This is a genomic window from Pseudomonas sp. P7758 (assembly GCF_013386485.1).
Classification (GTDB): Bacteria; Pseudomonadota; Gammaproteobacteria; order Pseudomonadales; family Pseudomonadaceae; genus Aquipseudomonas.
The window spans coordinates 1-102,672 of the sequence record NZ_JACARS010000103.1; the positions used below are offsets into that span (position 1 = coordinate 1).

Consider the following 102,672-nt stretch of genomic DNA (forward strand, 5'->3'; position numbering starts at 1 on the left):
GAGTTGTATAACCGGGAGGTGGGTGGGTTGTGTGCGCGGTTGAGTTTTAGCGCCTGTGGGGTGGAACCGGTGGGAATACCACACCGTTGAAGGTGTGGGTGCAGCAGTCGCAAAACGGCTTCATGAACGCGGGTGTCAGTTGTGGGTTAACTTTTTGCAGTAGACCAGTCTCGTCGACGTATAAGCCGCTGTAGTAACTGGATTCGTCCGTTCGTACGTACTCTTTTTTGTCGCTTTCATGCAGAGCAACCATCCAGAACACAGGTTCCGGGCGGTCCAGGCGGGCGTTGGCTTCGCTGAACACACCATCCCAATGATGGCCGACCTTGGACAGAAGAAACCGAAATAGTGGCGTGTAATCGAGACCGTGCCGGTGATGGCTATGCATTGATCCACGGCTGAGCATGGAATTCTTTTCGCTTTTACTATGGCGTTGTTGCCTGTAGGTGCGGCAACTGCCGTGACGCACGTTGTGCGTGCGGGTGTTGACTGAGCGGTAGAGAGGGGGCTTTTTCATTGGATTCCTTTATGGTTTCTTGGAGGATTGGGGCGGCCATGTGCCTTGGTAGCTGAAAGAGATTTGGTAATCGAAGTTCACGGGTTCAATTACATGCTGGAAATGCGGTTGGATAGTCGCTATCCAGCTTGGGCGAACGTTGAACACGTCCGCATATATCGCCGTTTCTTGACTCAACCCTAGTGTTTCAAAAAAGCTCTCCGCGTCATCAATATCTGCCGAGTATTCATCTGCCTTCACGTAATTGCTTTGCTTGTCGTACCAACGCAATCTGACTTTCATAACCATGATGTGTTTTCCACTTATCTGTATATGCGGCGTTCGGGTTTTGCTCGACCTCGGCGCTCACCGGTGTAGGGATCGAATGCGTCTAGGTGGGCAAGGTCACTGTTTCGATAGACTTCTAATTCGCCTTTCTTGGAATCCCACTCAAATATTTTCCTCCCTTTGGCATCTATCCAGCGCTCGCGTAAGCCGCTACCGCCTTTTCTAGGTGTCACGGGTCTTTGGTCTATCAGACCTGGAAAGCCTGTTATGTCTGCAGCGTTGGGGGCCGGGAAATAATCATGGTCCGGGTTTTTAAGCCCCTTTCGTGGTTCGTTAACCACCACATACAGCGGCCGAATCCCCGACTCCACCGAAAAAACCAGAATAAAATCCCGATACTCCGGCGGATAAATCGGGTTCACCAGCATCTGTTTGGCCGCCTCCGTCGGCGGATAAATCCACATCACCGGCGCTTGTGGTGCAGCCTCCAATGCCGGTATGCCAAGGGTGTCGCCAGGATCAATGGCCGGCGTCCAAATCAGCTCCACACCCTCGCCAAGATCCGCCACGAACTGACTGTCACGACGCTGAAACTGCACCACATCGATCATCTGCCAGTCGGTATTTTTACCGGTGTAAAACCCATATCCCTTCAGCGTCCCATCGGCGCGTTGCTCGATATGCAACCGCATCCGCGAACGGGCTTTTTGCAGGTGACGAAGCTGCTCTTCGCTATAGAGCGCACTGTCGCCAAGCTCCGACGGCCAGGCCAGCGCCACCAGCCCTGCAAGCAAACCCCCAGCGGCGGCACCGACCGCCGCAGCCGCGGACTCCAACGCGGATGTGCGCAGCACAAGCTGGCCAAGCCCAACGGGTAGGGCACTACCGCTGATTTTCCTGAGGGAAACTCCGCCTTGGCTGTCCACTTCCCGTCCGCCTAACAGCGTGAAGTGGCCGTAATCCTTGATCAGCTCAAGCGGCACATAACCGGTGGGGTTGTTGTAGCTGATGATCCCGTCGGGCAACTGGCACGACTTGGCGAATACATGGCCTGGAATTCTCACGGGTTCAGGCGTGGGCGCGGGAGGGGCTTCATACAAATCAATGAACGGTGAATACGGAATCTGCTTAGGCTGCGGCGTCAGGATTCGCCGCTTCAGCTGCTCTTCTTCGGTAATTGGATACGCGCGCTCTGTCATGGCTGCTCACTTCCCTGTGCAAGGAAGCGAGCCTATGAGAGCGGAGAAGAACCTGAAATTCTCGTTGTTCGATGGGAGGTGTGGGAAAAGTCACTTTAGCAATCGCTACATTGATTCAAGCACGCTTACTCTGCCTGAGAGCGCTGTATCTGCGCGCCCAACTGCGCGGCTTTATTACGTAACCCGTCCAACCGGTCGTTCAACTCCTTGTATCCAGGCTTCCAGAAAAAAACGCCGCCTTCGCTGCTTTGTCCAAGAACGAGGTCATTGAACGAGCCCATTCCGCCGTATGCAGAGCGCAAATAGGTGATTCCGGAGTAATCGGATGCTTGCAATAAGGTTTTGGCCTTACGCATCCATCGGCTCCAGTGATTGTCCCCATCGCTTTCCAGCAGGATGGCAAGTTCCTCAAGCACATCGATTAGCTCTGCGGTTTTTGGGCCCATAGTGGGAAATCCTTAAAAGCGGAGTTTTCGTAACGGTTCAAAGCACATGCCGGGAAATCACCCTCGATATCTCAACAATCGACGTCTTCCCCGTGAACTCAAACTTCACTTTCCCCACCGCCGAAAAGTAAATCTCCAGCTCCGAATCCAGATCGAACGTCCCGGAGGTTTCCACCGAATACGCGACGATGTTTTTGTACGGCAGGGACGTGAAGTCTTTTTTGCTGCCGGTAATCCCTTGCACGTTCACGGCGATGATGCGCTTGGTGGTGAACACCACCCCATCGCGCATGGCCTTATAGGAATCGATGACCTGCTCATCATCCAGCAGCAATGACGAAACGCGCTCGGCGTATTCGTTGTTCTGCTTGAGCTTGAAGAAGCCTTTGTTGTTGAAGTCGATCATGTGCCTTTCCTTGGGTGAGTGGTGCAGCAGATGCCGGTACCGGTGTATGACGTTTTGCTCGCGGATCTGTATCTAACGGCGTTCCTTTTATCGACCTACCATGGCGCCAACAACCCGCCGGCCATCACAAGGTTTTACGTCGTCAAGGAGCCACACCATGCCCGAACTCTCCAGCCTGCTTGCCTACGGCCTGATCTCGCTCGGCATGGTACTGACGCCCGGCCCGAACATGATTTACCTCATTTCGCGGTCGATCTGCCAGGGGCGATTGGCCGGGCTGATTTCCCTGGGCGGCGTTGCGATGGGTTTTGTCGTCTATATGTTCTGCGCGGCATTGGGTATCACCGCGTTGGTGATGGCGGTTCCCTATGCCTACGACGCGCTGCGGCTCGGCGGGGCGCTGTATCTGGTTTACCTGGCCTGGCAGGCGGTGAAGCCGGGTGGCCGGTCGCCCTTCCAGGTGCGGGACTTGCCCAAGGACAGCCCGCGCAAGCTGTTCATGATGGGCTTTGTCACCAACCTGCTGAATCCCAAAGTGGCAGTGATGTATCTGTCGTTGCTGCCCCAGTTTATCGACCCCAACGGGCACGCCAGTGTGCTCTCGCAATCGCTGGTACTGGGCTTTACGCAGATCATGATCAGCGTGAGCGTCAACGGGCTGATCGCTCTGATGGCGGGCTCGATCGCGGGGTTCTTCATCCGCAAACCGGTCTGGCAAACCGTACAGCGCTGGTTGATGGGCTCGGTGCTGATGGGCCTGGCTGTACGCATGGCGGTCGAAGGGCGGCGGTAAGTCGCGCATTACAGGATGGCTTTCAGGTAATCCTTGAGTGCGTTGAGCGGGGCATCGAGTGCTTCGAGTGTCGTCGCTTGGCGTACATCCACCGCAAGCCGTTGCAGCTCGCGGCCCATCACGGTGTGTGCACCGCCCAGGGATTCGAGGGCCAATGCCAGGCACTCGTCGATCTTATGCTGGATGACGTTGATATCGCCCTTGCGCACCAGCAAGCCAAACACCTCCCGCTCATAGCCGTCCATGACCAGGTCGTCCCGCAGAATCGGGCTCGCGCCTTCGGTCTCATGCACCAGCTTGAGAGCAAAAAGCGCTACAGCTTCCAGCGTCTGTTCCATGGCCAAGGTTCCTCTTTTCTCGCGTTCGCCCGCCCATCATCACTTTCCTGCAGGCGAAAAAAAGACCTTGGACTTCAAGGTCTTTTTAAGATGGTCGCCTCATTGGGAGGGCCAAGCTATTCAGCAACCTTGAGGGCCATAGGTGTTTCAAGTTCGTCCATACACGTGACCATAGAGGGAGGTTTGTGTGACGACGTTTTGTTGCAACTGTTGCCCTGTGAAGATGGCGGGCCGCGACAAGTATACTTACGCAGTGTGCTTACTGTCTGCCTTTGAGGTTGATCCAAACATTGGCCGAGATTTGAAGGGGAGGCAGGGTCGTACGATCAATGTCCAGTAGGCGCATCATATCCTTGGTCGGGCGCGCCGCTCAGTCCAGGGCAACGCTGGTCACTGCGCTTGGCGCTACGGCAGGCTTATCGAATCGAGCGCTCATGTGGTGTCAGAATTTAGGGGGGCTGAGAAAATCCCTACACATTTCTTTACTTTTGTACTGTTTATATGTACAGTTGTTTCTCGCCAGGAAGGCGAGACGATTTAATTTAAGGAATAAGGTAACCAATGTATCAAGATACTCCATATGTGTTTATGCCAAGCGCATCGCTCGATAACGGGCCACAGCTAAGATCAATCATTCAGGCTGGATATCGTTGGATTCAAATCAATCGGGACGTATGCCCGATCAAGACCCCCGTATCTCTCAATAAGTTGGATTTAACTCCGGCTCATGGCCTCATCATCGAGCCAGCACCGGGGATTGAAAAGGTACGAATTGATTCAAGCGGAATCGGCCGCAACCCCAACTCCCCTACCGATCCAAGTTATGCTGCGTTTGATTACCAAGGAAAGGTACGCCCGGCAAGTTATCTTGTTCGCGCAGCAGGTCTGAATCAAACTGAAATTTTCGTCGCTGACGCGACAAAGTATGTGGCGGGGGATTGGATTGTAATTTCGGATGCATCGACTAGTTTTGCAAGTATGCCTCTGCCACTCGACGGACCGATGGAGGTTCGCCAAGTTCTCCGCGTGCTTGGTGGCTCCTTGGTAATTAATAACGCCTTGAAGACGGCACATCCTAACGGCGCTATCGTGGCAACTTGTGTGCCGATTCGTAACGTCTTTATTCGAGGTCTTGAATTTACGGGGAACTCCGCCGTAGGCGTGCATTTACATTACGCTCAGCATTGTACAGTGCAGAACATCACGTCGGTTAATTGGAAAGGACGAGCGCTTGTTCTTATTGATAATGGCGGCAATAACAACTCTGTGATCGACTGTTATTGCACCGGCACTGTGCCAGGCGGTGGGCCAGAGCAGAATGCTTGGGGTGTTGTGATGGAAGGGCAGGACTCATCCCGCATGATAAATAGCGGCGGCGAGCTTTGTGGGAATGGCAGTGCAATGAATTACTGCATTGACAGCGTGTCGGTCGACGCAAGGGCTCGTCGCAATAATGTTAACGTTGGAGTCTACACTCAATCGCTGAGAAGTGGCTTTCTTCGCCCGAGGACCGACATGCCTCTCATCCTTGATCGTTACGAAAGCCCGGAAAACACTGAATGCTATATTTCTAATATGCAAAGTTTTTCTTAAACGAGTGGCGCATTGTGTTGAGGGGTACTATTGTAATTTAGTCTTCAACTGTAAGCCTTGAAGCTCTCGAGTTGAGATAGTCATTCTGCGCCATTGATGAAACCGCCCCGCCCAAAAAAGCGGGGTGGTTGCTATTTGTTTGGGATAAAGATTTCTGCAGATCCGCTAATGACTTTCTTGCCTTTTACGCTACAGATAGTATCGAAAAAAACTCGGCGTTTTTCCAAGTCTACTTTAGTTACTGTAACTTCGGCAACGATAGTGTCGTCAATATAGACGGGGCGTAAAAAATTCAGGCTCTGCGATACATACACACAACCAGGCCCCGGGATTTTTGTGCCGAATATGGCAGAGAAAAAACCAGCAGACATTAATCCATGTGCGATACGCTTGCCAAACCTTGAAGCCTCAGCATATTCTCTGTCGACGTGTACAGGGTTGTGGTCGCCACTAATACCTGCAAATGCCTTGATATCAGCGTCCGTTATAGTTTGAGAGTAGCTTGCCTTCATTCCAACTGTAATTTCAGCAATGGGAACGGACCCCATGGTAAAGTCTCTCATCAGCTGCCCAGTCCCTTTCGAAGTGGTTTGGCCGGGTTTCCGACAACTACGGTGCCCGGTGCAACGCTCTTGGTCACTACGGCTCCCATCCCAACAACAGCCCCTTCACCAATGACAATTGGTTTTTCTGGTGTTCCCTGCTTAATAATGGCACCTGTTCCTATATAGGCATGATCTTCTATGGTGACGTTACCGTTACATTTTACGCTTGGTGCGAAAGTTACGAAGTCACCTATCGTGCAATCATGTGCGACATAAGAGTACAGGTTGGCGTGAAAGTATTTCCCGATTTTTGTATTGGATGTAATGGTTGTGAATGGGCATAAAATTGCGCCCTCACCTATTACGTTGCAGTCTAAACTTACACTGTTATTGATGGAGTGTATTGTGAATGGCAGCGCTCCCGAAGAAATCATTTCGGCGGCAATTCGCTCGCGAATCCTGCTATTACCTATGGCGATGTTGAAGAATTTTTCGCCTGATGACAATGCATTGAATTCAGCGGTGGTCATCACTGCTACGCCGTTAATCTCTGCCGCTTGCGATCCATCATCGACAAATACAATCTGAAATTTTTCCTCGCTGAGCACGCCGAGTTTCTCTCTTACGAGTGGCAGCACTTCTCGGCCAAATCCCCCAGCTCCAACAATTGCATAAGTATTCATGTTGACTCCTTTTAACGAATTTGGGCAGCTGTCAAGTCACGGCCGGCCCCGAATGAAATTGCTTCGTCACCGACGAGTTGTTGTGTGCCTGCCTTTTGTCATCGTGCCTGGGCTATACCGTCAAAACGATGCGCTGCATGACGATGTTCCTTGTGATTGTCTATCGTCTTGTAAAGAGGCGGCGGTTCTAAAGGGGTTGATTGTACTGTGTTCTGTTGTAATGAGCTTCTACCGGGTGCTCACCTTCGTGCTGAGCTCTGGCCTGAAGCGGCCGGTCAGGGCGTCGCCTGACGCGTCCTTGGCTCGCACATGGATCATGTTCCGCAGTGACTGGCAGGCTTGCTTGCGGCGCACGGAAGTAAGTACGAGCGACGTCATAGGTCTCACAGCACTGCTTGGCTTCGGGTTCAAGTGATAACAGGACTGTGTCAGCGAGAAGGGCGCGCTTGATGCCGGACCGCTTCAATTTTCATGGAGCCAAGTTCGTATTTTTGGCGAACATACATCAACGCCGAATAAGACAACAAGGAACATACTGGAAAAAGAAGGGATAAGCAGAAACAAGAAAGCCGGCGCAGTGGCCGGCTTTGCTGTGTATCAGCAGCATGTCAGAACAACATGAAACCTTTAGATGGTGCCCCGAGGGAGACTCGAACTCCCACTCCTTTCGAAAACGGATTTTGAATCCGCCGCGTCTACCAATTCCGCCATCAGGGCTCAATGGCGGCGAAGTATAGAGATGAGATTACCGTTGGTCAATCACGTTTCATGGTCAATTTTCACTATTTCCGCTAGACTTCCCGGCCCTGCTAGACGAACCCCATCATGCGCGTTGCTGACTTTACTTTTGAGCTCCCTGATTCGCTGATCGCTCGCCATCCTTTGGCCGAGCGTCGCGCCAGTCGACTGCTGACCCTGGACGGGGTCAGCGGTGCCCTCGCACACCGTCAATTCACTGATTTGCTTGAGCATTTACGCCCAGGCGACTTGATGGTTTTCAACAATACCCGGGTGATTCCGGCTCGCCTTTTTGGCCAGAAAGCATCCGGCGGCAAGCTGGAAATTCTGGTGGAGCGGGTGCTGGACAGCCATCGCGTGCTGGCCCATGTGCGCTCCAGCAAGTCGCCGAAACCGGGTTCGAAGATCCTTATCGATGGCGGTGGCGAAGCAGAAATGCTGGCCCGTCATGATGCGTTGTTCGAGCTTGGGTTTGCCGAGGAAGTGTTGCCGCTGCTGGAACGCGTCGGCCATATGCCGTTGCCTCCTTATATAGACCGCCCGGATGAAGACTCGGACCGCGAGCGTTATCAGACGGTGTATTCCCAGCGACTGGGCGCGGTGGCTGCACCGACGGCGGGGCTGCATTTCGACCAGCCGCTGCTGGATGCGATTGCCGCCAAAGGCGTTGAAACGGCCTATGTGACCCTGCACGTGGGGGCCGGCACGTTTCAGCCGGTGCGTGTGGATAACATCGAAGACCACCATATGCACAGCGAGTGGCTGGAAGTCAGCCAGGACGTCGTGGATGCGGTTGAAGCGTGCAAGGCGCGCGGCGGGCGGGTGGTGGCGGTCGGTACGACCAGCGTGCGCTCGCTGGAAAGCGCGGCGCGCGATGGCGTGCTCAAGCCGTTCAGTGGCGACACAGACATCTTTATCTACCCGGGCCGGCCGTTTCATGTGGTCGATGCTCTGGTGACCAATTTCCATTTGCCGGAATCCACGCTGTTGATGCTGGTGTCGGCATTTGCCGGTTATCCCGAGACCATGGCCGCTTATCAAGCCGCCATCGATAACGGATACCGTTTTTTCAGCTACGGTGATGCGATGTTTATCACCCGTAATCCGGCGCCGCGCGGCCCAGAGGAACAATCATGAGTCGTATGTCGTTTGAATTGCTGGCCACGGATGGTAAAGCTCGCCGCGGCCGTTTGACTTTCCCTCGCGGTACCGTCGAGACCCCGGCTTTTATGCCGGTCGGTACCTACGGCACGGTAAAAGGCATGCTGCCGCGTGACATCGTCGCCACGGGCGCCGAGATCATCCTCGGCAACACCTTCCACCTGTGGCTGCGCCCGGGCACCGAAGTGATCAAGAAGCATGGCGACCTGCATGACTTCATGAAGTGGCAAGGCCCGATCCTCACTGACTCCGGTGGTTTCCAGGTGTTCAGCCTGGGCGCCATGCGCAAGATCAAGGAGGAGGGCGTGACCTTCGCCTCCCCGGTGGACGGCGCCAAAGTGTTCATGGGCCCGGAAGAGTCGATGCAGGTGCAACGTGACCTGGGCTCCGACATCGTGATGATTTTCGACGAGTGCACGCCGTACCCGGCCGATGAAGACGTCGCGCGGATTTCCATGGAACTGTCGTTGCGTTGGGCCCAGCGCTCGAAAAACGCCCATGGCGATAACACCGCTGCCCTGTTCGGTATCGTGCAGGGCGGCATGCATGAAAGCTTGCGCAAGCGCTCGCTGGACGGCCTGGACAAGATCGGCTTCGACGGCTTGGCCATCGGCGGCCTGTCGGTGGGCGAGCCCAAGCACGAGATGATCAAGGTGCTGGATTACCTGCCGGGCCTGATGCCGGCTGACAAACCTCGTTACCTTATGGGCGTTGGCAAACCGGAGGATCTCGTAGAGGGTGTGCGCCGCGGTGTGGACATGTTCGATTGCGTGATGCCAACCCGTAATGCCCGCAATGGGCATCTGTTCATCGATACAGGCGTGCTGAAGATCCGTAACGCGTTCCATCGCCATGATGAATCGCCGCTGGATCCTACCTGTGACTGCTACACCTGCCAGAACTTCTCGCGCGCTTATCTGCACCATCTGGACAAGTGTGGGGAAATGCTGGGTAGCATGTTGAATACCATCCACAATTTGCGTCACTACCAAGTCCTGATGGCTGGTTTGCGCGAGGCTATTCAACAGGGTACATTGGCCGCCTTCGTCGATGCCTTCTATGCCAAGCGCGGGCTGCCTGTGCCGCCCTTGGACTGAGTTTTCCGACCCTAAGATTCACTATTTGCAACTGGAGTGCTAAATGAGCTTTTTTATCTCTAATGCCATGGCTGATGCCGCTGCACCGGCCGCTGCCGGTCCTATGGGCGGTGGTTTTGAGTGGATTTTCCTGGTCGGCTTCCTGGTCATCTTCTACCTGATGATCTGGCGTCCACAGGCCAAGCGCGCCAAAGAGCAGAAGAACCTGCTGGGCAGCTTGCAGAAAGGCGACGAAGTTGTGACCACTGGCGGCATCGCCGGCAAGATCACTAAAGTGTCCGACGCTTTCGTGGTTCTGGAAGTCTCCGACACCGTAGAAATGAAGTTCCAGAAGGGCGCCATCGCTGCCACGCTGCCAAAAGGCACGCTCAAAGCGATCTAAGTAACAACCTTTACCAATCGACGGGGCGCGCAAGGCGCCCCGCGTTATAAGCGGGCGGCGTGATGCTGAACAAATACCCTCTGTGGAAATACGTACTGATCCTGGCGGTGCTGGCGATCGGTTTTATTTATTCCGCTCCCAATCTCTATCCTGATGACCCGGCTATCCAGATCACTGGCGCCAGCACTGCGCTGCAGGTCAATCAGGCTGATCTGGACCGTGCGAGCAAAGCGCTCACCGACGCGGGTATCCAGGTTAAAGCGGCAAGTTTGGCTGCTGATGCGAAGGGCGGCTTGTTGCGCCTGACCAAGCAAGAAGACCAATTGCCGGCAAAAGACGTTGTGCGCAAGGTCATGGGTGATGACTACGTCGTCGCACTGAACCTGGCACAGACCACGCCAAAATGGCTGCGCGCGATCGGCGCACACCCGATGAAGCTGGGTCTGGACTTGTCCGGTGGTGTGCACTTCCTGCTGGAAGTGGACATGGACAAGGCCCTCGACGCTCGCCTGAAAGTCTACGAAGGCGATGTGAAGAGCCTGCTGCGTAAAGAGCGCCTGCGTTATCGCAGCCTGCCGCAGCTCAACGGTGCCATCCAGCTGGGCTTTGCTGACGAAGCAACCCGCGAACAGGCCCGTGCGCTGATCCGCAAGAACTTCAACGATTTCGACATTGTTCCGGCCGACCTCAATGGTCAGGCGGTACTGCGTCTGGCGATGACCCCGGCCAAGCTGGCGGAAATCCGTGAATACTCGATCAAGCAGAACTTGACCACGGTACGTAACCGCGTCAACGAGCTGGGTGTGGCCGAGCCGATCGTTCAGCGCCAGGGTGCCAACCGCATCGTGGTTGAACTGCCGGGCGTGCAGGACACCGCTGAAGCCAAGCGTATCCTGGGTAAAACAGCCAACCTGGAATTCCGCCTGGCGGCTGAGCCGGGTGCTACCCGTGCTACTGCAGAAGAGTTCGAGTTCCGTGAAGGCAATCGTCCACCTGCACTGATCGAGCGTGGCTTGATCATTACGGGTGACCAGGTGACCGACGCCAAGGCTGGTTTCGGCGAGCACGGTACGCCTGAAGTGAACATCCGCCTGGATGGCCACGGCGGCGAACTGATGAGCCGCGCAACCCGCAGCAACGTCGGTCGCAGCATGGCGGTGATCTTCATCGAGCAACGTCCTGTCACCACCTACACCAAGCAAGTGGTTGACGGCGTCGAGAAAGACGTACCGGTACAGACCTTTAAAGAAGAGAAGAAGATCATCAGCCTGGCGACCATCCAGTCGCCGCTGGGTGCTCAATTCCGCATCACCGGCCTGAACGGCCAGGGTGAGTCATCCGAACTGGCGCTGCTGCTGCGTGCCGGTGGCCTGGCCGCCCCGATGTACTTCGCTGAAGAACGTACCATCGGCCCGAGCCTGGGTGCTGACAACATCACCAAGGGTATCGACGCTGCACTGTGGGGCATGCTGTTCGTCTCCCTGTTCATCATCGCCATCTATCGCTTCTTCGGCGTCATCGCCACCGTCGCGCTGGCGGGCAACATGGTGATGCTGCTGGCCCTCATGTCGCTGCTGGGTGCAACGCTGACCCTGCCAGGTATCGCCGGTATCGTACTCACCATGGGTATGGCGGTTGACGCCAACGTACTGATCTTCTCGCGGATTCGTGAAGAGATTGCTGCGGGCATGACCGTGCAACGGGCAATCAACGAAGGCTTCGGCCGGGCATTTACTGCAATTCTCGACTCCAACCTGACCACCCTGTTGGTCGGCGGGATTCTCTTTGCCATGGGCACCGGCCCGGTCAAAGGTTTTGCGGTGACCATGTCCCTCGGTATCTTTACCTCGATGTTCACGGCCATCATGGTGACCCGCGCAATGGTCAACCTGATCTTTGGCGGACGTGACTTCAAGAAGTTGTGGATTTAAGGGGCTGCCATGTTACGTACAATCAACTTCATGGGCGTTCGCAACGTTGCGTTCGGCTTCACCATGCTCCTTACCGTTCTGGCGTTGTTCAGCTGGTTCCATAAGGGCCTGAACTACGGTCTGGACTTCACCGGCGGTACGCTCATCGAGCTGACCTACGAGAAGCCGGCCGACGTTAGCCTGGTGCGCAACGAGCTGGTTAAGGCCGGCTATCACGAAGCTATCGTGCAGAGCTTTGGTGCAACCACTGACCTGCTGGTGCGTATGCCCGGCGAAGACCCGCAACTGGGTCACCAGGTAGCCGAGGCCTTGCAGAAGGTCGGCGGCGACAACCCGGCGTCGGTCAAGCGCGTCGAGTTCGTGGGCCCGCAGGTAGGTGAAGAACTGCGCGACCAGGGCGGCCTCGGCATGCTGATGGCGCTGGTCGGCATCATGATCTACCTGGCTTTCCGCTTTCAGTGGAAGTTCGGTGTCGGCGCCATTGTGTCGCTGATCCACGACGTGATCGTGACCGTGGGTATCCTGGCCTACTTCCAGATCACCTTCGACCTGACGGTATTGGCGGCGGTGCTGGCAATCATTGGCTACTCCCTCAACGACACCATCGTGGTATTCGACCGGGTTCGTGAGAACTTCCGGGTGCTGCGCAAGGCGACGTTGATCGAGAACATCAACATCTCCACCACCCAGACCCTGCTGCGCACCATGGCGACTTCAATCTCCACCTTGCTGGCGATTGCCGCACTGATGGTGTTCGGTGGCGACAACCTGTGGGGCTTCTCGCTGTCGCTGTTCATCGGCGTGCTGGCGGGTACCTACTCGTCGATCTACATCGCCAACGTGGTACTGATCTGGCTGAACCTCAACAGCGAAGACTTGATCCCTCCTGCCAGCACCGGCAAGGAGGTCGACGACCGCCCTTGATGGGTGATTGTTGATCTGCTGTTACAAATAAGGCGCGAGTATTGAACTCGCGCCTTTTTTTTTGCTCCAAGGCTGGGTATAGCGCGGATCGTTCGGTCCGTTTGTGATGGTCAGGAGGTTCACGTGAACAAGTCGTTACTGGTTGGTGCGGTATTGGGTGCTGTCGGTGTGACTGCCGGGGGTGCTGTTGCCACCTACAGCCTGGTAAAAAGCGGCCCTGAGTATGCGCAAGTGCTGGCGGTGCAGCCGGTGAAAACCCAGATTAAAACCCCGCGTGAGGTCTGCAAGGATGTTGCCGTAACCCGGCAGAAACCTGTGCAGGATCAGCATCAGATCGTCGGTACGGTGGTCGGTGCGCTGGCGGGCGGCCTGTTGGGTAATCAGGTCGGCGGCGGTAATGGCAAGAAGCTGGCCACCGTGGCCGGTGCGGTCGGTGGCGGTTACGCTGGTAACAAGGTTCAGGAAGGCATGCAGAACCGCGATACCTACACCACCACGCAAACTCGTTGTAATACCGTTAATGACATCAGCGACAAGGTTGTCGGGTACGACGTACGTTACACCCTGGACGGCAAGGAAGGCTCCGTGCGCATGGATCGTGATCCAGGCAACCAGATCCCCGTCGACAAGGAAGGGCGCCTGGTTATCGGTCAGAACCAGCCGCAGCAGTAATCCCAGGTATAAAAAAAGCACCCCGAGGGGTGCTTTTTTGTGCTCGCTCGCTTAGCGCTTCAGCGAAGCCGGCAGGTGCGGCTGGATCGCCGTCAGGACTGCCTTGAAGCATTTGGTGTTGCCGGCAACCACGTGACCCTTCTCCAGGAAGTCGTGACCACCGGTGAAGTCGCTCACCAGGCCGCCCGCTTCTTGAATCAGCAGTGCGCCTGCAGCCATGTCCCACTCGGACAGGCCCGACTCCCAGAACGCATCAAAACGACCGGCAGCGACATACGCCAGGTCCAGGCTGGCTGCGCCGGCGCGACGGATGCCGGCGGTCTGGCCAACCAGGGCGCGGAACATGCCCAGGTAGTTTTCCAGGTTGTCCATCTGGTCGTCACGGAACGGGAAGCCGGTACCCAGCAGGGCGCCGTCGAGGCTGGTGCGACCGCTGACGCGCAGGCGGCGACCGTTCAACTGGGCGCCACGGCCACGGCTGGCGGTGAATTCTTCCTGGCGAACCGGGTCCAGCACAACGGCGTGTTCCAGGCGGCCACGGTATTTGCAGGCAATGCTCACGGCAAAGTGCGGGATACCGCGCAGGAAGTTGGTGGTGCCATCCAGTGGGTCGATGATCCACAGGTAGTCTTCGCCTTCGCCGCTACCTTTGTGCAGGCCGGTTTCTTCACCGAGGATGCCGTGGGTAGGGTAGGCCTTGCGCAGCGCGTCGATGATTTTCTGCTCGGCGGCGCGATCCACCTCGGATACGTAATCCTTGGCGTCTTTTTCGTCGACCTTGATGGTATCCAGGCGCTCGATGGAGCGGAAGATCAATTCACTGGCGCTGCGGGCGGCGCGCAGCGCGATATTCAGCATGGGCTGCATGGATGTGTCACCTAAGGTTGTTAAAGAAAGCCGAGCATTCTAGCAGAAACTTTCTTCAGGTGAAGGACGACGTTACCTTTCATGGCATAACCTTAGGCTGTTCTGTAAGATTTGCTCCCCTTTCCCGTGTCCGAGAGCGCCTCCCTTGCTGCAAAACATCCGTGTCGTCCTCGTCAATACCAGTCATCCCGGCAATATCGGCGGCGTGGCGCGAGCCATGAAGAACATGGGGCTGACGCGCCTGGTGCTGGTGGAGCCGCGTGTGTTCCCGCACCACGAGGCCGATGCGCGCGCGTCCGGCGCCAATGACATCCTCGAAAAAGCCCAGGTCGTTGCCACTCTGGAAGACGCCCTGGTCGGCTGCAACCTGGTGCTCGGCACCAGCGCTCGCGACCGTCGCATCCCCTGGCCGCTGCTGGATCCTCGCGAATGCGGGACCAAAGTCGTGGAAGAGGCCGCCGGCGGCGCTGAAATCGCCTTGGTATTCGGCCGTGAAGACTCCGGCCTGACCAATGAAGAGCTGCAGCGATGTCATTATCACGTGCACATCCCATCAGACCCCGAGTTCAGTTCGCTGAACCTCGGGGCAGCGGTGCAGGTGTTGAGCTATGAAGTGCGCATGGCCTGGCTGGCCGCTGAAGGCCAGCCAAGCAAGGTTGAAAAGGACGAGGTTGCATCGACCAAGAGTGGCGAACTGGCCACCATGGACGAGCTTGAGCGGTTCTATGAGCACCTGGAGCAAACCCTGGTGGCCATCGAATTCCTCGATCCGGAAAAACCGCGGCACTTGATGGCGCGCCTGCGTCGGTTGTACGGACGCAGCTCGGTCAGCCGAGCGGAAATGAATATATTGCGTGGCATCCTCACGGAAACCCAGAAAGCGGCCCGTGGCGAGCTTCTTAAGCGGAAGGATTAAAAATGTTCGAGCGTTTGCGAGAAGATATCCAGAGTGTTTTCCACCGTGACCCGGCGGCGCGCAACGCCTTTGAAGTGCTGACCTGCTACCCGGGCATGCACGCGATCTGGATCCATCGCCTGTCCGGCGCCTTGTGGGGCATGGGCTGGAAATGGCTGGCGCGGCTGGTGTCGAACTTCGGCCGTTGGTTGACCGGGATTGAGATTCATCCGGGCGCCAAGGTCGGTCGTCGTTTCTTTATCGACCACGGCATGGGCATCGTTATTGGTGAGACCGCCGAGATTGGTGATGACGTGACCCTTTACCAGGGCGTGACCCTGGGTGGCACAACCTGGAACAAAGGCAAGCGCCACCCTACGCTGGAAGATGGCGTTGTAGTCGGGGCGGGCGCGAAGGTGCTCGGTCCGTTTACCGTGGGTGCGGGCGCCAAGGTCGGCTCCAATGCTGTGGTGACCAAGGCTGTACCGCCTGGCGCAACGGTTGTCGGTATTCCGGGGCGGATCATCGTCAAGCCGGAAGTGGGTGATGAGCAGGAAGCCAAGCGCAAGGCCATGGCCGAGAAGATCGGCTTCGATGCCTATGGCGTCAGCGAAGACATGCCTGACCCGGTAGCGCGTGCCATCGGTCAGTTGCTGGATCACCTGCAAGCGGTGGACGGCAAGCTGGACGGTATGTGCGGTGCCCTGAAAGACCTCGGCAGCAGCTACTGCGCCAAGGATCTGCCTAAGCTGCGCAAGGAAGACTTCGCCGAGATCAAGGACGAAAGTGCCGCCACCAAGGCTGGCTGAAGTCTCGCAATCACTGCAAAACCCATGTGGGAGCGGGCTTGCTCGCGAAAGCTGCGCGTCAGTCACCGAATATATTGACTGAATCACCGCATTCGCGAGCAAGCCCGCTCCCACATTTTGACCTTCATTAGTCCCGAATTCCCGCTTGGCCCTGTTCCCGCTGGTCCATCCCGTCCCGCCCTGCTATGATTCGCGCGCCCTTTTTACGGGTATTCCTGACTAAAGTACTAGGTCTTATAGTTGACTTAAATACTCGGGAATCGCATACTTGCTCCCATTCTGAAACACCTTGGTACTTGTCCATGAGACTGACTACAAAAGGCCGATACGCGGTGACCGCCATGCTTGACCTGGCCTTGCACGCGCAAAATGGGCCGGTGTCCCTGGCCGATATCTCCGAGCGCCAAGGCATTTCCCTGTCCTACCTCGAGCAGTTGTTCGCCAAGTTGCGCCGCAGCAATCTGGTTTCCAGTGTTCGTGGTCCAGGCGGCGGCTATCAATTGTCCCGCGAGATGCAGGGCATCCAGGTCGCCCAGGTGATCGACGCGGTGAACGAATCCGTCGATGCCACCAAATGCCAGGGCCTGGGTGATTGCCACGCAGGCGACACCTGCCTTACGCACCACTTGTGGTGTGACCTGAGCCTGCAGATCCATGAGTTTTTGAGTGGTATCAGCTTGGCTGATCTTGTGACTCGCCGTGAGGTGCAAGAAGTAGCCCAGCGTCAGGACCAGCGCCGTTGCAACACCAAGGCGCCGCGTCTGGACAAGATTGAAGCGTCCGCCGTCGAGTGACAGCCGAAGAGCTAACGGCACGCCAGCCAGCCTGATTTAGGAGAAAGTCCATGAAATTGCCGATTTACCTTGATTACTCAGCGACCACCCCGGTTGATCCGCGTGTCGCGCAAAAGATGAGCGAATGCCTGCTGGTTGACGGAAACTTCGGTAACCCGGCGTCCCGTTCCCACGTTTTCGGCTGGAAAGCTGAAGAGGCAGTGGAAAACGCTCGTCGCCAGGTCGCTGACCTGGTGAATGCCGACCCACGTGAAATCGTCTGGACCTCCGGTGCCACCGAGTCCGACAACCTGGCAATCAAGGGTGCGGCGCATTTCTACGCGACCAAAGGCAAACACCTGATCACCACCAAGATTGAGCACAAGGCTGTCCTCGACACCATGCGCCAACTGGAGCGTGAAGGTTTTGAGGTTACCTACCTCGAGCCAACCACCGACGGTATCGTGACCCCTGCGATGATCGAAGCCGCGATGCGTGAAGACACCATCCTGGTTTCCGTGATCCACGTGAACAACGAAATCGGCACCATCAACGACATCGCCGCCATCGGCGAGCTGACCCGCTCCAAGGGCGTGTTGCTGCACGTCGACGCTGCTCAGTCCACCGGCAAGGTCGATATCGACCTGTCGAAACTGAAAGTCGACCTGATGTCGTTCTCTGCCCACAAGACCTACGGCCCTAAAGGCATTGGCGCGCTCTACGTGAGCCGCAAGCCTCGCGTACGTATCGAAGCCACCATGCACGGCGGCGGTCACGAGCGCGGCATGCGTTCGGGCACCCTGGCGACCCACCAGATCGTCGGCATCGGCGAAGCGTTCCGTGTGGCCAAGGAAGACATGGCTGCCGAAAACGTGCGCATCAAGGCCCTGAGCGATCGCTTCTACAAGCAGGTCGAGCACCTTGAAGAGCTGTACATCAACGGCAGCATGACCGCCCGTGTACCGCACAACCTGAATTTGAGCTTCAACTACGTCGAAGGCGAGTCGCTGATCATGGCGCTCAAGGACCTGGCGGTTTCGTCCGGCTCGGCCTGCACCTCGGCTTCCCTTGAGCCGTCTTACGTCCTGCGCGCCCTGGGCCGCAACGACGAACTGGCTCACAGCTCGATCCGCTTTACATTCGGCCGTTTCACCACCGAAGAAGAAGTCGACTACGCCGCGCAGAAAGTCTGCGAGGCCGTCACCAAGCTGCGTACCTTGTCCCCGCTGTGGGACATGTACAAGGACGGTGTCGACATTTCCAAGATCGAGTGGGCGGCACACTAAATATAGAAGCCGCCACCCAAAAGGCTCTGTAAAGACGTGGCGGAAAACGCAGGCGTGTTTGCAGGGTTCCAGAGCGGCCCTGATGAGTGAGGATTCAGTACCATGGCTTACAGCGAAAAGGTCATCGACCACTACGAAAACCCGCGCAACGTCGGCAAGATGAACGCGGAAGACCCTGATGTCGGCACCGGCATGGTCGGCGCTCCGGCGTGCGGCGACGTTATGCGCCTGCAGATCAAGGTCAACGAAGCTGGCGTTATCGAAGACGCCAAGTTCAAGACCTACGGTTGCGGTTCGGCCATCGCCTCCAGCTCCCTAGCGACCGAATGGATGAAAGGCAAGACCCTGGATGAGGCTGTGACTATCAGCAACACCCAGCTGGCCGAAGAACTGGCCTTGCCGCCAGTGAAAATCCACTGCTCGGTACTCGCAGAAGACGCCATCAAGGCGGCCGTTCGCGACTACAAGCAGAAGAAAGGCTTGATCTAAGCAATTTGGCGACGAGTAAGGAGTCACGATGGCTATCAGCATGACAGAAGCGGCTGCGCAGCACATTCGCCGCTCCCTGAATGGGCGCGGTAAAGGTGAGGGGATTCGTCTGGGTGTTCGCACCACGGGCTGTTCCGGCCTTGCCTACGTGCTGGAGTTTGTCGACGAGGTGGTCGAGGAAGATCAGGTGTTCGAGAGTCACGGCGAAAAAGTGATCATCGACCCGAAAAGCCTGACCTACCTGGACGGCACCGAACTCGATTTCGTCAAGGAAGGGTTGAACGAAGGCTTCAAGTTCAACAACCCCAACGTACGCGGTGAATGTGGCTGCGGCGAAAGCTTCAACATCTGAGGCTGATTGTGGGTACTCCTTGTCATTTCGCTTTGTTCGAGCTGCAGCCGAGTTTTCGACTGGACCTTGAACAGCTTGCCACGCGCTACCGTGAATTGGCGCGTGGGGTGCATCCGGACCGCTTCGCTGACGCTTCCGAGCGTGAGCAACGCCTGGCGCTGGAGCAATCAGCCAGCCTCAACGAAGCCTATCAGACGCTCAAGAACCCTCCCAAACGCGCGCGCTACCTGCTCGCGATGGGCGGTCGCGAGCTGCCGCTTGAAGTCACGGTCCAGGACCCTGATTTCCTGATGCAGCAGATGCAATGGCGCGAGGAGCTTGAAGAACTGCAGGACGAGGCTGATCTGGCCGGAGTCGCAGTGTTCAAGCGCCGTCTGAAAGTGGCCCAGGATGAACTCAACGAAAGCTTCGCAGCCTGTTGGGATGATGCAGCGCAACGTGAACAGGCCGAACGCCTGATGCGGCGCATGCAGTTCCTCGACAAGCTCACCTACGAAGTGCGCCAGTTAGAAGAGCGCCTCGACGATTAACCCAGTGCCGCCCAGGTTGCACGCCTGATATACAGATAAGTCCTGATTACCATGGCCCTACTGCAGATCGCCGAACCCGGTCAAAGTCCTCAACCGCACCAGCGTCGTCTGGCGGTCGGGATTGACTTGGGCACTACCAATTCGCTGGTCGCTGCATTGCGCAGCGGTCTTTCCGAGCCGCTGCCCGACGCGGATGGCCAGGTCATCCTGCCGTCTGCCGTGCGTTATCACGCTGACCGCACCGAAGTGGGCGAGTCGGCCAAGCTGGCGGCGTCTACCGATCCTTTGAATACCGTGCTGTCGGTCAAGCGCTTGATGGGTCGTGGTTTGTCCGACGTCAAGCAGCTGGGCGACCAGCTTCCCTACCGCTTTGTCGGCGGCGAATCACATATGCCGTTCATCGACACGATCCAGGGCCCGAAAAGCCCGGTGGAAGTGTCGGCCGATATCCTCAAGGTCTTGCGCCAGCGCGCCGAGACCACCTTGGGTGGCGAACTGGTAGGTGCGGTGATTACTGTTCCTGCATATTTCGATGACGCTCAGCGCCAGGCCACCAAGGATGCGGCGAAACTTGCCGGCCTGAACGTGCTGCGCCTGCTCAACGAGCCGACCGCAGCCGCTGTGGCTTACGGCCTGGATCAGCACGCCGAAGGCCTGGTGGCTATTTACGACCTGGGCGGCGGTACCTTTGATATTTCGATCCTGCGCCTGACCGGCGGTGTCTTCGAAGTGCTGGCTACCGGTGGCGATACCGCCCTGGGTGGCGATGACTTCGATCACGCCATTGCTGGCTGGATCATCACCAGTGCCGGCTTGTCTGCCGACCTGGACCCGGGTGCGCAACGTAATTTGCTGCAAACTGCCTGTGCCGCCAAAGAAGCGCTGACTGACGCTGCGTCGGTTGAAGTTTCCTACGGTAGCTGGTCGGCTCAACTGACCCGCGAAGCGTTCGATTCGTTGATCGAACCGATGGTCGCCCGCAGCCTGAAAGCCTGCCGCCGCGCCGTGCGTGATTCCGGTGTCGAGCTGGAAGACGTGGTCGCCGTGGTCATGGTGGGTGGTTCGACCCGCGTGCCGCGTGTTCGTGAGGCGGTCGCTGAAGCCTTCGGCCGTCAGCCGCTGACTGAAATCGACCCGGATCAAGTGGTGGCTATCGGTGCCGCGATCCAGGCCGATACCCTCGCCGGTAACAAGCGTGATGGTGGCGAACTGCTTCTGCTTGACGTGATCCCGTTGTCCCTGGGGCTGGAAACCATGGGCGGCCTGATGGAGAAGGTGATTCCACGCAACACCACCATCCCCGTTGCCCGCGCCCAGGACTTCACCACGTACAAAGATGGTCAGACGGCCATGATGATTCATGTGCTGCAGGGCGAGCGTGAGCTGATCAGCGACTGCCGTTCCCTGGCGCGCTTCGAATTGCGCGGCATTCCGGCGATGGTGGCTGGTGCGGCGAAGATTCGCGTGACCTTCCAGGTCGACGCCGACGGCTTGCTCAGCGTTGCCGCTCGCGAACTGGCCTCCGGCGTTGAAGCCAGCATCCAGGTCAAGCCGTCCTACGGCCTGACCGACGGTGAAATCGCCAAGATGCTCAAGGATTCGTTCCAGTACGCCGGTGACGACAAGGTCGCCCGCGTGCTGCGTGAGCAGCAAGTCGACGCCCAGCGCCTGCTCGAAGCGGTGCAGGGCGCCCTGGAAGCTGACGGCGAACGTCTGCTGGATGCCGAAGAGCGCATGGTCATCGACCTGCAAATGCAGGAACTGGCTGAATTGATGAAAGGCACCGATGGTTACGCTATCGAGCAACAGACCAAGCGCCTGTCGCAAGTGACCGATGCCTTTGCCGCCCGTCGTATGGACCAGACGGTAAAAGCCGCCCTGGCGGGCCGCAACTTGAATGAACTTGAGGATTAACTGATGCCGCAGATCATTTTTCTGCCACACGCCGAGCATTGCCCGGACGGTATGGTTGTGGAGGCTGAGACCGGCAAGTCCATTCTCGAAGTCGCTCACGATAACCACATCGAGATCGAAAGCGCCTGCGGCGGCGTTAACGCCTGTACCACGTGCCATTGCATCATCCGCGAAGGTTTCAATAGCCTGGAAGAGGCTGATGAGCTGGAAGAGGACTATCTTGATAGGGCGTGGGGCCTTGAGCCGACGTCGCGATTGAGCTGTCAGGCAAAAGTGGGAACAGAAGACCTTACCGTCGAAATTCCGAAGTATTCGCTCAACCATGCCGCCGAAGCGCCGCACTGATTCAAGGAAGTGTCATGAGTCTTAAATGGGTTGATGTACAAGAAATCGCTATCCTGCTGGCCGATGGTCACCCGGACTTGAACCCTTATTCGCTGAACTTTGTAGCTTTGCGTGACATGGTCATGGCCTTGCCAGGGTTCGAAGATGACCGGGAACGCGGCGGTGAAAAGGTGCTTGAAGCTATTCAAACTGCCTGGAAAGAAGAGCAGGACTGAAGCCTCCCTTACGCAGTTAGGCAATACCCAAGAACCCGCGTATAATTCGCGGGTTTAATTTTTCGCAAATTACCGTTTCTGGAGTTACACCATGGCTGTTCAACGTACTTTCTCCATCATCAAGCCTGACGCTGTTGCAAAAAACGTCATCGGCGAGATCACCACTCGTTTCGAAAAAGCCGGCCTGAAGGTTGTAGCTTCGAAACTCAAGCAACTGTCCAAGGCTGAAGCTGAAGGCTTCTACGCTGAGCACAGCGCTCGTGGTTTCTTCGGCGACCTGGTTGCCTTCATGATCTCCGGTCCTGTTGTTGTTCAGGTTCTGGAAGGCGAAAACGCTATCGCTCTGAACCGTGAGCTGATGGGCGCTACCAACCCTAAAGAAGCTGCTGCCGGCACCATCCGTGCCGACTTCGCTGAATCGATCGACGCCAACGCCGTTCACGGTTCGGACTCCGAAGCCGCTGCTGCCCGCGAAATCTCGTACTTTTTCGCTGCTACTGAAGTAACCGCTCGCTAAGCATTGGCTTAAAAGAGCGAAGGTGAATCCATGACTACATTGACTGCAAAAACCAACCTGCTGGGTCTGACTCAACAGGAAATGGAAAAATTCTTCGACTCAATCGGGGAGAAGCGTTTTCGTGCCGCTCAGGTAATGAAGTGGATTCACCATCTTGGCGTCGATGATTTCGACGCCATGACGAACGTCAGCAAGGCCCTGCGCGACAAGCTCAAGGCCATTGCCGAAGTTCGCGGCCCCGAAGTGGTCAGCGAGGACATTTCCACCGACGGCACCCGTAAGTGGGTGGTGCGCGTGGCGTCCGGCAGCTGCGTCGAGACCGTGTACATTCCCCAGGGCAAGCGCGGCACTCTGTGCGTTTCGTCCCAGGCAGGCTGTGCCCTGGACTGCAGTTTCTGCTCCACCGGCAAGCAAGGTTTCAACAGCAACCTCACCGCCGCCGAAGTCATCGGCCAGGTGTGGATTGCCAATAAATCGTTCGGCAGCATCCCGGCGACCGCCGACCGTGCCATCACCAACGTGGTGATGATGGGCATGGGCGAGCCGCTGCTGAACTTCGACAACGTTGTTGCGGCCATGCACCTGATGATGGACGACCTGGGCTACGGCATCTCCAAGCGCCGCGTGACCCTGTCGACCTCCGGCGTGGTACCGATGATCGATGAGCTGGCCAAGCACATCGACGTCTCCCTGGCGTTGTCGCTGCACGCACCGAATGACGCATTGCGTAACCAATTGGTGCCGATCAACAAGAAGTATCCGCTTAAGATGCTGCTCGAATCTTGCCAGCGCTACATGGCGACCTTGGGCGAAAAGCGTGTGTTGACCATTGAGTACACCATGCTCAAGGACATCAACGACAAGGTCGAGCACGCGGTCGAGATGATCGAGTTGCTCAAGAACGTACCGTGCAAGATCAACCTGATTCCGTTTAACCCGTTTCCCCATTCTGGCTATGAGCGGCCGAGCAACAACGCCATCCGCCGTTTCCAGGATCAACTGCACCATGCAGGCTTCAATGTCACCGTGCGCACCACCCGCGGCGAAGACATCGATGCGGCATGTGGCCAATTGGTAGGACAGGTGCTGGATCGCACCCGTCGCAGCGAACGTTATATCGCCGTGCGTGAATTGAGTGCCGCCGACGATATGCCGCAAAGCGCCGCGACTCGAACCTGAGAGAGGATCTCTATGCCCTTGCGCCTTGCGCTGCTTTTGCTTGTTGCCAGCCTCGCGGCTGGCTGTGTTTCATCGGGCCATGACAGCCCGTTGCAAACCGGCAAGGGCCGTGACGAAGCGCGCGCTGCCTATGTGCAGCTGGGCTTGGGGTACTTGCAGCAAGGGATGACCGAACAGGCCAAGGTGCCGCTGAAAAAAGCCCTCGAGCTGGATGGCAGCGACGCCGACGCCAATGCTGCGTTGGCCTTGGTGTTCCAGGCCCAGGCCGAGCCCGAATTGGCCGATCAATATTTCCAAAAGGCCCTGGCCACACGCCCTGGCGACCCAAGACTGCTGAATAACTACGGCAGTTTTTTGTTTGCGCAGAAACGTTATGCCCAGGCATCCGAATATTTCCAGCAGGCTGCGGCCGATACCCTCTATCCTGAGCGTTCGCGGGTTTTCGAGAACCTGGGGGTGACCTCAATGCTTCTCGGCCAGCGCGACACCGCACGCCAGCAACTGGAAAAAGCCCTGCACCTGAACCAGCGCCAGCCACGGGCCTTGCTCGAAATGGCTGAGTTGTCCTTCGAAGACAGGCATTATGTGCCGGCACGTGACTATTACGAGCGTTTTAGCCTGCTGAGCGGGCAAAATGCACGTAGTCTATTGCTCGGTGTGCGCCTGGCGACGGTTCATGAAGAACGCGACAAGGCCGCACGTTTTGGCCAGCAACTCGAACGACTCTATCCCGGTACGCCGGAATATCAGCAATACCTGTCGGAGCAATGATGAAAGCGGCGCACCCGGAAGTTGTAGCAGCTAATCGTGGAAACCCAGGCGAGACCTTGCGTCAGGCCCGCGAAAGCAATGGTTGGTCGCTGGCAGAAGTGGCCCTCAAGCTCAATTTGACCACGACTTCATTGGGCAACCTTGAAGCTGGCGCATTCGACAAGCTGCCAGGGCACACCTTTGCCCGCGGCTATATCCGCGCCTACGCCAAGTTGCTGGGTATCGACCAGGCTGCATTGGTCCAGGAGTTCGACCAAATCACCGGTACCGATTCCCAGGGCAGCAATGTCCATGGTCTTGGCCGCATTGAAGAGCCTGTGCGGGTTTCCCACACCATTTTGCGCATTGTCAGCCTGTTGCTGCTCATCGCCGTGATCGGCGGTGGTTTTGTATGGTGGCAGGATCAGACCGCCCAGCGTGGCAAGGACTTGTCCAGCAACGCCATGGAGCACGTCGAAGTCGAAAGCGCCGACGGCACCACCCAGATTCATCCGTTGGATGAGCCGGAAGACCAGGCCGTGGCCCAGGGTCAGGCGGCGCCTGAGGCAGGGCCAAGCGCCGAGCAGCCTGCGCCCGAAGCAGGTACTGCCGCCGCAGTGGCACCCGTCGCACCCGCTCCAGCGGTTGCAGTGACGCCTGCTGCTCCAGCTCATACGCCAGCAACGCCAGCAGTACCGGCGCAGGCTCCGGCAACAACGGCTCCCGTCGCCCCGGCGATTTCCGCGCCAACCACCCCGGTACTGATCGCCGGTGATGGCCGAGTACAAATTACCTACGTCGCTGACTGCTGGACGCAAGTCTCCGATGGCAACGGCAAGGTGCTGTTCAGTGGTCTGAAGCGTAAGGGAGATACACTTGACCAGGGCGGCAAGCCTCCTTTGACGCTGCGTCTGGGCTTTGCCCGTGGCGCGCAAGTGGCCTACAACGGCCAGCCTGTGGACGTGGCGCCGTTCACCAGTGGCGAGACTGCTCGCCTCAAGTTGGGACAATAAAGTCATGCACGGCGAATCTCCAATCAAACGTCGCGTATCGCGCAAGATCTGGGTCGGCTCGGTGCCGGTGGGCGGTGATGCCCCCATCGCAGTACAAAGCATGACCAACAGCGACACCAATGATGTGGCGGCCACTGTCGCCCAGATCAACCGCCTGGAAGCGGCGGGCGTCGACATCGTGCGTGTATCCGTACCGGATATGGACGCTGCCGAAGCCTTTGGCCGCATCAAGCAACTGGTCAAGGTGCCGCTGGTCGCCGATATTCACTTCGACTACAAGATCGCGTTGCGCGTGGCCGAGTTGGGCGTCGATTGCCTGCGGATCAACCCGGGCAACATCGGTCGTGAAGACCGGGTTCGCGCCGTGGTGGATGCCGCCCGTGATCGCGGGATTCCAATTCGCATCGGCGTCAACGCCGGCTCGCTGGAAAAAGACCTGCAAAAGAAGTACGGCGAGCCGACGCCGGCCGCACTGGTCGAGTCCGCGCTGCGCCACGTAGAACACCTTGAACGCCTGAATTTCCAGGACTTCAAGGTCAGCGTAAAGGCTTCCGACGTGTTCATGGCGGTAGAAGCGTACCGCCTGCTGGCCAAGGAAATCGTCCAGCCGCTGCACCTGGGTATCACCGAAGCCGGCGGTTTACGCTCAGGCACAGTGAAATCTGCGGTGGGTCTCGGTATGCTGCTGGCCGACGGGATTGGCGATACTATTCGCATCTCCCTCGCGGCAGACCCGGTAGAGGAAGTGAAAGTCGGTTACGACATTCTCAAATCCCTGCATTTGCGTTCCCGTGGCATCAACTTCATTGCCTGCCCGAGCTGCTCGCGGCAGAACTTCGACGTGGTGAAAACCATGAACGAACTGGAAGTACGCCTCGAAGACCTGCTGGTGCCGCTGGATGTCGCGGTGATCGGCTGTGTGGTCAACGGGCCGGGTGAGGCCAAAGAGGCCCATGTGGGCCTGACCGGTGGTACGCCAAACCTGATTTACATCGACGGCAAGCCGTCGCAGAAATTGACGAATGACAATCTGGTGGATGAGCTGGAACGGCTGATCCGCCAGAAAGCGGCCGAAAAGGTCGAAGCTGACGCAGCGGTTATCGCGCGCGGCTGATCGAACGAATTTAAGGATTTGATGTGAGCAAGTCTCTGCAAGCCATTCGTGGCATGAACGACATCCTGCCTGAGCAGACGCCCCTGTGGCGCTACTTCGAGGGCACTGTCGCGCGCCTGCTGGATAACTACGGTTACAAGCAGATCCGCATGCCGATCGTCGAGTTCACCGAGCTGTTCAAGCGCTCCATCGGTGAAGTGACCGACATCGTCGAAAAAGAGATGTACACCTTCGAAGACCGCAACGGTGACTCCCTGACCCTGCGTCCGGAAGGTACTGCCGCGTGTGTGCGTGCGGTGCTCGAACATGGCCTCACCGGCGGTGGCCAGCCGCAGAAGCTCTGGTACATCGGCCCGATGTTCCGCCACGAGCGTCCGCAGAAAGGCCGTTATCGCCAGTTTCACCAGATCGGCCTGGAAGTCTTCAACCTCGACGGTCCGGACATCGACGCCGAGCTGATCGTGCTGACCTGGCGCCTGTGGGGCATGCTGGGCATCCGCGATGCGGTCAAGCTTGAACTCAACAGCCTGGGCACCAGCGAATCCCGGGGCCGCTACCGCGAAGCCCTGGTGGAATTCCTGTCGGCCCACCTGGACAAGCTGGACGAAGACAGCCAGCGCCGCCTGAAAACCAACCCGCTGCGGGTACTGGACACCAAGAGCGCCGAGACCCAGGCCGTACTGGTGGACGCGCCGAAAATGGCCGACTACCTGGACGACGAGTCCCGTATCCACTTCGAGGGCCTCAAGGCTCGCCTGGATGCAGCCGGTATTCCTTACGTCATCAACCCGAAACTGGTGCGTGGCCTCGATTACTACAGCAAGACCGTGTTCGAGTGGGTCACCGACAAGCTCGGCGCCCAGGGCACGGTGTGTGCCGGTGGTCGTTACGACGGCCTGGTCGAGCAGATGGGCGGCAAGCCGACCACCGGCGTAGGTTTTGCCATGGGCATCGAGCGGCTGATCCTGCTGCTGGAAACCCTGGAGCAGGTTCCCGAAGAAATCTCCCGTCAGGTGGACGTGTACTTCTGTGCCTTTGGCGAGGCGGCCGAACTGGCTGCCCTGGCCCTGAGCGAGAAACTGCGCGACCAACTGCCGAACCTGCGCCTGCAAGTCAATGCCGGCGCCGGCAGCTTCAAAAGCCAGTTCAAGAAAGCCGACAAGAGCGGTGCGTTGTATGCACTGATCCTGGGTGATGATGAGTTGGCCCAGCAAGTGGTAAGTTTCAAACCCCTGCGTGGTCAGGGTGAACAACAAAGCATTGCCTTTGATGCGCTTGCAGCGCACCTGGCCACCTGCATCGTGCAGGGTTGAAGCTGTCAAACAGCCGATTTAGCGATTAAGGAGTATTGGGGTGTCGAGTACTGATGATGACCAGCTGGCCGAGTTCAAAGACTGGTGGCAGCGCAACGGCAAGCCCCTGGTCACTGGCGGCTTGCTGGCTTTAGTAGTGGTGTTCGGCTGGCAAGCCTGGCACAAGTATCAGGCTAACCAGTCGCAAGGCGCCTCGATTATCTATCAGCAACTGCTGGAAACCACGCTGACGCCAAACGGCAAGCCTGACCTGGCCCAGGTTGCAGACCTGGCCGGCAAGCTGAAGAGCGAATTCGGCGGTAGCACCTACGCGCAATACGGCAGCCTGTTCGTCGCAAAAGTTGCGGTCGACAACGGCAAGCTGGATGACGCCGCCTCCGAGCTGAAAGCCATCACCGACAAGCCGGCCAACCCGACACTGGGTGAAATCGCACGTCAGCGTCTGGCTCAGGTACTGGCGGCACAGAACAAGGCCGACGAAGCACTGAAACTGCTCGACGGCGATGCTGACAAGGCATTCCTGGCCACTCGTGAAGAGCTCAAGGGCGACCTCCTGGTCCAATTGGGTCGTACCGACGAAGCCAATGCTGCGTACCAAAAAGCCAAGGCGGCGCTGTCTGATGAAGCGGCGGTCGGTGGCTTACAAATCAAGCTCGACGACTTGGCCAAAGGGGATGCGTGACGTGATCCGTTGGAAACATGCAGCATTGCTGGCTCTGGCCGTTTTGGCCGCGGGTTGCAGCAGCAACAGCAAAAAAGAACTGCCTCCGGCCGAGCTGACCAGCTTCAAGGAAGAAGTGGTCCTGCAAAAGCAGTGGAGCCGCTCCATTGGTGACGGTCAGGGCGATCTGTACAACCTGATGGTCCCGGCGATCGACGGTGACACTATCTACGCCGCTGATTCCACCGGTGTTGTGGTCTCCATGGATCGCATGAACGGCGACGTCAAGTGGAAGAAAGACCTCGAACTGCCTGTGTCCGGCGCCGTTGGCGTGGGTTCTGGCCTGGTGATGCTCGGCACGCTGAAAGGCGACGTCGTGGCACTGGATTCGAGCACCGGTGAAGAGAAATGGCGCGCTCGCGTGACCAGTGAAGTGCTCTCGCCGCCTGCTACCAACGGTGACGTAGTTGTCGTGCAGACCCAGGATGACCGTGTGATCGGCCTCGACGCCGCCACCGGTAACCAGCGCTGGTTGTATGACAGCACGCCGGCGGTCCTGACCTTGCGCGGTACCAGCGGTCCGGTTGTGACCAGCAACCTGGCACTGGCAGGCCTGTCGACCGGTAAAGTGGTCGCCCTGGACACCCAGAACGGCGTGCCGGCCTGGGAAACCCGGGTCGCGATTCCTCAAGGTCGTTCGGAACTGGACCGCGTAGTGGACATCGACGGTGGCTTGCTGCTGTCGGGTGATACCCTTTACGTCGCTACTTATCAGGGCCGTGTTGCGGCGCTGGACGTGCAGAGCGGCCGGATCAACTGGCAGCGTGATGCTTCCAGCTACGCCGGTGTCGCCCAAGGGTTTGGCAGCGTCTACGTCAGCCTGGCGTCCGGCACCGTTGAAAGTGTCGACGAGCGTTCCACTACCGCGTTGTGGAGCAACGACTCCCTGGCCCGCCGTCAGTTGTCGGCACCGGAAGTGTTCTCCAGCTACGTAGCGGTAGGCGACTTTGAAGGTTACCTGCACCTGCTGAGCCAGGTGGACGGTCGCTTCGTGGGTCGCGAACGTATCGACAGCGACGGCCTGCGTGCCCGTCCGCTGGTGGTAGGTAACATGCTTTACGTGTATGGCAACAGCGGCAAGCTGGAAGCGCTGACCATCAAGTAATGGTTTGACTATGCTTGGGGTAATTCCCAGGCGGCCCTGCTTCGGCAGGGCATGCGGCGCTTTCGAGCGCTGCCCCGAGCACCAGCCGCTGCCTTGCAGCGGCTTTTGTATTTTCTGAAATAACGAAGTGGAGAGCCGCATGGTTCCCGTAATCGCCCTGGTGGGCCGACCGAACGTCGGCAAGTCCACCTTGTTCAACCGCCTGACCAGGACTCGCGACGCCATCGTCGGCGACTTGTCCGGTCTGACCCGTGATCGCCAATACGGTGAGGCAAAGTGGCAAGGGCGCTCCTACATTATTGTCGACACCGGTGGTATCTCCGGTGACGAGCATGGCATGGACGAAAAGATGGCCGAGCAGTCGCTGCTGGCCATTGAAGAAGCTGATGTCGTGTTGTTCCTGGTGGACGCCCGCGCGGGCTACACCGCTGCAGACCAGATGATTGGCGAGCACCTGCGCAAGCGCAACAAGCGTTCCTACGTGGTGGCCAACAAGATCGACAACATCGATCCTGAAATGGCCCGCGCCGAGTTCAGCCCGATGGGCCTGGGCGACGCGATCCCGATCGCCGGTGCCCACGGTCGCGGCATCACCCAGATGCTGGAAATCGCCCTGCGCGACTTCCCGCGTGATGACGTGGATGAAGTCGAAGGCGAAGAAGAAATCGTTGCCGAAGGCGAGGAAGCCAAGCGCATTCCTGGCCCAAGCGAAAAAGACGGTATCAAGATCGCGATCATCGGCCGTCCGAACGTCGGCAAGTCGACCCTGGTCAACCGCATGCTCGGTGAAGACCGGGTAATCGTCTATGACGAGCCGGGCACCACTCGCGACAGCATCTACATCCCGTTCGAGCGTAACGACGAGAAGTACACGCTGATCGACACTGCCGGTGTGCGCAAGCGCGGCAAGATCCACGAAGAAGTTGAAAAGTTCTCCGTGGTGAAAACCCTGCAGGCGATCAAAGACGCCAACGTAGTGATCTTCGTCATGGACGCCCGCGAAGGCGTGGTAGACCACGACCTGAACTTGCTGGGCTTTGCCCTGGAAGCCGGTCGTGCCCTGGTGATCGCGATCAACAAGTGGGACGGCATGACGCCGAGCGAGCGCGACTACGTCAAGGTCGAACTGCAGCGTCGTCTTTTCTTCGTCGAGTTTGCCGATATCCACTTTATCTCGGCACTGCACGGTACCGGCGTGGGTAACCTCTACGCCTCGGTGCAGAACTCGTTCAAGTCCGCGGTTACCCGCTGGCCGACCAACCGCCTGACCCAGATTCTTGAAGATGCGGTCAGCGAGCACGCGCCGCCGATGGTCAACAACCGTCGGATCAAGCTGCGCTACGCTCACTTGGGTGGTGCCAACCCGCCGATTATCGTGATTCACGGTAACCAGCTGGAGAAGGTGCCGAAGTCCTACGTGCGTTACCTGGAAAATACCTACCGCCGCGTCTTGAAACTGGTCGGTACGCCGATCCGTATCGAGTTCAAGGGTGGCGAGAACCCGTACGAAGGTAACAAGAACAGCCTCACCGACCGCCAGGTAAACAAAAAGCGCCGGATGATGACGCACCACAAGAAGGCCGACAAAAAGCGCCGCGACAAGCGCTGATCCTGATCGGTTGAAAAAGGGCTCTTTCGGAGCCCTTTTTTTGTGCCTGGCGGTTGACCCTTCGCGGCATGCAGCTTAAAACTTGGGGCTCACCGCAAGGGGCGCACCGATGATCACCAGCAAGCTGCCGAATGTCGGCACCACCATCTTCACCACCATGTCGCAACTCGCTGCCGAAACCGGTGCGCTCAACCTGTCCCAGGGCTTTCCCGACTTTAACGGGCCCCAGGAGTTGCTCGATGGAGTGGGCAGACACATTGCCCTGGGCCATAACCAATACGCCCCGATGACCGGCCTGCCGGTACTGCGCCAGCAAGTGGCGGCCAAGATCGCCCGCAGCTATGGCGCAACGGTGAATGCCGACAGCGAAGTGACCATCACCCCAGGCGCCACTGAAGCGATCTTCTGTGCGATCCAGGCGGTGATCCGCAGCGGTGATGAAGTCATCGTGTTCGATCCGGCCTACGACAGCTACGAGCCTTCTGTGGAACTGGCAGGCGGTCGCTGCGTACACGTGCAACTGGGCCTGGATGATTTCGCCCTGGACTTCGAGCAACTGCGCGCTGCGCTGTCGCCGCGCACCCGCATGATCATCCTCAACAGCCCGCATAACCCCACCGGTGCCCTGATCAGCCGTGCCGAGCTGGACCAGTTGGCCGAGTTGATCCGCGACCGCGACATCTACCTGGTCAGCGACGAGGTCTACGAGCACCTGGTGTTCGACGGTGTGCCCCACGTCAGCGTGTTGGCCCACGAAGAGCTGTATCAGCGTGCGTTTGTGGTCAGTTCGTTCGGCAAGACCTACCACGTCACCGGCTGGAAAACCGGCTACGTGGTCGCGCCGCCAGCCCTCAGCGCCGAGCTGCGCAAGGTGCATCAATATGTCAACTTTTGCGGCGTGACCCCGTTGCAGTACGCTTTGGCAGACTTCATGGCCGAACACCCGGAACACGTCGAGGAGCTGCCGGCTTTTTATCAAGCCAAGCGCGACCTGTTCTGCGACCTGCTGGAACCGTCGCGTTTCAGCTTTACCCGGGTGGCCGGTACCTACTTTCAATTGGTGGATTACTCACAGATTCGCCCGGACCTGGATGACGTCGCCATGTCGCTGTGGATGACCCGCGAACACGGCGTTGCGACCATCCCGGTCTCGGTGTTCTACCGGAACCCACCGCAAGGCCAGCGCCTGGTGCGACTGTGCTTTGCCAAACGCGAGGAGACGCTGCGTCAAGCAGCCGAGAAACTATGCGTGATCTGAGTGCACTGCCCAACCTGAACATCGCCCTGGTGCAAACCACCCTGGCCTGGCACGACCGCCAGGCCAACCTGGAGCATTTTGAACTGTTGCTGGAACAGGCCAAGGGTGCCGACCTGATCGTGCTACCGGAGATGTTCACCACCGGTTTCTCGATGGAATCGGAAACCCTCGCCGAGCCTGAAAACGGCCCCACCCATCAATGGCTGCAGGCCCAGGCGAAGAAGTACAACGCGGTGATCACCGGCAGCGTGATCATCCAGGCCGCCGACCGCAGTCACCGCAACCGCCTGCTGTGGGCGCGACCGGATGGTGAGGTGTTGCACTACGACAAGCGTCACCTGTTCCGTATGGCCGGTGAACACGACCACTACACCCCCGGCGAGCGCCAGGTGCAGTTCGAACTCAAGGGGTGGCGGATTCGTCCGTTGATCTGCTACGACCTGCGATTCCCGGTGTGGAGTCGTGACGCCCAGGACACTGACTTGCTGCTGTACACCGCCAACTGGCCGGGCGCACGTCGCCAGCACTGGAACCGTCTGCTGCCGGCACGGGCCATTGAAAACCTGTGCTACGTGGCGGCGGTGAATCGGGTGGGCACGGACGGCAAGGGCTTTGCCTACACCGGCGACAGCCAGGTCGTGGACTTCCAGGGCGAAAGCCTGCTGAGCGCAGGGGAGGCGGACGGCGTGTTCCAGGTGTGCCTGGACGCAGCGGAATTGGCGGAGTACCGCACACGCTTCCCGGCGAACCTGGATGCGGACAGCTTCGAGTTCACCTGAAGGATTTTCGCCGCCTTATAGATTGCCTTCGCGAGCAAGCCCGCTTCTACATTCGACCTGCGCCACCTGAAAGAACGCGGTCAAAATGTGGGAGCGGGCTTGCTCGCGAAGAGGCCCTGAAAATCACCACAAATTCCAATAAAAAGGCCCCTGGATTCTGATCCCGGGGCCTTTCGCATTTCAGCGGTCAGTGCTTACGCCGCTTTCGCTTCCAGCTGGCTCAACGAGCGGTTCAGCGCGCTGAACACCGCCTTGAAGCTCGCCGTGGTGATGTTTTCATCAATGCCCACGCCATGCACCGGACGCTCACCGTTCACTCGCAGCTCGATGTAGGCCGCCGCCTTGGCATTGGTGCCGGCGCCAATCGCATGTTCGTTGTAATCCATGATCTCCACACCAATCGGCAGCCCGGCCACCAGCGCTTCCAGGGCGCCGTTGCCCTTGCCGTGCCAGCGCAGGTTGGTTTCGCCCTGGCCTTTGCCGGAGACTTCAACTTCCACCGAGCTGTTGCCGTTCTCTTCCTGCAAGCGATGGCTGACCAGCGCGTAAGGAATGTTGGCTTGCAGGTATTCACGCTGCAACAAGCTGTAGATCTGCGCGGCGGTCATCTCCAGGCCCACGCGGTCGGTTTCGGCCTGTACCACCTGGCTGAACTCGATCTGCATGCGGCGCGGCAAGCTGATGCCGTATTCCTGCTCCAGCAGGTAGGCGATGCCGCCTTTGCCCGACTGGCTGTTGACGCGGATCACCGCCTCGTAGCTGCGGCCGATGTCGGCCGGGTCGATCGGCAAGTACGGCACTTCCCACAAGGCGTCGTCTTTCTGCTGGGTGAAGCCCTTGCGGATCGCGTCCTGGTGGGAGCCGGAGAAGGCGGTGTGAACCAGGTCGCCGACGTACGGGTGACGTGGGTGAACCGGGATCTGGTTGCACTCTTCGACAACTTTGCGAATACCGTCGATGTCGGAGAAGTCCAGCTGAGGGTCGAGGCCCTGGGTGTACATGTTCAAGGCCACGGTGACCAGGTCGACGTTACCGGTACGCTCGCCGTTGCCGAACAGGCAGCCTTCGACACGGTCGGCGCCGGCCATCAGGCCCAACTCGGTGGCGGCTACGCCGGTGCCACGGTCGTTGTGGGTGTGCAGGCTGATGATCACGCTGTCGCGACGGTTGATATGACGACCGAACCACTCGATCTGGTCGGCATAGATGTTCGGGGTGGCGCACTCGACGGTGGCTGGCAGGTTGAAGATCACCTTGTGCTCAGGCGTCGGGTTCCAGACCTCGATCACCGCGTCACAGACTTCCTTGGCGAACTCAAGCTCAGTGGCGCTGAACGTCTCTGGCGAGTATTCGAAGGTCCACTGGGTTTCCGGCTGCTGGGCGGCGTATTTGACGAACAGCTTGGCCGCGTTGACCGCGATCGCCTTGATGCCGTCCTTGTCCTGGTTGAACACGATGCGGCGGAACGACGGCGAGGTGGCGTTGTACAAGTGAACGATGGCTTTCTTCGCCCCGCGCAGGGATTCGAAGGTGCGTGCGATCAAGTCTTCACGGCCCTGGGTCAGCACCTGGATGGTGGTGTCCTCGGGGATGTGATTGTCTTCGATCAGGGTGCGCACGAAGTCGAAATCGGTTTGCGACGCAGCCGGGAAGGAGGCTTCGATTTCCTTCACACCGACGGCCACCAGGGTCTTCCAGAAACGCAGCTTTTTCACCGCGTCCATCGGTTCGATCAGCGACTGGTTGCCGTCGCGCAGGTCGGAACTGCACCAGATCGGCGCGGTGGTGATGGTTTTCGAAGGCCAGGTGCGGTCCGGGATATCAATGGTCGGGAACGCGCGGTACTTCGAAGACGGGTCTTTGAGCATGCTCATCGGGAAATCCTTTGTCTAGGGGCCGAGAAAAGGCGGCCTGCCGTAAAACTGTTATTGGGGATGAAGCAGAAGACGAGGCAGATCGATTCAGCCTGGCAGTCGTGCGCTGACTAGGCACAGGCTGCGGTGCTGGCGGAGCTGAATGAGGGTGTGAGAGGTTTTCATAGGTCCAACCCTAACCGCCGGGGTGAAAGATGGCAAGCAGTCGGAAAAAATTGAGAGAAGTTCTGCTATTACTGAGGAAAACGAGATTTTATGGTTGAGAATTGTGCGCGAGGTTGTTTTGTTTGCGCACCCGTTGCCGGGTGCGCAATTGAGCGTCAGGGCTGAAACGCGCCGATAAAGATCGCCGGATCCACCCGTGCGTCGTTCAGGCTGATGTTCCAATGCATATGCGGCCCGGTCGCCCGGCCGGTGGAACCGACCTTGCCCACCACTGCACCACGAGCCAGTTGCTGGCCCACGCTCACATCAATCTTCGACATATGGCAGAACATGCTGATAAAGCCCTGGCCATGGTCGACAAACACGGTGTTGCCGTTGAAGAAGTAGTTGCCGGTCAGGATCACCTTGCCCGCTGCCGGGGTCTTGATCGGCGTGCCGGCGCCCACGGCAAAGTCCAGGCCGGAATGCGGATTCCGCTCCTCGCCGTTGAAGAAACGTCGCACGCCGAACTTGCTCGACAGCGGCCCGTTCACCGGCTTGTCCAGCAGCAGGTTGCTCGGCGTGTTCGGGCTGAAACTGCGATACGCCTTGAGCTGGACTGCCAGCTCGCCTTCGATGCGCTTGAGTTGCGCCGGGTCCGGGTTCACCTGGCTCTTGTTCTTCAGGGTGATGTGCTGCTCGGGGTATTTCTTGAAGCCCACGACAAACGGCAGGTTCTGGCTGCCGCTGGTGATGCGTTGGGTGCCGGGCTTGACCGTCAGCGGGATGCCCACAATCGCCAGCCAGTTGTTTTGCTCCTTCACCACCAGCACTGGGCGGTTCATGTAGGTGGCTTTGGGCGCCGTGGCCGAAGTGCCGAGGTCGACCACCGCCACGCCACCGGGCACCGGCTTGTTCAGCAGCCGGGTGATGTAGCTGTCGGCATGGGCGTTAAAGGTCAGGCACAGCAGCATCAACAAACTTAAAAAGCGTGGCATCAATCAATCCAGTAACGAGAGGGTGACGGGCGTCAGGTGGTTGTCTTCCACCCGTACCTGCAATTGGCCTTCACCGAGGCGCGCGGTCAGGCGCTGCCCGGTGTGGGTTTGCGCGGCGTTGCGAATCGCCTGGCCGCGTTCGTCGAGCAAGATGCTGTAGCCGCGTCCAAGCGTCGCCAGCGGGCTGACCACGTGCAGCGTCTGCACCTGGCTTTGCAGTTGCAGGCGACGGGCCTTGAGGCCTTCGCGCATGGCGCGGGGCAGGCGTTCGGCAAGGCTGTCCAGGCGTTGGCGCAACAGCGCCAGTTGGCGGCCGGGGTGTTGGCCGGCGAGGCGGGTTTCCAGGCGGATCAAACGCTCGCGACGGGTGTTGAGGCTGCGCTCGAAGGCACGCCGCAGGCGCATGTCCAGGTCATCCAGGCGCTGGGCCTGTTGGCGCAGGCGCTCGCCCGGGTGACGCAGGCGACGAGCCATGCCTTCCAGGCGCAGGCGGTCGTGGGTCAGGCGGTTGCGCATCAGCATCACCAGGCGGCGGTGCAGGTTCTCTACCTGGCGAGTCAGGTGGCTGGAGTCCGGCGCCAACAGCTCGGCAGCGGCGGAAGGCGTTGGGGCGCGTACGTCGGCGACAAAGTCGCTGATCGACACATCGGTCTCATGGCCAACGGCGCTGACGATGGGCGTCACGCAGGCGTCCACGGCACGCGCCACGGCTTCTTCGTTGAAGCACCAGAGGTCTTCCAGCGACCCGCCGCCACGGGCCAGGATCAGCGCGTCGAAGCCGCGTGCATCGGCCAGCTTCAGTGCGCGGACGATCTGCGCCACGGCTTCACGACCTTGTACGGCTGTCGGGATCAACGTCAGTTCCACGTTGGGCGCCCGGCGACGGAACACGCTGATGATGTCGCGAATCACCGCACCGGTGGGCGAGCTGATAATCCCTATGCGCCGTGGGTGTGCGGGCAGCGGCACCTTGCGCTCGGCACTGAACAGGCCTTCGGCGCTGAGTTTTTCCTTCAGCGCGTCGAAGGCCAGGCGCAGTGCGCCGTCACCGGCCGGCTCCACCGTGTCGAGAATCAGCTGATAGTCGCCACGGCCCTCAAACAGCGAGACCTTGCCCCGCACCTTCACCGCCAGGCCGTCTTTCAACGCCTGGCGCACCCGTGCGGCGTTCTGCCGGAACAGCGCACAACGCACCTGGGCGCCACTGTCCTTGAGGGTGAAATACACGTGGCCGGAGGCCGGGCGGGCGAGGTTGGAGATCTCGCCTTCGACCCAGATATTGGTGAACACGTCTTCCAGCAACACCCGCGCGCGGCCGTTGAGCTGGCTGACAGTCAGGACTTCGCGGTCCAGGCCCAGACGGGCAAAGGGATCTTTAATCATGGGCGGCAGTTTATAGGCATTCGTGCAGGGTTTGACAGAACTGCTCCACCAGCGCGTTCGGCGTTTGCTGGCAGGCGAGGGCGACGGTGCTTTGGCAATCGGGATCGGCCAGGGGTAAAAAATGGATGTTGGCCGGCGCAATGTCCTGCATCGACTCCGGCAGCAAGGCGATCCCGAATCCGGCCTGGATCAGCTGTAACTGCGTGGTCTTGCGCGACATCACCCGCGCCGCCTTGGGGAAAAATCCTGCACGCATGCACAACTCGGCTGACAGGTAACTCAGCCCTCCGCGCTGGGGGTGAGGGATCGAGATAAAAGCTTCGTTCTTCAGTTGCGCCAAATCGATACCGGATGTGTGCCCGGCCAACCGGTGGTTCGGCGGCACGGCCAGCAACAGCCTTTCGCTATATAAAGGCACGATGCGCACGCCTTCGCGCTGGCGCAACACCGGTAAGCGCAACAGCCCGACCTCCAGTCGGCCGTCGGCGATTTCTTCCAACTGGGCTTCGGAGGACAGTTTGGCGATGTCCATCGACACGCCCGGGCATCGTTCCAGCCAGGCACCGATGCCGCGCAGCAGGCGGCCACTCATCGGCACCGTGCTCGAATGGCTCATTCGCAGCGTGCCGAGCTGTCCATTGCCCACTTGCGTCGCCATCTCACTGGCCTTGAGCAGTTCGCCCAGCAGGTTGCGTGCCCGCGGATAAAAAGCCTCGCCCGCAGCCGTCAGCCGTGGCTGGCGCGCAGTGCGTTCAAACAGCGGCGTTTGCAGCAGGTTTTCCAGCTCCTTGATCTGCCGGCTCAGTGCCGATTGCGCCACAAACAGCCGCTCGGCCGCTGCGCTGAAGCTGCCGCTCTCGGCGATTTCGACGAAGTAACGCAATTGCCGGGTGGAAATCACAAGTCATGCCTTTTCGAGATGAGTGATGGGCTTTGAAGATATTAGTCGCAACGCTTGCCAATGGCTAAAGTGATGGCCATCTCTAATAAGGAATACGTCATGAGTCCGGTCGAGCTGTTGAGTCATTGGTCGTTTGGCGGTGTGGACTGGCTGGTGATCGGCGTGGCGACTGCCCTGGCGTATATCGTGTTCGGCATTGCAGGCTTTGGTACCGCATTGGTGGCGGGGCCGATCCTGATTCTGTTCATGCCGCTGTCGAAGATCATCCCCTTGCTGGTGCTGCTGGATTTTGTCGCGGCCTTCGGCAACCTTCTACAATCGCGCCGGGATGTGGTGAAACCGGAGTTGTTCAGGCTACTGCCGTGCATGGCGATTGGCTGCACCCTTGGGGTGATCTTCCTGCTCAACCTGCACTCTGATTTATTGCTGCTGTTGATGGGGCTGTTTATCAGCGCCTATGCGATCTACAGCCTGGCGGTGAAGGCCAAGCCCACGCAGATGGCAGCCAGCTGGGCGATTCCCATGGGGGTTGTCGGCGGGCTGTTTGGCGCGTTGTTCGGCAGTGGCGGCTTTCTGTATGCGATCTACCTCAACAGCCGATTGCCCAAGGATGGCGCGCGGGCGACCCAGAGTGCGTTGATCAGTTGCAGCACGGTGGTGCGCCTGAGCCTGTTTCTGATCGCGGGCGTGTATGCCGAGCTACCCTTGTTGATGTTGGCGGTGTGCCTGTTGCCGGCTATGGCGCTCGGGCTGTGGGCGGGGCGGCGGTTGACCCTGCGCATGTCCCGCGAGGCGTTTGTGCGGTTGGTGACCTGGCTGGTGCTGGCCAGTGGCATTGCCTTGATTGCCCGTTACTTGAGTACTTGACCTGATTGTTTCAGGGATTAAGCTGCCAGCCTTCAGGGCCTCTTCGCGAGCAAGCCCGCTCCCACATTTGGAACGCATTCCCCCCTGTGGGAGCGGGCTTGCTCGCGAAGGCGCCAGTAGCCACGCCGCAGGACTCCCATGAATTCCCAAAGCATCCTTGTCCCGAAAATCTCCACGCTACCCGTCCACGAACCCCGCGCCCGGGCGATCGTGCGCTGGCTGGTGCGCAAGAACATCGTCAAGGAAGAACTCACCACCTGCGGGCGCACCGGCAACCGCATGGGCTATGCCCTGGCCGACGGTGCCCGCGCCGTGGTGCTGCACCCCGACGCGCTGCCGTTCAACGAGCCGATCAACGGCCTGGAGATCATCTACAAGCGCTGCATCTACACCCCGGCCAAAGGCTTCCTGGAAGAAGCCGGCTGTCCCGAGTGCCTGAAGGAAGTCGGCGAAGCCCTGTTCGAAAGCCTGGAAGACTGGATGCCCGGCCACACCGACAACTTCACCTGCCCGTTGTGTGGGCATGAAGACGACATCAATGGCTTCCTGTTCCTGCAGGAATGCGGCTTTTCCAACCTGGGATTCATCTTCAATAACTGGGCGGAGGCGGGGTTCAAGCAGAGTTTTATCGACGAATTTGCCGACTGGCTGGACCAGAAGATGAGTTGGGTCAAAGTCGAACTTTAATCCGATGTGATCGTTCCCACGCAGAGCGTGGGAACGATCAGCGCTGCAAAAATCATCCATCTATCAGTATTACCAAGTTTGTCAGAGTTTTACATTGAACCCGAGGGGGTGTCTGACTATAATGGCGCGCTTCCATTTTCCCGCTCGGGAGCCCCCGCGATGCTGCGTATCAGCCAAGAAGCTCTGACATTCGACGACATTCTCCTAGTGCCCGGTTATTCCGAGGTGCTTCCTAACGAAGTCAGTCTCAAGACCCGCCTAACCCGTGGCATCGAGCTGAATATTCCTCTGGTTTCCGCTGCCATGGACACCGTCACTGAAGCCCGTTTGGCAATCGCCATGGCTCAGGAAGGCGGCATCGGCATCATCCACAAGAACATGACCATCGAGCAGCAAGCTGCCGAAGTTCGCAAGGTCAAGCGTTACGAAGCCGGTGTGGTCAAGGACCCGATCACCATCGAGGCCGATGCCACCGTTCGTGACCTGTTCGACCTGACCCGCCTGCACAACATCTCCGGCGTTCCGGTGCTGCACGATGGCGACCTGGTCGGCATCGTCACTTCCCGTGACGTGCGTTTCGAGAACCGTCTTGAAGTCACCGTCCGTGAAGTGATGACGCCTAAAGAGCGCCTCGTTACTGTCAAGGAAGGCGCCGACAAGAACGATGTGCGCGAGCTGCTGCACAAGCACCGCATCGAACGCGTACTGATCGTCGACGACAAATTCGCCCTCAAGGGCATGATGACCGTCAACGACATCGAAAAAGCCAAGGCTTACCCGCTGGCCAGCAAGGACGATCAGGGTCGTCTGCGCGTAGGCGCTGCGGTCGGTACCGGCAAAGACACCGGTGACCGTGTAGCGGCCCTGGTGGCTGCCGGTGTTGACGTGGTGGTGGTCGACACTGCCCACGGTCACTCCAAAGGCGTGATCGACCGCGTTCGCTGGGTCAAACAGAATTTCCCTGACGTGCAAGTGATCGGCGGCAACATTGCCACCGGCGCTGCCGCCAAGGCCCTGGCCGAAGCCGGTGCTGATGCGGTCAAGGTCGGTATCGGCCCTGGCTCGATCTGCACCACCCGTATCGTGGCCGGTGTAGGCGTGCCGCAAATCAGCGCCATCGCCAACGTCGCCGCGGCCCTTGAAGGCACTGGCGTACCGTTGATCGCCGACGGCGGCATCCGTTTCTCCGGTGACCTGTCCAAGGCCATCGTCGCCGGTGCTTCCTGCGTGATGATGGGCTCGATGTTCGCCGGTACTGAAGAAGCGCCGGGCGAGATCGAACTGTTCCAGGGTCGTTCGTACAAGGCTTACCGCGGCATGGGCTCCCTGGGCGCCATGTCCCAGGCTCAAGGCTCTTCCGACCGCTACTTCCAGGACTCCTCCGCGGGCGCCGAGAAGCTGGTACCGGAAGGCATTGAAGGGCGTGTTCCGTACAAGGGCACCCTGAGCGCCATCATCCATCAACTGATGGGCGGCCTGCGTTCCTCGATGGGCTACACCGGCAGCGCCGACATCGAAGAAATGCGCACCAAGCCTGAGTTCGTGCGGATCACCGGTGCCGGCATGGCCGAGTCCCACGTACACGACGTACAGATCACCAAGGAAGCGCCAAACTACCGCGTAGGTTGATGCTTCCAGCAAATAGTTAAGTAACCGGGGCTGTCTTATTCAGCCCCGAGTTGTTTCTGATTCATTAGACGAGACTGATCTCATGGCCCTCGACATTCACGCCCACCGCATCCTGATCCTCGACTTCGGTTCCCAGTACACTCAGCTGATCGCCCGCCGCGTGCGTGAAATCGGCGTGTACTGCGAACTGCATCCGTTCGACATGGACGACGAAGCGATTCGCGAATTCGCTCCAAAAGGCGTCATTCTCGCCGGCGGCCCCGAGTCCGTGCACGAAGCCAACAGCCCGCGTTGCCCGCAGGCGGTGTTTGACCTGGGCGTGCCGGTCTTCGGTATCTGCTACGGCATGCAGACCATGGCCGAGCAACTGGGCGGCAAGGTTGAAGGTTCCGAGCTGCGTGAGTTCGGTTACGCCCGTGTCGACGTGGTCGGCAAGAGCCGCCTGCTGGACGGCATCGAAGACCACATCGACGCCGACGGCCTGTTTGGCCTCGACGTATGGATGAGCCACGGTGACAAGGTCACCAGGATGCCGGAAGACTTCCACATCCTGGCCAGCACCCCGAGCTGCCCGATCGCCGGCATGTTCAACGACGAGCGCGGCTACTACGGCGTGCAGTTCCACCCGGAAGTGACCCACACCAAGCAAGGCGGTCGCATCCTGTCGCGCTTCATCCTCGACATCTGCCAGTGCGAAGCCCTGTGGACCCCGTCGAAGATCGCTGAAGACGCCATCGCCAACGTACGTGCCCAGGTCGGCACCGACAACGTCCTGCTGGGCCTGTCCGGCGGCGTTGACTCCTCCGTGGTTGCGGCGCTGCTGCACAAGGCCATCGGCGACCAACTGACCTGCGTCTTCGTCGACAACGGCCTGCTGCGCTTGCACGAAGGCGAGCAAGTGATGGCCATGTTCGCCGAGAACATGGGCGTCAAGGTGATCCGCGCCAACGCTGAAGATCAGTTCCTGAACAACCTGGCCGGCGAGTCCGACCCGGAGAAGAAGCGCAAGATCATCGGTCGCACCTTCATCGACGTATTCGATGCCCAGTCCAACAAACTGGACAACATCAAGTACCTCGCCCAGGGCACCATCTACCCGGACGTGATCGAATCGGCCGGCGCCAAGAGCGGCAAGGCCCACGTGATCAAGTCCCACCACAACGTGGGCGGCCTGCCTGAGGAAATGAACCTCAAGCTGGTAGAACCACTGCGCGAACTGTTCAAGGACGAAGTCCGTCGTCTGGGCCTCGAACTCGGCCTGCCGTACGACATGGTCTACCGCCACCCATTCCCGGGCCCGGGCCTGGGCGTGCGGATCCTCGGTGAAGTGAAGAAGGAATACGCCGACCTGCTGCGTCGCGCCGACCACATCTTCATCGAAGAACTGCGCAAGGCCGACTGGTATCACAAGGTCAGCCAGGCATTCGTGGTGTTCCAGCCGGTGAAATCGGTTGGCGTGGTCGGCGATGGCCGTCGTTACGCATGGGTTGTGGCCCTGCGTGCGGTGGAAACCATCGACTTCATGACCGCCCGTTGGGCACACCTGCCGTACGAACTGCTGGAGACGGTCAGCGGGCGTATCATCAATGAGATCGAAGGTATTTCGCGCGTGACGTATGACGTGTCGAGCAAGCCGCCGGCGACGATTGAGTGGGAATGATCCTGCCGTAGCAGGTGAGCGCTGAATAACAAAACCCCGGCCTGGTGCCGGGGTTTTGTGTTTCTGGAGTGTGGATATTTATGCGAGAGCTGCACTTGGTCGTTTACCCAAATAAAGATCTATTCAGAATGATTTGCATCGTATACGGTTCATATGTGTGATTTTATCTATTTATGCATTGTATAGGATGCAGATAAATGGGCGACTTAGGAATACTCATCAAGAATCTCCGCAAAGCCGCAGGCCTGTCACAAAGCCAGCTTGCGCATCGGCATGGGATGAGTCGCGCAACCATTTCGGGGATTGAGAACAACACCGTCCCTGAAGTAGGGATTCGCAAGGTCGCAGCCATCCTTGAGGGCTTGGGGTACGAACTGACCGCCATCCCCATGCGTCGGCGCAAGACCCTCGATGAATTGAAATCAGGAAACGTCCATGACTAGTCAAAGTGACCGGCTGTATATCGGCGCAGGTGGCGTGCCTGCCGGAACGCTTGGGCGGCGAGAAGAAAATCGGCGTGATTCGGTTTTTTCCTATCACGAGGGAGTCGCCGACGAGAACGCGATTTCCCTGACCATGCCGGTGCGTCTGGAAAGCTACAACTGGGAGTATGGAATCCACCCGTTGTTCGAGATGCACATCCCTGAGGGGCATCTCAAGAGCGAGCTTGTGCGACGTTTCAGCAAGTCAGTGCGTGGCTTTGATGACTTCTCTTTGCTGGGCATTGTCGGTCCACACCAACTTGGCCGTATCAGTGTTGCCCATGAAGCGGGTGGCGAGCCGTTGCCTGAGGTCAAGCTCTCCGAGCTGTTGGTCTATGACGGGGCGCAAGAGCTGTTTGATGACCTTCTCAAAACCTACGCAGCCTACTCGGGGGTGTCGGGCGTTCAACCGAAAGTGCTGGTGCGCGACGCAGGCGATAGGCCTCCCGACGTTGAGCGTTTCACTCATCGAGGCGCCACGCATCTGGTTAAGGCGTTCAACGACTCAGACTTTCCGCAACTGGCAGCCAATGAGTTTTTCTGCATGCGGGCCGCACTCCATTGTGGTCTTGAAGTACCTGAATTCCATCTCAGCCAGCAGGGAACGCTCCTGGTGGTGAAGCGGTTCGACATCGGTGAAAGCGCCTACCTCGGATTTGAGGACATGTGCGTTCTATCGGGTTGGGGAACCGCGAAGAAGTACGACGGCAGTTATCAGGGATGCGCGAAGCTGATCCGGTCTTTTGTCACGCCAAGCCGCATAACCAGGACGCTGGAAGACTTCTTCATGATGGTGGGACTCTCTGCCGGTATCCAGAATGGTGACGGGCACCTCAAGAACTTCGGCCTGCTTTATGAAAATTGTGCAGAAGATGCTGACGTGTGGCTCGCCCCGGCTTACGACCTGGTGACCACCACCGTGTACAACGGCAACGACATCATGGGGCTGTTGCTCGGTGGCTCGAAAGCCTGGCCAAAGCGCAAGATGCTGGTTCAGTTCGGGCGTAGCTCATGCGGTTTGACAGAGGCGCGCTGCAACGAATTGCTAGCCAGAGTGCACCAGGGTATGAGTCGCGCTATGGAGGAGCTTTCCGAGTATCGAAGCGTCCACCCAGCGTTCGACGAGGTGGGGGGAAAGATGGCCGCTGCATGGGGTGCCGGGCTGGCCAGGAGCATTGTGCCGGAGTGATTTGCCCGACTGACGACGCCGGGCTTTTCGAGGACTCGCCAAGTCGTTTCTTTGTTTACCGCCGCGCAATATCCGAAAAGTAAAACTTATCCAGCGTATGCCGCGACTCGGTGTACTCGAACTGCCGTCCATCCTGCAAAAACGTCTGGTTGCTCACCACGATCACATGGCTCTGACCTTCGAGGTCCAGGTGTGTCTGGTCGTCCTTTCCCCGTGGCAGCGCTTCGATGGTGCGCTGGGCATAGCTGATCTGCAGCTGCAAGGTCTGCTCGATAAACGCATAGATCGACTGCTCGGCAATCTCCCGATCCAGCCCCGGTATCAGGTCGGCGACGAAGTGGTTGATGTCGAGGATCACCCGCTTGCCGTCGATCCGCCGCACCCGTTTGACCCGGGTGATCAGGCTGCCAGCTTCGGCCTCAATGTGCTGCATCAACGGGCCTTCCAGCGGGAACTGGCTGAACTCCACCACTTCGGTACTGACGTCGTCGCCGAGGGCGGCGTGGGTCTCGCGAAAGCTGACGATACCGCCGAGCTGGAACTCGATGGGGTTGGGTGACAGCACGAAGGTGCCCTTGCCGTGGATCTTTTGCGCGAAGCCGCGCTCCTGCAATTGCTCGATCGCCCGGCGTACCGTGCCACGGCTGGCCTGGTAGGCGTCCATCAGTTCGGTTTCGGAGGGCAGGCGCGTGCCGCGTTGCAGGCGTTCGGTGGTGATGCTGGCAAGCAGATCGGTATAGATCTGGTTGTATTTACTCATGGGGAAGGGCTCTGTGCCGCGTTGGCGTTCAAGGCAGGAACCTTAGTGGCAGCGATGGGGTTTGTCCATGCAACCCATTGTAGAACTCGGAAATTTCTGACTCAAAAAACAGAAAATTAATCATTTTCAAACTCGTACATACGAGTTATTGCTTTAACTCGTACAGACGAGTACTTTTGGCTTCGGCGTGCTGCCTATGACCGCCCAATAAAAAAAACCAGAGTGGATACCAAGCATGAGCCACGACTATCCGAATATTGCCCGCGAGATTCTCAAGAACCTCGGCGGCAGCGACAACCTTGAGCAAGCTGCCCATTGCGTCACCCGCTTGCGCCTGGCCCTCAAGGACCCGAGCCTGGCCAACAGCGGCGACCTGAACCAGGTCGACCTGGTCAAGGGTTCGTTCTTCACCGGCGGCCTGTTCCAGATCGTGATCGGCCCCGGCGAAGTGGAAAAAGTCTACGCCGCCCTGCGTGAGCAAACGGGCCTCGCCGCGTCGACCATCGCGGACGTGAAACAGAAAAGCGCCGACAAAATAAACCCGATGCAGCGCCTGGTGCGGGTGTTCTCCGATGTGTTCATGCCGATTTTGCCGGCGCTGATCATTGCCGGTTTGCTCATGGGGGTGAACAACCTGATGGGCGCCAAGGGCATGTTCATCGCGGACAAGACCTTGCTCGACGCCTATCCGAACCTGGATGGCCTGTGGAGCCTGATCAACCTGATGGCCAACACCTCGTTCGTGTTCCTGCCGGCACTGGTGGGCTGGTCGGCGGCCAAGCGCTTTGGTGGCAGTGAAATCCTCGGCATTGTCCTCGGCCTGATGCTGGTGCACCCCGATCTGCTCAACGCCTGGAACTACGGCAAGGCGGTCGCCGGCCTCGACGGCCAGAGCCTGCCGTACTTCGATATTTTCGGCTGGTTCAAGATCGAGAAGGTCGGCTACCAGGGCCAGATCCTGCCGATCCTGCTGGCCGCCTACGTGATGAGCGTGATTGAGAAATGGCTGCGGGCACGGGTGCCGAATGCCATTCAGTTGCTGGTGGTGCCGATCACTACCATCGTCGTCACCGGCGTACTGGCGCTGGCGATCATCGGCCCGGTGACCCGTCACCTGGGCATCCTGATCACCGAAGGCGTGGTCACCCTGTTTGACCTGGCGCCGATGGTCGGCGGCGCAATCTTCGGCCTGCTGTATGCACCGCTGGTGATCACCGGCATGCACCACATGTTCCTCGCCGTGGACCTGCAACTGATCTCCACCCAAGGCGGCACCTTTATCTGGCCGATGATCGTCATGTCCAACCTGGCCCAGGGCAGCGCGGCGCTCGGCGTGTTCTACATGAGCCGCAATGCACGGGACAAGAGCATGGCGTCCACCTCGGCGATTTCCGCCTACTTCGGCATCACCGAGCCGGCGATGTTCGGGGTCAACCTGCGCTTCAAGTTTCCGTTCTACGCGGCGCTGACCGGCTCGGCGCTGGGCAGTATTTTCCTCTCGCTGAACAAGGTGCAGGCCTCGGCGATTGGCGTGGGTGGCTTGCCCGGGTTCATCTCGATCATCCCGCAGTACATCCCAAGTTTTGTCATCGGCATGGTCGTCGCGATTGTCGTGCCGTTTGTTTTGACCTGTGTGTTGAGCATGAAAATTGTCCGGCCTGGCTACCGGGTCGCCTGATCTACCGCTATCGCAGGCAAGCCAGCTCCCACAGTTGATCGCATTTCAAATTGAAGGAACCCACCATGCAAAACTGGCAACACTCGGTGATCTACCAGATCTACCCCAAAAGCTTCCACAGCCACGCGGGTAACGCCACCGGTGACCTGCTGGGCATCGTGGACAAGCTCGATTACCTGAAGTGGCTGGGCGTCGATTGCCTGTGGATCACCCCGTTCCTGCGCTCGCCCCAGCGCGACAACGGCTACGACATCAGCGACTACTACGCCATCGACCCGAGCTACGGGACCATGGCCGATTGCGACCTGCTGATCAGCGAAGCCGCCAAGCGCGGCATCACGCTGATGCTCGACATCGTGGTCAACCACACCTCCATCGAACACGAGTGGTTCCAGCAGGCCCGCAGCAGCCTCGACAACCCGTACCGCGACTTCTACATCTGGCGCGACCAGCCGAACAACTGGGAATCCAAGTTCGGCGGCTCGGCCTGGGAATACGAGGCGCAGACCGGCCAGTACTTCCTGCACCTGTTCGACCACACCCAGGCCGACCTGAACTGGGACAACCCCAAGGTGCGCGCCGAAGTGTTCAAGCTGATGCGCTTCTGGCGCGACAAGGGCGTGGGCGGTTTCCGCCTGGACGTGATCAACCTGATCTCCAAGCCGGCGGATTTTCCGGAAGACAACAGCGACGGTCGGCGCTTCTACACCGACGGCCCGAACGTGCATGAATACCTGAAGGAAATGCACCGCGAAGTGTTCGAGGGGCATGACCTGATCAACGTCGGCGAGATGTCGTCCACCAGCCTTGAGCACTGCATTCGTTATTCGAATCCACAGTCGAAAGAGCTGTCGATGACCTTCAACTTTCACCACCTGAAAGTCGACTATCCGAACCTGCAGAAGTGGGTCGCGGCCGACTTCGACTTCCTGCAACTCAAGCAGATTCTGTCCGACTGGCAACTCGGCATGCAGGCCGGTGGCGGCTGGAATGCGCTGTTCTGGTGTAACCACGACCAGCCGCGGGTGGTCTCGCGTTTTGGTGACGACGGCGAGCACCGCGTGGTCTCGGCGAAGATGCTCGCCACTGCGCTGCACTTCCTCCAGGGCACGCCTTTCGTGTACCAGGGTGAAGAGTTGGGCATGACCAATCCGGGCTTCGACACCATCGACCAATACCGGGATGTCGAGACGCTGAACATCTATCGGCTCAAGCGTGAGGCCGGTGAGTCCGAGGCATCGAGCATGGCGGCGATCATGCAGAAGTCCCGCGATAACAGCCGCACACCGATGCAATGGAATGCCGAGCAAAACGCTGGCTTCAGTCGCGGCGAACCGTGGATCGGCATCCCGGCCAACGCCGCGCAGATCAACGTGCAAAGCGAGCTGGATGACCCGCAATCGGTACTGCATCACTACCGTGCGCTGATCAAGCTGCGTCGGCATGAGCCGCTGATTCAGGAAGGCGTTTACCGCCAACTGCTGCCACAGCACACCCAGGTCTGGGCGTACCTGCGCGAAGGCCACGGCGAACGCCTGCTGGTGCTGAACAACTTCTACGGCACGCCCTGCCAGATCGAACTGCCCGATGGCCTGCTGACGGCGGCGAGTGAGCAACGCCTGCTGATCAGCAACTACGACGACTGCCCACAGCGCTCGAGCCAAGTCTCGCTGCGCCCGTATGAATCGTTTGTGCTGCATCTCAAGGACTGAGACCCGCTTTACCCCCGGCGTGGGAGAGCCGGGGCGCTTAAAAAAACATAATAAAAATATCGGAGTGCTTCATGAGAACAACAATAAAGCTGGGCCTCGTTGCATCCTGCCTGACCTTGCCGATGGCAGCCCAGGCGTTGGAATTTGCCGGCTACTTGCGTAGCGGTGCGGGGACTTCAACCGGCAGTGGCAAGCAGCAGTGCTTCCAGTTGCCGGGTGCACAATCCAAATACCGCCTGGGCAACGAGTGCGAGCAGTACGCCGAACTCGAATTGCGCCAGGACCTGCTGACCCTCGACGACGGCTCGGTGTTCAGCGTCGACGCCATGGCTTCGCTGTACAACAAGTACGACCGGGCGCTGAAGTTCCAGGGCGAAGACAACGGCTCGGCACGCATGCCGCAGATGTATGCGCAGTGGTCGAACATCCCCAGCCTCAACGGCGGTTCGCTGTGGGCCGGCCGGCGCTACTACAAACGAAACGACATCCATATCTCCGACTTCTACTACTGGAACCAGAGCGCCACGGGTGGCGGTATCGAGGACGTGAAAATCGGCGACCTGAAATACAGCTACGCACTTTCCCGCAAGGACAACCTGTACCAGAAGGAATACGCCACCCGTCACGACTTTAACGTGGCCGGGTTCAAGACCAACCCCGGCGGCGAGCTGGAACTGGGCTTGAGCTATATCGAAAAAGCCGGTGGCCGTGACACCAACAGCGGCTGGGCCATTACCGCCCAGCATGTGCAGAAACCCTTCCTCGGCGGGCGCAACAAATTTGCCCTGCAGTACGGCGAAGGCCCCGGCACCGGCCTCGGCTACACCGGCGATACCTTCCTCGATAAAAGCAGCAAGAGCTACCGCGCAGTGGAGTTCTTCGACTGGCAAGTGACGCCACGGTTTGGCGGGCAGATCGAGGCCGTGTACCAGAAGGATATTCGCCCGGGCAACCAGGATCAGACCTGGATGTCGCTGGGCGTGCGCCCGGCCTATGCGATTTCCGAACAGTTCAAGCTGGTCACCGAACTCGGTCATGATCAGGTCGAGGCTACCGGTGGCACGCGCAAGCTGAGCAAATTTACGTTCGCCCCGACCTGGTCGCCCAAAGGCCCGGATTTCTGGGCACGACCGGAAGTGCGCTTGTATTACACCTACGCGACCTGGAACGAAGCGGCCAAGCGTGCGGCCAATGAACTGGCCGCAGGTTCGGCGTTGTCCGACACCGGCAGTTATGGCACGGCGTTGCATGGCTCCAACTTTGGTGTGCAGGTTGAGTACTGGTGGAAATAAAGCCGTCGATGCCCAATGATTTTTACAGAACCAAACAGCAGGTGAAGTCATGACCACAACCCATTCCCTGGAATTGCTGGCGCCATTGTCCGGGGTGCTGCTCGCCCTGGACCAGGTGCCTGATCCGGTGTTCTCCAGTCGCCTGATCGGCGATGGCCTGTGCATCGATCCGACCTCGCAGACCCTCTGCGCGCCACTGGCCGGGGTGATCAGCAATATCCAGGACAGTGGTCATGCGGTGAGCATCACCGATGACAACGGCGTCCAGGTGCTGATGCACATCGGCCTGGACACCGTGAACCTGGCGGGCAAGGGTTTCACCCGATTGGTCGAGGAAGGCCAGCGGGTGGAAGCCGGGCAACCGTTGATTGAATTCGATGCCGACTACGTGGCGCTCAATGCCCGTAGTTTGCTGACCCTGATGCTGGTGGTCAGTGGCGAGCCCTTCAAGCTGCTGACGCCCGAGCAGGGCCTGGTAGACGTGGGGCAGCCACTGCTGCGAGTCACGCCGCAAGCCGTTGCCGACGAGGTGAAAGACGAGGAGGGTGACGCCCTGTTCTCCAGGCCACTGACCTTGCCCAACGCCAACGGCCTGCATGCGCGCCCGGCGGCGGTGCTGGCGCAGGCGGCCAAAGGCTTCAAGGCGAGTATTTACCTGCACAAGCAAACCGAGAGCGCCAACGCCAAGTCGCTGGTACGGATCATGGCATTGCAGACGGTGCAGGGTGACACCTTGCAAGTCAGCGCGGCCGGCGAGGATGCCGAAGCGGCGATCCAGGCGCTGGTGACCTTGCTGGCCGAAGGCTGCGGTGAAACCGTCGCGGCTCCTCAACCTGGCGCTGCACCCGTGGCGCCTGATTCATCGGCGACCTTGCTGCGCGGCGTGTGCGCCTCGCCCGGTTCGGCGTTTGGCCAGGTGGTGCAGGTCAAGGAGCCGGCACTGACGTTCGTAGAGACCGGCAAAGGTGAAGCGCTGGAACGTGCGGCCCTGACCCATGCCCTGAACAACGCCAATCAGGCGCTGCAAGCCCTGCAGGAAAAGGCCGTCGGCACTGCCCAGTCCGAGATCTTCCGCGCCCATCAGGAGTTGCTGGACGATCCGGCCCTGCTGGAACAAACCCGCGACCTGCTGGACCAGGGCAAGAGCGCGGCCTTCGCCTGGAACAGCGCCACCGAGGCCACCGCCACGCTCTTCCAGGGCCTGGGCAACGCCTTGCTTGCCGAGCGCGCTGCCGACCTGGCAGACGTTGGCCAGCGGGTGCTGAAATTGATCCTCGGGGTTCAGGACAGCGCCTGGGATTTGCCGGAGCAGGCAATCCTGATTGCCGAACAACTTACGCCTTCGCAAACCGCCAGCCTCGACACGCGCAAGGTGCTGGGTTTTGTGACGGTGGGCGGCGGCGCTACCAGCCACGTCGCCATTCTCGCCCGCGCCCTTGGCTTGCCGGCCATCTGCGGGGTGCCGGCGCAGGTGCTGGAACTGGCCAACGGCAAGCAAGTGCTGCTGGATGCCGACAAGGGCGAGTTGCACCTGGACCCGGACCTGGCCGAGATCGAACACTTGCAAGCCAGCCGCCAACAACAAGTGCTGCGCCGCCAGCGGGAAGTGGAGCAGGCGTCGTTGCCCGCTACGACCCGCGACGGTCATCACGTCGAAGTGACGGCCAACGTCGCATCGTTGCAGGAGGTGGAGCAGGCATTGTCCCTGGGGGGCGAAGGCGTTGGTTTGCTGCGTTCCGAGTTCCTCTACCTGGACCGCAACCGCGCGCCGAGCCCCGAAGAGCAGGCGGGCACCTACAGCGCCATCGCCCGTGCATTGGGCCCGCAGCGCAATCTGGTGGTGCGCACCCTCGACGTTGGTGGCGACAAGCCGTTGGCCTATGTGCCGATGGACAGCGAGACCAACCCGTTCCTTGGCCTGCGTGGGATTCGCCTGTGCCTGGAGCGCCCGGAACTGTTGCGTGAACAATTCCGTGCAATTCTCGCCAGTGCCGGTTTCGCCCGTTTGCACATCATGTTGCCCATGGTCAGCCTGCTCTCGGAGCTGCGCCTGGCGCGGCAGATTCTTGAAGAGGAAGCGCTGGCCCTGGGGCTGACGGAACTGCCGAAGCTGGGAATCATGATCGAAGTGCCATCGGCGGCATTGATGGCCGATCTGTTTGCGCCGGAGGTGGATTTCTTCTCCATCGGCACCAACGACCTGACCCAATACACCCTGGCCATGGACCGCGATCACCCGCGCCTCGCCAGCCAGGCCGACAGCTTTCACCCGGCGGTGCTGCGCCTGATCGCCGCCACCGTCAAGGCGGCCCATGCCCATGGCAAGTGGGTCGGCGTGTGTGGGGCGTTGGCGTCTGAAGCGCTGGCGGTGCCGGTGCTGATCGGGCTGGGGGTGGATGAGTTGTCGGTCAGCGTGCCGCTGATCCCGACCATCAAGGCTACCGTGCGCGAGCTGGACCTGGCGGACTGCCAATCCATCGCCCGCCAGGTGCTGGGCCTGGAAGAAGCGTCGCAGGTTCGCGAGGCGTTACGCCTGTATCACGCGGCTACCGTTGAAACCTCATTGGTTGTGGAGAACTGACATGTTCGAGAAATTTCAGCGGGCGTTCTGGAAGGCCCTGACGCCGGATCTGGTGCTTGAAACGCCGCAGGCAGCTCCAGTGAGCGAAACACTGTTGGCCCCGGCAGTGCTGAATGCGCTGGGCGGCGCGGAGAATCTCAAGTCGCAGCAGCGGGTAGCACTGACCCGGGTGCGGGTGCAGTTGCAGGATGCGGGGCGGTTGGATGCGCAGGCGCTCAAGGCGGCAGGCGTGCCGGGCGTGATGGTGTTGGCGGGTGGGGTGGTGCACCTGCTTACCGGCCTGAACACCGCTCTATAAGACTACGAAGATCAAATGTGGGAGCGGGCTTGCTCGCGAAGGCGGTGTGTCAGTCAATCCATGTGCTGGCTGAACCACCGCCTTCGCGAGCAAGCCCGCTCCCACATTGGTTTTGTGGTGTTTGGAGAATCGGGGGATTACAGCGGCGGGGTTTCTTCCGTCGGCTTGGTCTTGTCCACACCCGGCACATGCAGGTTGCCTTCGACCACCTGGTTGCCTTCCAGCTGCGGCTGCGTCACCCACGTCAGAATGTCGTAGTAACGCCGGATGTTCGCCACAAAATGCACGGGCTCACCGCCACGGGCATAGCCATAACGCGTCTTGCTGTACCACTGCTTCTGCGACAGGCGCGGCAGCATCTTCTTCACGTCCAGCCACTTGTTCGGGTTCAGGCCTTCTTTTTCGGCCAGCTTGCGCGCGTCGTCCAAATGCCCGGTGCCGACGTTGTACGCCGCCAGGGCAAACCAGGTGCGGTCCGGCTCGGCAATCTTGTCGTCCAGCTCATCCTTGATCTTGGCCAGGTACTTGGCGCCGCCCATGATGCTCTGCTTGGCGTCCAGGCGGTTGGACACGCCCATGGCCTGCGCCGTGTTCTGGGTCAGCATCATCAGGCCGCGCACGCCGGTCTTGGAGGTCACCGCCGGCTGCCAGAGTGATTCCTGGTAGCCGATGGCCGCCAGCAGGCGCCAGTCGACCTTTTCTTCCTTGGCATAGGCCCGGAAGTGTTTCTCGTATTTGGGCAGGCGCTGCTGCAGATGCTGGGCGAAGGTGTAGGCGCCCATGTAGCCGAGTACATCGACGTGCCCGTAATAGCGATCTTTCAGGCGTTGCAGCGTGCCGTTCTTTTCCACCTTGTCGAGGTAGTTGTTGACCTCGTTGAGCAGGCTGTTGTCTTCACCGGCGGCAACCGCCCAGGCTTGATGGCTGGCGTCACCGAGGTCAAAGGCCACCCGCACGTTGGGGAAGTACACCTGGTTCATCGCCACTTCGTTGGAGTCCACCAGGGTCAGGTCGATCTGGCCCTCATCCACCATGCGCAGCAGGTCGACCACCTCAACGGCGTCGGACTCTTCGTATTCAATCCCGGGAAACTGTTTTTTCAGCTGCGCCAGTTGCTCGGCGTGGGTGCTGCCCTTGAGCACCATGATCTTCTTGCCCACCAGGTCTGCCGCGGTGGTCGGCCGGGACTGGCCGTTGCGGTAGATGATCTGCGGGGTGACTTCCAGATAAGGGTGGGAGAAACGCACTTGCTGGCGACGCTGCTCACTGCTGACCAGGCCGGCGGCGGCCAGTACCGGGCCGTTGGGCTTGCCGATCTGCGAGAACAGGTCATCCAGGTTGTCGGCCGCCTCGATCTCGAGCTTTACCCCTAACTCGTCGGCAAAACGTTTTACCAGTTCGTATTCGAAGCCGGTTTCGCCGTTACGGTCCTGGAAATAAGTGGCCGGACTGTTTCGGGTGACCACCCGCAATACGCCATCCTCCTTGATTCGCTCGAGCGTGTTGGGTTTATCCACACACGCACTGAGCAGCAGGAAGAGTCCGGTAACGAAGAGCCATTTGGCGCATCGCGGGCGTAAAGCAGTAGGTGAGAACATCTGCGCAGTATACGCAAAGGACCCTCGGCGCCATATCTCGACAGCGGGGCACTTGTCTGCTAGCGCCCGTAAACCTTGGCTGCAGCCCGCAGAAACGGGGCTTGGCAGCCGATTGTGACGGTTAAAATAACTGCCCGGAATAGCCTGTATGGCCATATGATATCGTGCGATTTATGCCAACTGACGTCCGGCTGCGGCCACTGGTGCCGTTTCGGGTGCCGTTGGCGACGGTTTACGCTAGAATGCACGGCCTCAAAGCACACCCCCTTCCCGAGGCTGTCCCGAAGATGTTGATCCTGCGCGGCGCTCCTGCCCTTTCTGCCTTTCGCCACAGCAAACTCCTTGAGCAACTGAGCCAGAAGGTACCTTCTGTCAGTGGCTTGTATGCTGAATTTGCTCACTTCGCCGACGTTACTGGCGTTTTGACCGCCGACGAACAGCAAGTGCTGGCGCGCCTTCTGAAGTACGGTCCCAGCGTTCCTGTTCAAGAGCCTAACGGCCGCTTGTTCCTGGTCCTGCCACGGTTCGGCACCATCTCGCCCTGGTCGAGCAAGGCCAGCGACATCGCCCGCAACTGCGGCCTGGACAAAATCCAGCGCCTGGAACGCGGGATTGCCTTCTATGTAGCAGGCCAGTTCAGCGAGGCCGAGGCCGAGCTGATCGCCAGCAGCCTGCACGACCGCATGACCCAGATCATCGTCAGCCAGCTGGAACAGGCCGCCGGTCTGTTCAGCCACGCCGAACCCAAGCCGCTGACCGCGATTGACGTGCTCGGTGGTGGCCGTGCCGCCCTGGAAACCGCCAACACCGAGCTGGGCCTGGCCCTGGCCGAAGACGAAATTGACTACCTGGTCAACGCCTTCATCGGCCTGAAGCGCAACCCGCACGACATCGAACTGATGATGTTCGCCCAGGCGAACTCCGAGCACTGCCGTCACAAGATCTTCAACGCCAGTTGGGACATCGACGGCCAGAGCCAGGAAAAAAGCCTGTTCGGCATGATCAAGAACACCTACGTGATGCACAGCGAAGGCGTTCTGTCGGCGTATAAGGACAACGCCTCGGTCATCGTCGGCTCCGTCGCCGGCCGTTTCTTCCCGGACCCTGAAACCCGCCAGTACGGCGCGGTGCAGGAGCCGGTGCACATCCTGATGAAAGTCGAGACCCACAACCACCCGACCGCGATTGCCCCGTTCCCGGGCGCAGCCACCGGTTCCGGCGGCGAGATTCGCGACGAAGGTGCAACCGGTCGTGGCGCCAAGCCAAAGGCTGGCCTCACCGGCTTCACCGTGTCCAACCTGCAGATCCCGGGCTTCGAACAGCCGTGGGAAGTGCCGTACGGCAAGCCTGAGCGCATCGTCACCGCGCTGGACATCATGATCGAAGGCCCGCTGGGCGGCGCCGCGTTCAACAACGAATTCGGGCGTCCGGCCCTGACCGGTTACTTCCGTACTTTCGAGCAATCCATCACCACCCCGCGTGGCGATGAAGTGCGCGGTTACCACAAGCCAATCATGTTGGCCGGCGGCATGGGCAACATCCGCGCCGAACACGTACAGAAAGGCGAGATTCTGGTCGGCTCCAAGCTGATCGTCCTCGGTGGCCCGGCGATGCTGATCGGCCTGGGTGGCGGCGCCGCTTCCTCCATGGCCACCGGCACCAGCTCGGCCGACCTGGACTTCGCTTCCGTTCAGCGTGAAAACCCTGAGATGGAACGCCGTTGCCAGGAAGTCATCGACCGTTGCTGGCAACTGGGTGACAAGAACCCCATCAGCTTCATCCACGACGTCGGCGCAGGTGGTTTGTCCAACGCCTTCCCGGAACTGGTCAACGATGGCGACCGTGGCGGCCGTTTCGAACTGCGCAACATTCCAAACGACGAGCCGGGCATGGCTCCGCACGAAATCTGGAGCAACGAATCCCAGGAACGCTACGTGTTGGCGGTAGGTCCTGCAGACTTCGAACGCTTCCAGGCGATTTGCGAGCGCGAGCGCTGCCCGTTTGCGGTAGTCGGCGAAGCCACTGCCGAGCCGCAACTGACGGTCACCGACAGCCACTTCGGCAACAGCCCGGTGGACATGCCGCTGGAAGTGCTGCTGGGCAAAGCCCCGCGCATGCACCGTTCGGCCGTGCGTGAAAACGAACTGGGCGACGATTTCGACCCGTCGACCCTGGCCATCGCCGACTGCGTGGAGCGCGTCCTGCACCACCCGGCCGTTGCCAGCAAAAGCTTCCTGATCACCATCGGCGACCGCACCATCACCGGTCTGGTTGCCCGTGATCAAATGGTCGGCCCGTGGCAGGTCCCGGTGGCTGACGTTGCCGTCACCGCTACCAGCTTCGACGTGTACACCGGTGAAGCCATGGCCATGGGCGAACGCACTCCGCTGGCGCTGCTGGACGCCCCGGCGTCGGGCCGCATGGCCATCGGCGAAACCTTGACCAACATCGCCGCGTCACGCATCGCCAAGATCTCCGACATCAAGCTGTCTGCCAACTGGATGTCCGCTGCTGGCCACCCAGGTGAAGATGCGCGCCTGTACGACACCGTGAAAGCGGTCGGCATGGAGCTGTGCCCTGAGCTGGGCATCACCATTCCGGTGGGCAAGGACTCCATGTCCATGGCCACCCGCTGGAACGATGAAGGCGTGGACAAGAGCGTCACCTCGCCGCTGTCGCTGATCGTTACCGGCTTTGCGCCAGTCACCGACATTCGCCAGACCCTGACCCCGCAACTGCGCATGGACAAGGGCACCACCGACCTGATCCTGATCGACCTCGGTCGCGGTCAGAACCGCATGGGCGCCTCGATCCTTGCCCAGGTGCACGGCAAGCTCGGCAAGCAGGCCCCGGACGTCGACGACGCCGAAGACCTGAAAGCTTTCTTCGCCGTGATCCAGGGCCTGAACGCCGACGGCCACCTGCTGGCTTACCACGACCGTTCCGACGGTGGTTTGCTGACCAGCGCCGTGGAAATGGCCTTCGCCGGTCACTGCGGCCTGAGCCTGAACCTCGATGGCCTGGCAGAAACTTCCGCTGACATCGCAGCAATCCTGTTCAACGAAGAGCTGGGCGCCGTTATCCAGGTTCGCCAGGACGCAACCCCGGACGTACTCGCACAGTTCAGCGCCGCTGGCCTGGGCGACTGCGTGGCCGTGATTGGCCAGCCGATCAACAACGGTGAAATCAACATCGTCTTCAACGGCGAAACCGTGTTTGAAGGCCAGCGCCGCCTGCTGCAACGCCAGTGGGCCGAGACCAGCTACCAGATCCAGCGCCTGCGCGACAACGCCGACTGCGCCGAGCAGGAATTCGAGGTGATCCTGGAAGAAGACAATCCGGGCCTGAGCACCAAGCTCAGCTTCGACGTCAACCAGGACATCGCCGCGCCTTACATCAAGAAAGGCATCCGCCCACAAGTGGCCGTACTGCGTGAGCAGGGCGTCAACGGCCAGGTGGAAATGGCGGCGGCGTTCGACCGTGCCGGCTTCAATGCGATCGACGTGCACATGAGCGACATCCTCGCCGGTCGCGTCGACCTCAATGAGTTCAAAGGCCTGGTTGCCTGCGGTGGTTTCTCCTACGGCGACGTACTGGGTGCCGGTGAAGGCTGGGCCAAGTCGGCCCTGTTCAACAGCCGTGCCCGTGACGCGTTCCAGGGCTTCTTCGAGCGTAATGACAGCTTCACCCTGGGTGTGTGCAACGGTTGCCAGATGATGTCCAACCTCAGCGAACTGATCCCGGGCAGCGAGTTCTGGCCGCACTTTGTGCGTAACCGCTCCGAGCAGTTCGAAGCGCGGGTTGCGATGGTCCAGGTACAGGAATCCAACTCGATCTTCCTGCAAGGCATGGCCGGTTCGCGCATGCCAATCGCCATCGCCCACGGTGAAGGCCATGCGGAATTCGCCAGCGAAGAAGCACTGCTGGAAGCCGACCTGTCCGGTACTGTGGCCCTGCGTTTTGTCGACAACCACGGCAAGGTCACCGAAGGCTACCCGGCCAACCCGAACGGCTCGCCGCGCGGGATCACCGGGCTGACCAGCCGCGACGGTCGCGTCACCATCATGATGCCGCACCCGGAGCGTGTGTTCCGCGCCGTGCAGAACTCGTGGCGCCCGGAAGAGTGGAACGAAGACGGCGCGTGGATGCGCATGTTCCGTAACGCTCGCGTCTGGGTGAACTAAGTCGGTGTACAAGCTCAGCTTCTTTGTGCCCGACAGCCACGTGGAGACGGTGAAAACCGCCGTCTTCGCAGCCGGCGGCGGGCGCATCGGCAACTACGACAGCTGCGCCTGGCAGGTACTGGGCCAGGGCCAATTCCGCGCGATGGACGGCAGCCAGCCGTTTATCGGGCAGGTGGGGCAGGTTGAAGTGGTTGAAGAATGGAAGGTTGAGCTGGTGGTGGCGGATGAGTTGATCGTGGCTGTCGTGGCTGCGTTGAAACTGAGCCACCCGTATGAGACACCGGCGTATGAGGTGTGGCAGTTGGCGGATTTTTGATTCGCTGGCTGCAAAACAAGAAACCCGCTGGGCCAGTTTGGTCAGCGGGTTTTTTGTTGCCTGTCACGGCCATTCGCGAGCAAGCCCGCTCCCACATTTGACCGCGTTGCCATGACGGGCACCGATCAAAATGTGGGAGCGGGCTTGCTCGCGAAGAGGCCCTGATGCTCAGCAAAGATTCAGGCTTTTACCCCAACCTCACGGCCACTGACCAACCGCTCCAACGCCTCACCCAACCCCGAAGCCTTGTCACCAATCAGCAAGTGCCAAACCCCACTCTCAAGCTGGCTCACACCCTGGCAACCCAGCGCCGTCAGTTGAGATTCCGACAACACCGAACCATCCCCCAACTCCACCCGCAGCCGCGTCATCGCCACCGCATCCAATTGCAAAACATTGGCCCGACCGCCCAGCGCACTCAGCCATTTCTCGGCCTCATGCACGTTCACCGGCGTGCTCTTCTCAACCGGTGCAGCAGCGACCGGAGTGACTCCAACATACGAAGGCATCGCCAACCGAATCTCATCGGCAATGCTGTCCGCCATCGGCCCGACCACCACCTGCAAACTCCCGCCATTACCCGGTCGAACCACGGCCATCGCACCCAGCGCCTTCAACTCGGCATCCACCGCCTTGTTGCGGTCCACCATGTCCAGCCGCAGACGCGTCGTGCAAGCACCCACACTCAGCAGATTCTCTGCACCACCCAGCGCCCGAATGTAAGCCCCGGCCCGTTGGTTATCGGTCATGGCCTCGGCCTGCGCGACCTGAATATCCTCACGCCCGGGCGTCTTCAAATTGAAGCGACGGATGCAGTAGTTGAACACGCTGTAGTAGATCACCGCATACGCCAGCCCAACCGGGAATACCAACCAGCCGTTGGTGGATTTACCCCAACCCAGCACCATGTCGATAAACCCACCGGAGAAGGTAAAGCCCAGGTGAATGTTGAGCATGTTGGTGATCGCCATCGACAACCCGGTCAGCAGCGCATGCACCAGGTACAGGAACGGCGCGAGGAACATGAAGGCGAATTCGATCGGCTCGGTGACCCCGGTCAGGAACGAGGTCAGCGCCATCGACAGGAAAATCCCGCCCATGATCTTGCGCCGCTCCGGCAGTGCATTGCGGTACATCGCCAGGCACGCCGCCGGCAGGCCGAACAGCATTACCGGGAACATGCCGGTCATGAACTGCCCACCTTTCGGGTCGCCGGCAAAATAGCGAGTCAGGTCGCCGGTCACTACCGCGCCGGTCGTCGGGTCGGTGAAGGTGCCGAACACAAACCACGCCATGTTGTTGAGGATATGGTGCAAGCCGGTGACGATCAGCAGGCGGTTGAACACGCCAAACACGAACGCACCAAAACTGCCGCTTTCCATCAGCAGCACGCCGAAGCTGTTGATGCCTTGCTGCACGGGTGGCCAGATCAAACCAAAGATCACCCCCAGCGCCACTGCGGAGAACCCGGTGACGATCGGCACAAACCGTCGCCCACCAAAAAATGCGAGGTACTCCGGCAGCTTGATGTCCTTGAAGCGGTTATACAGCGCACCGGCCATCAAGCCGCTGGCGATGCCCGCGAGCATGCCCATGTTGATGCTGGCGTCCATCACCTTGAGGGTGGAGACCATCACCAGGTAACCGATGGCGCCTGCCAGGCCCGCCGTGCCGTTGTTGTCGCGGGCAAAACCCACGGCAATGCCGATGGCGAAGATCAGCGCCAGGTTGGCGAAGATCGCCTGCCCGGCGTCGTGCATCACCGCGATGTTCAGCAGGTCAGTGTCGCCCAGTCGCAGCAGGAGGCCGGCGATCGGCAGAATCGCGATCGGCAGCATCAGCGCACGGCCCAGGCGTTGCAGCCCTTCGATAAAATATTGGTACACGGCGTGTCTCCCTATTCTTGTTGTTTTCAGCTCAGCGGCCAGTGGTGTTGACAGGCTTGGCGAACGGCTTTGGCGCTGCTCAGGTTAAGCAGGCTTTGGCTCAGTTGCCGGCATTGGGCTGCGTCCAGGTGACGGACACGGTCCTTGATTTCTCCGATCTGCGGCGGGCTGACGGACAGCTCGCTGATGCCCAGACCGATCAGCACCGGCGTGGCCAGCGGGTCGGACGCCAGCGCCCCGCACACACCGACCCAGCGCCCATGCTTGGCTGCGCCGATGCACGTCTGGGCGATCAGCCGCAACAGCGCCGGGTGCATGGCATCGACCCGGGCGGCGAGGCCGGCGTGGTCGCGGTCCATGGCGAGGGTGTACTGCGATAGGTCATTGGTGCCGATGGACAGAAAGTCCGCGTGCTCGGCCAGTTGTTCGGCCATCAGCGCCGCCGCGGGCACTTCGATCATCACCCCCAGTTCCGGGCGTTGGGTCAGTTCCAGCTCGGCGCACAGTTCATCGAGGCGCTGGCGAATGTGCAGCAGTTCGTCGACTTCGCTGACCATTGGCAGCAGGATGCGGCAACGTTCCAGCGGGCTGACCTGGAGAAGGGCACGCAGTTGCTGGTCCAGCACCTCCGGACGCACTTGCGCCATGCGAATGCCCCGCAGGCCCAGCACCGGGTTGGTCTCGAACGGCAGCGGCAGGTAGTCGAGTTGCTTGTCGCCGCCGACGTCGATGGTGCGGATGATCACGGACTTGTCACCCATGGCATCCAGCACGGCTTGGTAGGCCTGGCGCTGCTCTTGCTCGTCGGGCGCGGTGCGGCGATCGACGAAGAGAAATTCTGTGCGCAGAAGGCCGACGCCATCGGCGCCATTCTCGAAGGCCAACTGGGCTTCGGCGCTGGAGGCGACATTCGCGGCCACTTCAATACGCACGCCATCCTGAGTGCTGGCGGTGCCTTGAGCCTCCGCGTGCTGCTGTTGGCGCCGCAGTTTCTGTGCATCGCGCAACTGGTGAACCTGGGCGTGGCGCGCATCATCCGGCGTCAGCTCCAGGCGGCCGTTGGCGGCATCCAGCACCACGCGCTGGCCTTGGGGCACATCAAGCAATTCAGTGCCCAGTGCAACCACGCACGGCAAGCCTTTACCCCGCGCCAGAATCGCCACATGAGACGTCGCGCCGCCTTCGGCCATGCAGATACCGGCGGCGTGTTGATTGCTCAGTTGCAGCAGATCCGATGGGGTCAGCTCATGGGCCGAGACGATAGCGCCGGCCGGCAAATCAAAATTCCAGGCCTCGCCCAGCAACGCCCGCAGCACGCGTTGCTGCAAGTCGCGCAGGTCGTTGGCGCGTTCGGCGAACAGCGGTTTGCCTAGGGCGAGCAGCACCGCGCATTGGGCCTGGATCGCATCACGCCAGGCGTGAGTGGCGGCGCTGCCCTGTTCGATGGCGGCGGTGGCGGCCTCCAGCAACGTAGGGTCTTCCAGCAGGGCCAGGTGGGCGGCGAAGATCTCTTCTTCCTCCACATCCTTGCGCTGACGGGCCTGGTCCAGGGTGTGGCGGATTTCGCTACGCACCTGTTCCAGGGCGCTGTCCAGGTGCTGCAATTGTTCATCCGGCACGTTGTTGCCCGGGTCCACCGGCAGCTCGATTCCGTTCAGGCGGAACAACGGGCCGCAGACCAACCCCGGCGCGGCACACACGCCTTGCAGTACTCCGGCTTCGGTATTCGCGCGGCGTGGGGCGACGGCCACTGGAGCGTGATGCGCTTCGCCAACTTCCACCGACAGCGCAGCGATCAGTGCTTGCAGCGCCGCTTCACAATCCTTGCCACGACAGGTGACCTGCACCTCGTCCTGCTCACCAATCCCCAGGCCCATCAAGCCGATCAGGCTGTCGCACGAAGCCGACTTGCCAGCGAAATGCAGCTGCGACTGGCTGCTGAATGCCTGTGCAGTCTTGCGGATCAAGGCAGCGGGGCGCGCATGCAGGCCGCCACGATGGGTGATGCGAATAGTCGCGCTGGCTTCGGTGACCGACTCATCAATCACTTTCGCTGCACCGGCCAACCGTGCAACCACATGCAGCAGCGGCTCGCCGACCTTCACTGTTTTCAAGGTGATCGGCCGTAGCTCAAACAGCTCGCTGTTGGTCAGGATGATCAAGCTGACCAGGCTTTTGCACTGCCGCGCAATCAGGTCCAGGTCAAACTGCACCAGTGCCTGGCCCTTGCTGACCCGCGCACCTTGCTTGACCAGCAGCGCAAAGCCTTCGCCATTCAATTCCACCGTGTCGATGCCCACGTGCATCAGCAATTCAGCGCCATTATCGGCGCGAATGGTCAGCGCATGCCCGGTGCGGGCGACGTGGATGATCACGCCATCACACGGCGCGTGCAGGCAATCGTTGAGCGGGTCGATGGCAATGCCGTCGCCCATGGCGCCACTGGCGAACACTTCGTCGGGAACGTCGCCCAGGGTCAGCACCGGCCCACTGAGGGGAGCGCTGAGGGTGAGGTCTTTATTATTGTGGGACATGGGCACGGTACTCATCAGGAAAACGCTGCAATCAACTCAGTGGGTGCGGGTCACTTTGCTCAAGTGACGCGGTTGGTCCGGGTCCATGCCCCGGGCCTCTGCCAAACCGGCGGCCATCACGTAGAAACTCTGGATCGCCAGGATCGGGTCCAGGGCCGGGTGTTCGGCGCGGCTCAGAGTCAGGTCGCGCTCGGCGATGTCATCGGGGGCGGCCAGCAGCACGCGGGCACCGCGCTGGCGCATATCGGCGGCCAGGCTCAGCAGGCCGGCTTGTTCGGCGCCGCGTGGGGCGAAGACCAGCAGCGGGTAGTTGTCATCGATCAGGGCCATCGGGCCATGGCGCACTTCGGCGCTGCTGAAGGCTTCGGCCTGGATCGCCGAGGTTTCCTTGAGCTTGAGCGCGGCTTCCTGGGCAATGGCAAAACCGGCGCCACGGCCGATCACCATCAGTTGCTGGCAGTCGCGCAGGGCGTCGATGGCCAGGCTCCAGTCTTGCCTGGCGGCTTCACGCAAACCTTCGGGCAGTGCCTTACAGGCTTGCAGCAACTCGTCTTCCTGATTCCAGTGGCCGATCAGCTGGGCGCTGGCGCTCAGGGTCGCGATAAAGCTTTTGGTGGCGGCGACGCTGCGTTCCGGCCCGGCGCACAGCGGCACATGGAATTCGCAGGCGGCTTCCAGTGGCGAGTCTTCGGCGTTGACCATCGAGATGCTCAAGGCGCCGCGCTTGCGCAACAGGCGCAGGCTGTTGACCAGGTCCGGGCTCTGTCCCGACTGGGAGAAACCGAACGCCACTTGCCCGCTGACCTTGAGCGGCGATTGCAGCATGGTCACCACCGACATCGGCAGCGACGCCACCGGAATCCCCAGATGTTGCATGGTCAGGTAGGCGAAGTAACTGGCGGCGTGGTCCGAGCTGCCACGGGCGATGGTCATCGCCACTTGCGGTGGCTGGCGACGCAGGCGGCCGGCGACTTCCACCAGCAGCGGGTCCAGGCGTTGCAGTTGAGCCTCGACGGCCTCACAGGAGGCCAGGGCCTCTTCAAGCATTTTTGAAGTCAATGGTTTCTCCTTCGACCATTACGTCGGTGAGGTGCAGGGAGCGGTCCAGGCGCACGCAGTCGGCAAAGCTGCCGGGTTGCAGGCGACCGCGTTCTTCGAGGCCCAGGTAGTCCGCAGGAAATTGCGACAGGCGTTGTGAGGCTTCGCTGATCGGCAGGCCGATCTTCACCAGGTTGCGCAGCGCCTGGTCCATGGTCAGGGTGCTGCCGGCCAGCGTTCCATCGGCAAGGCGGACGCCGCCCAGGCACTTGGTCACGGTGTGGCTGCCCAGCTTGTATTCGCCGTCGGGCATGCCGGCAGCGGCGGTGGAATCGGTGACGCAGTACAGGCACGGGATCGAGCGCAGCGCCACGCGCATGGCACCGGGGTGCACGTGCAGCAGGTCGGGAATCAACTCGGCGTATTTGGCGTGGGCCAGGGCCGCGCCGACGATGCCGGGCTCGCGGTGATGCAGCGGGCTCATGGCGTTGTACAAGTGGGTAAAGCTGGTGGCCCCGGCGGCGAGGGCGGCGACACCTTCTTCATAGCTGCCCAGGGTGTGGCCGATCTGCATGCGCACGCCACGTTCGCTGAGGGCGCGGATCAGGCCGTCATGGCCGGCGATTTCCGGAGCAATGGTGATCACCCGGATCGGCGCCAGGCGCAGGTATTCTTCGACTTCGGCCATCAAGGCGGTGTGGGCGAAGTTCGGTTGTGCGCCGAGTTTTCCCGGATTGATGTAGGGGCCTTCCAGGTGCACGCCCAGGACACGAGCGGTGCCGGTCGGGCGGCTTTCGCAATAGGTGCCGATTTCGCCGAGCACGCGGGAAATCTCATCCACTGGCGCGGTCATGGTGGTGGCCAGCAGCGAGGTGGTGCCAAACCGCACGTGGGTGCGGGTGATGGTGTGGAAGGCGTCGGTGCCTTCCATGATGTCTTTGCCGCCACCGCCGTGCACGTGCAGGTCGATAAAGCCTGGCAGCAGGTACGGCAGGTCGTTGTCAGCCGGGTTGCACGGGCTGCCTTCTACGGCAGTGACCTTGCCGTGCTGGTGCACCAGGCGGCCGCGAATCCAGCCGTGTGGCGTGAGGATATTGTCTTCGGACATGGGCAGTTCTCTAAATTCGCAGTTCAGCGGAATAGTCGTGGCGGCGCAGTTCTGCGACGAAGTCGTAGTAGTCGTTGCGGCAGTAGGTGTCGGTGATTTCAATCGGGGTGTTGTCGGCGGTGTAGCCCACCCGGGTCATCAGCAGCATGGCGGTGCCAGGGGCGATGCCCACCAGGGCTGCGAACTCGTCCGAGGCGTTGATCGCCTGGATGTGTTGCAGGGCGCGCACGATGGGTTTGCCGATGCTTTCCAGGTATTCGTAGAGCGAGTTGCCGATGGCCTGCGGGTGGGGGAGGACGGAGGCGGGCATGGCGGTCATTTCAATCGCCATCACCGTGTCGTCGGCCTTACGCAAACGCTTGAGCCGCGCGACTTTGTCGCTGGGTGACAGGCCCAGGCGAATCAATTCTTCATGGGTCGGCGGGGTGATGTCGCGCTCCAGCCACTGGGACGTCGGCACAAAGCCCTTGAGCCGGAGCATTTCGCTGAAGCCCGAGAGGCGCGACAGCGGTTGTTCCAGGCGTGGCGTGATGAAGGTTCCGGAGCCTTGGCTGCGACGGATCAGGCCTTGTTCGAACAGCACTTCCAGCGCCTTGCGGGCGGTCACCCGGGAAATGCTCAGTTGCTCGCTGAGGGCGCGTTCCGACGGCAATGCCTGCTCGGATTTCCACTGGCCGGCATGAATCGCGGCTTCGAGGTTGCGGGCCAGTTGCAGGTACAGCGGCGTCGATTGTTTATCGTCGGGGCGCAGGGCCAGGATGGGGTTCATCGTGTCGGTTTCCGATGCGGTTATTGGAGTGTTGTCGCCCGGTAGTGATCGCAAGCTAATACCACTTAAATACCATGTCAATGCAGCGAAAACAGTGCGGGCGAGCGTTTGCTGGCGCCTTAATAGTGCGCCAGTTCAAGTGGTATTAGAGAGGTCTTTATTTCAGGCAGAAGCGCGCAGCTTGCCGAGGTGAACTGGTATTCACCGGCAGGCCACCCATGGGGCGGGAATTTTTTTTGAATTATTTTACGAGGGGCAGGAAATTACGGACGAATCTCGATCATCGTGCCGTCTTTCACCAGGTTCCAGACTTCGCGCATGTCGACATTGCGCATGCCGATGCAGCCGTCGGTCCAGTCCAGGGTGTGGAACAGCTCTTCGGGGTAGTCCTCGGCGTCGGGGGTGCCGTGGATCATGATCATGCTGCCGGGCTTGACTCCTTCGCGGCGGGCGCGCGCGGAATCGCTGATATTGGGGTAGGAGATGTGCATGGCCAGGTTGAAGCGGTCGCTGGTCTTGCGCCAGTCGATCCAGTAGAAACCTTCCGGGGTGCGGCGGTCGCCTTCCATCAGCTTGGTGCCCTTGGGGTTCTTGCCCAGGGAAATGCGGTAGGTCCTGAGGGGCTTGCCGTCATTGATCAGTTGCAACTGATGGGCAGACTTGAGCACCAGGATTTTCTCGACGGGTTTGCCCCCCAGGATCACTTGGGTGGAGGCTGGCGACAGCGTGGCAAACGACAGGCAGATCAGAGCAAGCAACCAACGCATTGAAACGGTATCCCCTGAAAAGACTACGTGCCGCCTGGATTGTTATTTGGCCAACTGGGTCAGCGGCGGCACCGATTCGCTGCGCACCGGATACGACTGTTGCCGGCGGTCAGCAAAAAAGCATTCTAAGGTACGCCCGACCGTGCGGAAAGCCAGCTCGGACCAAGGGATGTCGGCTTCATCGAATAAGCGCACTTCAAGGCTTTCGGGGCCGGCGGCAAAATCCAGGTCGATCAGTTCGGCCCGGTAGAAGATGTGCACCTGGCTGATGTGCGGCACGTCGATCAGGGTGTAGATGCTCAGGTTGCGCACCCGGGCGCAGGCTTCTTCCAGGGTTTCGCGCATGGCGGCCTGCTCGACGGTCTCGCCGTTCTCCATGAAGCCGGCGGGCAAGGTCCAGAAACCCAGGCGCGGCTCGATGGCGCGCCGGCACAGCAGCACCTGGTCGCCCCACACCGGTACGGTGCCCGCGACGATATTGGGGTTCTGGTAGTGAATGGTCTGACAGTGATCGCAGACATAACGCAAGCGTGCGTCGCCTTCGGGAATGCGCTGGGTGACCGGTTTACCGCACTGGCTGCAGAAGTTCATGCTGGGGTTCCTGGAGAGTGCGCCTATCTTGGCGTGACCGGGTATGGGCTGCAAGTTGTCGTTTAGCGACATGGCCAGGGTTTTGGGGTTGGGCGTGCGCAAGGTTTGGTGCATGATGCAAGGTAGCCAACAGACCGAGATGACTCATGCTGGACGAGCTACTTCGCCGGGTAAGCAATCATACGCCCCACACGCTGGAGACCGACGGTCGTTTCCCGGAAGCGGCGGTACTGGTGCCGATCACCCGCAGTGACGAACCCGAGCTGATCCTGACCTTGCGCGCCAGCGGGTTATCCACCCATGGCGGCGAAGTGGCGTTCCCTGGCGGGCGCCGCGACCCGGAAGACCCCGACCTGATATTCACCGCGCTGCGCGAAGCCGAAGAAGAAATCGGCCTGCCGCCGGGCCTGGTGGAAGTCATCGGCCCGTTGAGCCCGCTGATTTCCCTGCACGGTATCCGTGTCACGCCTTATGTAGGCGTTATCCCCGATTACGTCGAATACCTGGCCAATGACGCCGAGATCGCCGCTGTGTTCAGCGTGCCCCTGGAGTTTTTTCGCCAGGACCCGCGCGAACATACCCACCGTATCGATTACCAGGGCCGCAGTTGGTACGTGCCCAGTTACCGGTTTGGCGAATACAAGATCTGGGGGCTGACGGCGATCATGATTGTCGAACTGATCAATCTGCTCTATGACGATGCCGACATCAGCCTGCATCGACCGCCGAAAAGCTTCATCAATACCTAAGAGCCAGATGGCCATCGTTCCTGCCGTGAGGATCCACCTATGAAATACCGCCTGGGCGACGCCCGAGTCGAAACCCATCCCAACAGCTGGGTGGCCCCCAATGCCACGCTGGTGGGCAAGGTCAAGCTGGAGGAGGGCGCCAACGTCTGGTTCAACGCGGTGTTGCGCGGCGACAACGAGCTGATCCTGATCGGCAAGAACAGCAACGTGCAGGACGGCAGCGTGATGCACACCGACATGGGTTACCCGCTGACCCTTGGCACCGGCGTGACCATCGGCCATAACGCCATGTTGCATGGCTGCACCGTCGACGATTACAGCCTGATTGGCATCAATGCGGTGATTCTTAACGGGGCGAAGATCGGCAAGCACTGCATCATCGGCGCCAATTCGCTGATCGGCGAGGGCAAGGAAATTCCCGATGGTTCGTTGGTGATGGGCTCGCCGGGCAAGGTGGTGCGGGAACTGACCGACGTGCAGAAGAAAATGCTCGAGGCCAGCGCTGCGCACTATGTGCATAACGCCCAGCGGTATGCCCGTGATCTGGTTGAGCAGGAAGAATGAACCCGGTAGAACGACCCGTCGCCTCGCCGTGCGTGAGCATTTGTGCGCTGGATGACGATGATATCTGCACGGGATGCCAGCGCACGGTGGATGAAATCACCCGCTGGAGTCGCATGGACAATACCGAGCGCCGGGTAGTGCTGGGGTTGTGCCATGAGCGGGCGAAGGCGAGTGGGCTGGTGTGGATGATTCCGGGGAAGTCCGGCGCCTGATAGACCGCTTTCGCGAGCAAGCCCGCTCCCACATTTGATTGCGTTTATCTTGGAGGAATGCGTTCAAAATGTGGGAGCGGGCTTGCTCGCGAAAGGGCCCGCCCAGACGACATATTTCCAAATGTGAAGTACCCTGTGCCCCTTGTTCACAGGTCCCTCGCCCCATGTTCTTCCTGATTGCCTACATCAGCAGCGTCGTGCTGATCAACTTCGCCTTTTCCACCGCTCCGCACCTGGATGTCATCTGGTCCGCCTGGGGCGGCCTGGTATTTGTCCTGCGGGACATGGTGCAAACCCGTTTCGGCCATGGCGCGATCATCGCCATGCTGGCGGCGCTGGTGCTGTCCTATATCACCTCCGATCCGTCCATCGCCCTGGCCAGCGCCACGGCGTTCGCGGTGTCCGAATGCATTGACTGGCTGGTGTTCAGCATCACCAAGCGCCCACTCCACGACCGCCTGTGGATAAGTTCGGCGCTGAGTATCCCCCTCGATACCTTCATCTTTTTCGGCCTGATCGGCGCCTTGACGCCCGCGGTCGCCGGCACTGCCCTGGTGTCGAAATTCGCCGGCGTTACCGTGGTGTGGCTGGCCATGGCCTGGCGTTTGCGCCGGCAGCGCGTCGCCAACTGAAGCCAATCTTTACAGTTCATGTAAAATGCCGGCCTTTCTCCCCACGATCCGCTCCCCTGAGGACCTGAGATGACCCGAATCGGAACTCCATTGTCGCCAACCGCGACCCGCGTAATGCTGTGTGGCTGCGGTGAGCTGGGCAAGGAAGTGGTAATCGAACTGCAACGCCTGGGCGTTGAAGTGATTGCCGTGGATCGCTACGCCAACGCGCCGGCCATGCAGGTTGCCCACCGCAGCCATGTGATCAACATGCTCGATGGCGCCGCCCTGCGTGCCGTGATCGAAGCCGAAAAGCCGCACTTCATCGTGCCGGAAATCGAAGCGATCGCCACCTCCACCCTGGTTGAGCTGGAAGCCGAAGGCTTCACCGTGATCCCGACCGCCCGCGCGACGTTGCTGACCATGAACCGCGAAGGCATCCGTCGCCTGGCCGCCGAAGAGCTGGACCTGCCGACCTCGCCGTACCACTTCGCCGACACCTTCGAGGACTACAGCAAGGCCGTCACCGACCTGGGCTTCCCGTGTGTGGTCAAGCCGGTAATGAGTTCGTCGGGCAAGGGCCAGAGCTTGCTGCGCAGCGCCGATGACGTGCAGAAAGCCTGGGATTACGCCCAGGAGGGCGGGCGTGCCGGCAAGGGCCGCGTGATCATCGAAGGCTTTATCGACTTCGACTACGAGATCACCCTGCTGACCGTGCGCCACATTGGCGGCACTACCTTCTGCGCGCCTGTCGGTCACCGTCAGGAGAAGGGCGACTATCAGGAATCCTGGCAGCCACAGGCCATGAGCCCGATTGCACTGGCGGAATCCGAGCGCGTTGCCAAGGCGGTAACCGAAGCGTTGGGTGGTCGTGGTCTGTTTGGCGTCGAGCTGTTTATCAAAGGCGATCAGGTGTGGTTCAGCGAAGTGTCGCCGCGCCCCCATGACACTGGCCTAGTGACCCTGATTTCCCAGGACTTGTCGCAGTTCGCCCTGCATGCGCGGGCAATTCTCGGCCTGCCGATCCCGTTGATCCGTCAGTTCGGGCCTTCGGCTTCGGCAGTGATCCTGGTGGAAGGCAAGTCGACCCAGACGGCGTTTTCCAACCTGGGTGCAGCCTTGAGCGAGCCGGATACGGCGTTGCGTCTGTTCGGCAAGCCGGAAGTGAATGGCCAGCGCCGTATGGGCGTGGCGTTGGCGCGGGATGAGTCGATTGAGGCAGCGCGGGCTAAAGCCACTCGTGCTTCGAAGGCTGTTGTTGTAGAGCTGTAACCCCCCGCCGATCGTTCCCACGCTCCGCGTGGGAATGCCGCGCTGGACGCTCCGCGTCCGCTCTTAAGGGCGTGACGCAGAGCGTCACCGGATGCATTCCCACGCAGAGCGTGGGAATGATCATCATCAGGCGACCTTGTTCAAATCGTTATGGCGCGTCTCTTTCAGGCACAACACAGCAATCAAGCTGATCACCGCTGCCGCCGACACATACCCGCCGACATAACTCAAACCGCCCATCGCCACCAGCTTGGTCGCGAAGAACGGTGCCGCCGACGCACCCACGATCCCACCCAGGTTATACGCCGCCGAAGCACCGGTATAACGCACGCGGGTCGGGAACAGTTCCGGCAACATCGCGCCCATCGGGGCAAACGTCACGCCCATCAGGAACAGCTCCAGCGCCAGGAACAGTGCCACGGCCCAGGTTGAACCGTGGGTCAGCAACGGCTCCATGGTGAAGCCGGAAAGGATGGTCAGGATCGCACCGACAATCAGCACCGGCTTACGCCCGTAACGGTCGCTGGCCCACGCCGCCAGCGGCGTTGCCGCGCCCATGAACAGCACCGCGAAGCACAACAGCCCGAGGAAGGTTTCACGGCTGTAACCCAGCGTAGACACGCCGTAGCTCAGGGAAAACGCGGTGGTGATATAGAACAGCGCATAACACACCACCATCGAGGCCGCACCCAGCAGGACCGGCAGCCAATGCTGGCTGAACAGTTCCACCAGCGGCACCTTCACCGGCGCTTCCTTGGCCACGGCGTTCGCGAACACCGGCGTTTCATGCAGTTTGAGCCGTGCATACAGCCCCACCATCACCAGCGCCGCGCTGAGAATGAACGGAATGCGCCAGCCCCAGCTGCGGAACTGTTCGTCGCTCAGGCTCATGGCCAGGATCAGGAACAGCCCGTTGGCCGCCAGAAAGCCAATCGACGGGCCCAACTGCGGGAACATGCCGAACCAGGCGCGTTTGCCCTTCGGGGCGTTCTCGGTGGCCAGCAACGCCGCGCCGCCCCATTCGCCGCCAAGCCCGAGGCCCTGGCCGAAGCGCAGTACGCAGAGCAGGATCGGTGCCCAGGCCCCGATGCTGTCATAACCGGGCAGCAAGCCGATCAGCGTGGTGCACACGCCCATCAGCAGCAGGGAAGCCACCAGTGTCGACTTGCGGCCAATCCGGTCACCAAAGTGGCCGAACAGCGCCGAGCCCAGTGGCCGCGCGATAAACGCGATACCGAAGGTCAGGAACGAGGCGAGCATCTGCGCCGTGCCGGAGGTTTGCGGGAAGAACACCGGGCCGATCACCAGCGCGGCGGCAGTTGCGTAGATATAGAAGTCGTAGAACTCGATGGCGGTGCCGATGATGCTCGCGGTGGCGACCCGGGCCGTCGAGTTGGTCGGGGCGGCGGTCGCCGTCTCGTTATAGGTGGTGCTCATTGAGGTATCCCTGACGGTCATTGCGCGTTTGGACGCGGATTATTATTGGTCGAACACCCATGGATCAGGGTTGTGCGCGGGGCGGCTCGGGATGGGAGCAAACACCGGTCAGACACGGTAAAACGCTGCCTGGACGCGCTCAGTGCGGGTAGCACGCGGTCGGGCGGGGCTTGGGTAAGCCGCCCGATTATAGGAAGGGGTTTGCGGATCCAACAAGGGGCTTAAGCGGCGACCGGCACCGTGCTGGTGTGCCAGATCAGCACCTTGGCGACGCGGTTGTCCTCGGTCTCGAGGATTTCTAGGCGATAACGGCCGATTTTCAGGCACACGGCGCAGTCCGGGATGGTCTCCAGCGCTTCGGTCACCAGGCCGTTGAGGGTCTTGGGGCCGTCGCTGGGCAGGTGCCAGCCGAGGGTTTTGTTCAAGTCACGGATCGAGGCGGCGCCGTCGATCACGTAGCGGCCATCCAGTTGGGGCTGGATGTGCGGGTTGTCGAGGTGCTGCTCGTTTTCGAACTCACCGACGATTTCTTCAAGAATGTCTTCCAGGGTCACAATGCCCAGCACTTCGCCGTATTCATCCACCACCATGCCCAGGCGGCGCTGTTGCTTGTGGAAGTTCAGCAATTGCAGTTGCAGCGGTGTACTTTCCGGGACGAAGTAGGGCTCGTGGCAGGCGGCCAGCAGGGCTTCCTTGGTCAGGCTGGCGTCCGGCAGCAGGTGGCGGATCTGCCGGGTGTTGAGCACCGCCTCGACCTGGTTGATGTCGCTGTGAAACACCGGCAGCCGGGTGCGCGTGGAAACCCGCAGTTGCTCGATGATTTCCTCTACCGGGTCATCCAGGTTGATGCCGTCCACTTCGCTGCGGGGCACCAGGATGTCGTTGACGGTGATGTTGTCCAGGGCGTGGATGCCCGGCATGCCCGGCGCGCGGGTGTTGGGGATTTCGGCTTCCGGCTCGTCGTCCTGGTCCGGCTGCGGCTCGTCGCTCTTCTTGACCAGCCCGGGCTTGCGGGTGAACGGGCGCAGCAGCAACAGGCTGACACCGTTGAGCAGCCAGGCCAGCGGATAAAGGATTTTCAGCGGCACGCTCAGCAAGGTATTGCCGAAGCCAAGGATGGTTTGCGGGTGGCGAGTGGCCAGGGCACGCGGCAGATAGTCGGCCAGCACCAGCAGCACCGCGCTGGAGATCACCCAGCCGAGCCACGGGCCGTTTTGCGCCCAGGCGTAGATCGCCAGCAGGGTGCAGAGAATCACCACCACGGCGCGGCACAGGGTGTTGCAGAGGATCAGGCTGTTGCGCGGGAAGTTCAGGCGGGCGGCGGCTTTGTCACCCTGGCGGGTGCCGGGGCGCAGGGCCAGCAAATGTTGCTGGGCGGCTTCGATGGCGGTAAACAGCGCCGACCATAAAACCAGCAAGGCTACTACCGCAAGCATCGGCCCCAAGGGCAAGTTGTCCATGTCGGCTGCCCGTCAGATATGCAGGATGTATTCGCGAACCAGCTTGCTGCCGAAATAGGCCAGCATCAGCAGGCAGAAACCGGCCAGGGTCCAGCGGATCGCCTTGTGCCCGCGCCAGCCGAGACGGTTGCGGCCCCACAGCAGCACGCTGAACACCACCCAGGCCAGGCAGGCCAGCAGGGTTTTATGCACAAGATGCTGGGCAAACAGGTTCTCGACGAACAGCCAGCCGGAGATCAGCGACAGCGACAGCAGCGTCCAGCCGGCCCAGAGGAAGCCGAACAGCAGGCTTTCCATGGTTTGCAGCGGCGGGAAGTTCTTGATCAGCCCCGACGGGTGCTTGTGCTTGAGCTGGTGGTCTTGCAACAGCAGCAGCAAGGCCTGGAACACCGCGATGGTGAACATGCCGTAGGCGAGGATCGACAGCAGGATGTGGGCGAGGATGCCCGGCTCTTCATCAATGACCTGCACGGTGCCGGTCGGTGTGAATTGCGCCAGCAGCACCGTCAGCATCCCGAGCGGGAACAACAGCACCAGCAGATTCTCCACCGGGATCCGGTAGCAGGCCATCAGGGTCAGCGCGATCACCGCGGCGGCAATCAGGCTCGCAGCGCTGAAGAAATCCAGGCCCAGGCCGACCGGCGTCATCAAGTGCGTGAACAGGCTGGCGGCGTGAGCCAGCAGGGCGAGGACGCCAAGGCCTACCAGCAGGCGTTTGTCGGCCTTGGCGCCTTGGGCCAGACGAGTGCCCTGATAGAGGGTCGCAGCGGCATACAAGATGGCGGCGGCGAGGCTGGGTAGCAAACTGGGTGACAAAGGGAGCATAAATCCTGTTAAGCAGGCCCGAAAGGCGCTGAGTTTGGCATACACCTGCGTAACACGAAAGACTCTCAGGCCAGACAGCGGGTGTGCATGGCGACAGTCTTCGCTATAATCCGCGACCTGCCCACGCCGCAGGCTCGCCGAGCGCTGTTTTTAATAGCGATTTACCACAGCCTGGGCCGCCATTACCTCGGTCTAACAATGCATTTCGATGAATAGGGCCTGAAAGGATCGCGCATGTTTGAAAATCTGACTGACCGTCTCTCGCAGACGCTGCGCCATGTCACCGGCAAGGCCAAGCTGACCGAGGACAATATTAAAGACACCCTGCGTGAAGTGCGCATGGCGTTGCTGGAAGCCGACGTCGCCTTGCCGGTGGTGAAGGACTTCGTCAACTCGGTCAAAGAGCGCGCGGTCGGCACCGAAGTGTCCCGCAGCCTGACGCCGGGCCAGGCCTTTGTGAAGATCGTCCAGGCCGAACTCGAAAGCCTGATGGGCGCGGCCAACGAAGATTTGAACCTCAGCGCCGTGCCGCCAGCCGTTGTGCTGATGGCCGGTCTGCAAGGTGCGGGCAAGACCACCACCGCCGGCAAACTGGCGCGCTTCCTTAAAGAGCGCAAGAAGAAGTCGGTGATGGTGGTGTCTGCCGACGTTTACCGCCCGGCGGCTATTAAACAGCTGGAAATGCTCGCGGGCGAAGTGGGCGTGACCTTCTTCCCGTCCGACCTGAGCCAGAAACCGGTCGATATCGCCCAGGCGGCTATTAAAGAAGCCAAGCTGAAATTCATCGACGTGGTCATCGTCGATACCGCCGGTCGCCTGCACATCGACGAAGAGATGATGGGCGAGATCAAGGCGCTGCATGCCGCGATCAACCCGGTAGAAACCCTGTTCGTGGTCGATGCCATGACCGGCCAGGATGCGGCCAATACCGCCAAGGCCTTTGGTGATGCACTGCCGCTGACCGGTGTGATCCTGACCAAGGTCGACGGCGATGCCCGTGGCGGTGCCGCCTTGTCGGTACGCGCCATTACCGGCAAGCCGATCAAGTTCATCGGTATGGGCGAGAAGAGCGAAGCGCTCGAGCCGTTCCACCCTGAGCGTATCGCCTCGCGTATCCTCGGCATGGGCGACGTGCTCAGCCTGATCGAGCAAGCGGAAGCGACCCTCGACAAGGACAAGGCCGACAAGCTGGCTAAAAAGCTGAAGAAGGGCAAGGGCTTCGACCTCGAAGACTTCCGCGACCAGCTGCAGCAGATGAAGAACATGGGCGGCCTCGGCGGCCTGATGGACAAGCTGCCGAACATCGGCGGCGTGAACCTGGCGCAAATGGGCAATGCCCAGGGCGCGGCAGAGAAGCAATTCAAGCAGATGGAAGCCATCATCAATTCCATGACCCCGGCCGAGCGCCGCGACCCTGAGCTGATCAGCGGTTCGCGCAAACGTCGGATCGCCATGGGTTCCGGCACCCAGGTGCAGGACATCGGTCGCTTGATCAAGCAACACAAGCAGATGCAGAAGATGATGAAGAAATTCTCCGCAAAAGGCGGAATGGCCAAGATGATGCGCGGCATGGGCGGTATGTTGCCCGGCGGCGGCATGCCGAAAATGTAAAGAATTCGAGCAGAAGTTCGCTTCTGCTCCGACCCGCAGGGATGCGGGATCTCCAGCAAACCCGCCATTGGCGGGAGCTGACTTGCCGTTTTAACCGACGGCTCTATAGCAGATCTGAATGGCACGCTGATAGGCGCCAGAAAAAGACATTTGCAAAAGTCCGGATATTCCTTAGAATATGCGGCCTTTCGGGCACCTATGCCCGCTGTGCATTTAGATTTGCAGCACCGACTACAGGAACGATGTTCACATGCTAACAATCCGTCTTGCCCTTGGCGGCTCCAAAAAGCGCCCGTTTTACCACTTGACCGTAACTGACAGCCGCAACCCACGTGACGGCTCTCACAAGGAACAAGTTGGCTTCTTCAACCCGATCGCTCGTGGTCAAGAAGTCCGTCTGTCCGTGAACCAAGAGCGCGTAGCCTACTGGCTGAGCGTTGGTGCACAACCTTCTGAGCGCGTTGCTCAGTTGTTGAAGGATGCATCTAAGGCTGCGGCCTGAGCAATATGAACGCGACGCCAGCGGTTGCTGATGATTTGATCGTTATCGGCAAGATTTATTCTGTTCATGGCGTTCGCGGCGAAGTGAAGGTGTATTCCTTTACTGATCCGACTGAAAACCTGTTGCAGTACAAGACCTGGACGCTCAAGCGCGAAGGTAGTGTGAAACAGGTAGAGCTGGTCAGTGGACGCGGGAGCGACAAGTTCCTGGTCGCAAAGCTCAAGGGTCTTGATGATCGTGAAGAAGCTCGTCTTCTGGCCGGTTATGAGATCTGCGTGCCGCGCAACCTGTTCCCTGAATTGACCGACGGCGAGTACTACTGGTACCAGCTGGAAGGTCTGAAGGTTATTGATCAACTCGGGCAATTGCTCGGGAAAATCGATCATCTTCTGGAAACCGGCGCCAATGATGTAATGGTGGTCAAGCCTTGCGCTGGCAGCCTGGATGATCGCGAACGCCTGTTGCCCTATACCGAGCAATGCGTGTTGGCTGTCGACCTGGCAGCGGGCGAGATGAAGGTGGAATGGGACGCGGACTTCTAACGTGGCTAACCTGCGCGTTGAAGTGATCAGTTTGTTTCCCGAGATGTTTTCCGCCATCAGCGAGTACGGCATCACCAGTCGGGCGGTGAAACAGGGGCTCTTGCAGCTCACCTGTTGGAACCCGCGAGACTACACGACGGATCGACATCACACTGTGGACGATCGCCCATTTGGCGGTGGTCCGGGCATGGTGATGAAGATCAAGCCCCTGGAAGATGCGTTGGTTCAGGCCAAGGCAGCCGCCGGGGAGAAGGCGAAGGTAATTTACCTGTCCCCTCAAGGCCGTCAGCTGAATCAGTCGGCGGTACGCGAGTTGGCGAATCTGGAAGCATTAATCCTGATTGCCGGTCGCTATGAAGGCATTGACGAGCGGTTTATTGAAGCTCATGTCGATGAAGAGTGGTCGATTGGGGACTATGTCCTGTCTGGCGGCGAGCTGCCGGCGATGGTCCTGATAGATGCGGTTACACGACTGCTGCCTGGAGCTTTAGGGCATGCGGACTCCGCGGAGGAAGATTCCTTCACGGATGGTTTGCTGGATTGCCCGCACTACACCCGACCGGAGGTGTATGCGGATCAGCGTGTTCCCGACGTATTGCTAAGTGGCAATCACGCACACATCCGGCGTTGGCGTTTACAGCAGTCCCTCGGGCGGACCTATGAACGACGCGCCGATCTTCTGGAAAGCCGCTCGCTTTCTGGAGAAGAGAAGAAGCTGCTCGAGGAATACATCCTCGGGCGGGACGATAGTTAACAACGTATCGATGGTAGGTCCGACGACTTACCTTAGGAGCACAGCATGACTAACAAAATCATCCTTGCACTCGAAGCAGAGCAGATGACCAAAGAGATCCCTACCTTTGCCCCGGGCGACACCATTGTCGTTCAGGTGAAAGTGAAGGAAGGCGACCGTTCGCGTCTGCAAGCGTTCGAAGGCGTGGTAATTGCCAAGCGTAACCGTGGTGTGAACAGTGCTTTCACTGTTCGTAAAATCTCCAACGGTGTTGGCGTAGAGCGTACTTTCCAGACCTACAGCCCGCAAATCGACAGCATGGCCGTTAAACGTCGCGGTGACGTACGTAAAGCCAAGCTGTACTACCTGCGTGACCTGTCCGGTAAAGCAGCTCGCATCAAGGAAAAACTGGCTTAAGTCCAGCTTCCCGATGCAGAAAAAAGCAGCCTACGGGCTGCTTTTTTGTTGCCTGAAATTTGTCCATTTCCCCGGTATCTATTCATGACTCCCCGCCTCGAAGAAATTCAGCGTCGCACTGACCTTAAAGCCGTTTTCCGCTTTTGTGGCGAGGGAGCTTGCTCCCGTTGGGCTGCGCAGCGGCCCTGAAACCGGCAATAGAAGTCTCTCTGTTGGACCTCAATGGTCAATCAGGGCCGCTTCGCGCCCCAGCGGGAGCAAGCTCCCTTGCCACAGATTATTTGCCCGCTTTCATTGATGTGTAGCGGCCCGTGCTGCGATAGGATCTACCCGACATCGCCATTTTCCCTGCTTGAGCCCTCATGTCCGCCATCGACCACCCGCAGATAGACCGCTTCCTCGACGCCCTCTGGCTGGAAAAAGGCCTGTCGGACAACACCCGCCAGGCTTACCGCAGCGACCTCGCGTTGTTCAATGGCTGGCTGCAGGAGAAAAACCTCGAGCTGCTCGACGCCGGTCGCGAGCTGATTCTCGACCACCTGGCCTGGCGCCTGGAGCAAAACTACAAGCCTCGCTCTACTGCGCGTTTTCTCTCAGGCGTGCGTGGCTTCTATCGCTACCTGCTGCGGGAAAAGCTGATCGCTGTCGACCCAACCCTGCAAATCGACATGCCACAGTTGGGCCGGCCACTGCCCAAATCCCTGTCGGAAGCCGACGTCGAAGCCCTGCTCGCAGCCCCCGACCTGAGCGAAGCCATCGGCCAGCGCGACCGTGCCATGCTGGAAGTGCTGTATGCCTGCGGCCTGCGCGTCACCGAGCTGATCAGCCTGACCCTGGAACAGGTCAACCTGCGCCAGGGTGTATTGCGCGTAATGGGCAAGGGCAGCAAGGAGCGCCTGGTGCCCATGGGTGAAGAGGCGATCGTGTGGATCGAACGCTACATGCGCGACGCCCGAGCCGAGTTGCTCAACGGTCGGCCCAGCGATGTACTGTTTCCCAGCCAGCGCGGCGAACAGATGACCCGCCAGACCTTCTGGCATCGCATCAAGCACCAGGCCAAGGTTGCCGGCATCGGCAAGTCGCTGTCGCCCCACACCCTGCGCCACGCGTTCGCCACGCATTTGCTCAACCACGGCGCGGATTTGCGCGTGGTTCAAATGCTCCTGGGCCACAGCGACTTATCCACCACCCAGATCTACACCCACGTGGCGCGGGCACGTTTGCAGGAGATGCACGCCAAGCACCATCCCCGTGGATGAAAAACACTTCGGAAAAAGCCCAATTTCCCCGCGACTGGCTGCCCTGCGGCCCAACTGTGGTAGGCTTTGCCGGTTCGCAAAGGGGACGGCCCAAACCCGTGTTTGAAGATCGGTGTTCCTGCTCCCGTCCCTGCATCTGCCTTCAGGAGTTCCCATGCGCTTGACCCAGATTTTTGCCATCGCAGCCATTGCGTTGGTCTCAACCTTTGCCGTCGCCGACGACGCCGCAGAGAAGACAATCCGCAAGAGCCTGGAAGCCCTCCAGCTCGACACCCCGATTGAAAGCATCAACGCCAGCCCGATGGCCGGCCTGTACGAAGTCAAGCTCAAGGGCAGCCGCGTGCTGTACGCCAGTGCCGATGGCCAGTACATCGTCCAGGGCTACCTGTTCCAGCTCAAAGACGGCAAGCCGGTGAACCTCACCGAGAAAGCCGAGCGCCTGGGCGTGTCCAAGCTGATCAACGGTATTCCGGTGGCTGAAACCGTGGTTTACCCGGCCATCGGCGAAACCAAGACCCACATCACCGTGTTCACCGACACCACCTGCCCGTACTGCCACAAGCTGCATGCCGAAGTGCCTGAGCTGAACAAGCTCGGCGTTGAAGTGCGCTACGTGGCGTTCCCGCGCCAGGGCCTGGGTTCGCCGGGTGACGAGCAGTTGCAAGCCGTCTGGTGTTCGGCCGACAAGAAAGCGGCCATGGACAAGATGGTCGATGGCAAGGAAATCAAGGCCGCCAAGTGCGCCAACCCGGTTTCCAAGCAGTTCGCCCTCGGCCAGTCGATTGGTGTGAACGGTACGCCGGCCATCGTTTTGGCTGACGGCCAGGTGATTCCGGGCTACCAGCCTGCGCCGCAAGTTGCCAAACTGGCACTGAACGCAAAGTAAGCATTATCGTCGAGCCTTGACGATCATGATCCGCCGACAGTTCGGCGGGTCATTAATAGAGAGCCGCAGTTGTGCGGCTGTTTTCACGGCCGACCTTGAGTCGGCCGTTTCATGGGGAGTTCTTCAGTGAAACCGGTCAAAGTAGGCATCTGTGGGTTAGGGACCGTCGGTGGCGGCACCTTCAACGTACTTCAGCGTAACGCTGAAGAAATTTCCCGCCGTGCAGGGCGTGGGATTGAAGTGGCACAAATTGCCACGCGTACGCCAAAGCCTCAGTTCCAAACGACCGGTATTGCGATTACCAACGATGTCTTCGAAGTCGCCACCAACCCTGAAATCGATATCGTCATCGAGCTGGTAGGCGGCTACACCGTGGCCCGCGAGCTGGTGCTCAAGGCCATCGAAAACGGCAAGCATGTGGTCACTGCCAACAAGGCGCTGATTGCCGTGCACGGTAACGAAATCTTCGCCAAGGCCCGCGAGAAGGGCGTGATCGTGGCGTTCGAAGCCGCCGTGGCCGGTGGCATCCCGGTGATCAAGGCGATCCGTGAAGGCCTGTCCGCCAACCGTATCAACTGGGTGGCCGGCATCATCAACGGCACCGGTAACTTCATCCTCACCGAAATGCGCGAGAAGGGCCGTACCTTCGAAGACGTGCTGGCCGAAGCCCAGGCCCTGGGTTACGCCGAAGCCGATCCGACCTTCGACGTGGAAGGCATCGACGCTGCCCACAAGCTGACCATCCTGGCGTCCATCGCCTTTGGTATCCCGCTGCAGTTCGACAAGGCCTACACCGAAGGCATCACCAAGCTGACCACCGCCGACGTGAACTACGCCGAAGCCCTGGGCTACCGCATCAAGCACCTCGGTGTGGCGCGCAGCACCCCGGCCGGTATCGAGCTGCGTGTGCACCCGACACTGATCCCGGCCGACCGCCTGATCGCCAACGTCAATGGCGTGATGAACGCCGTGATGGTCAACGGTGACGCTGCCGGTTCCACCCTGTTCTACGGCGCCGGCGCCGGCATGGAGCCGACCGCTTCGTCTGTGATCGCCGACCTGGTGGACGTGGTGCGTGCCATGACCAGCGACCCGGAAAACCGCGTACCGCACCTGGCCTTCCAGCCGGATTCGCTGTCGGCCCACCCGATCCTGCCGATCGAAGCCTGCGAAAGTGCCTACTACCTGCGCATCCAGGCCAAGGATCATCCGGGCGTGCTCGCCCAGGTGGCCAGCATCCTGTCGGAGCGCGGCATCAACATTGAATCGATCATGCAGAAGGAAGTCGAAGAACAAGACGGCCTGGTGCCCATGATCCTGCTGACCCACCGTGTGCTGGAGCAGCACATCAACGACGCCATTGCCGCGCTTGAAGCGTTGCAGGGCGTGGTTGGGCCGGTGGTGCGGATTCGCGTCGAACACCTGAACTAATCGTTTTGCGGCAAGGGCCCCACGCGTTCGGCGGCCCTTGTTCAAGCATGCTCTAGAGGAGCCAGTCATGCGTTATATCAGCACCCGCGGCCAGGCACCGGCCCTGAATTTCGAAGACGTTCTGCTGGCCGGTCTGGCCACTGACGGCGGCCTGTACGTGCCGGAAAACCTGCCACGCTTCACCCAGGAAGAAATCGCTTCGTGGGCCGGCCTGCCGTACCACGAGCTGGCGTTCCGGGTCATGCGCCCGTTCGTCACCGGCAGCATCCCGGATGCGGATTTCAAGAAGATCCTGGAAGAAACCTACGGCGTGTTTTCCCACAGCGCCATCGCCCCGTTGCGCCAACTGAACGGCAACGAATGGGTCCTGGAGCTGTTCCACGGCCCGACCCTGGCGTTCAAGGACTTCGCCCTGCAACTGCTGGGTCGCCTGCTGGACTACGTGCTGGAAAAACGCGGTGAGCGCGTGGTGATCATCGGCGCCACTTCCGGTGATACCGGCTCGGCGGCGATCGAAGGCTGCAAGCACTGCGAAAACGTCGACATCTTCATCCTGCACCCGCACAACCGCGTGTCGGAAGTGCAGCGTCGGCAGATGACCACGATCTTCGGCGAGAACATCCACAACATCGCCATCGAAGGCAACTTCGATGACTGCCAGGAAATGGTCAAGGCCAGCTTCGCCGACCAGAGCTTCCTCAAGGGCACGCGCCTGGTGGCGGTGAACTCGATCAACTGGGCGCGGATCATGGCCCAGATCGTCTACTACTTCCATGCTTCCCTGCAGTTGGGCGGCCCGGCGCGTTCGGTGTCGTTCTCGGTGCCAACCGGCAACTTCGGCGACATCTTCGCCGGTTACCTGGCACGCAACATGGGCCTGCCGATCAACCAGCTGATCGTCGCCACCAACCGCAACGACATCCTGCACCGCTTCATGAGCGGCAACCAGTACGTCAAGGAAACCCTGCACGCCACACTGTCGCCGTCGATGGACATCATGGTCTCGTCGAACTTCGAACGCCTGCTGTTCGACATGCACGGTCGCAACGGTGCTGCCCTGGCCGGCCTGATGGACAGCTTCAAGCAAGGTGGCGGTTTCAGCGTCGAGCAGGAGCGCTGGACCGAAACCCGCAAGCTGTTCGACTCCCTGGCGGTGGACGACGCAGAAACCTGCGAGACCATCGCCGAAGTCTACGCCCAGACCGGCGAGCTGCTGGACCCGCACACCGCCATTGGTGTCAAGGCCGCGCGCGAATGCCGCCGCAGCCTGGACATCCCGATGGTGATTCTCGGCACCGCGCACCCGGTCAAATTCCCGGAAGCGGTAGAGAAGGCCGGGGTTGGCAAGGCGTTGGAATTGCCGCCGCACCTCACCGACCTGTTTGAGCGTGAAGAGCGTTGCACGGTATTGGCCAATGACCTGAAAGCGGTGCAGGCGTTTGTCAGCCAGCATGGCAATCGCGGCAAGCCACTCTGATCCAACGGCTTTGCGTGGTGGATCAAGCCCGTCTTCGTGACGGGCTTTTTCATTCTGGCGAGCCATACTTGCGCGGCGACCAACAAGAATAATCAAGGAAACCCAACCGGTGTATTTATCGACCCGAGCACACGCGTGGCTGGCATGTGTGCTGCTGCTTGGCCATGGTTCGGCAAGCCTCGCGGCTGTCAGCCTGCCGTTCAAGCTGGTGCCGGCGTTCATTGCCCTGGAGCCCATGTCCCTGACGGCCAGCGAGCAGCAATGGCTGGCGGCCCATCGGCCACTGAGAGTGGGCATTTCGATTGATGACTATCAGCCGATCGATATCACCCGCGACCGCAATCGCTACCAGGGCATCAGCGCCGATTACCTGAGCCTGATCGGCGCGCGTCTGCATGCACCGATGCAGGTCCTGGGTTTTGCCGAGCGGGCGCAAGCGGTGGAGGCCCTGCGGAGCGGCGCCATCGATATTCTCACCAGTGCCAACGGTTACGAGCGTGATGTGTCGGGGTTGCGCTTTACCGAAGACTACATGCCGGACCGCTCGGTGGTGGTCGTGCGCCGGGATGACAGCACCCAGAACGAGGACCTCAAGGACAAGAAGCTGGTGTTGCTGGACGGTTACGCCAACGTCAAGAACGTCCATCAGGCGTATCCCGGGAGCCACATCATGCTGGCACCGAATCTCTACAGTGGCCTCGAAGCGCTGAAGCAAGGTGATGCCGATGCGTTTATCGGCAACGAAGTGATCGTGCGCGCCTATAAATCGCTACGGCCCTACCTGGGCTTGCAGATCAAGGTGGAAAGCCGGCTGGCGCCTATCGGCTTTGCCTTTGCCACGCGGGAGGCCGACCCGCTGTTGGGGACGCTGATGGAACGGGCGCTGGCGAGTATTGATGAGTCTGTGCGGCGGGAGATCCTTGCGCGCTGGACCACCGGACTGGGGGTGGGCATTGCCGCCGAGCGCATCGCCTTGTCGGCCCCGGAGCGGGCCTGGGTACTTCAGCATCCGCATGTGGTGGTGGCGTCCCAGCAACTGTCTCCCTATGTATTCAAGGACAAGGACGGCCAGTGGGTGGGGCTGAATGTGGACTTGCTCAACCGCATTTCACGCATGACCGGCCTGCAGTTCGTGATGGAGGAAGTGTCCTCCACGGCACAGACCCTGGGGTTGCTGGAAACGGGCAGGGCGGACATGAACACCACCCTGGCCGAGAATCAGGAGCGCAAGGCCTTTCTCGATTTCAGCCATGGGTTCGGGGGCTCAGGCTGGGTGTTTATCCAGCGCGCTGACGCACCGCCAGTGGCCAGTTTGAGCGAGCTTTCAGGCAAGGTGCTGGCGCTGCCGGCACGCCATGTCCTGGAGGGATATATTCGTCGCGAGCACCCCGGGATCAAGCTGCAATCGGTGGATAACTACGTCCAGGCCCGTGAGCTGGTAACGCAGGGTCGCGCGGCGGCGACTATCCAGAGTGAAGTGGAAGTGCAGAGTTACCCGGCCGATGAGTTGCGCATCGGCCGCAGTGTCGAGGGCAAGTGGTCGGCCAACAGCCTGTCGGTGCGCAAGGATCAACCGGAACTGCTGAGCATTTTGAACAAGGCGCTGGAAGCGCTGCCGGTCGCGGAGCTGAGCGCCCTGCGTTTGCGTTGGCTGGGGAGCGTACCCGTCCCGGTGCCGGCCTGGCAGCGTGTGCCGCCATGGGCCTACTGGACGGTCGCCATGGCGCTGCTGTTTGTGCTGGTGTCCCTGGCCTGGAACAGCCGGCTCAAGCGCCAGATTCGCCAGCGCCTCCAGGCCGAGCAGCGGCTCAACGACCAGTTGGCGTTCAAGCGCGCGCTGCTGGACGGCATGCCCAACCCGGTATTTGTGCGTGATCTGGAAGGACGCCTGGTGACCTGCAACACCAGCTATGAACAACAGTTGAACACCCGGCGCGAGCAGATCCAGGGCCTGACGCTGATGGAAAGCGGGCTGATGCCTGACGCTACGGCCGCGCGCCTGCATGCCGGCCACATGGAGCAATTGGCGAGCCAGCAGTCGCTGTTCGTCGACCGGCAGCTGGAGTTCAATGGCGGGGCGTTTCATGTGTATCAGTGGACGGTGCCGTTCTTCGACGCCAAGGGCCAGCTCCAGGGTTTGCTCGGTGGCTGGGTCGATATCAACGAGCGCAAGGTCCTGGAGCTCCAGCTGATGGATGCGCGGCAGGCCGCTGACGAAGCGAACTACGCAAAAAGCGCGTTTCTCTCGACCCTGAGCCACGAGATTCGCACGCCGATGACCGCCATTATCGGTCTGCTCGAGCTGGAGCAGGAGCGTGCCCAGGCTGAAGGCAAGACAGTGTCTGAAGCCCTGCGAGTGGCCCATCGCTCGGCGCGTGAGTTGATTGCCCTGATGGGTGACAGCCTCGACCTGGCCAAGATTGAAGCCGGTCATCTGCAACTGGCGCCGCAGGCCACTGACTTGAAAGGTTTCTTCGAGGGCATACAGCGCTTGTTCGAACCCATGGCGCAGAAAAAGGGCCTTCACCTGACCCTGGCATTCGACCCGAGCGCGCAAGGGTATTACTGGTTCGACCCGCTGCGCCTGCGTCAGGTTATCCATAACCTGTTGGGCAACGCGCTCAAGTTCACCTCGCGCGGCGAGGTTCGGGTCAGTGTTGTGCGCAAGCTTGACCCGGCGGGGGCCGAATATTTGCACCTGTGTGTGGAGGACAGCGGGCCGGGCATTGGCGTCGAGCAGCAGGCGCGAGTGTTCAAGCCGTTTATCCAGGTCAGCGCGCGGACGGCTGCCGAGCACGGCGGCACGGGACTGGGCTTGAGCATCTGCCAGCAACTGGTGGAATTGATGGGAGGCAGCATCACCCTGAGCAGCGTGGTGGGAGAGGGCACGGTGGTGTGCATCGACCTGTACCTGGATCGGGTCAGCAGTGACGACGTGCCAGCATCTGCCGGTGTACCGCTGCTGGTGGCCGGCCGCAACCTGTCGGTGTTGGTGGTGGATGACCTGCCGGCCAATCGGCTGGTGCTGGTTCAGCAGTTGCAGTTCCTGGGTCATCAAGTAGTGGCCGTCGACTCGGCCGAAGCGGCCTTGCAGCGTTGGCATCATGAGGTGTTTGACGTCATGGTCACCGATTGCAATATGCCGGGCATGTCCGGCTACGCCTTGAGTGAGGCCATCCGCCGGCTTGAAGCCCAGGAGCAACGGCCACGCCTGGCGCTGGTGGGTTGCACGGCGAATGCCCTGGATGATGAACAGCAGCGCTGCCGGGAGGCGGGAATGGATGAACTGCTGGTCAAGCCCGTGACCCTTGAGCACTGGACGCGTGTGCTCGCCCGCGTCGTGCCTGCACGCTCTTTCAGCATCCAGACCCTGCGCACCATGACCCAGGCCGACGGACCGGTTTTGCAGCGGATGCTGCAGGAGCTGGCGAGGAGCCTTGAGCAGGAGCATAACCTGATGGCCTCCGCCATGGCGGACCACGACCAGGTCCGGCTGGCCGCCTCGCTGCACCGCCTGAAGGGCATATGCTGCCTGGTGGATGCGCTGCCGCTGGCCAAGGCCTGTGTGGCGCTGGAAGGGTGTATTCGGGAGCAGCGCAACGCTGAGATTGAAATGCATTGGTTAGCGCTGCGCGAAGCATTGATCGAATTCCAGGTCGAGCTTGAGGCTTATCTGGACCCGTCCGAATAAGACATGTCCTATGGGGAAGGCGCGGGGTTTTTATTAGTCTGTGCACCCTCGCTTCTCCCCGGTAACGTTTTTCATGCGCTCCCTCAACGTCCTGATCCTCGAAGATAACCCGTTCCAACTGATGGCCCTGCATCAGATGCTCAACGCCAACGGCGTATTCAATGTACGCACGGCCGAAACGGTCGACGCCGCTCGCCAGTCACTGGAGAGCAAGGGCGCGGTGGACATCGCGATTTGCGATCTGTACCTGGAGCAGGGTGATGGCCTTGAGCTGATTCGGGAAATGGCCGAGCGCCGCCAGGCTCAGGTGTTGATCCTGCTGAGCAACGCCGAGCCGGATGTGCTGGAAGGCGTGGCGCACATGGCCCGACAGTTGGGGCTCAACGTGCTCGGCTGCCTGCCCAAGCCGGCGTCGGCAACGCTGATCGGGAAAGTCCTCGAGGCGTGCCGGGAGCGCTTGCGGCCCGGGCCGCCGGTGGTGTCCTGGGAGCGGGTGCGCCACCTGCTGGACTTGAGCGAATCCGAGCAGTTGCCGCCTTCGGCGGATCTGAGCCAGGCCGCTATCGCCCGCTGCGGCACGGTCTGGTATCAGCCCATTGTCAGCCAGGCGGGCGCGTTGCAAGGTGTTGAAGCGCTGGCCCGCTGGCAGCTTCCTGACGGCGAGTTGCTGTTGCCTGACGCGTTTCTGCCGGTGCTGGAGTTTGCCGGAATGGAAGAGGCGTTTACCTGGCACGTGCTGGAACAAGCGCTGGGCCAGGCGGCACACGTCATGCGCGAAACCGGGCAGGTGCTGCCGGTGGCGGTGAATATCCCGGGGCGGATGCTGGAGCGTCCGCACTTTCCCCAAGTGCTGCAAGGCTTGCTGCAACTTCACGGCGTGCCCGCCCGTGGCCTGACCCTGGAACTGGTGGAAACCTCGCGCCTGAACACCGACAGCGCCCACGTCACCGGCTTGCTGCGTTTGCGGATGATGGGGTGCAAGCTGTCCATCGGTGATTTCGGCGTGGGCGGCACCAGCCTGCAACGCTTGCTGGAATTGCCCTTCAGCGAATTGAAGATCCCGCCGGCGTTTGCCAGCGGCATGGCCAGGGACGATCGCAAGGCGGCAGTGGTTGCCGGCGCCATGAGCATGGCGAGGCGACTGGGTGTGGGTGTGGTGGTGACCGGGGTTGAAAGCGCCGCCGACTATCACGCGGTAAGTGAACTGGGGGCTGCGTGGTTGCAAGGCTGCTTTATCGCCGGCCCCATGGACGCCGAGGCGCTGAAGCAGTGGATCGCGTTTCAGGCTAGGCCAGCCCGTGTTCCTGCACATAGATAAACAGCGCGGCGTCGTTGCTCAGGCCCAGCTTGCGCATGGCGCTGACCTTTTGTGCACTGACGGTTTGCTTGCTGCGATGAAGATTCGCGGCGATCTCGCCTACCGTCAGGCCGCCGGCCAGCAGGCGGATGACTTCCAGTTCACGGGGTGAGAGTTGATCCTGGGAGTGCACACGCTCGACGCCTGCCAGGTTCAGTGACTGACTGATGGTCTGGGCCACATAACGTCGCTGCTGGCGCACCTGACGGATTGCTTCAGGCAATTCGTCTGCGAGACTGGCCTTGCTCAGCAGGCCCATGACACCCAGCTCCAGGATGGCGTGGAACAGGCCGGCGTTGTTCAGCATGGTCACCACCACGATGGGCAGGCCCGGGTGATGCCGGCGCAGTTGTTCGATCAGGCGCAAGCCGTCGGCCTGGGGCTCGGCGGGCATCATGAAGTCGGTCACCAGAATGTCGCAGGCACAACGTTGCAGCAGTTCGCCAAGGGCCTGGGGTGAGTTGGCTTCACCGACGATGGTTAGCCTCTCGTCACGTTCCAGGACTGCCCGCAGACCGATGAGGAAAATCGGGTGGTCGTCGGCGAGGACGATGCGCAATGGCTTGTCAGACGTTTCGTTCAATACAGGCTCCCGGGGTAATTCGGGGATTCTAGCCTGTTAACGCAGGAGAGGGTCTGATGGTGCGGTTTACAAAGGTGTAAAAAACGCCGCGTCCCCGTCCGTGGGGCAGCGGCGTTTTTCGTTTCTGGCAGGCCCGGCCGGAGCGACCGTTTAGGCGAGTAGTTTTTGCGCCACTGCCATTACGGTTCCGACAGCCGTGAAGAAGCCGATGGCGATACCAACGGGATACCAGAAATTCTCTCGGGTTATCTTGTGGGACTCTGCGTTTAGCTTGCGTTGCTCGGCATAAATTCTGGATATGTCGGCGTGAATCTTCTCTAGTATTGCCTGCTCTTTTTCGTGTTCCAGCATGGTCTTCGTCCTTCGCAACGGGGCCTTTTGGTATGCGCTGTTTATCGATGTGCCGGCATGATCAGCACTCACCGAGTATAGGATTCACCCTCGGCATCAGCGCCAAAACGGCAACTCATTGAGTAAGCAGTTATGTGCTGCCGTTTTTTGCTTGTCATGTTGCAAGCGCATGCTGGACACGTCATCCCCCGGCAACCCTTGAAAGACGAAAAAGCGAACTTTCCTACGACGCAAATAGTCACTTAGGATAGATGCAGCTCCCGTTTACACGATTGTTTCCGAACTATTGAGTGGTGATCGAGATGGAAAGTATCAGCCTATTGCTCGGTGAAGCACTGAGCCCTTATCAGGTCACGCTGACCACCTCGGGTGTGCAGGGCGAATGCCTGGTGACCGTAAAGAATCCGGCCGGTGCCATCGTGGTCGAACGAGAAGTCGACCAGGCACAATTGACCGACAAGCGTGCATTGGTGGATGTGGTGGACTGTTTGCACCGCGACTTGATGATTGCCGAAGGACGCCTGGAACCCTCGGTCATGGCGGCCCTGCGCAATGCGGCCCTGACTCGGCCGATTGCCTGCGCATGAAGATTTATTTTTGTTGGGAACCTTCCTACGGCAAGGTGAGTCAGATTTTGTAACAGCGAGATCAAGCATTGTGCTCCGGTGCTTGTGGCTCGTTGTTACTGGTCTTTTTAGGCCCTTATTAACCCCGAGTTGTCTCCCCACTGCTCGGGGTTTCTTTTTGCCTGCGATTTGTCATGGGCTCGGGGCATCCTGGAAAAACGTCGGGTGGTCTTGCAGGTATTGCTCACGCATGACCGGGTCGAGCCATGAGGCGTAGGACTGTCGCAGTTGCTCCTGCGGGATCTCGCGCAGCACCTGATTGATCCGCTCGATAGCCGTGCGGCCTGAGGCGTTATCCGTGCAGGCAATCCGGGTCAGTTGATAGGGCGGGGTGCCTTTGATGGGGTAGAAGATCAGCTCCTGTGGATCAATGCCTTGTTGCAGCGCCTGGTAGCGCACTTCTGTCCAGTAACCCAGCACCGCTTCCAGCCGCCCCTTTCGTTGCATCTGCAGCAGGCTGCCGAGGGCGTCATTGCCGTAATGCGGCGCCAGTTTGTGAGCACTGGTGTGCTTCAGCGCTTCATCGATGATGGGGCCGTAGCTGCGTTCGGCGATGATGCCAAGGCGCGCATCCCGTGCATTCAAAAATGCCTCCAGGTCGAACCGTCCATCCACCACAAACGGCGCCAGCAGCGCCCGCTGACCCTGGCGGATTGTCACCCCGTTGCTCACGGCCGCGAAGGCCTGGGCGGAAAACACGATGGTTTTAGCGCGCTCCGCCGTCCACAGCAGGGACGGGTCGCAGGTAAGCGTGCCGGGGTCGCGGAGCATCTGCATGCCACGCGCGCGGTTCACGTGGAGGATCTGATGTCGATACTCCGGCATGTGTTCGGCGAGTATCGGCAGCAGTTGGTCGAGGGCGCCCTGGCCTTTTTGCGGGCCTTCGAAAATCGTCACTGGCGGCAGGTCACGCAACAGCCAGATCAAGGTTTCCTGGGCCTGGCTCGACAGTGGCCAAGTCCCGAGCAGTGAACCCAGGAGGCAGAGTCGAATGATGAAGCGCCGGCCCATCAGATCGCGCCGTTCTCACGCAGGCGAGTAACGGCGGCCGCATCGTAGCCCAATTCAGCGAGCACCACGCTGTTGTGCTCGCCCAACTGCGGTCCGACCCATTCACAACTGCCCGGTGTGTCCGACAGTTTGGGCACGATGCCGGGCATCTTGAAGTCCTTGCCGCCCGGGAGCTGCGCCTTGAGGAACATCTCGCGGGCGAGAAATTGCGGGTCTCCCAGCATGTCTTCCGCGCTGTAGATACGGCTGGCGGGCACTTGGGCCTTGTTCAACTGTTCCACCACTTGCTCAAGCGGCAGCGAGTTGACCCAGCGATCAATCACCCCGTACAACTCATCGCGCCGGCTGTCGCGGCCATCGTTGCTGGCCAGTGCCGGGTCGTTGGCCAGGTCGTCGCGACCAATGGCTGACATGAAGCGCTTGAAGATCGCGTCGCCATTGGCGCCGATCTGCACATGCTTGCCATCTTTGCTGGTGTGGATCGAGGAGGGCGTGATGCCGGGCATGATGTTGCCGGTGCGCTCGCGGATAAAGCCGAACACGTCGAACTCCGGGATCATGCTCTCCATCATCGCGAAGATCGCCTCATACAGCGCCACATCCACCACCTGGCCGAGCCCGCCATTCACTTCACGATGACGCAGGGCCATCAGCGCCCCGATCACGGCCCACAACGCCGCGATCGAGTCCCCGATGGAAATCCCGGTGCGCACCGGCGGGCGGTCCTCGAAACCGGTGATGTAACGCAGGCCCCCCATGGATTCGCCCACCGCGCCAAACCCTGGCTGGTCCTTCATCGGCCCGGTCTGGCCAAAGCCCGAGAGGCGCACCATCACCAGTTTCGGGTTCAGGGCGTGCAAGGTTTCCCAGCTCAGGCCGAGCTTCTCCAGCACGCCAGGGCGAAAGTTTTCGATCAAAATGTCGGCATCCGCCAACAGTTGCTTGAGGATCGCCAGGCCGTCCGGGTGTTTCAGGTTCAGGGTCAGGGATTTCTTGTTGCGCGCCTGCACAAACCACCACAGCGAGGTGCCTTCATACAGCTTGCGCCACTTGCGCAGCGGGTCGCCGCCATCCGGGGATTCGACCTTGATCACCTCGGCGCCGAACTCGGCGCAGATGCGCGACGCAAACGGGCCGGCGATCAAGGTGCCGAGTTCGATGACTTTCAGGCCGGCAAGTGGTTTGGCGGTAAACGACATGAGGAACCTTTCGGGCAGGGCAGGGATGTGAGCCTTTTAACATAGGCGAGTGGCGCAGTGATAAGGATGATGCAGCGCAGGATTCGTTGAATCACCTCGCCATCGGTTAGACTTGCCGCCTTTCCCTGTCTCTAGAAGTCCGTTCATGGCCCAGCCGTCCACGACCTACAAGTTTGAACTCAACCTCACCGACCTTGACCGTTCGGTGTACGAGAGTGTCAAGCAGACCATCGCCCGCCACCCTTCGGAAACCGAAGAGCGCATGACCGTGCGTTTGCTGGCCTACGCGCTTTTCTACAACGAGCAGCTGTCTTTCGGTCGTGGTCTGTCAGATGTAGACGAGCCGGCGCTGTGGGAAAAAAGCCTGGATGATCGCGTCCTGCACTGGATCGAAGTCGGCCAGCCGGACGCGGACCGCCTGACCTGGTGTTCCCGCCGTACCGAACGCACGACCTTGCTGGCCTACGGCAGCTTGCGCGTCTGGGAAGGCAAAGTGGTGCCGGTGGCGAAGAACCTGAAAAACGTGAGCATCGCCGCCGTACCCCAGGAAATCCTGGAAGTCCTGGCCAAGGACATGCCCCGGGTGATCAAGTGGGACGTGATGATCAGCGAAGGCACGATCTTCGTGACCGATGACCGTGGGCAGCACGAAGTCCAGCTGGAATGGCTGGCTGGCGAGCGCGGCTGAAACGTCGATAACTGATTGGACGCTGGTCGAGTGTGGGAGCTGTCGAGCTTCAGCGAGGCTGCGATGCAGGCGCTGCGGTCTGACAGGTACACCGAGGTGATCCCATCGCAGCCTCGCTGGGGCTCGACAGCTCCTACAAGGGATCACCGCTAATTTTCAACATTAAAGAGAAGCTTCCGTCACCCCATGCGTATCGATCCTCGCCCGTTGCCCGCCGTCCTGCCATTCCTCGGTGAATTGCCACCGTTGTTGACCCGTCTCTACGCCGCACGCGGGGTGCAATCGGAAGCCGAGCTGGATAAAAGCCTGGCGCGGCTGATCCCGTATCAGCAGCTCAAGGGCATCGATGCCGCGGTGGACTTGCTGGTGACGGCCCTGGAGCAGCGCCAGCGGATCCTGATCGTGGGTGACTTCGACGCCGACGGCGCCACCGCCAGCACCGTGGGCACCCTGGGCCTGCGCTTGTTGGGCGCCGCCCATGTCGACTACCTGGTGCCCAACCGTTTCGAATACGGCTACGGCCTGACCCCGGAAATCGTCGCCGTGGCCCTGCAGCGCCAGCCACAGCTGCTGATCACCGTGGACAACGGTATCTCCAGCGTCGAAGGCGTGGCGGCCGCGAAAGCGGCGGGGCTCAAGGTGCTGGTTACCGACCACCACTTGCCGGGCGACGAACTGCCCGCAGCCGACGCCATCGTCAACCCGAACCAGCCGGGCTGTGAATTCCCCAGCAAGGCCCTGGCGGGTGTGGGCGTGATCTTCTACGTGCTGATGGCCCTGCGTGCGCGCTTGCGCAGTTTGGGTTGGTACGAGAACAAGCCGCAGCCGAATATCGGCGAACTGCTGGACCTGGTGGCCCTGGGCAGCGTGGCCGACGTGGTCCCGCTGGACGCCAACAATCGCATCCTGGTCTACCAGGGCCTGGAACGCATTCGTGCCGGTCGTGCCCGGCCGGGGATCAAGGCGATCCTCGAAGTAGCCAAGCGCGATCACGCCCGCATCACCTCCACCGACCTTGGTTTTATCCTGGGCCCGCGCCTGAACGCCGCCGGGCGCCTGGATGACATGAGCCTGGGTATCGAGTGCCTGCTCACCTCGGATTTCGCCGCCGCCCGGGAAATGGCCGCGCAACTGGACGGCATGAACCAGGACCGCAAGTCCATCGAACAAGGCATGCAGCGCGAGGCCCTGGCCCAGCTCAAGGACTTGCCGGTGGAGTCGATGCCGTATGGCTTGTGCCTGTTCGACCCGGAATGGCACCAGGGCGTGATCGGCATCCTTGCCTCGCGCATGAAAGAGCGTTACTTCCGCCCGACCATCGCCTTTGCCGACGCCGGTGACGGCCTGCTCAAGGGCTCCGGGCGCTCCGTGCCGGGTTTTCATATTCGTGACGCGCTGGCCGTGGTGGCCAGCCAGCACCCAACGCTGATCGCCAAGTACGGCGGCCACGCCATGGCGGCGGGTCTTACCTTGCCCGAGGCCAACTTCCCACTGTTCGCCGAGGCCTTTGACGCCGAAGTGCGTCGGCAACTGCGCGAAGAAGACCTGACGGGCCGGCTGCTGTCCGACGGCACCCTGGCGGTTGAAGAGTTTCACCTGGAACTGGCCCGCGCCCTGCGCAACGCCGGGCCGTGGGGCCAGCATTTCCCAGAGCCGTTGTTTCACGGGGTGTTCCAACTGGTGGAGCAGCGCGTCGTCGGCGAGCGCCATCTGAAGGTGGTGCTCAAGAGCGAGTGTGGATCGGTGAAGCTCGATGGCATTGCTTTCGGCATCGACCGCGAGATCTGGCCCAATCCCACCATTCGCTGGGTGGAACTGGCCTACAAGCTCGACGTGAACGAGTTCCGTGGCCAGGAAACCGTGCAACTGATGATCGCGCATATCGAGCCGCGCTGAACCCTGTGCAATCCTCTGTTGTCGACTAGTCTCTAAGCACTGTGTGATCGGTCTTGTGACCTTGTCTTATTTCAGCCCGCCGGGGACGGGTTTTTCGTCGACCTTTCAAACAGAACCCTGGAGCCTGCCCACTGCATAAAAGAGGTGCCCCATGAGTCTGCTGCTTGAACCCTATACCCTGCGCCAACTGACCCTGCTCAACCGCATCGCCGTGTCACCAATGTGCCAGTATTCCAGCGTCGATGGCCTGGCCAATGACTGGCACCTGGTGCACCTCGGCAGCCGTGCCGTCGGTGGCGCCGGGCTGATCTTTACCGAAGCCACCGCCGTGACTGCCGATGGCCGCATCACCGCCCAGGACCTGGGCCTGTGGAACGACGAACAGATCGAACCGCTGCAACGCATCACGCGCTTTATCAATGCCCAGGGCGCGGTGGCGGGCATTCAACTGGCCCACGCCGGGCGCAAAGCCAGCACGCACCGGCCATGGATCGGCAAGCACGGCAGCGTCAAGCCGGAAGATGGCGGCTGGGTGCCGGTGGGCCCTTCGCCGATTGCCTTCGATCCGCAGCACACTTCACCCAAGCAACTCGATGAAGGGCAGATCCAGCAAGTGATCGCTGACTTCGTCGCTGCCGCCAAGCGCGCGTTGACCGCCGGTTTCAAAGTGGCGGAAATCCATGCCGCCCATGGCTACCTGTTGCATCAATTTCTTTCGCCGCTGAGCAACCAGCGTCAGGACCAGTACGGCGGCTCGTTCGAAAACCGCATCCGCCTGGTGCTGCAAGTGACCACGGCGGTGCGTGAGGCCTGGCCGCAAGAGCTGCCGCTGTTTGTGCGGGTCTCGGCCACCGATTGGGTCGAGGACGGCTGGAACCCGGATGAAACCGTCGAACTGGCGCGCCGCCTGAAAGACCTGGGCGTCGACCTGATCGACGTCTCCTCGGGTGGCACCGCGGCCAATGCGGAAATTCCTACCGGGCCCGGCTACCAGACCCGCTTTGCCGAGCGTGTGCGCAAAGAGTCGGGAATCGCCACCGGCACCGTGGGCATGATTACCGAGCCCGCCCAGGCCGAGCACATCTTGCGTACCTGTCAGGCCGATATCATTTTCCTCGCCCGTGAACTGTTGCGTGACCCGTACTGGCCACTGCATGCCGACGATGACCTGGGCGGGCGCAAAGCGACCTGGCCGGCGCAGTATCAGCGGGCTACGCATCGCGACCAGCCGATTCATGAGTCGGACTTGCGGGATTAACCTTGCGTAGGAAAACGCCTGAAGCTAATGTCGAAACTATGACTCTATTACTGAACGCCTCGATTATTCCCACCCTCCAGGAGAGGGTGGGCTGACGCGTGCTGGAAAAGCATGAAAAACCCGCCCTTGATCCGGCGGGTTTTTTATTGCCCGCCGATCACCGGCCAAGCCCTGCGACACAAGGAGAAGCTCATGTTGCACCTGATCTGCGGCAAAATCGCATCCGGTAAATCGACCCTGACCCAGCAGTTGTCGCAAGCCCCACAGACGGTATTGATCAGCGAGGATGAGTGGCTGTCACGCCTTTATCCCGGACAGATCCAGGCTCTGGGCGACTACGTGCGCTGCACCGGCCACCTGCGCGATGCGTTGACGGCCCATATCATCTCGTTGCTCAAAGCCGGCGTCTCGGTGGTGCTGGATTTTCCCGCCAACACCCTGGCCAGCCGCCGCTGGATGCGCTCATTGTTCGAAGGCGCAGGCGCTGACCATCAATTGCACTACCTGGATGTGCCGGACGAGGTCTGCAAGGCACGCCTGCGTGCGCGCAACGCGGAGGGTACCCACGCGTTCGAAACCAGTGACGCCCAGTTCGACTTGATCACCGGCTATTTCGAAGCACCGACACCTGCGGAAGGCTTCAACCTTGTTCACCATCAACCCTTGGAAGCACAGCATGTTGATCAAGTGTGACCTGACCGAAAAGGACCTGCCGTTGCTGGCGCTGATTGACCGTACCGAACGGATCGATGCGTGCTATCGCGTGGAGCACGGGGAGTTGCTGCTGTACCCCGAGCACCACGACATGCGCGGCTGGCCCGAAGGCGAAGCCGAGCAGGATGCCGTGGCCTTGCAGGCGTGCCTGAAGCGCGGCGGGTGGCTGCACGGTGTGTTTGACGATGCAAAGCTGCTGGCGGCCGTGGTAGTGGACAACCGGGTTATCCTCAACCAGGGCCTGCGTATGCGTCAGCTCAAATTCCTGCATGTGAGCCATGGGGCCCGTGGCCTGGGCCTGGGTGGCCAGCTGTTTGCCCTGGCCTGTGAACACGCCCGTGCAGCCGGGGCCGAGGCGTTGTACGTATCGGCCACGGAATCGCGCAATACGGTGGAGTTCTATCTGCGGCTCGGCTGCCGGTTGCTCAAGCAGCCGGATCCCGAGCTGTTTCAACAGGAGCCGCACGACATCCACCTGTACCGGCCGCTTGTGGGATAACGCTGTAGGTCATTGCCCTGCAAGCGTTTTTTTAAGTGATTACTCTAAAAAAGTCCCACGCCCTGCAAGATAGTTTCTACGCTTAAGGTAAGCATGATTTCTGGCCCAGGAAATCAGCTTGTTGATCCTCGCAGGTCGCATCGCGGGATGGGGTTATGGGCAACCAGGAGCAGTTGATTGATACGAGGAGACAGTCCATGGCCAAGTCTTATGGTGTAGCGGGGGTGTTGTCGTCTTTTCTGGCCCGCAGGATGTCGCTGCGCAGCCGGCGCCTGAGTTCGGACGAAGAGCAATTGCTGGAACAGTACCGCGCCCTGACCGAGAGTGATCAGGTGGCGATGCGGTACTTGATCGGGGCGATGAAGAGTATTTCGCGGTTCTGAAGATCCCGAAGGGGCGTTCCCACGCGAGCGTGGGAACGTTCGGTATCAGGTGTACTTGCGCTTGTCTGGTGCAGGTGGGAAGTATTGGTACAGCCAGGTTTCGCTCAAGGTGCGGTCCTGGGTGCGGATGAACAGCCGCAGTTCAACCGGCTCGACGCTGTCGCTGGTCGGGTACCAGTCAAACAGAATTCGATAGCCCTTGATGGCATCCAGTACCAACACGCTGAAGTCTTTGACCTCACCATGGGAGCAGGTCACCACCGGCTCGATCCCGGTGCCTTCAGGCAGACGATCCAGCCCGCCGCCGTTGAAGTCCACGGCAAAACGCCGCGCCCAGACTTCGGGGTAGTGCTCGCCCGGCGCCCAACCTTCGGTGAAACCGCCCATGCCCGAACGGGTGGCATTGACCTGCGCCAGTGGCGTGCTGACCGGCGGCAGGGCGCTCCAGTAGAGCTTGTAGCCGTAGTTCAGGGATTCGCCGGCAGCGACGGGCTTCTTCGGGGTCCAGAAGGCCACGATGTTGTCCAGGGTCTCGCCGGTTGTAGGAATTTCCAGCAGATCGATAGAGCCTTCGCCCCACGCGGTTGTAGGTTCTACCCACAGGCTTGGGCGTTTGCTGTACCAGTCCACCGTGTCCTGATAGCTGGCGAACTCATGATCGGTCTGCACCAGGCCGAAGCCTTTCGGGTCGGTGTCGGCAAACGCGTTGAATTGCAGGGTAGCCGGGTTGTTCAGCGGGCGGCAGATCCACTCGCCATTGCCGCGCCACATGGCCAGGCGATCCGAGTCGTGGATTTGCGGGTGAATGGTGTCGCACATCCGCCGCTCAACGGTGCCGCAGCTGAACATGCTGGTCATCGGTGCGATGCCCAGTTGCTCGATGGCGGTACGCGCATTGATATGGGCGTCGATGGCCATTACCACCTGGTTGGCCTGGCAGTCGATATCGAAGCGATAGGCACCAGTGGCGCTCGGCGAATCCAGCAGGGCGTAGACCACGAAGCGGGTGCTGTCCTTGTCCGGGGTTTCGAACCAGAACTTGGTGAAGTCCGGGAATTCCTCGCGCTTTTTCGCGTAGGTGTCGATGGCCAGGCCGCGTGCGGAAAGGCCGTACTGGCCGGTGGAATCCACCGCACGGAAGTAGCTGGCGCCGAGGAAGGACAGCACGTCGTGGCGGTCCAGTTCCGGGGCCTTGAACAGCTTGAAGCCGGAGAAACCCAGGTCGCCGGTCAACTGCTTGGTGTCTACCGTGGTTTTTTCATAGTTGAACAGCGAAGGGCGGAAGTGCACCTCGCGGGCCTGGCGGGTTTTCGGGTCGACGCTGTACATGCGCACCGGCGTCTTGAAGCCCATGCCGACGTGGAAGAACTGCACGTCCAACTGGCCGTTCAATTCTTTCCACAGCGAATGCTTGCCGTCGTAGCCGATGGCGTTGAAATTCTGCGGGGTCATGGTCGCCAGGGTCGGCGGCAATACCTGCTTGGTGTCCTGGTAGCGATTGCTTGCCAACTGCTTGGCCTGGATCTTCAGGGCCTCGAAATCGAAGGCCTGGGCCTCGCCATCAGCGGCGCGGTTGCCCGCCCAGGCCTGGGCGGCCAGCAGGCCACTGGCCGACAGACCGGTGTAAGCCGCGATGGCCATGGACGCTTTGAGCAAATTCCTGCGGTGCATAAATACAACCTGTCGTGAACAATCCCGCGCCGTTCCTGGCACGTGCTGGATCAAGGAAAACGGTTCGGACATGCCTTCGGCCAAACGCAACGGACATTAAACAGATACCAAATAGCTTAAGCGGTTCGGTGCGCAAGGAAAAATGATTGATGGCGGGTTGATGGCGCTGCATATGAAACAAGACGTTTCTGTGGAAACCGTGTGGCGAGGGAGCTTGCTCCCGTTGGGGCGCGAAGCGACCCCAGCTCAGACTATCGAGATCCTTCAGGGATATCTCGATCGCCTGGTTTGGGGCTGCTGCGCACCCCAGCGGGAGCAAGCTCCCTCGCCACAATAATCTCTTCCTTCAGGAATGCCGGGATCAGCCCACTTCGCCTACTGCTCGATATGCCTCATCAATCGCCGCATGGGCATAAGCGCTCCACGCGGCATCCGAGTTGGCGATGCTCACATGTCCCACCGGCTGGCGCGCCAGGTCCTTCAGTTTTTCGCTTTCATCGGCATCGTCAAACAAGCTGTTGGAGAAGGTCGCATAGCCGTGTGACCAACGGTTGACAGTGATCGCCAGAATGTCGGTCTGGTGGTTGAAACCGCCCGGGCCGAGCATGCGCTGCAGCTGATCCCGCAGTTGCGCTTCCAGTTGTTCAAATGTCTGCCCATACAACTTGCCCCGCCCGGCGCGGGCCTGGTCGCGGCCGTTCATGCCGCTGTTGGGGCTGGTGGGCACGTACACCATGTGCAAACCAATCGGCTGCGTCGGGTCGCGCGGGTGCTCGTAGCCGCCCATGCTCACCGGGTAATCCAGCTTGATTCGGCTGTAAGGCTGGGTCGCTGCATAAATCTCGTGCACCCCCAGCTTCTGGAACGAGGTCCAGTTGCGCACCACCACTTTGGTGTAGACCAGCGGGTACTTCACGTTCTGGCTCAGGGCCTGGGCTTGTTCTGCCGGCAGATCGCGCAGCAGGTACGGGATCATCATGTTGTAGCAGGCCAGGATGCAGCGTTTGCCGCGTACCTGTGCGAGTTGGCCGCCACGGCTGTAGCCGATGTGCACACCGTCACCGACGTTACGCACACTGACCGCAGTGCTGTTCAAACGCACCCGCACCGGCGTCCTGGGCTGATCAAGCCTGGCGTAGTCAAACGGCGCCAGCACGATGTCATCCATGGTGTGCCCCGGTGCCACTGCCGGAATCAGGCTGCGCACCAGCAAGCGTGCCAGCGAGGCGTTGCCGTCGGGGAAGTGGTAGATGTAGGGTTCTTCCATTTCTGCGGCGGCTTCTTCGCTGATCGGTGCCAGGTTCATTCCGCCGAAGCCAGGGAAACCCACACTGTAGGCATCAGCCGACGCCACCGCGTCGATACTCAAGGCCATGAAGTCGTTGGTGCGGCTTTGGAAGTACTTCACCGCGCCTTCCGAGAGTCCTACGTTCTTGAGCAGGAAATCGCGGTAGCTGGTGGCCGCGAGGTACTCGGCCTTTTCCTCGGCAGTCTTGCCCGGCAGGTAATCCTTGGGCGCGACGTGCAAGGCAATCAGCGCCTGACGGTCGGTTTCCGGCAGCGGGAAATCATTGATGAAGTCGCTGATGGAGCGCGCATGCAACTGGTCCGGGGCGATGTCGTCGGCGACCATCGGCGTCGGGTCGCCGGTCACCAGTTTGTCTTCGCCAAAGTTTTCCTTGTCGAAGAACACCCCGCGGGACAAACCCAGGCCCGGGTAGAACTGGCGGTCGAAGGCGGTCTCGAAGCGCTTGATGTTCACCCCGAGTTTTTTCAACAGCCCGTTTACTTCCTTGCTGTAAAGATGATTCGGTGACTGGAACGCTTCGCTGCCGCCGTAGCCGATGATCAGCCGGCCACCGGCCTGGAACTCATTGCGCTTGGCATGGCCGCCGAAGTCGTCGTGGTTCTCCAGGATCAGGATCTTCGCCTTCGGGTGCTTCTCACGGTAGAACCACGCCGCCGACAAACCGCTCAAGCCACCGCCGACCACCACCAGGTCGTAGTCTTCGGTGATCGGCAGTTTATCGGTGTCGAAGGCCTTCTTTTCCCAGCCCATCTGGTGGGCAACTTCGAATGAGCCGACATGGCTGCCGCGCAAGCCGGTGAGGGCGGGCGGGTAGTAGCGGCCATCGGGAGCGGCCTGGAGGATTTGCAGCGGGGTCATACCGGCGGCAATCGTGATAGCGACGCCGTTGAGGAAGTCGCGGCGGGTGATGTCCATGGGAACCTGCGAATTATTTATTGTTATTAGGAGAGCCCCTGTGGGAGCGGGCCGTTGTGGCGAGGGAGCTTGCTTCCGCTGG

The 102,672-nt window shown here is 60.3% G+C and carries 96 protein-coding genes and 1 tRNA gene; 65 read left to right on the forward strand and 32 right to left on the reverse strand.

Features of this window, described 5'->3' with window-relative positions; translation table 11 throughout:
• Positions 1–46: 46 nt before the first annotated feature.
• The 5 genes from HX873_RS21550 to HX873_RS21570 all read right to left on the reverse strand — a co-directional run bounded on the left by HX873_RS21550 (position 47) and on the right by HX873_RS21570 (position 2,835).
• Positions 47–517 carry a hypothetical protein gene (locus HX873_RS21550; RefSeq protein WP_083853253.1) on the reverse strand — a complete coding sequence of 157 codons (471 nt, stop codon included), beginning with the start codon at positions 515–517 and terminating at the stop codon, positions 47–49.
• A gap of 9 nt (positions 518–526) precedes the next feature.
• The gene (locus HX873_RS21555; protein WP_008438442.1) at positions 527–805 is read right to left on the reverse strand and encodes a colicin E3-like toxin immunity protein; all 279 of its coding nucleotides are present in this window, start codon (positions 803–805) and stop codon (positions 527–529) included.
• A gap of 14 nt (positions 806–819) precedes the next feature.
• Positions 820–1,983, reverse strand: coding sequence for an S-type pyocin domain-containing protein (locus tag HX873_RS21560; protein ID WP_177123182.1), 1,164 nt, complete (start codon positions 1,981–1,983; stop codon positions 820–822).
• Between the two features lie 125 nt (positions 1,984–2,108).
• Positions 2,109–2,429 carry a hypothetical protein gene (locus HX873_RS21565; RefSeq protein ID WP_008438441.1) on the reverse strand — a complete coding sequence of 107 codons (321 nt, stop codon included), beginning with the start codon at positions 2,427–2,429 and terminating at the stop codon, positions 2,109–2,111.
• A gap of 37 nt (positions 2,430–2,466) precedes the next feature.
• Complete coding sequence (locus HX873_RS21570; protein ID WP_003210321.1) at positions 2,467–2,835, reverse strand: PH domain-containing protein; 369 nt, start codon at positions 2,833–2,835, stop codon at positions 2,467–2,469.
• A gap of 157 nt (positions 2,836–2,992) precedes the next feature.
• On the opposite strand from HX873_RS21570, the gene HX873_RS21575 reads away from it, so the two are divergent.
• Positions 2,993–3,628, forward strand: coding sequence for a LysE family translocator (locus HX873_RS21575; protein WP_102605677.1), 636 nt, complete (start codon positions 2,993–2,995; stop codon positions 3,626–3,628).
• A gap of 8 nt (positions 3,629–3,636) precedes the next feature.
• Here HX873_RS21575 and HX873_RS21580 read toward each other — a convergent pair whose 3' ends face one another.
• Positions 3,637–3,966 carry a hypothetical protein gene (locus tag HX873_RS21580; protein ID WP_177123183.1) on the reverse strand — a complete coding sequence of 110 codons (330 nt, stop codon included), beginning with the start codon at positions 3,964–3,966 and terminating at the stop codon, positions 3,637–3,639.
• A 561-nt stretch (positions 3,967–4,527) separates the two neighbouring features.
• Between HX873_RS21580 and HX873_RS21585 the strand changes: the two genes are divergently transcribed.
• On the forward strand, positions 4,528–5,559 hold the full coding sequence (locus HX873_RS21585; RefSeq protein WP_177116669.1) for a hypothetical protein: 1,032 nt from the start codon (positions 4,528–4,530) through the stop codon (positions 5,557–5,559).
• A 131-nt stretch (positions 5,560–5,690) separates the two neighbouring features.
• On the opposite strand, the gene HX873_RS21590 is transcribed toward HX873_RS21585, so the two are convergent.
• From HX873_RS21590 to HX873_RS21600, 3 genes are all read right to left on the reverse strand, one after another.
• Positions 5,691–6,122 (reverse strand): MaoC family dehydratase, encoded by a 432-nt coding sequence (locus HX873_RS21590; RefSeq protein WP_087695135.1) that lies wholly within the window; start codon positions 6,120–6,122, stop codon positions 5,691–5,693.
• Positions 6,122–6,787, reverse strand: coding sequence for an acetyltransferase (locus HX873_RS21595; RefSeq protein ID WP_008438437.1), 666 nt, complete (start codon positions 6,785–6,787; stop codon positions 6,122–6,124). The genes HX873_RS21590 and HX873_RS21595 overlap by 1 nt, the downstream gene beginning before the upstream one ends.
• A gap of 632 nt (positions 6,788–7,419) precedes the next feature.
• Positions 7,420–7,504 (reverse strand) — tRNA-Leu (locus tag HX873_RS21600).
• A 108-nt stretch (positions 7,505–7,612) separates the two neighbouring features.
• On the opposite strand from HX873_RS21600, the gene queA reads away from it, so the two are divergent.
• The 6 genes from queA (at position 7,613) to HX873_RS21630 (ending at position 13,692) form a co-directional block, all read left to right on the forward strand.
• Positions 7,613–8,662, forward strand: a complete 1,050-nt coding sequence (queA, locus tag HX873_RS21605) for a tRNA preQ1(34) S-adenosylmethionine ribosyltransferase-isomerase QueA (RefSeq protein WP_008438293.1) — start codon at positions 7,613–7,615, stop codon at positions 8,660–8,662.
• A 5-nt stretch (positions 8,663–8,667) separates the two neighbouring features.
• A complete protein-coding gene (gene tgt, locus HX873_RS21610; protein WP_166742186.1) occupies positions 8,668–9,783 on the forward strand; it encodes a tRNA guanosine(34) transglycosylase Tgt in 1,116 nt (371 codons plus the stop codon).
• 43 nt (positions 9,784–9,826) lie between these two features.
• On the forward strand, positions 9,827–10,165 hold the full coding sequence (yajC, locus tag HX873_RS21615; protein ID WP_003175975.1) for a preprotein translocase subunit YajC: 339 nt from the start codon (positions 9,827–9,829) through the stop codon (positions 10,163–10,165).
• Positions 10,166–10,227: 62 nt separating this feature from the next.
• On the forward strand, positions 10,228–12,096 hold the full coding sequence (secD, locus tag HX873_RS21620; protein ID WP_003210312.1) for a protein translocase subunit SecD: 1,869 nt from the start codon (positions 10,228–10,230) through the stop codon (positions 12,094–12,096).
• A gap of 9 nt (positions 12,097–12,105) precedes the next feature.
• A complete protein-coding gene (gene secF / locus HX873_RS21625; protein ID WP_003210311.1) occupies positions 12,106–13,020 on the forward strand; it encodes a protein translocase subunit SecF in 915 nt (304 codons plus the stop codon).
• Positions 13,021–13,143: 123 nt separating this feature from the next.
• Positions 13,144–13,692, forward strand: coding sequence for a glycine zipper 2TM domain-containing protein (locus tag HX873_RS21630; RefSeq protein ID WP_003210309.1), 549 nt, complete (start codon positions 13,144–13,146; stop codon positions 13,690–13,692).
• 51 nt (positions 13,693–13,743) lie between these two features.
• Here HX873_RS21630 and suhB read toward each other — a convergent pair whose 3' ends face one another.
• Positions 13,744–14,559, reverse strand: a complete 816-nt coding sequence (gene suhB / locus HX873_RS21635; RefSeq protein ID WP_003175971.1) for an inositol-phosphate phosphatase — start codon at positions 14,557–14,559, stop codon at positions 13,744–13,746.
• A gap of 145 nt (positions 14,560–14,704) precedes the next feature.
• Here suhB and trmJ point away from each other — a divergent pair, with 145 nt between their 5' ends.
• From trmJ to HX873_RS21740, 21 genes are all read left to right on the forward strand, one after another.
• On the forward strand, positions 14,705–15,475 hold the full coding sequence (trmJ, locus tag HX873_RS21640) for a tRNA (cytosine(32)/uridine(32)-2'-O)-methyltransferase TrmJ (RefSeq protein ID WP_003210307.1): 771 nt from the start codon (positions 14,705–14,707) through the stop codon (positions 15,473–15,475).
• Positions 15,476–15,477: 2 nt separating this feature from the next.
• Positions 15,478–16,263 carry a serine O-acetyltransferase gene (gene cysE, locus HX873_RS21645; RefSeq protein ID WP_177123184.1) on the forward strand — a complete coding sequence of 262 codons (786 nt, stop codon included), beginning with the start codon at positions 15,478–15,480 and terminating at the stop codon, positions 16,261–16,263.
• Between the two features lie 302 nt (positions 16,264–16,565).
• On the forward strand, positions 16,566–17,057 hold the full coding sequence (gene iscR, locus HX873_RS21650; RefSeq protein ID WP_177027913.1) for a Fe-S cluster assembly transcriptional regulator IscR: 492 nt from the start codon (positions 16,566–16,568) through the stop codon (positions 17,055–17,057).
• Positions 17,058–17,107: 50 nt separating this feature from the next.
• The gene (locus tag HX873_RS21655) at positions 17,108–18,322 is read left to right on the forward strand and encodes an IscS subfamily cysteine desulfurase (protein ID WP_008438290.1); all 1,215 of its coding nucleotides are present in this window, start codon (positions 17,108–17,110) and stop codon (positions 18,320–18,322) included.
• Positions 18,323–18,424: 102 nt separating this feature from the next.
• On the forward strand, positions 18,425–18,811 hold the full coding sequence (iscU, locus tag HX873_RS21660; protein ID WP_003209682.1) for a Fe-S cluster assembly scaffold IscU: 387 nt from the start codon (positions 18,425–18,427) through the stop codon (positions 18,809–18,811).
• Between the two features lie 28 nt (positions 18,812–18,839).
• Positions 18,840–19,163 (forward strand): iron-sulfur cluster assembly protein IscA, encoded by a 324-nt coding sequence (gene iscA, locus HX873_RS21665; protein ID WP_003209680.1) that lies wholly within the window; start codon positions 18,840–18,842, stop codon positions 19,161–19,163.
• Between the two features lie 8 nt (positions 19,164–19,171).
• Complete coding sequence (gene hscB, locus HX873_RS21670) at positions 19,172–19,693, forward strand: co-chaperone HscB (protein WP_008438289.1); 522 nt, start codon at positions 19,172–19,174, stop codon at positions 19,691–19,693.
• A 51-nt stretch (positions 19,694–19,744) separates the two neighbouring features.
• The gene (gene hscA / locus HX873_RS21675) at positions 19,745–21,607 is read left to right on the forward strand and encodes a Fe-S protein assembly chaperone HscA (protein ID WP_087695132.1); all 1,863 of its coding nucleotides are present in this window, start codon (positions 19,745–19,747) and stop codon (positions 21,605–21,607) included.
• Between the two features lie 3 nt (positions 21,608–21,610).
• Positions 21,611–21,952, forward strand: a complete 342-nt coding sequence (gene fdx / locus HX873_RS21680) for an ISC system 2Fe-2S type ferredoxin (protein ID WP_003209674.1) — start codon at positions 21,611–21,613, stop codon at positions 21,950–21,952.
• A 14-nt stretch (positions 21,953–21,966) separates the two neighbouring features.
• Entirely contained in the window at positions 21,967–22,167 is a 201-nt protein-coding gene (gene iscX, locus HX873_RS21685; RefSeq protein ID WP_177116667.1) for a Fe-S cluster assembly protein IscX, read from the forward strand.
• Between the two features lie 91 nt (positions 22,168–22,258).
• A complete protein-coding gene (gene ndk, locus HX873_RS21690; RefSeq protein WP_003175956.1) occupies positions 22,259–22,684 on the forward strand; it encodes a nucleoside-diphosphate kinase in 426 nt (141 codons plus the stop codon).
• Between the two features lie 30 nt (positions 22,685–22,714).
• Complete coding sequence (gene rlmN / locus HX873_RS21695; RefSeq protein ID WP_003209670.1) at positions 22,715–23,863, forward strand: 23S rRNA (adenine(2503)-C(2))-methyltransferase RlmN; 1,149 nt, start codon at positions 22,715–22,717, stop codon at positions 23,861–23,863.
• A gap of 12 nt (positions 23,864–23,875) precedes the next feature.
• Entirely contained in the window at positions 23,876–24,634 is a 759-nt protein-coding gene (pilW, locus tag HX873_RS21700; protein ID WP_003209669.1) for a type IV pilus biogenesis/stability protein PilW, read from the forward strand.
• Entirely contained in the window at positions 24,634–25,626 is a 993-nt protein-coding gene (locus tag HX873_RS21705; protein ID WP_177081123.1) for a RodZ family helix-turn-helix domain-containing protein, read from the forward strand. The genes pilW and HX873_RS21705 overlap by 1 nt, the downstream gene beginning before the upstream one ends.
• 4 nt (positions 25,627–25,630) lie before the next feature.
• Positions 25,631–26,740 (forward strand): flavodoxin-dependent (E)-4-hydroxy-3-methylbut-2-enyl-diphosphate synthase, encoded by a 1,110-nt coding sequence (ispG, locus tag HX873_RS21710; protein ID WP_003209666.1) that lies wholly within the window; start codon positions 25,631–25,633, stop codon positions 26,738–26,740.
• A 23-nt stretch (positions 26,741–26,763) separates the two neighbouring features.
• Complete coding sequence (gene hisS / locus HX873_RS21715) at positions 26,764–28,053, forward strand: histidine--tRNA ligase (protein ID WP_087695130.1); 1,290 nt, start codon at positions 26,764–26,766, stop codon at positions 28,051–28,053.
• A 40-nt stretch (positions 28,054–28,093) separates the two neighbouring features.
• A complete protein-coding gene (locus tag HX873_RS21720; protein ID WP_003209663.1) occupies positions 28,094–28,735 on the forward strand; it encodes a tetratricopeptide repeat protein in 642 nt (213 codons plus the stop codon).
• Positions 28,728–29,879 (forward strand): outer membrane protein assembly factor BamB, encoded by a 1,152-nt coding sequence (gene bamB, locus HX873_RS21725; protein WP_003209662.1) that lies wholly within the window; start codon positions 28,728–28,730, stop codon positions 29,877–29,879. The genes HX873_RS21720 and bamB overlap by 8 nt, the downstream gene beginning before the upstream one ends.
• Positions 29,880–30,018: 139 nt before the next feature.
• Positions 30,019–31,488 carry a ribosome biogenesis GTPase Der gene (gene der / locus HX873_RS21730; RefSeq protein WP_003209661.1) on the forward strand — a complete coding sequence of 490 codons (1,470 nt, stop codon included), beginning with the start codon at positions 30,019–30,021 and terminating at the stop codon, positions 31,486–31,488.
• A gap of 109 nt (positions 31,489–31,597) precedes the next feature.
• Entirely contained in the window at positions 31,598–32,746 is a 1,149-nt protein-coding gene (locus HX873_RS21735) for a pyridoxal phosphate-dependent aminotransferase (RefSeq protein ID WP_003209660.1), read from the forward strand.
• On the forward strand, positions 32,734–33,525 hold the full coding sequence (locus HX873_RS21740; protein ID WP_008438274.1) for an amidohydrolase: 792 nt from the start codon (positions 32,734–32,736) through the stop codon (positions 33,523–33,525). Before HX873_RS21735 ends, HX873_RS21740 begins: the two co-directional genes overlap by 13 nt.
• A 194-nt stretch (positions 33,526–33,719) precedes the next feature.
• Here the strand turns inward: HX873_RS21740 and leuA are convergent, their stop codons facing one another.
• The 4 genes from leuA to HX873_RS21760 form a co-directional block, all read right to left on the reverse strand.
• Positions 33,720–35,399: a 2-isopropylmalate synthase gene (leuA, locus tag HX873_RS21745; RefSeq protein WP_177123185.1), complete on the reverse strand. Its 1,680-nt coding sequence runs from the start codon at positions 35,397–35,399 to the stop codon at positions 33,720–33,722.
• A 320-nt stretch (positions 35,400–35,719) separates the two neighbouring features.
• Entirely contained in the window at positions 35,720–36,541 is an 822-nt protein-coding gene (locus HX873_RS21750) for a peptidoglycan DD-metalloendopeptidase family protein (RefSeq protein WP_008438272.1), read from the reverse strand.
• Between the two features lie 3 nt (positions 36,542–36,544).
• Positions 36,545–37,924 carry an exodeoxyribonuclease VII large subunit gene (gene xseA / locus HX873_RS21755; protein WP_003209653.1) on the reverse strand — a complete coding sequence of 460 codons (1,380 nt, stop codon included), beginning with the start codon at positions 37,922–37,924 and terminating at the stop codon, positions 36,545–36,547.
• Between the two features lie 10 nt (positions 37,925–37,934).
• Positions 37,935–38,825 carry a LysR family transcriptional regulator gene (locus tag HX873_RS21760; protein WP_087695128.1) on the reverse strand — a complete coding sequence of 297 codons (891 nt, stop codon included), beginning with the start codon at positions 38,823–38,825 and terminating at the stop codon, positions 37,935–37,937.
• Between the two features lie 99 nt (positions 38,826–38,924).
• Between HX873_RS21760 and HX873_RS21765 the strand changes: the two genes are divergently transcribed.
• The 6 genes from HX873_RS21765 (at position 38,925) to HX873_RS21790 (ending at position 45,339) form a co-directional block, all read left to right on the forward strand.
• Positions 38,925–39,692, forward strand: coding sequence for a sulfite exporter TauE/SafE family protein (locus HX873_RS21765; RefSeq protein WP_177123186.1), 768 nt, complete (start codon positions 38,925–38,927; stop codon positions 39,690–39,692).
• 138 nt (positions 39,693–39,830) lie between these two features.
• Positions 39,831–40,379, forward strand: coding sequence for a hypothetical protein (locus tag HX873_RS21770; RefSeq protein ID WP_003209647.1), 549 nt, complete (start codon positions 39,831–39,833; stop codon positions 40,377–40,379).
• A 159-nt stretch (positions 40,380–40,538) separates the two neighbouring features.
• Positions 40,539–42,008, forward strand: a complete 1,470-nt coding sequence (gene guaB, locus HX873_RS21775) for an IMP dehydrogenase (protein WP_003209646.1) — start codon at positions 40,539–40,541, stop codon at positions 42,006–42,008.
• A gap of 82 nt (positions 42,009–42,090) precedes the next feature.
• The gene (guaA, locus tag HX873_RS21780; protein WP_003209644.1) at positions 42,091–43,668 is read left to right on the forward strand and encodes a glutamine-hydrolyzing GMP synthase; all 1,578 of its coding nucleotides are present in this window, start codon (positions 42,091–42,093) and stop codon (positions 43,666–43,668) included.
• A 197-nt stretch (positions 43,669–43,865) separates the two neighbouring features.
• Complete coding sequence (locus HX873_RS21785) at positions 43,866–44,111, forward strand: helix-turn-helix transcriptional regulator (protein WP_003209640.1); 246 nt, start codon at positions 43,866–43,868, stop codon at positions 44,109–44,111.
• Positions 44,104–45,339: a type II toxin-antitoxin system HipA family toxin gene (locus tag HX873_RS21790; RefSeq protein ID WP_177123187.1), complete on the forward strand. Its 1,236-nt coding sequence runs from the start codon at positions 44,104–44,106 to the stop codon at positions 45,337–45,339. The genes HX873_RS21785 and HX873_RS21790 overlap by 8 nt, the downstream gene beginning before the upstream one ends.
• 55 nt (positions 45,340–45,394) lie before the next feature.
• On the opposite strand, the gene treR is transcribed toward HX873_RS21790, so the two are convergent.
• A complete protein-coding gene (treR, locus tag HX873_RS21795; protein WP_003209636.1) occupies positions 45,395–46,099 on the reverse strand; it encodes a trehalose operon repressor in 705 nt (234 codons plus the stop codon).
• Between the two features lie 235 nt (positions 46,100–46,334).
• Here treR and treP point away from each other — a divergent pair, with 235 nt between their 5' ends.
• The 5 genes from treP to HX873_RS21820 all read left to right on the forward strand — a co-directional run bounded on the left by treP (position 46,335) and on the right by HX873_RS21820 (position 53,660).
• Positions 46,335–47,777, forward strand: a complete 1,443-nt coding sequence (gene treP / locus HX873_RS21800; protein WP_177123188.1) for a PTS system trehalose-specific EIIBC component — start codon at positions 46,335–46,337, stop codon at positions 47,775–47,777.
• A 65-nt stretch (positions 47,778–47,842) separates the two neighbouring features.
• Complete coding sequence (gene treC, locus HX873_RS21805) at positions 47,843–49,489, forward strand: alpha,alpha-phosphotrehalase (protein ID WP_003209630.1); 1,647 nt, start codon at positions 47,843–47,845, stop codon at positions 49,487–49,489.
• A gap of 71 nt (positions 49,490–49,560) precedes the next feature.
• A complete protein-coding gene (locus tag HX873_RS21810) occupies positions 49,561–50,781 on the forward strand; it encodes a carbohydrate porin (protein WP_177123189.1) in 1,221 nt (406 codons plus the stop codon).
• A 49-nt stretch (positions 50,782–50,830) separates the two neighbouring features.
• A complete protein-coding gene (gene ptsP / locus HX873_RS21815; RefSeq protein WP_177021405.1) occupies positions 50,831–53,362 on the forward strand; it encodes a phosphoenolpyruvate--protein phosphotransferase in 2,532 nt (843 codons plus the stop codon).
• A 1-nt stretch (position 53,363) separates the two neighbouring features.
• Complete coding sequence (locus tag HX873_RS21820) at positions 53,364–53,660, forward strand: PTS transporter subunit EIIB (protein ID WP_003209625.1); 297 nt, start codon at positions 53,364–53,366, stop codon at positions 53,658–53,660.
• A gap of 137 nt (positions 53,661–53,797) precedes the next feature.
• On the opposite strand, the gene mltF is transcribed toward HX873_RS21820, so the two are convergent.
• Positions 53,798–55,258, reverse strand: a complete 1,461-nt coding sequence (mltF, locus tag HX873_RS21825; protein WP_087695124.1) for a membrane-bound lytic murein transglycosylase MltF — start codon at positions 55,256–55,258, stop codon at positions 53,798–53,800.
• A gap of 287 nt (positions 55,259–55,545) precedes the next feature.
• Here mltF and purL point away from each other — a divergent pair, with 287 nt between their 5' ends.
• Positions 55,546–59,442, forward strand: coding sequence for a phosphoribosylformylglycinamidine synthase (purL, locus tag HX873_RS21830; protein ID WP_003209621.1), 3,897 nt, complete (start codon positions 55,546–55,548; stop codon positions 59,440–59,442).
• Between the two features lie 4 nt (positions 59,443–59,446).
• The gene (locus HX873_RS21835; protein WP_087695123.1) at positions 59,447–59,758 is read left to right on the forward strand and encodes an NGG1p interacting factor NIF3; all 312 of its coding nucleotides are present in this window, start codon (positions 59,447–59,449) and stop codon (positions 59,756–59,758) included.
• A gap of 179 nt (positions 59,759–59,937) precedes the next feature.
• On the opposite strand, the gene nagE is transcribed toward HX873_RS21835, so the two are convergent.
• The 7 genes from nagE to HX873_RS21870 all read right to left on the reverse strand — a co-directional run bounded on the left by nagE (position 59,938) and on the right by HX873_RS21870 (position 68,451).
• Complete coding sequence (gene nagE / locus HX873_RS21840) at positions 59,938–61,596, reverse strand: N-acetylglucosamine-specific PTS transporter subunit IIBC (protein WP_218170368.1); 1,659 nt, start codon at positions 61,594–61,596, stop codon at positions 59,938–59,940.
• A 74-nt stretch (positions 61,597–61,670) separates the two neighbouring features.
• Complete coding sequence (gene ptsP / locus HX873_RS21845; RefSeq protein WP_177123190.1) at positions 61,671–64,178, reverse strand: phosphoenolpyruvate--protein phosphotransferase; 2,508 nt, start codon at positions 64,176–64,178, stop codon at positions 61,671–61,673.
• A gap of 36 nt (positions 64,179–64,214) precedes the next feature.
• Positions 64,215–65,237: an SIS domain-containing protein gene (locus HX873_RS21850; RefSeq protein WP_023659131.1), complete on the reverse strand. Its 1,023-nt coding sequence runs from the start codon at positions 65,235–65,237 to the stop codon at positions 64,215–64,217.
• Entirely contained in the window at positions 65,218–66,324 is a 1,107-nt protein-coding gene (nagA, locus tag HX873_RS21855; RefSeq protein WP_087695120.1) for an N-acetylglucosamine-6-phosphate deacetylase, read from the reverse strand. Before nagA ends, HX873_RS21850 begins: the two co-directional genes overlap by 20 nt.
• Positions 66,325–66,334: 10 nt before the next feature.
• Positions 66,335–67,093, reverse strand: a complete 759-nt coding sequence (locus HX873_RS21860) for a GntR family transcriptional regulator (protein WP_003209609.1) — start codon at positions 67,091–67,093, stop codon at positions 66,335–66,337.
• A gap of 263 nt (positions 67,094–67,356) precedes the next feature.
• Positions 67,357–67,860 carry a murein L,D-transpeptidase family protein gene (locus tag HX873_RS21865; protein WP_003209608.1) on the reverse strand — a complete coding sequence of 168 codons (504 nt, stop codon included), beginning with the start codon at positions 67,858–67,860 and terminating at the stop codon, positions 67,357–67,359.
• A gap of 42 nt (positions 67,861–67,902) precedes the next feature.
• Positions 67,903–68,451 carry an NUDIX hydrolase gene (locus tag HX873_RS21870; protein ID WP_003209606.1) on the reverse strand — a complete coding sequence of 183 codons (549 nt, stop codon included), beginning with the start codon at positions 68,449–68,451 and terminating at the stop codon, positions 67,903–67,905.
• Between the two features lie 146 nt (positions 68,452–68,597).
• On the opposite strand from HX873_RS21870, the gene HX873_RS21875 reads away from it, so the two are divergent.
• From HX873_RS21875 to purT, 5 genes are all read left to right on the forward strand, one after another.
• On the forward strand, positions 68,598–69,200 hold the full coding sequence (locus tag HX873_RS21875) for a CoA pyrophosphatase (RefSeq protein WP_003209605.1): 603 nt from the start codon (positions 68,598–68,600) through the stop codon (positions 69,198–69,200).
• 39 nt (positions 69,201–69,239) lie between these two features.
• The gene (locus tag HX873_RS21880; protein ID WP_008438249.1) at positions 69,240–69,764 is read left to right on the forward strand and encodes a gamma carbonic anhydrase family protein; all 525 of its coding nucleotides are present in this window, start codon (positions 69,240–69,242) and stop codon (positions 69,762–69,764) included.
• The gene (locus tag HX873_RS21885) at positions 69,761–69,976 is read left to right on the forward strand and encodes a DUF1289 domain-containing protein (protein ID WP_008438244.1); all 216 of its coding nucleotides are present in this window, start codon (positions 69,761–69,763) and stop codon (positions 69,974–69,976) included. The genes HX873_RS21880 and HX873_RS21885 overlap by 4 nt, the downstream gene beginning before the upstream one ends.
• A gap of 164 nt (positions 69,977–70,140) precedes the next feature.
• Positions 70,141–70,608 (forward strand): hypothetical protein, encoded by a 468-nt coding sequence (locus HX873_RS21890; RefSeq protein WP_003209599.1) that lies wholly within the window; start codon positions 70,141–70,143, stop codon positions 70,606–70,608.
• Positions 70,609–70,677: 69 nt separating this feature from the next.
• Positions 70,678–71,859 carry a formate-dependent phosphoribosylglycinamide formyltransferase gene (purT, locus tag HX873_RS21895; protein WP_008438243.1) on the forward strand — a complete coding sequence of 394 codons (1,182 nt, stop codon included), beginning with the start codon at positions 70,678–70,680 and terminating at the stop codon, positions 71,857–71,859.
• Positions 71,860–71,985: 126 nt separating this feature from the next.
• Here purT and HX873_RS21900 read toward each other — a convergent pair whose 3' ends face one another.
• From HX873_RS21900 to HX873_RS21910, 3 genes are all read right to left on the reverse strand, one after another.
• Positions 71,986–73,296 carry an MFS transporter gene (locus HX873_RS21900; protein WP_177008147.1) on the reverse strand — a complete coding sequence of 437 codons (1,311 nt, stop codon included), beginning with the start codon at positions 73,294–73,296 and terminating at the stop codon, positions 71,986–71,988.
• 221 nt (positions 73,297–73,517) lie between these two features.
• Positions 73,518–74,756, reverse strand: coding sequence for a transporter associated domain-containing protein (locus HX873_RS21905; RefSeq protein WP_177027901.1), 1,239 nt, complete (start codon positions 74,754–74,756; stop codon positions 73,518–73,520).
• 12 nt (positions 74,757–74,768) lie between these two features.
• Positions 74,769–75,581, reverse strand: a complete 813-nt coding sequence (locus HX873_RS21910) for an inner membrane protein YpjD (RefSeq protein ID WP_010176828.1) — start codon at positions 75,579–75,581, stop codon at positions 74,769–74,771.
• A gap of 234 nt (positions 75,582–75,815) precedes the next feature.
• Here HX873_RS21910 and ffh point away from each other — a divergent pair, with 234 nt between their 5' ends.
• From ffh to HX873_RS21965, 11 genes are all read left to right on the forward strand, one after another.
• Positions 75,816–77,192 (forward strand): signal recognition particle protein, encoded by a 1,377-nt coding sequence (gene ffh / locus HX873_RS21915; RefSeq protein WP_003209589.1) that lies wholly within the window; start codon positions 75,816–75,818, stop codon positions 77,190–77,192.
• A 250-nt stretch (positions 77,193–77,442) separates the two neighbouring features.
• Positions 77,443–77,694 (forward strand): 30S ribosomal protein S16, encoded by a 252-nt coding sequence (rpsP, locus tag HX873_RS21920; RefSeq protein ID WP_003209587.1) that lies wholly within the window; start codon positions 77,443–77,445, stop codon positions 77,692–77,694.
• A gap of 5 nt (positions 77,695–77,699) precedes the next feature.
• Positions 77,700–78,236 (forward strand): ribosome maturation factor RimM, encoded by a 537-nt coding sequence (gene rimM / locus HX873_RS21925; RefSeq protein WP_003175898.1) that lies wholly within the window; start codon positions 77,700–77,702, stop codon positions 78,234–78,236.
• 43 nt (positions 78,237–78,279) lie between these two features.
• Entirely contained in the window at positions 78,280–78,990 is a 711-nt protein-coding gene (gene trmD / locus HX873_RS21930) for a tRNA (guanosine(37)-N1)-methyltransferase TrmD (RefSeq protein ID WP_231988895.1), read from the forward strand.
• A gap of 45 nt (positions 78,991–79,035) precedes the next feature.
• On the forward strand, positions 79,036–79,386 hold the full coding sequence (rplS, locus tag HX873_RS21935; protein WP_003175895.1) for a 50S ribosomal protein L19: 351 nt from the start codon (positions 79,036–79,038) through the stop codon (positions 79,384–79,386).
• A gap of 362 nt (positions 79,387–79,748) precedes the next feature.
• Complete coding sequence (gene xerD / locus HX873_RS21940) at positions 79,749–80,645, forward strand: site-specific tyrosine recombinase XerD (protein WP_003209584.1); 897 nt, start codon at positions 79,749–79,751, stop codon at positions 80,643–80,645.
• Positions 80,646–80,799: 154 nt separating this feature from the next.
• Entirely contained in the window at positions 80,800–81,531 is a 732-nt protein-coding gene (gene dsbC, locus HX873_RS21945; protein WP_003209582.1) for a bifunctional protein-disulfide isomerase/oxidoreductase DsbC, read from the forward strand.
• 126 nt (positions 81,532–81,657) lie between these two features.
• A complete protein-coding gene (locus HX873_RS21950; protein ID WP_003209580.1) occupies positions 81,658–82,962 on the forward strand; it encodes a homoserine dehydrogenase in 1,305 nt (434 codons plus the stop codon).
• Between the two features lie 67 nt (positions 82,963–83,029).
• Positions 83,030–84,439 carry a threonine synthase gene (thrC, locus tag HX873_RS21955; RefSeq protein ID WP_003209579.1) on the forward strand — a complete coding sequence of 470 codons (1,410 nt, stop codon included), beginning with the start codon at positions 83,030–83,032 and terminating at the stop codon, positions 84,437–84,439.
• 109 nt (positions 84,440–84,548) lie between these two features.
• On the forward strand, positions 84,549–88,130 hold the full coding sequence (locus HX873_RS21960; protein WP_177123191.1) for a transporter substrate-binding domain-containing protein: 3,582 nt from the start codon (positions 84,549–84,551) through the stop codon (positions 88,128–88,130).
• Between the two features lie 73 nt (positions 88,131–88,203).
• Positions 88,204–89,448: an EAL domain-containing protein gene (locus tag HX873_RS21965; protein WP_177116657.1), complete on the forward strand. Its 1,245-nt coding sequence runs from the start codon at positions 88,204–88,206 to the stop codon at positions 89,446–89,448.
• Here HX873_RS21965 and HX873_RS21970 read toward each other — a convergent pair.
• Both HX873_RS21970 and HX873_RS21975 read right to left on the reverse strand, forming a co-directional pair.
• Complete coding sequence (locus tag HX873_RS21970; protein WP_003209573.1) at positions 89,417–90,070, reverse strand: response regulator transcription factor; 654 nt, start codon at positions 90,068–90,070, stop codon at positions 89,417–89,419. The two genes, HX873_RS21965 and HX873_RS21970, sit on opposite strands and share 32 nt — an antisense overlap.
• A gap of 150 nt (positions 90,071–90,220) precedes the next feature.
• Positions 90,221–90,421, reverse strand: coding sequence for a hypothetical protein (locus HX873_RS21975; protein ID WP_003209572.1), 201 nt, complete (start codon positions 90,419–90,421; stop codon positions 90,221–90,223).
• A 302-nt stretch (positions 90,422–90,723) separates the two neighbouring features.
• Here HX873_RS21975 and HX873_RS21980 point away from each other — a divergent pair, with 302 nt between their 5' ends.
• Positions 90,724–91,008 carry a DUF3509 domain-containing protein gene (locus HX873_RS21980; protein WP_003209570.1) on the forward strand — a complete coding sequence of 95 codons (285 nt, stop codon included), beginning with the start codon at positions 90,724–90,726 and terminating at the stop codon, positions 91,006–91,008.
• A 171-nt stretch (positions 91,009–91,179) separates the two neighbouring features.
• Here the strand turns inward: HX873_RS21980 and HX873_RS21985 are convergent, their stop codons facing one another.
• The gene (locus tag HX873_RS21985) at positions 91,180–92,058 is read right to left on the reverse strand and encodes a TIGR02285 family protein (RefSeq protein WP_177123192.1); all 879 of its coding nucleotides are present in this window, start codon (positions 92,056–92,058) and stop codon (positions 91,180–91,182) included.
• Positions 92,058–93,257 (reverse strand): CaiB/BaiF CoA-transferase family protein, encoded by a 1,200-nt coding sequence (locus tag HX873_RS21990; protein WP_177123193.1) that lies wholly within the window; start codon positions 93,255–93,257, stop codon positions 92,058–92,060. The genes HX873_RS21985 and HX873_RS21990 overlap by 1 nt, the downstream gene beginning before the upstream one ends.
• A 145-nt stretch (positions 93,258–93,402) precedes the next feature.
• Between HX873_RS21990 and HX873_RS21995 the strand changes: the two genes are divergently transcribed.
• From HX873_RS21995 to HX873_RS22020, 6 genes are all read left to right on the forward strand, one after another.
• Positions 93,403–93,945 carry a YaeQ family protein gene (locus tag HX873_RS21995; protein WP_003209567.1) on the forward strand — a complete coding sequence of 181 codons (543 nt, stop codon included), beginning with the start codon at positions 93,403–93,405 and terminating at the stop codon, positions 93,943–93,945.
• 186 nt (positions 93,946–94,131) lie between these two features.
• Complete coding sequence (recJ, locus tag HX873_RS22000; RefSeq protein WP_008438230.1) at positions 94,132–95,841, forward strand: single-stranded-DNA-specific exonuclease RecJ; 1,710 nt, start codon at positions 94,132–94,134, stop codon at positions 95,839–95,841.
• Between the two features lie 151 nt (positions 95,842–95,992).
• The gene (locus tag HX873_RS22005; RefSeq protein ID WP_003209564.1) at positions 95,993–97,099 is read left to right on the forward strand and encodes an NADH:flavin oxidoreductase/NADH oxidase; all 1,107 of its coding nucleotides are present in this window, start codon (positions 95,993–95,995) and stop codon (positions 97,097–97,099) included.
• Positions 97,100–97,291: 192 nt separating this feature from the next.
• Positions 97,292–97,792: an ATP-binding protein gene (locus tag HX873_RS22010; protein ID WP_177123194.1), complete on the forward strand. Its 501-nt coding sequence runs from the start codon at positions 97,292–97,294 to the stop codon at positions 97,790–97,792.
• On the forward strand, positions 97,776–98,312 hold the full coding sequence (locus HX873_RS22015; RefSeq protein ID WP_177123195.1) for a GNAT family N-acetyltransferase: 537 nt from the start codon (positions 97,776–97,778) through the stop codon (positions 98,310–98,312). Before HX873_RS22010 ends, HX873_RS22015 begins: the two co-directional genes overlap by 17 nt.
• 197 nt (positions 98,313–98,509) lie before the next feature.
• Positions 98,510–98,695, forward strand: a complete 186-nt coding sequence (locus tag HX873_RS22020; protein ID WP_003209560.1) for a hypothetical protein — start codon at positions 98,510–98,512, stop codon at positions 98,693–98,695.
• A 45-nt stretch (positions 98,696–98,740) separates the two neighbouring features.
• Here the strand turns inward: HX873_RS22020 and HX873_RS22025 are convergent, their stop codons facing one another.
• Together HX873_RS22025 and HX873_RS22030 are read right to left on the reverse strand one after the other, a co-directional pair.
• On the reverse strand, positions 98,741–100,366 hold the full coding sequence (locus HX873_RS22025) for a glucan biosynthesis protein D (protein ID WP_102368202.1): 1,626 nt from the start codon (positions 100,364–100,366) through the stop codon (positions 98,741–98,743).
• A 361-nt stretch (positions 100,367–100,727) separates the two neighbouring features.
• Positions 100,728–102,590 (reverse strand): NAD(P)/FAD-dependent oxidoreductase, encoded by a 1,863-nt coding sequence (locus HX873_RS22030; RefSeq protein ID WP_087695108.1) that lies wholly within the window; start codon positions 102,588–102,590, stop codon positions 100,728–100,730.
• Between the last annotated feature and the right edge of the window lie 82 nt (positions 102,591–102,672).

Excerpts from the sequence above, each read along its gene's own strand:
- HX873_RS21550 (WP_083853253.1), bottom strand. The coding sequence starts at position 517 with ATGAAAAAGCCCCCTCTCTACCGCTCAGTCAACACCCGCACGCACAAC.
- HX873_RS21555 (WP_008438442.1), bottom strand. The coding sequence starts at position 805 with ATGGTTATGAAAGTCAGATTGCGTTGGTACGACAAGCAAAGCAATTAC.
- HX873_RS21560 (WP_177123182.1), bottom strand. The coding sequence starts at position 1,983 with ATGACAGAGCGCGCGTATCCAATTACCGAAGAAGAGCAGCTGAAGCGG.
- HX873_RS21565 (WP_008438441.1), bottom strand. The coding sequence starts at position 2,429 with ATGGGCCCAAAAACCGCAGAGCTAATCGATGTGCTTGAGGAACTTGCC.
- HX873_RS21570 (WP_003210321.1), bottom strand. The coding sequence starts at position 2,835 with ATGATCGACTTCAACAACAAAGGCTTCTTCAAGCTCAAGCAGAACAAC.
- HX873_RS21575 (WP_102605677.1), top strand. The coding sequence starts at position 2,993 with ATGCCCGAACTCTCCAGCCTGCTTGCCTACGGCCTGATCTCGCTCGGC.
- HX873_RS21580 (WP_177123183.1), bottom strand. The coding sequence starts at position 3,966 with ATGGAACAGACGCTGGAAGCTGTAGCGCTTTTTGCTCTCAAGCTGGTG.
- HX873_RS21585 (WP_177116669.1), top strand. The coding sequence starts at position 4,528 with ATGTATCAAGATACTCCATATGTGTTTATGCCAAGCGCATCGCTCGAT.
- HX873_RS21590 (WP_087695135.1), bottom strand. The coding sequence starts at position 6,122 with ATGAGAGACTTTACCATGGGGTCCGTTCCCATTGCTGAAATTACAGTT.
- HX873_RS21595 (WP_008438437.1), bottom strand. The coding sequence starts at position 6,787 with ATGAATACTTATGCAATTGTTGGAGCTGGGGGATTTGGCCGAGAAGTG.
- queA (WP_008438293.1), top strand. The coding sequence starts at position 7,613 with ATGCGCGTTGCTGACTTTACTTTTGAGCTCCCTGATTCGCTGATCGCT.
- tgt (WP_166742186.1), top strand. The coding sequence starts at position 8,668 with ATGTCGTTTGAATTGCTGGCCACGGATGGTAAAGCTCGCCGCGGCCGT.
- yajC (WP_003175975.1), top strand. The coding sequence starts at position 9,827 with ATGAGCTTTTTTATCTCTAATGCCATGGCTGATGCCGCTGCACCGGCC.
- secD (WP_003210312.1), top strand. The coding sequence starts at position 10,228 with ATGCTGAACAAATACCCTCTGTGGAAATACGTACTGATCCTGGCGGTG.
- secF (WP_003210311.1), top strand. The coding sequence starts at position 12,106 with ATGTTACGTACAATCAACTTCATGGGCGTTCGCAACGTTGCGTTCGGC.
- suhB (WP_003175971.1), bottom strand. The coding sequence starts at position 14,559 with ATGCAGCCCATGCTGAATATCGCGCTGCGCGCCGCCCGCAGCGCCAGT.
- cysE (WP_177123184.1), top strand. The coding sequence starts at position 15,478 with ATGTTCGAGCGTTTGCGAGAAGATATCCAGAGTGTTTTCCACCGTGAC.
- iscR (WP_177027913.1), top strand. The coding sequence starts at position 16,566 with ATGAGACTGACTACAAAAGGCCGATACGCGGTGACCGCCATGCTTGAC.
- HX873_RS21655 (WP_008438290.1), top strand. The coding sequence starts at position 17,108 with ATGAAATTGCCGATTTACCTTGATTACTCAGCGACCACCCCGGTTGAT.
- iscU (WP_003209682.1), top strand. The coding sequence starts at position 18,425 with ATGGCTTACAGCGAAAAGGTCATCGACCACTACGAAAACCCGCGCAAC.
- iscA (WP_003209680.1), top strand. The coding sequence starts at position 18,840 with ATGGCTATCAGCATGACAGAAGCGGCTGCGCAGCACATTCGCCGCTCC.
- hscA (WP_087695132.1), top strand. The coding sequence starts at position 19,745 with ATGGCCCTACTGCAGATCGCCGAACCCGGTCAAAGTCCTCAACCGCAC.
- fdx (WP_003209674.1), top strand. The coding sequence starts at position 21,611 with ATGCCGCAGATCATTTTTCTGCCACACGCCGAGCATTGCCCGGACGGT.
- iscX (WP_177116667.1), top strand. The coding sequence starts at position 21,967 with ATGAGTCTTAAATGGGTTGATGTACAAGAAATCGCTATCCTGCTGGCC.
- ndk (WP_003175956.1), top strand. The coding sequence starts at position 22,259 with ATGGCTGTTCAACGTACTTTCTCCATCATCAAGCCTGACGCTGTTGCA.
- rlmN (WP_003209670.1), top strand. The coding sequence starts at position 22,715 with ATGACTACATTGACTGCAAAAACCAACCTGCTGGGTCTGACTCAACAG.
- pilW (WP_003209669.1), top strand. The coding sequence starts at position 23,876 with ATGCCCTTGCGCCTTGCGCTGCTTTTGCTTGTTGCCAGCCTCGCGGCT.
- HX873_RS21705 (WP_177081123.1), top strand. The coding sequence starts at position 24,634 with ATGAAAGCGGCGCACCCGGAAGTTGTAGCAGCTAATCGTGGAAACCCA.
- ispG (WP_003209666.1), top strand. The coding sequence starts at position 25,631 with ATGCACGGCGAATCTCCAATCAAACGTCGCGTATCGCGCAAGATCTGG.
- bamB (WP_003209662.1), top strand. The coding sequence starts at position 28,728 with ATGCGTGACGTGATCCGTTGGAAACATGCAGCATTGCTGGCTCTGGCC.
- der (WP_003209661.1), top strand. The coding sequence starts at position 30,019 with ATGGTTCCCGTAATCGCCCTGGTGGGCCGACCGAACGTCGGCAAGTCC.
- HX873_RS21735 (WP_003209660.1), top strand. The coding sequence starts at position 31,598 with ATGATCACCAGCAAGCTGCCGAATGTCGGCACCACCATCTTCACCACC.
- HX873_RS21740 (WP_008438274.1), top strand. The coding sequence starts at position 32,734 with ATGCGTGATCTGAGTGCACTGCCCAACCTGAACATCGCCCTGGTGCAA.
- leuA (WP_177123185.1), bottom strand. The coding sequence starts at position 35,399 with ATGAGCATGCTCAAAGACCCGTCTTCGAAGTACCGCGCGTTCCCGACC.
- HX873_RS21750 (WP_008438272.1), bottom strand. The coding sequence starts at position 36,541 with ATGCCACGCTTTTTAAGTTTGTTGATGCTGCTGTGCCTGACCTTTAAC.
- xseA (WP_003209653.1), bottom strand. The coding sequence starts at position 37,924 with ATGATTAAAGATCCCTTTGCCCGTCTGGGCCTGGACCGCGAAGTCCTG.
- HX873_RS21765 (WP_177123186.1), top strand. The coding sequence starts at position 38,925 with ATGAGTCCGGTCGAGCTGTTGAGTCATTGGTCGTTTGGCGGTGTGGAC.
- HX873_RS21770 (WP_003209647.1), top strand. The coding sequence starts at position 39,831 with ATGAATTCCCAAAGCATCCTTGTCCCGAAAATCTCCACGCTACCCGTC.
- guaB (WP_003209646.1), top strand. The coding sequence starts at position 40,539 with ATGCTGCGTATCAGCCAAGAAGCTCTGACATTCGACGACATTCTCCTA.
- guaA (WP_003209644.1), top strand. The coding sequence starts at position 42,091 with ATGGCCCTCGACATTCACGCCCACCGCATCCTGATCCTCGACTTCGGT.
- HX873_RS21785 (WP_003209640.1), top strand. The coding sequence starts at position 43,866 with ATGGGCGACTTAGGAATACTCATCAAGAATCTCCGCAAAGCCGCAGGC.
- HX873_RS21790 (WP_177123187.1), top strand. The coding sequence starts at position 44,104 with ATGACTAGTCAAAGTGACCGGCTGTATATCGGCGCAGGTGGCGTGCCT.
- treR (WP_003209636.1), bottom strand. The coding sequence starts at position 46,099 with ATGAGTAAATACAACCAGATCTATACCGATCTGCTTGCCAGCATCACC.
- treP (WP_177123188.1), top strand. The coding sequence starts at position 46,335 with ATGAGCCACGACTATCCGAATATTGCCCGCGAGATTCTCAAGAACCTC.
- treC (WP_003209630.1), top strand. The coding sequence starts at position 47,843 with ATGCAAAACTGGCAACACTCGGTGATCTACCAGATCTACCCCAAAAGC.
- HX873_RS21810 (WP_177123189.1), top strand. The coding sequence starts at position 49,561 with ATGAGAACAACAATAAAGCTGGGCCTCGTTGCATCCTGCCTGACCTTG.
- ptsP (WP_177021405.1), top strand. The coding sequence starts at position 50,831 with ATGACCACAACCCATTCCCTGGAATTGCTGGCGCCATTGTCCGGGGTG.
- HX873_RS21820 (WP_003209625.1), top strand. The coding sequence starts at position 53,364 with ATGTTCGAGAAATTTCAGCGGGCGTTCTGGAAGGCCCTGACGCCGGAT.
- mltF (WP_087695124.1), bottom strand. The coding sequence starts at position 55,258 with ATGTTCTCACCTACTGCTTTACGCCCGCGATGCGCCAAATGGCTCTTC.
- purL (WP_003209621.1), top strand. The coding sequence starts at position 55,546 with ATGTTGATCCTGCGCGGCGCTCCTGCCCTTTCTGCCTTTCGCCACAGC.
- nagE (WP_218170368.1), bottom strand. The coding sequence starts at position 61,596 with ATGCTGCCGATCGCGATTCTGCCGATCGCCGGCCTCCTGCTGCGACTG.
- ptsP (WP_177123190.1), bottom strand. The coding sequence starts at position 64,178 with ATGTCCCACAATAATAAAGACCTCACCCTCAGCGCTCCCCTCAGTGGG.
- nagA (WP_087695120.1), bottom strand. The coding sequence starts at position 66,324 with ATGTCCGAAGACAATATCCTCACGCCACACGGCTGGATTCGCGGCCGC.
- HX873_RS21860 (WP_003209609.1), bottom strand. The coding sequence starts at position 67,093 with ATGAACCCCATCCTGGCCCTGCGCCCCGACGATAAACAATCGACGCCG.
- HX873_RS21865 (WP_003209608.1), bottom strand. The coding sequence starts at position 67,860 with ATGCGTTGGTTGCTTGCTCTGATCTGCCTGTCGTTTGCCACGCTGTCG.
- HX873_RS21870 (WP_003209606.1), bottom strand. The coding sequence starts at position 68,451 with ATGAACTTCTGCAGCCAGTGCGGTAAACCGGTCACCCAGCGCATTCCC.
- HX873_RS21875 (WP_003209605.1), top strand. The coding sequence starts at position 68,598 with ATGCTGGACGAGCTACTTCGCCGGGTAAGCAATCATACGCCCCACACG.
- HX873_RS21880 (WP_008438249.1), top strand. The coding sequence starts at position 69,240 with ATGAAATACCGCCTGGGCGACGCCCGAGTCGAAACCCATCCCAACAGC.
- HX873_RS21885 (WP_008438244.1), top strand. The coding sequence starts at position 69,761 with ATGAACCCGGTAGAACGACCCGTCGCCTCGCCGTGCGTGAGCATTTGT.
- HX873_RS21890 (WP_003209599.1), top strand. The coding sequence starts at position 70,141 with ATGTTCTTCCTGATTGCCTACATCAGCAGCGTCGTGCTGATCAACTTC.
- purT (WP_008438243.1), top strand. The coding sequence starts at position 70,678 with ATGACCCGAATCGGAACTCCATTGTCGCCAACCGCGACCCGCGTAATG.
- HX873_RS21900 (WP_177008147.1), bottom strand. The coding sequence starts at position 73,296 with ATGAGCACCACCTATAACGAGACGGCGACCGCCGCCCCGACCAACTCG.
- HX873_RS21905 (WP_177027901.1), bottom strand. The coding sequence starts at position 74,756 with ATGGACAACTTGCCCTTGGGGCCGATGCTTGCGGTAGTAGCCTTGCTG.
- HX873_RS21910 (WP_010176828.1), bottom strand. The coding sequence starts at position 75,581 with ATGCTCCCTTTGTCACCCAGTTTGCTACCCAGCCTCGCCGCCGCCATC.
- ffh (WP_003209589.1), top strand. The coding sequence starts at position 75,816 with ATGTTTGAAAATCTGACTGACCGTCTCTCGCAGACGCTGCGCCATGTC.
- rpsP (WP_003209587.1), top strand. The coding sequence starts at position 77,443 with ATGCTAACAATCCGTCTTGCCCTTGGCGGCTCCAAAAAGCGCCCGTTT.
- rimM (WP_003175898.1), top strand. The coding sequence starts at position 77,700 with ATGAACGCGACGCCAGCGGTTGCTGATGATTTGATCGTTATCGGCAAG.
- trmD (WP_231988895.1), top strand. The coding sequence starts at position 78,280 with ATGTTTTCCGCCATCAGCGAGTACGGCATCACCAGTCGGGCGGTGAAA.
- rplS (WP_003175895.1), top strand. The coding sequence starts at position 79,036 with ATGACTAACAAAATCATCCTTGCACTCGAAGCAGAGCAGATGACCAAA.
- xerD (WP_003209584.1), top strand. The coding sequence starts at position 79,749 with ATGTCCGCCATCGACCACCCGCAGATAGACCGCTTCCTCGACGCCCTC.
- dsbC (WP_003209582.1), top strand. The coding sequence starts at position 80,800 with ATGCGCTTGACCCAGATTTTTGCCATCGCAGCCATTGCGTTGGTCTCA.
- thrC (WP_003209579.1), top strand. The coding sequence starts at position 83,030 with ATGCGTTATATCAGCACCCGCGGCCAGGCACCGGCCCTGAATTTCGAA.
- HX873_RS21965 (WP_177116657.1), top strand. The coding sequence starts at position 88,204 with ATGCGCTCCCTCAACGTCCTGATCCTCGAAGATAACCCGTTCCAACTG.
- HX873_RS21975 (WP_003209572.1), bottom strand. The coding sequence starts at position 90,421 with ATGCTGGAACACGAAAAAGAGCAGGCAATACTAGAGAAGATTCACGCC.
- HX873_RS21980 (WP_003209570.1), top strand. The coding sequence starts at position 90,724 with ATGGAAAGTATCAGCCTATTGCTCGGTGAAGCACTGAGCCCTTATCAG.
- HX873_RS21985 (WP_177123192.1), bottom strand. The coding sequence starts at position 92,058 with ATGGGCCGGCGCTTCATCATTCGACTCTGCCTCCTGGGTTCACTGCTC.
- HX873_RS21990 (WP_177123193.1), bottom strand. The coding sequence starts at position 93,257 with ATGTCGTTTACCGCCAAACCACTTGCCGGCCTGAAAGTCATCGAACTC.
- HX873_RS21995 (WP_003209567.1), top strand. The coding sequence starts at position 93,403 with ATGGCCCAGCCGTCCACGACCTACAAGTTTGAACTCAACCTCACCGAC.
- recJ (WP_008438230.1), top strand. The coding sequence starts at position 94,132 with ATGCGTATCGATCCTCGCCCGTTGCCCGCCGTCCTGCCATTCCTCGGT.
- HX873_RS22005 (WP_003209564.1), top strand. The coding sequence starts at position 95,993 with ATGAGTCTGCTGCTTGAACCCTATACCCTGCGCCAACTGACCCTGCTC.
- HX873_RS22010 (WP_177123194.1), top strand. The coding sequence starts at position 97,292 with ATGTTGCACCTGATCTGCGGCAAAATCGCATCCGGTAAATCGACCCTG.
- HX873_RS22015 (WP_177123195.1), top strand. The coding sequence starts at position 97,776 with ATGTTGATCAAGTGTGACCTGACCGAAAAGGACCTGCCGTTGCTGGCG.
- HX873_RS22020 (WP_003209560.1), top strand. The coding sequence starts at position 98,510 with ATGGCCAAGTCTTATGGTGTAGCGGGGGTGTTGTCGTCTTTTCTGGCC.
- HX873_RS22025 (WP_102368202.1), bottom strand. The coding sequence starts at position 100,366 with ATGCACCGCAGGAATTTGCTCAAAGCGTCCATGGCCATCGCGGCTTAC.
- HX873_RS22030 (WP_087695108.1), bottom strand. The coding sequence starts at position 102,590 with ATGGACATCACCCGCCGCGACTTCCTCAACGGCGTCGCTATCACGATT.